Source organism: Streptomyces sp. NPDC047917 (assembly GCF_043204345.1).
GTDB classification, from domain to species: Bacteria; Actinomycetota; Actinomycetes; order Streptomycetales; family Streptomycetaceae; genus Streptomyces; species Streptomyces sanglieri.
Genome location: NZ_JBIDCA010000002.1, coordinates 115,343 through 229,655, shown reverse-complemented (window position 1 = coordinate 229,655; position 114,313 = coordinate 115,343). Strand labels below are relative to the sequence as shown.

The 114,313-nt window shown below is 70.0% G+C and carries 103 protein-coding genes and 2 pseudogenes (1 of these 105 only partly in view); 54 read left to right on the top strand and 51 right to left on the bottom strand.

Annotated elements, in window-relative coordinates:
• Positions 1-238 precede the first annotated feature (238 nt).
• The 8 genes and pseudogenes from ACGF8B_RS04730 to ACGF8B_RS04695 all read left to right on the top strand — a co-directional run bounded on the left by ACGF8B_RS04730 (position 239) and on the right by ACGF8B_RS04695 (position 8,676).
• On the top strand, positions 239-757 hold the full coding sequence (locus ACGF8B_RS04730) for a hypothetical protein (RefSeq protein WP_392734800.1): 519 nt from the start codon (positions 239-241) through the stop codon (positions 755-757).
• Positions 754-1,623 carry an NAD(P)-binding domain-containing protein gene (locus tag ACGF8B_RS04725; protein ID WP_392734798.1) on the top strand — a complete coding sequence of 290 codons (870 nt, stop codon included), beginning with the start codon at positions 754-756 and terminating at the stop codon, positions 1,621-1,623. Before ACGF8B_RS04730 ends, ACGF8B_RS04725 begins: the two co-directional genes overlap by 4 nt.
• A 119-nt stretch (positions 1,624-1,742) precedes the next feature.
• Entirely contained in the window at positions 1,743-2,249 is a 507-nt protein-coding gene (locus ACGF8B_RS04720) for a DUF2004 domain-containing protein (protein WP_392734796.1), read from the top strand.
• A 62-nt stretch (positions 2,250-2,311) separates the two neighbouring features.
• Positions 2,312-2,440, top strand: a pseudogene (locus ACGF8B_RS04715) (IS5/IS1182 family transposase); the annotation flags it as partial.
• Between the two features lie 551 nt (positions 2,441-2,991).
• A complete protein-coding gene (locus tag ACGF8B_RS04710; RefSeq protein ID WP_392735475.1) occupies positions 2,992-4,245 on the top strand; it encodes a helix-turn-helix domain-containing protein in 1,254 nt (417 codons plus the stop codon).
• A gap of 311 nt (positions 4,246-4,556) precedes the next feature.
• Entirely contained in the window at positions 4,557-5,348 is a 792-nt protein-coding gene (locus ACGF8B_RS04705) for a toll/interleukin-1 receptor domain-containing protein (protein ID WP_392734794.1), read from the top strand.
• On the top strand, positions 5,345-7,333 hold the full coding sequence (locus ACGF8B_RS04700) for a hypothetical protein (protein ID WP_392734793.1): 1,989 nt from the start codon (positions 5,345-5,347) through the stop codon (positions 7,331-7,333). Before ACGF8B_RS04705 ends, ACGF8B_RS04700 begins: the two co-directional genes overlap by 4 nt.
• On the top strand, positions 7,330-8,676 hold the full coding sequence (locus ACGF8B_RS04695) for a hypothetical protein (protein WP_392734790.1): 1,347 nt from the start codon (positions 7,330-7,332) through the stop codon (positions 8,674-8,676). Before ACGF8B_RS04700 ends, ACGF8B_RS04695 begins: the two co-directional genes overlap by 4 nt.
• A 172-nt stretch (positions 8,677-8,848) precedes the next feature.
• On the opposite strand, the gene ACGF8B_RS04690 is transcribed toward ACGF8B_RS04695, so the two are convergent.
• Positions 8,849-10,267 carry an ATP-binding protein gene (locus ACGF8B_RS04690; protein ID WP_392734788.1) on the bottom strand — a complete coding sequence of 473 codons (1,419 nt, stop codon included), beginning with the start codon at positions 10,265-10,267 and terminating at the stop codon, positions 8,849-8,851.
• Positions 10,268-10,700: 433 nt separating this feature from the next.
• On the opposite strand from ACGF8B_RS04690, the gene ACGF8B_RS04685 reads away from it, so the two are divergent.
• Positions 10,701-11,051, top strand: coding sequence for a DUF2004 domain-containing protein (locus tag ACGF8B_RS04685; RefSeq protein ID WP_392734786.1), 351 nt, complete (start codon positions 10,701-10,703; stop codon positions 11,049-11,051).
• A 158-nt stretch (positions 11,052-11,209) separates the two neighbouring features.
• On the opposite strand, the gene ychF is transcribed toward ACGF8B_RS04685, so the two are convergent.
• Positions 11,210-12,298, bottom strand: a complete 1,089-nt coding sequence (ychF, locus tag ACGF8B_RS04680; RefSeq protein ID WP_124716624.1) for a redox-regulated ATPase YchF — start codon at positions 12,296-12,298, stop codon at positions 11,210-11,212.
• A gap of 655 nt (positions 12,299-12,953) precedes the next feature.
• Between ychF and ACGF8B_RS04675 the strand changes: the two genes are divergently transcribed.
• Positions 12,954-13,451, top strand: a complete 498-nt coding sequence (locus tag ACGF8B_RS04675; protein WP_392735473.1) for a DUF6542 domain-containing protein — start codon at positions 12,954-12,956, stop codon at positions 13,449-13,451.
• Between the two features lie 27 nt (positions 13,452-13,478).
• Here ACGF8B_RS04675 and ppgK read toward each other — a convergent pair whose 3' ends face one another.
• Both ppgK and ACGF8B_RS04665 read right to left on the bottom strand, forming a co-directional pair.
• Positions 13,479-14,216, bottom strand: coding sequence for a polyphosphate--glucose phosphotransferase (ppgK, locus tag ACGF8B_RS04670; RefSeq protein ID WP_392734784.1), 738 nt, complete (start codon positions 14,214-14,216; stop codon positions 13,479-13,481).
• An 83-nt stretch (positions 14,217-14,299) separates the two neighbouring features.
• On the bottom strand, positions 14,300-15,289 hold the full coding sequence (locus tag ACGF8B_RS04665; protein ID WP_392734782.1) for a 4-hydroxy-3-methylbut-2-enyl diphosphate reductase: 990 nt from the start codon (positions 15,287-15,289) through the stop codon (positions 14,300-14,302).
• 74 nt (positions 15,290-15,363) lie between these two features.
• Here ACGF8B_RS04665 and ACGF8B_RS04660 point away from each other — a divergent pair, with 74 nt between their 5' ends.
• The 4 genes from ACGF8B_RS04660 (at position 15,364) to ACGF8B_RS04645 (ending at position 19,783) form a co-directional block, all read left to right on the top strand.
• On the top strand, positions 15,364-16,887 hold the full coding sequence (locus ACGF8B_RS04660) for an APC family permease (RefSeq protein ID WP_392734780.1): 1,524 nt from the start codon (positions 15,364-15,366) through the stop codon (positions 16,885-16,887).
• 303 nt (positions 16,888-17,190) lie between these two features.
• On the top strand, positions 17,191-18,402 hold the full coding sequence (gene xseA, locus ACGF8B_RS04655; protein WP_342287194.1) for an exodeoxyribonuclease VII large subunit: 1,212 nt from the start codon (positions 17,191-17,193) through the stop codon (positions 18,400-18,402).
• Between the two features lie 67 nt (positions 18,403-18,469).
• Positions 18,470-18,757, top strand: coding sequence for an exodeoxyribonuclease VII small subunit (locus ACGF8B_RS04650; protein ID WP_392734778.1), 288 nt, complete (start codon positions 18,470-18,472; stop codon positions 18,755-18,757).
• Positions 18,758-19,192: 435 nt separating this feature from the next.
• Positions 19,193-19,783 carry a malonic semialdehyde reductase gene (locus ACGF8B_RS04645; protein ID WP_342287198.1) on the top strand — a complete coding sequence of 197 codons (591 nt, stop codon included), beginning with the start codon at positions 19,193-19,195 and terminating at the stop codon, positions 19,781-19,783.
• A 136-nt stretch (positions 19,784-19,919) separates the two neighbouring features.
• Here ACGF8B_RS04645 and ACGF8B_RS04640 read toward each other — a convergent pair whose 3' ends face one another.
• Entirely contained in the window at positions 19,920-20,438 is a 519-nt protein-coding gene (locus tag ACGF8B_RS04640) for a DUF4245 domain-containing protein (RefSeq protein ID WP_392734775.1), read from the bottom strand.
• A 141-nt stretch (positions 20,439-20,579) separates the two neighbouring features.
• Between ACGF8B_RS04640 and glpX the strand changes: the two genes are divergently transcribed.
• Complete coding sequence (gene glpX / locus ACGF8B_RS04635; RefSeq protein WP_342287201.1) at positions 20,580-21,611, top strand: class II fructose-bisphosphatase; 1,032 nt, start codon at positions 20,580-20,582, stop codon at positions 21,609-21,611.
• A 226-nt stretch (positions 21,612-21,837) separates the two neighbouring features.
• Here glpX and ACGF8B_RS04630 read toward each other — a convergent pair whose 3' ends face one another.
• Positions 21,838-22,218 (bottom strand): WhiB family transcriptional regulator, encoded by a 381-nt coding sequence (locus ACGF8B_RS04630; RefSeq protein WP_124716632.1) that lies wholly within the window; start codon positions 22,216-22,218, stop codon positions 21,838-21,840.
• 275 nt (positions 22,219-22,493) lie between these two features.
• A complete protein-coding gene (locus ACGF8B_RS04625) occupies positions 22,494-23,192 on the bottom strand; it encodes a DUF1707 domain-containing protein (protein ID WP_392734773.1) in 699 nt (232 codons plus the stop codon).
• Between the two features lie 205 nt (positions 23,193-23,397).
• Here ACGF8B_RS04625 and ACGF8B_RS04620 point away from each other — a divergent pair, with 205 nt between their 5' ends.
• Complete coding sequence (locus ACGF8B_RS04620) at positions 23,398-25,065, top strand: fumarate hydratase (RefSeq protein WP_392734771.1); 1,668 nt, start codon at positions 23,398-23,400, stop codon at positions 25,063-25,065.
• A gap of 78 nt (positions 25,066-25,143) precedes the next feature.
• On the opposite strand, the gene ACGF8B_RS04615 is transcribed toward ACGF8B_RS04620, so the two are convergent.
• On the bottom strand, positions 25,144-26,130 hold the full coding sequence (locus tag ACGF8B_RS04615; RefSeq protein WP_392734769.1) for a LuxR C-terminal-related transcriptional regulator: 987 nt from the start codon (positions 26,128-26,130) through the stop codon (positions 25,144-25,146).
• Positions 26,131-26,200: 70 nt separating this feature from the next.
• Here ACGF8B_RS04615 and ACGF8B_RS04610 point away from each other — a divergent pair, with 70 nt between their 5' ends.
• The gene (locus ACGF8B_RS04610) at positions 26,201-27,574 is read left to right on the top strand and encodes an MFS transporter (protein ID WP_392734767.1); all 1,374 of its coding nucleotides are present in this window, start codon (positions 26,201-26,203) and stop codon (positions 27,572-27,574) included.
• 423 nt (positions 27,575-27,997) lie between these two features.
• Complete coding sequence (locus ACGF8B_RS04605) at positions 27,998-29,299, top strand: M18 family aminopeptidase (RefSeq protein WP_392734765.1); 1,302 nt, start codon at positions 27,998-28,000, stop codon at positions 29,297-29,299.
• A 66-nt stretch (positions 29,300-29,365) separates the two neighbouring features.
• On the opposite strand, the gene ACGF8B_RS04600 is transcribed toward ACGF8B_RS04605, so the two are convergent.
• Entirely contained in the window at positions 29,366-30,895 is a 1,530-nt protein-coding gene (locus ACGF8B_RS04600) for a ricin-type beta-trefoil lectin domain protein (protein WP_392734762.1), read from the bottom strand.
• 106 nt (positions 30,896-31,001) lie between these two features.
• On the opposite strand from ACGF8B_RS04600, the gene ACGF8B_RS04595 reads away from it, so the two are divergent.
• The 4 genes from ACGF8B_RS04595 (at position 31,002) to ACGF8B_RS04580 (ending at position 37,097) form a co-directional block, all read left to right on the top strand.
• On the top strand, positions 31,002-32,426 hold the full coding sequence (locus ACGF8B_RS04595; protein WP_392734760.1) for a class II fumarate hydratase: 1,425 nt from the start codon (positions 31,002-31,004) through the stop codon (positions 32,424-32,426).
• A 58-nt stretch (positions 32,427-32,484) separates the two neighbouring features.
• The gene (locus ACGF8B_RS04590; protein WP_392734758.1) at positions 32,485-33,183 is read left to right on the top strand and encodes a DUF402 domain-containing protein; all 699 of its coding nucleotides are present in this window, start codon (positions 32,485-32,487) and stop codon (positions 33,181-33,183) included.
• Positions 33,184-33,554: 371 nt separating this feature from the next.
• The gene (locus tag ACGF8B_RS04585) at positions 33,555-35,459 is read left to right on the top strand and encodes an ATP-binding SpoIIE family protein phosphatase (protein ID WP_361999652.1); all 1,905 of its coding nucleotides are present in this window, start codon (positions 33,555-33,557) and stop codon (positions 35,457-35,459) included.
• A 159-nt stretch (positions 35,460-35,618) separates the two neighbouring features.
• On the top strand, positions 35,619-37,097 hold the full coding sequence (locus ACGF8B_RS04580) for a catalase (protein ID WP_392734756.1): 1,479 nt from the start codon (positions 35,619-35,621) through the stop codon (positions 37,095-37,097).
• Positions 37,098-37,184: 87 nt separating this feature from the next.
• Here the strand turns inward: ACGF8B_RS04580 and ACGF8B_RS04575 are convergent, their stop codons facing one another.
• Positions 37,185-39,434: a transglycosylase domain-containing protein gene (locus ACGF8B_RS04575; RefSeq protein WP_392734754.1), complete on the bottom strand. Its 2,250-nt coding sequence runs from the start codon at positions 39,432-39,434 to the stop codon at positions 37,185-37,187.
• Positions 39,435-39,655: 221 nt separating this feature from the next.
• Here ACGF8B_RS04575 and ACGF8B_RS04570 point away from each other — a divergent pair, with 221 nt between their 5' ends.
• The 5 genes from ACGF8B_RS04570 to ACGF8B_RS04550 all read left to right on the top strand — a co-directional run bounded on the left by ACGF8B_RS04570 (position 39,656) and on the right by ACGF8B_RS04550 (position 44,571).
• Complete coding sequence (locus ACGF8B_RS04570; RefSeq protein ID WP_124716642.1) at positions 39,656-40,627, top strand: SPFH domain-containing protein; 972 nt, start codon at positions 39,656-39,658, stop codon at positions 40,625-40,627.
• On the top strand, positions 40,624-40,872 hold the full coding sequence (locus ACGF8B_RS04565) for a hypothetical protein (protein WP_384755176.1): 249 nt from the start codon (positions 40,624-40,626) through the stop codon (positions 40,870-40,872). Before ACGF8B_RS04570 ends, ACGF8B_RS04565 begins: the two co-directional genes overlap by 4 nt.
• Positions 40,873-40,955: 83 nt before the next feature.
• Positions 40,956-41,480, top strand: coding sequence for a PadR family transcriptional regulator (locus ACGF8B_RS04560; protein ID WP_384755179.1), 525 nt, complete (start codon positions 40,956-40,958; stop codon positions 41,478-41,480).
• The gene (locus ACGF8B_RS04555) at positions 41,477-42,163 is read left to right on the top strand and encodes an ABC transporter ATP-binding protein (protein WP_392734751.1); all 687 of its coding nucleotides are present in this window, start codon (positions 41,477-41,479) and stop codon (positions 42,161-42,163) included. The genes ACGF8B_RS04560 and ACGF8B_RS04555 overlap by 4 nt, the downstream gene beginning before the upstream one ends.
• Positions 42,160-44,571 carry an ABC transporter permease gene (locus tag ACGF8B_RS04550; protein WP_392734749.1) on the top strand — a complete coding sequence of 804 codons (2,412 nt, stop codon included), beginning with the start codon at positions 42,160-42,162 and terminating at the stop codon, positions 44,569-44,571. The genes ACGF8B_RS04555 and ACGF8B_RS04550 overlap by 4 nt, the downstream gene beginning before the upstream one ends.
• Positions 44,572-44,686: 115 nt before the next feature.
• On the opposite strand, the gene ACGF8B_RS04545 is transcribed toward ACGF8B_RS04550, so the two are convergent.
• From ACGF8B_RS04545 to ACGF8B_RS04530, 4 genes are all read right to left on the bottom strand, one after another.
• Entirely contained in the window at positions 44,687-45,178 is a 492-nt protein-coding gene (locus ACGF8B_RS04545) for a hypothetical protein (RefSeq protein ID WP_392735472.1), read from the bottom strand.
• 110 nt (positions 45,179-45,288) lie between these two features.
• Positions 45,289-46,740: an alpha/beta hydrolase gene (locus ACGF8B_RS04540; protein ID WP_392734748.1), complete on the bottom strand. Its 1,452-nt coding sequence runs from the start codon at positions 46,738-46,740 to the stop codon at positions 45,289-45,291.
• Complete coding sequence (locus ACGF8B_RS04535) at positions 46,737-46,952, bottom strand: hypothetical protein (protein ID WP_392734746.1); 216 nt, start codon at positions 46,950-46,952, stop codon at positions 46,737-46,739. The genes ACGF8B_RS04540 and ACGF8B_RS04535 overlap by 4 nt, the downstream gene beginning before the upstream one ends.
• A 327-nt stretch (positions 46,953-47,279) precedes the next feature.
• Positions 47,280-48,239, bottom strand: coding sequence for a hydrogen peroxide-inducible genes activator (locus ACGF8B_RS04530; RefSeq protein ID WP_392734744.1), 960 nt, complete (start codon positions 48,237-48,239; stop codon positions 47,280-47,282).
• 131 nt (positions 48,240-48,370) lie between these two features.
• Here ACGF8B_RS04530 and ACGF8B_RS04525 point away from each other — a divergent pair, with 131 nt between their 5' ends.
• The 4 genes and pseudogenes from ACGF8B_RS04525 (at position 48,371) to ACGF8B_RS04510 (ending at position 51,212) form a co-directional block, all read left to right on the top strand.
• On the top strand, positions 48,371-48,925 hold the full coding sequence (locus ACGF8B_RS04525; RefSeq protein ID WP_259934020.1) for a peroxiredoxin: 555 nt from the start codon (positions 48,371-48,373) through the stop codon (positions 48,923-48,925).
• A 12-nt stretch (positions 48,926-48,937) separates the two neighbouring features.
• A complete protein-coding gene (locus ACGF8B_RS04520) occupies positions 48,938-49,471 on the top strand; it encodes an alkyl hydroperoxide reductase (RefSeq protein WP_072483998.1) in 534 nt (177 codons plus the stop codon).
• Positions 49,472-49,543: 72 nt separating this feature from the next.
• Positions 49,544-50,231 (top strand): annotated as a pseudogene (locus ACGF8B_RS04515) (transposase); the annotation flags it as partial.
• Positions 50,232-50,531: 300 nt separating this feature from the next.
• Positions 50,532-51,212 carry a DUF4232 domain-containing protein gene (locus ACGF8B_RS04510; RefSeq protein ID WP_392734742.1) on the top strand — a complete coding sequence of 227 codons (681 nt, stop codon included), beginning with the start codon at positions 50,532-50,534 and terminating at the stop codon, positions 51,210-51,212.
• Positions 51,213-51,542: 330 nt separating this feature from the next.
• On the opposite strand, the gene ACGF8B_RS04505 is transcribed toward ACGF8B_RS04510, so the two are convergent.
• The 4 genes from ACGF8B_RS04505 to ACGF8B_RS04490 all read right to left on the bottom strand — a co-directional run bounded on the left by ACGF8B_RS04505 (position 51,543) and on the right by ACGF8B_RS04490 (position 56,827).
• Positions 51,543-52,991, bottom strand: a complete 1,449-nt coding sequence (locus ACGF8B_RS04505; protein ID WP_392734740.1) for an AI-2E family transporter — start codon at positions 52,989-52,991, stop codon at positions 51,543-51,545.
• A gap of 144 nt (positions 52,992-53,135) precedes the next feature.
• A complete protein-coding gene (locus tag ACGF8B_RS04500) occupies positions 53,136-53,849 on the bottom strand; it encodes a transglycosylase SLT domain-containing protein (protein WP_392734738.1) in 714 nt (237 codons plus the stop codon).
• Positions 53,850-54,239: 390 nt separating this feature from the next.
• The gene (locus ACGF8B_RS04495) at positions 54,240-55,562 is read right to left on the bottom strand and encodes a PhoH family protein (protein WP_323180020.1); all 1,323 of its coding nucleotides are present in this window, start codon (positions 55,560-55,562) and stop codon (positions 54,240-54,242) included.
• A 503-nt stretch (positions 55,563-56,065) separates the two neighbouring features.
• Positions 56,066-56,827, bottom strand: a complete 762-nt coding sequence (locus tag ACGF8B_RS04490) for an isoprenyl transferase (protein WP_392735470.1) — start codon at positions 56,825-56,827, stop codon at positions 56,066-56,068.
• Positions 56,828-57,027: 200 nt separating this feature from the next.
• Between ACGF8B_RS04490 and mgrA the strand changes: the two genes are divergently transcribed.
• The gene (gene mgrA / locus ACGF8B_RS04485; RefSeq protein WP_392734736.1) at positions 57,028-58,068 is read left to right on the top strand and encodes an L-glyceraldehyde 3-phosphate reductase; all 1,041 of its coding nucleotides are present in this window, start codon (positions 57,028-57,030) and stop codon (positions 58,066-58,068) included.
• Between the two features lie 203 nt (positions 58,069-58,271).
• On the opposite strand, the gene ACGF8B_RS04480 is transcribed toward mgrA, so the two are convergent.
• Entirely contained in the window at positions 58,272-58,799 is a 528-nt protein-coding gene (locus tag ACGF8B_RS04480) for a hypothetical protein (RefSeq protein WP_392734734.1), read from the bottom strand.
• Positions 58,800-58,850: 51 nt separating this feature from the next.
• Between ACGF8B_RS04480 and ACGF8B_RS04475 the strand changes: the two genes are divergently transcribed.
• A complete protein-coding gene (locus tag ACGF8B_RS04475; protein ID WP_392734732.1) occupies positions 58,851-60,002 on the top strand; it encodes a winged helix DNA-binding domain-containing protein in 1,152 nt (383 codons plus the stop codon).
• 52 nt (positions 60,003-60,054) lie between these two features.
• Here the strand turns inward: ACGF8B_RS04475 and ACGF8B_RS04470 are convergent, their stop codons facing one another.
• The 3 genes from ACGF8B_RS04470 to ACGF8B_RS04460 form a co-directional block, all read right to left on the bottom strand.
• Positions 60,055-60,516: a hypothetical protein gene (locus ACGF8B_RS04470; protein ID WP_392734730.1), complete on the bottom strand. Its 462-nt coding sequence runs from the start codon at positions 60,514-60,516 to the stop codon at positions 60,055-60,057.
• Positions 60,517-60,584: 68 nt separating this feature from the next.
• Positions 60,585-61,391, bottom strand: a complete 807-nt coding sequence (locus ACGF8B_RS04465; RefSeq protein WP_342282511.1) for a class I SAM-dependent methyltransferase — start codon at positions 61,389-61,391, stop codon at positions 60,585-60,587.
• Positions 61,392-61,460: 69 nt separating this feature from the next.
• Complete coding sequence (locus ACGF8B_RS04460) at positions 61,461-62,267, bottom strand: prepilin peptidase (protein WP_392734728.1); 807 nt, start codon at positions 62,265-62,267, stop codon at positions 61,461-61,463.
• Positions 62,268-62,369: 102 nt separating this feature from the next.
• Between ACGF8B_RS04460 and ACGF8B_RS04455 the strand changes: the two genes are divergently transcribed.
• Complete coding sequence (locus tag ACGF8B_RS04455; RefSeq protein ID WP_392734726.1) at positions 62,370-62,753, top strand: DUF192 domain-containing protein; 384 nt, start codon at positions 62,370-62,372, stop codon at positions 62,751-62,753.
• Between the two features lie 227 nt (positions 62,754-62,980).
• Here ACGF8B_RS04455 and ACGF8B_RS04450 read toward each other — a convergent pair whose 3' ends face one another.
• Entirely contained in the window at positions 62,981-63,565 is a 585-nt protein-coding gene (locus ACGF8B_RS04450; RefSeq protein ID WP_392734723.1) for a helix-turn-helix domain-containing protein, read from the bottom strand.
• Positions 63,566-63,782: 217 nt separating this feature from the next.
• Here ACGF8B_RS04450 and ACGF8B_RS04445 point away from each other — a divergent pair, with 217 nt between their 5' ends.
• From ACGF8B_RS04445 to ACGF8B_RS04425, 5 genes are all read left to right on the top strand, one after another.
• A complete protein-coding gene (locus ACGF8B_RS04445; RefSeq protein WP_392734721.1) occupies positions 63,783-64,931 on the top strand; it encodes a Zn-dependent alcohol dehydrogenase in 1,149 nt (382 codons plus the stop codon).
• Positions 64,928-66,358 carry an APC family permease gene (locus ACGF8B_RS04440; protein ID WP_392734720.1) on the top strand — a complete coding sequence of 477 codons (1,431 nt, stop codon included), beginning with the start codon at positions 64,928-64,930 and terminating at the stop codon, positions 66,356-66,358. Before ACGF8B_RS04445 ends, ACGF8B_RS04440 begins: the two co-directional genes overlap by 4 nt.
• 190 nt (positions 66,359-66,548) lie before the next feature.
• A complete protein-coding gene (locus ACGF8B_RS04435; RefSeq protein WP_392734718.1) occupies positions 66,549-68,546 on the top strand; it encodes a hypothetical protein in 1,998 nt (665 codons plus the stop codon).
• A gap of 45 nt (positions 68,547-68,591) precedes the next feature.
• Positions 68,592-69,173, top strand: coding sequence for a hypothetical protein (locus tag ACGF8B_RS04430; protein ID WP_392734716.1), 582 nt, complete (start codon positions 68,592-68,594; stop codon positions 69,171-69,173).
• Positions 69,174-69,193: 20 nt separating this feature from the next.
• Positions 69,194-69,643, top strand: coding sequence for a DUF3592 domain-containing protein (locus ACGF8B_RS04425; protein ID WP_392734714.1), 450 nt, complete (start codon positions 69,194-69,196; stop codon positions 69,641-69,643).
• A gap of 179 nt (positions 69,644-69,822) precedes the next feature.
• On the opposite strand, the gene ACGF8B_RS04420 is transcribed toward ACGF8B_RS04425, so the two are convergent.
• The 3 genes from ACGF8B_RS04420 to ACGF8B_RS04410 all read right to left on the bottom strand — a co-directional run bounded on the left by ACGF8B_RS04420 (position 69,823) and on the right by ACGF8B_RS04410 (position 73,742).
• Positions 69,823-70,551 carry an Imm52 family immunity protein gene (locus ACGF8B_RS04420; protein ID WP_392734712.1) on the bottom strand — a complete coding sequence of 243 codons (729 nt, stop codon included), beginning with the start codon at positions 70,549-70,551 and terminating at the stop codon, positions 69,823-69,825.
• A gap of 50 nt (positions 70,552-70,601) precedes the next feature.
• Positions 70,602-72,992, bottom strand: a complete 2,391-nt coding sequence (locus tag ACGF8B_RS04415) for a Tox-REase-5 domain-containing protein (RefSeq protein WP_392734710.1) — start codon at positions 72,990-72,992, stop codon at positions 70,602-70,604.
• Between the two features lie 156 nt (positions 72,993-73,148).
• A complete protein-coding gene (locus ACGF8B_RS04410) occupies positions 73,149-73,742 on the bottom strand; it encodes a hypothetical protein (RefSeq protein WP_392734708.1) in 594 nt (197 codons plus the stop codon).
• Between the two features lie 222 nt (positions 73,743-73,964).
• Here ACGF8B_RS04410 and ACGF8B_RS04405 point away from each other — a divergent pair, with 222 nt between their 5' ends.
• Positions 73,965-74,468: a DinB family protein gene (locus ACGF8B_RS04405; RefSeq protein WP_392734706.1), complete on the top strand. Its 504-nt coding sequence runs from the start codon at positions 73,965-73,967 to the stop codon at positions 74,466-74,468.
• Between the two features lie 48 nt (positions 74,469-74,516).
• Here ACGF8B_RS04405 and ACGF8B_RS04400 read toward each other — a convergent pair whose 3' ends face one another.
• Positions 74,517-75,386, bottom strand: coding sequence for an LLM class F420-dependent oxidoreductase (locus ACGF8B_RS04400; protein WP_392734704.1), 870 nt, complete (start codon positions 75,384-75,386; stop codon positions 74,517-74,519).
• A gap of 196 nt (positions 75,387-75,582) precedes the next feature.
• Between ACGF8B_RS04400 and ACGF8B_RS04395 the strand changes: the two genes are divergently transcribed.
• From ACGF8B_RS04395 to ACGF8B_RS04385, 3 genes are all read left to right on the top strand, one after another.
• Positions 75,583-76,128, top strand: a complete 546-nt coding sequence (locus tag ACGF8B_RS04395; RefSeq protein WP_392734702.1) for a MarR family winged helix-turn-helix transcriptional regulator — start codon at positions 75,583-75,585, stop codon at positions 76,126-76,128.
• 112 nt (positions 76,129-76,240) lie between these two features.
• A complete protein-coding gene (locus ACGF8B_RS04390) occupies positions 76,241-78,847 on the top strand; it encodes an MFS transporter (RefSeq protein ID WP_392734700.1) in 2,607 nt (868 codons plus the stop codon).
• A gap of 104 nt (positions 78,848-78,951) precedes the next feature.
• Positions 78,952-80,187, top strand: coding sequence for a serine hydrolase domain-containing protein (locus ACGF8B_RS04385; protein ID WP_392734698.1), 1,236 nt, complete (start codon positions 78,952-78,954; stop codon positions 80,185-80,187).
• 95 nt (positions 80,188-80,282) lie between these two features.
• Here ACGF8B_RS04385 and ACGF8B_RS04380 read toward each other — a convergent pair whose 3' ends face one another.
• Positions 80,283-82,736, bottom strand: a complete 2,454-nt coding sequence (locus ACGF8B_RS04380) for an LAETG motif-containing sortase-dependent surface protein (protein ID WP_392734696.1) — start codon at positions 82,734-82,736, stop codon at positions 80,283-80,285.
• 418 nt (positions 82,737-83,154) lie between these two features.
• On the opposite strand from ACGF8B_RS04380, the gene ACGF8B_RS04375 reads away from it, so the two are divergent.
• Complete coding sequence (locus ACGF8B_RS04375) at positions 83,155-83,874, top strand: MBL fold metallo-hydrolase (protein ID WP_392734693.1); 720 nt, start codon at positions 83,155-83,157, stop codon at positions 83,872-83,874.
• Between the two features lie 10 nt (positions 83,875-83,884).
• Here ACGF8B_RS04375 and ACGF8B_RS04370 read toward each other — a convergent pair whose 3' ends face one another.
• Together ACGF8B_RS04370 and ACGF8B_RS04365 are read right to left on the bottom strand one after the other, a co-directional pair.
• The gene (locus ACGF8B_RS04370) at positions 83,885-84,601 is read right to left on the bottom strand and encodes a DUF6333 family protein (protein WP_392734691.1); all 717 of its coding nucleotides are present in this window, start codon (positions 84,599-84,601) and stop codon (positions 83,885-83,887) included.
• A 212-nt stretch (positions 84,602-84,813) separates the two neighbouring features.
• Positions 84,814-86,049, bottom strand: a complete 1,236-nt coding sequence (locus ACGF8B_RS04365) for an erythromycin esterase family protein (RefSeq protein WP_392734689.1) — start codon at positions 86,047-86,049, stop codon at positions 84,814-84,816.
• Positions 86,050-86,107: 58 nt separating this feature from the next.
• Between ACGF8B_RS04365 and ACGF8B_RS04360 the strand changes: the two genes are divergently transcribed.
• The 4 genes from ACGF8B_RS04360 (at position 86,108) to ACGF8B_RS04345 (ending at position 88,464) form a co-directional block, all read left to right on the top strand.
• Positions 86,108-86,884: a TioE family transcriptional regulator gene (locus ACGF8B_RS04360; RefSeq protein ID WP_392734687.1), complete on the top strand. Its 777-nt coding sequence runs from the start codon at positions 86,108-86,110 to the stop codon at positions 86,882-86,884.
• Between the two features lie 57 nt (positions 86,885-86,941).
• A complete protein-coding gene (locus ACGF8B_RS04355; protein WP_392734685.1) occupies positions 86,942-87,514 on the top strand; it encodes a dihydrofolate reductase family protein in 573 nt (190 codons plus the stop codon).
• A 131-nt stretch (positions 87,515-87,645) separates the two neighbouring features.
• On the top strand, positions 87,646-88,005 hold the full coding sequence (locus tag ACGF8B_RS04350; protein WP_342285240.1) for an AraC family transcriptional regulator: 360 nt from the start codon (positions 87,646-87,648) through the stop codon (positions 88,003-88,005).
• 48 nt (positions 88,006-88,053) lie between these two features.
• On the top strand, positions 88,054-88,464 hold the full coding sequence (locus ACGF8B_RS04345; RefSeq protein ID WP_360541905.1) for a VOC family protein: 411 nt from the start codon (positions 88,054-88,056) through the stop codon (positions 88,462-88,464).
• A gap of 92 nt (positions 88,465-88,556) precedes the next feature.
• Here the strand turns inward: ACGF8B_RS04345 and ACGF8B_RS04340 are convergent, their stop codons facing one another.
• Complete coding sequence (locus tag ACGF8B_RS04340) at positions 88,557-88,820, bottom strand: hypothetical protein (RefSeq protein WP_392734683.1); 264 nt, start codon at positions 88,818-88,820, stop codon at positions 88,557-88,559.
• A 126-nt stretch (positions 88,821-88,946) separates the two neighbouring features.
• Complete coding sequence (locus ACGF8B_RS04335; protein ID WP_392734681.1) at positions 88,947-89,309, bottom strand: ATP-binding protein; 363 nt, start codon at positions 89,307-89,309, stop codon at positions 88,947-88,949.
• Positions 89,310-89,789: 480 nt separating this feature from the next.
• Between ACGF8B_RS04335 and ACGF8B_RS04330 the strand changes: the two genes are divergently transcribed.
• Positions 89,790-90,641 carry a helix-turn-helix domain-containing protein gene (locus ACGF8B_RS04330; protein WP_392734678.1) on the top strand — a complete coding sequence of 284 codons (852 nt, stop codon included), beginning with the start codon at positions 89,790-89,792 and terminating at the stop codon, positions 90,639-90,641.
• A gap of 11 nt (positions 90,642-90,652) precedes the next feature.
• Positions 90,653-90,844, top strand: a complete 192-nt coding sequence (locus tag ACGF8B_RS04325) for a hypothetical protein (RefSeq protein WP_342285225.1) — start codon at positions 90,653-90,655, stop codon at positions 90,842-90,844.
• A 71-nt stretch (positions 90,845-90,915) separates the two neighbouring features.
• On the opposite strand, the gene ACGF8B_RS04320 is transcribed toward ACGF8B_RS04325, so the two are convergent.
• From ACGF8B_RS04320 to ACGF8B_RS04255, 14 genes are all read right to left on the bottom strand, one after another.
• Positions 90,916-91,566: an OmpA family protein gene (locus ACGF8B_RS04320; RefSeq protein ID WP_392735468.1), complete on the bottom strand. Its 651-nt coding sequence runs from the start codon at positions 91,564-91,566 to the stop codon at positions 90,916-90,918.
• Positions 91,567-91,574: 8 nt separating this feature from the next.
• Complete coding sequence (locus tag ACGF8B_RS04315) at positions 91,575-92,192, bottom strand: hypothetical protein (protein ID WP_392734676.1); 618 nt, start codon at positions 92,190-92,192, stop codon at positions 91,575-91,577.
• A gap of 31 nt (positions 92,193-92,223) precedes the next feature.
• On the bottom strand, positions 92,224-92,826 hold the full coding sequence (locus ACGF8B_RS04310; RefSeq protein ID WP_389744133.1) for a pilus assembly protein TadG-related protein: 603 nt from the start codon (positions 92,824-92,826) through the stop codon (positions 92,224-92,226).
• Positions 92,823-93,059: a hypothetical protein gene (locus ACGF8B_RS04305; protein ID WP_360538581.1), complete on the bottom strand. Its 237-nt coding sequence runs from the start codon at positions 93,057-93,059 to the stop codon at positions 92,823-92,825. Before ACGF8B_RS04305 ends, ACGF8B_RS04310 begins: the two co-directional genes overlap by 4 nt.
• 242 nt (positions 93,060-93,301) lie before the next feature.
• Positions 93,302-94,399, bottom strand: coding sequence for a response regulator (locus ACGF8B_RS04300; RefSeq protein WP_392734675.1), 1,098 nt, complete (start codon positions 94,397-94,399; stop codon positions 93,302-93,304).
• A gap of 51 nt (positions 94,400-94,450) precedes the next feature.
• Positions 94,451-95,767: a sensor histidine kinase gene (locus tag ACGF8B_RS04295; protein ID WP_392734674.1), complete on the bottom strand. Its 1,317-nt coding sequence runs from the start codon at positions 95,765-95,767 to the stop codon at positions 94,451-94,453.
• 51 nt (positions 95,768-95,818) lie between these two features.
• On the bottom strand, positions 95,819-96,706 hold the full coding sequence (locus ACGF8B_RS04290; protein WP_360540194.1) for a DUF5936 domain-containing protein: 888 nt from the start codon (positions 96,704-96,706) through the stop codon (positions 95,819-95,821).
• Between the two features lie 14 nt (positions 96,707-96,720).
• Complete coding sequence (locus tag ACGF8B_RS04285; protein ID WP_360538590.1) at positions 96,721-97,659, bottom strand: type II secretion system F family protein; 939 nt, start codon at positions 97,657-97,659, stop codon at positions 96,721-96,723.
• A 10-nt stretch (positions 97,660-97,669) separates the two neighbouring features.
• Positions 97,670-99,007, bottom strand: coding sequence for a CpaF family protein (locus ACGF8B_RS04280; RefSeq protein ID WP_389744126.1), 1,338 nt, complete (start codon positions 99,005-99,007; stop codon positions 97,670-97,672).
• A gap of 67 nt (positions 99,008-99,074) precedes the next feature.
• The gene (locus ACGF8B_RS04275) at positions 99,075-99,473 is read right to left on the bottom strand and encodes a TadE/TadG family type IV pilus assembly protein (RefSeq protein WP_392734671.1); all 399 of its coding nucleotides are present in this window, start codon (positions 99,471-99,473) and stop codon (positions 99,075-99,077) included.
• Complete coding sequence (locus ACGF8B_RS04270; RefSeq protein ID WP_392734670.1) at positions 99,470-99,961, bottom strand: TadE family protein; 492 nt, start codon at positions 99,959-99,961, stop codon at positions 99,470-99,472. Before ACGF8B_RS04270 ends, ACGF8B_RS04275 begins: the two co-directional genes overlap by 4 nt.
• A gap of 15 nt (positions 99,962-99,976) precedes the next feature.
• On the bottom strand, positions 99,977-101,254 hold the full coding sequence (locus ACGF8B_RS04265; protein WP_392734668.1) for a CpaE family protein: 1,278 nt from the start codon (positions 101,252-101,254) through the stop codon (positions 99,977-99,979).
• A gap of 7 nt (positions 101,255-101,261) precedes the next feature.
• Positions 101,262-101,972, bottom strand: coding sequence for a Flp pilus assembly protein CpaB (gene cpaB, locus ACGF8B_RS04260; protein ID WP_360538604.1), 711 nt, complete (start codon positions 101,970-101,972; stop codon positions 101,262-101,264).
• A 93-nt stretch (positions 101,973-102,065) separates the two neighbouring features.
• A complete protein-coding gene (locus tag ACGF8B_RS04255; protein ID WP_266688932.1) occupies positions 102,066-102,932 on the bottom strand; it encodes a hypothetical protein in 867 nt (288 codons plus the stop codon).
• A 715-nt stretch (positions 102,933-103,647) separates the two neighbouring features.
• Between ACGF8B_RS04255 and ACGF8B_RS04250 the strand changes: the two genes are divergently transcribed.
• Positions 103,648-105,384: a chitinase gene (locus ACGF8B_RS04250; protein ID WP_392734666.1), complete on the top strand. Its 1,737-nt coding sequence runs from the start codon at positions 103,648-103,650 to the stop codon at positions 105,382-105,384.
• Between the two features lie 355 nt (positions 105,385-105,739).
• On the opposite strand, the gene ACGF8B_RS04245 is transcribed toward ACGF8B_RS04250, so the two are convergent.
• The 4 genes from ACGF8B_RS04245 to ACGF8B_RS04230 form a co-directional block, all read right to left on the bottom strand.
• Entirely contained in the window at positions 105,740-107,215 is a 1,476-nt protein-coding gene (locus ACGF8B_RS04245; RefSeq protein WP_392734664.1) for a GntP family permease, read from the bottom strand.
• Positions 107,216-107,342: 127 nt separating this feature from the next.
• The gene (locus ACGF8B_RS04240) at positions 107,343-107,753 is read right to left on the bottom strand and encodes a RidA family protein (RefSeq protein WP_392734662.1); all 411 of its coding nucleotides are present in this window, start codon (positions 107,751-107,753) and stop codon (positions 107,343-107,345) included.
• Between the two features lie 5 nt (positions 107,754-107,758).
• Complete coding sequence (locus ACGF8B_RS04235) at positions 107,759-108,517, bottom strand: IclR family transcriptional regulator (RefSeq protein WP_392734661.1); 759 nt, start codon at positions 108,515-108,517, stop codon at positions 107,759-107,761.
• Positions 108,514-109,614, bottom strand: coding sequence for a sugar kinase (locus ACGF8B_RS04230; protein ID WP_392734659.1), 1,101 nt, complete (start codon positions 109,612-109,614; stop codon positions 108,514-108,516). Before ACGF8B_RS04230 ends, ACGF8B_RS04235 begins: the two co-directional genes overlap by 4 nt.
• Before the next feature lie 155 nt (positions 109,615-109,769).
• Here ACGF8B_RS04230 and ACGF8B_RS04225 point away from each other — a divergent pair, with 155 nt between their 5' ends.
• Positions 109,770-111,050, top strand: a complete 1,281-nt coding sequence (locus ACGF8B_RS04225; protein ID WP_392734657.1) for an alanine racemase — start codon at positions 109,770-109,772, stop codon at positions 111,048-111,050.
• 253 nt (positions 111,051-111,303) lie between these two features.
• Complete coding sequence (locus tag ACGF8B_RS04220; RefSeq protein ID WP_392734655.1) at positions 111,304-112,935, top strand: amidohydrolase family protein; 1,632 nt, start codon at positions 111,304-111,306, stop codon at positions 112,933-112,935.
• On the opposite strand, the gene ACGF8B_RS04215 is transcribed toward ACGF8B_RS04220, so the two are convergent.
• Complete coding sequence (locus ACGF8B_RS04215; protein WP_392734653.1) at positions 112,930-113,781, bottom strand: siderophore-interacting protein; 852 nt, start codon at positions 113,779-113,781, stop codon at positions 112,930-112,932. The two genes, ACGF8B_RS04220 and ACGF8B_RS04215, sit on opposite strands and share 6 nt — an antisense overlap.
• 100 nt (positions 113,782-113,881) lie before the next feature.
• Here ACGF8B_RS04215 and ACGF8B_RS04210 point away from each other — a divergent pair, with 100 nt between their 5' ends.
• Positions 113,882-114,313: the 5' portion of a TetR/AcrR family transcriptional regulator gene (locus ACGF8B_RS04210; RefSeq protein WP_392734652.1), read on the top strand. 390 nt of this gene lie beyond the right edge of the window; the window shows 432 of its 822 coding nt (coding positions 1-432); its start codon is at positions 113,882-113,884; the stop codon falls past the right edge of the window.

Here is a 114,313-nt window from a genome sequence, read left to right as displayed (position 1 = left end):
ACGAAACCTACGTCGTAGATTTTGAGCGGCGTACCGAAGGCACGGAGAAAAGAGACGCACGGCATCGCCGCCGTCGCGTACGCCGCAGCCGGGGCCCGGATTCCCCCGCGCAGCCCTGAAGGAGCAGGGCACACCCAATGGGCCTGACGCAACATCACACGACACAACGCAGCACACCACGAAATGGCATGCTGCAACGCGCCATACCGCGATGTGCCATCACACAACATGCCATCACATGACACAGACCGAGAGGACGCCGATGCCGGAGACCACCCACACGCGAGGGGCAATCGGCGCGATGTACACGGGACTTGGGCTCACCGTCATCGCGACCGCCGCCCCGTACGCCGACCGCGCCACCACCCATCTGCTGGCCGACCACGTCCGAGCCGGATACCCGGCCTACTCCCAGGCCCGGGTGGACTCGGCCGTCAGCACCTACCTCGTCCTGCTGTCCGTCATCGGAGTGCTGGGCATTCTGGCCTGGTCCACGGCAACCTGGGCCGTCACGGCGGGCAGGCGATGGGCCCGCCCCGCCTCGACCGCGCTGTTCGTGCTCGGCACAGGCACCGGGCTGATCGGGCTGCTCACCAAGGACACCTCCGGCGCGACCGGCCTGCCGCCGGGCCTGGGCTGGGCCGGGGTCGCCCCTTGCCTGGCCGGCGCCCTGGCCATCACCCTGCTGTGGAGGAATCCGCGAGACCTCACGGGCGCGGGTCACGGCCACCACACACCGGAGCGGACGACAGCGTGAAACGTATCGGCATCATCGGAGTGGGAGAGATCGGCCGGGCCCTCGTGGAGGGCCTGTGCGACACGGGCAGCCCGAGGCCCGAAGTGTTCCTGTCGCCGCGCGGCGCCCGCACCGCCGCCGGACTCTCCGAGCGATTCGACGGTGTACACGTCTGCGCCGACAACCAACAGGTCGTGGACCGCGCCGAGTTGATCGTCGCCGCCGTACGCCGCCAGGACCGCCACGAGGCGCTGGACGGTCTGCGCGTGGACGGCGGCAAGGTGGTGGTCAACGTGATGGCCGGGGTCTCGAACGACCACCTGCGCGACCTGCTCGCCACCGACGCCCCGCTGGTCCGCGCCATCCCGCTGCCTTCCGTACGCAAACGCCGCTCCGTCACCGTGACGTACCCGGCGCACCCGGCCGTCGACGCCTTCTTCGAGCAGCTCGGCGGGGCGCTTCCGGTAGCGGACGAGGCGGCCTTCGACGTCTTCTCCGCACTGACCGGGACACTCACCACCCATTACGCGTACCTCGCCGCGCTCACCTCGTGGGCCGCCGGACACGGCATCCCCACCGACGACGCGGAACACTATGTGCGGTGCCTCTTCCAGGCCGTCGGCCGCGCCCTGGGCGACGAGACCCGTTCCCTGCGACAACTCGCCGCCGACCACGAAACCCCCGAGGGCAACAACGAACGCATCCGGACCACTTGGTTCGACCACACCAATGCCGCCACCCTCGACAGCGCACTGGACGGCCTCCTCACCGACCTGCGGTCCCGGCAGGACCCGGGCACGGAACCTGCGGCAGAACAGAAGACAGAACAAGAGAAGACCCAGGAAGCCGACGCCGCACGGCGGCGGCGACCACCGGCCAGGACCTGAGAATCAGGAGGGACATTCGGCTCCGCCACGCGAAACGATCGGGCCGTATCGTGTGCCCGGGATGCTCACCGCTCCTCAAGCCGTACCGGCACCGTCCATCCATCGGAATGACAGGCCCCATGAAAAGCATCGATCACCCCTACTTCGGGCACCTTGAGGTTCCGTCGGCGGACGGGACGGACGTCATCTGGGAAGGCGCGGCCTCGCTGGGGAGCGGCAAGGTCGAAGTCCGGCTGTGGGCCGACCCCAAGTCCGGTCTGGACGCGGACGAACTGGATGCGTTCGCGACGCGCCTGGCCCATCTGCCGGCTCTGGACACCGCGGCCCGGGCGGCGATCCGCGAGTACCTGCGGCAGGACCGCTACTTCATCGACCACCACGCCGACGAACTCGACGACGCCGAAGTGATCAAGCGCCTCACCCGGGATGCGAACGGCGAAGCGATCAGCGTCGACGCGTTCACCGCGGCCATGCACCCCGTCCAGATCGGACTGTGGCACCTGACCGGGGAGGCCGAGGCCCGGATCGTCATGGACTACACGATCGACGCCGAGACCAGCGACGAACTCCTTGCCGTCAAGATGGCCGACGACGGGACCGTGGTCTCCGTCGACTGGGAGAGCTGACCGCATCGGTCATCCCTCGACAGCAGCAACCCTGCCAACAGGGCGTAGCCGCCACCGATGGCCCGGACAGGCTCCACGCGGACAAGAGCTACGGCTACGAACACCTGCGCCGATGGCTCGGCACCCGCAGCGTCCGACACCGCATCGCCCGCAAGGGCATCGATTCCTCACAACGACTCGGACGCCACCGCTGAGTGGCCGAGCGGACCGTGTCCTGGCGGCTGGCCGGCTGCCGACGCCAGCATCGCCGCCACTGACGCAGGGCCGGACACCTCCTCACCTTCGTCGGCACAGCCGCCGCACTCATCTGCCATCGCCGTGTCACACGCAGTCGACGAGCTTCCTGCGGAATGACCACGGCCTGGCCGGGGCACCGCGGCAGAGAAATCCATGGCGCACCAGCAGGGCCTGCAACGAGACTGAGCAGGTGAGCGACCGCTACCCCTGGCCCAGCTGAGGGCGTCTCCTCTCGTTCTCGATCGCTGTGCACCGATCGTTGCCGACCTCGGTCAGCCCAAGAAACGGACGGGAACAACGGAGAACGAAAGTGGCAACGGGCAACACCGCCGAACCCTGATTCTCCAGGCGTGCGTCGTGCCAGACTCACTTTCGGATGCGGACCGAAACGACGCCGTCACAGCGGGTGTTCGTCATCGGGTTTCGTGTCGCCCGTTGGCCGTCGGACGACGGCTCCCGCGAGGGCGGGCGGCTCTCGCGGTCACTGTTCAAGGGGAGGTTGATGATGAGCACGACTTTACGTTTTGGCCCGGAGCTTCGCCGTTTACGAGGAGAAGCGGGGCTGACTCTGACCGAGTTCTCCGTGGCACTCAACTATGACAAGGGGCACATAAGCAAGGTGGAGCGCGGGGAGCGTTCCGCGTCCCCCGAACTAGCCCGGCGGTGCGACGCCTTCCTCGGCGCGGACGGCGAGCTGCAGCGTCTGGTCACCCGACCCGAGGCGGATTCGGACTCGGGCACCGCCGAACCCCCCGCCGGTCCGAGCCGCTGGCTCGTCGGGCGCCGGGCTGTCCTCTCGGCGGGTACGGGGGCGCTGATCGACCTCGGCCTGAAACGCGGCAGTCAGGCGCTGTCCTCCGCCGACGACCCCCTCCTGCCCTCCTTCCGCATGCAGTTCGACCAGTTGCGGAAGCTCGGCCAGTCCACCACGCCCAAGGTCCTGCTGCCCCTGCTGGAGACGCAGACTCGCATGATCGCCGGGCTGGCCGCCGACGCCCGGTCCGTTTCTCGGGCCCCTGCACTCCTCCTCGCCTCGCGGTTCGCGGAGTTCACCGGCTGGATGGCCCAGGAAGCCGGAGACAGCGACGCGGCACTCGGCTGGACGGGCGAGGCCGCCGAACTGGCGCGCGCCGGGGGTGACCCGTACCTCGGCTCCTACGCACTGGTGCGGCGCGCCCTGGTCACCATGTACGGCGGGGACGCCGCCGGCACCGTTGCCCTGGCCCGCCGCGCCCAGAGCAGCGAACTCCCGCCGCGCATCCGGGGACTCGCGGCCCAGCGGGAGGCCCAGGGACATGCGCTCGTCGGCAACGAAGTCGACTGCCTCCGCAGCCTCGACAGGGCGCGGGAACTGCTCGCCAGCGACGACGCCCGCGATGGCGCCGAGCCCGTGATCGGCACCTCCCATGTGAGCGACCCGGCGGCTATGTCGACCGGCTGGTGCCTGCACGATCTCGGCCGTCCCAAGGCCGCCGCCGAGGTACTCGACCGGGAGTACCGCCGCCTCCCGCCGCACGCGCTGCGTACCCGCGCCCGGTACGGCTTCCGTCGGTCCTTGGCCCATGCCGCCTCCGGAGAGGTAGAGCACGCGTGCGCGATCGCCGGGGATCTCCTGGATGTGATGCCGGCCGTACCCTCGGCGACGGTGAACAGCGATGTCCGGCGTCTCGCACGGGAACTCTCCCGGTTCCGGAGCAGCCGCGCCGTACGTGATCTGCAGCCCGCGCTGGCACGCGTGCTCGCCCCCGCGCACGACTGACAGCCCCTCCACGACCGACACGGAGTCGAGCCGCCCGGCTCGCCGGACTACCCGGTCTCTCCGGCCCTCCGGATCGCATGGTCCCCGGCGGAACCCTCTGATCGCCGCTCGACGCGTCGCATCGCGCCCCCGGCTCCTTCGGGCTGCCCGCGAACAGTGACGCACCGGGCGGGCGCGCCTCCCTCCGCACGCCCTCCCGTGGATGCGCCATGCCGTCCACACAGTCGGGACCTCACGGCCCGGGCGGACCGGAACCCGGTCCACGGCCCCGTGCCCTTCCACTCCGTCTTCCTTTCACGAAGGGAACCTTCATGCCCGACGTCTTCGTCAACTACCGCACAGGAGACGAGGAGTCCGCAGCGACCATGATCGCTCGGGAACTCGCCCGCCGGTTCGGCGACGAGCGGATCTTCTTCGCCAGCAACTCGATCGAGCCCGGACGCCGTTTCCCAGTGGAACTGGTCAGGGCGGTGGAGGAATGCGAGGCTCTCCTCGCCGTGATCGGCCCGCGCTGGACGGAGGTGCGGGGTGCCGACGGTCGCCCCGCCCTCGAAGCCGAGCAGGACTGGACCCGTCGCGAGATCCAGACCGCGCTCGACCGCGGGATCCTGGTGATCCCCGTGCTTGTCGGAAAGACCACGCGGATCGACCGCTCCGTCCTTCCGGACGATCTGCTGGAGCTGGCGGACTGCCAGTACAGGAGGTTCGACCACCGCAACGCCGAATCGGACCTGGCGGCGCTCGGCGACACCCTCGCCCGGCTCCTGCCCGAACTGGGTGCGGTGGACCGCGACGCCTGCGCGGTGCGGGAGCGGGCGGAGCCGAAGTCCCGCAAGAAGTCGGCCAAGGATGCCAGGCACACCAGGATGCGGACGCGCGACGTCGAACAGCGCGTGCGCGGCATCGGAAACCTCAACGGAGATCTGTCCGGCACCTTCGTCAACGAACCACAGGGGCCCGTGAACACCGGCGGGGGGCACCAGTACAACGCTCCCCACTTCGAGGGCGACAACACTGGGGTTCAGTTCACGGCGGGCGACAACAGCGGTACGGTCCACCAACGCTTCGAGCGCGAGCGTCGGCGCTCGGACGACGGACGATGACCGAGCGGGACCGCGTCACCGTCAACGATCCGCGTGGCCCGGTGAACAATGGCGTAGGGCCCCAGTACGTCTTCTACGGCGGCGCGGATTGGATGATCCGCAAAGGGGTCGAGTCCCTCCGGATCGTCCGGGAGGACCGAGTGCGTCTGGCCGACCGGTTCGTTCGGCCGATGGGCTATCGCATCGCCGCCGACTGCCTGGAGAAGCCCGGGTCGGTAGTGCTGCTGGAGGCTGCGCCCGGCAGCGGCCGACGCGCCGCAGCGATCATGCTGTTGCACGAGCTCGGTGAGGACGCAGGCGCTGAAGAGGAGCAGGAGGAGGACCGGTTCGAGGAGCTTCCCGCCACGGACAAGGACGAGGCCACTCTCGCCCCCGGGGACAGGGACCGTTTCCTCCTCGACCTCTCCGGCATCGTCGACGAGGAGACGTATGCCAAGGCCCAGCGCCTCCTGATCGTGCGCCGGTCACAGGTCCAGGAGGCGGGGGCCCACATGGTGGTCGTCCTGCCGTCGGGCATGGAGCACGCCCACGCACCGGAGCTCGAACCGCACACGGTGGCGCTGGGGCGCCCTCGGGGGATCGCCGTTGTCACCCGGTACCTCCGTATGGACCGGATGGCCTTCCACTCCACGGACCTGGGGAGCTACGACCTCCAGCGCCTGTGCGAACGCTCCCCCATGCGGGAACTGGCGCGGCTCGCGGGGCTGGTGAGGTCTGCTCGCAACAGCGGCCGGTTCGGCGTCGACTTCGCGGGATGGCTCGACCAGGCGATGCACGCGGTGACTGACCGTGCCGGTGAGGTGGGCCGGCAGGTGGCGACGGTCCGCACCGCACCCGAGCGGGCCCTGCTGCTTGCGGCAGCAGTGTTCGAGGAGGCCCGCGCCGACACCGTCTACGAGGCGTGGCACGGCTTGATGAGGACGGTGAGGCACGAAGAAGAAACGACAACCGAGCTCGCACGGACGGATTTCGGGGAGCGATTGGCGAAGCTCGGGATCGAGCGGGACCTGGAAGGGCGGCTCCACTTCGGGCGGCTGGCCTACGCCGACGCAGTACGGACTTACTTCTGGGCGAACTTCCCCGGGACCCGCGACGACCTCAGGAACTGGATCGGCCATGCCGCCGGACTCCACGGTCTGACCACCGACGACCGGGTGAACGTCGTCGTCCGCTTCGGCGAGCGGTCCCTGGCCGTCGGGCGGCCCGACCACCTCTTCGAGCTTGTGGTCCGCTGGGCGGACCACGCGACCGGGGCATCCTGCGACCCACGAGCCGTGGCGGCCCTCGAACTCGGTCTCCGCCACGAGAGATTCGGGGGATGGTTCCGCAGACGGATGTACGAGTGCGCGAGGTCCGGCCCCTTGTCGGACGGTCTCGTTCGTGTCCTGACCACTGCCTGCCTCCAGAGCCTCGGCGCGACGCACCCGGATCAGGCGATGGTGCGGCTCCATCACCTCGCCGTACGGAAGGGGGAGGCGGCGCGCGGGGCCCGGGAGGTACTTCTCGACCTAGCCGGACGCGACCGTCGGCCCTACCGGCTGCTGATCGACCGTCTGCGGGACCGGACGCGTCGGGAGCCGCGCGGGGCAGAACTCCACCTCCAGCTGCTCGCTGAACTGTTGAGGAGCGACCGGGCACCTGAGCCGTCGCCGTGGCCGGATCTGTTCCTGGGCTGGGAGACGGTCTTCTCCCGTGCGCCGACGGAGTTCTGGACCCCGATGGTGAGCAGTTGGCTGAACGCCGCGGCGGGCGACAGTACGCAGGAGATGGCGCTGGGCGTGATGGTCGGGGCGACAGACGGCCGCGCAGCCGCCCTGCACCGCCTCTACGCCATCACCTGCGACTGGGCGGGGCCCAGGCACCACCCGTCCCGGGCGGCTGTCGCCGCCCTCTTCTGGCAGCACATCGACAACGCGCAGCACGTCCGCACGGAAGGTACGAAGCGTGCGGGCGCCGGACCACGGACCACGGAAGAGGCACGATGAAACACCGCTTTCCCAGCCTGCTGTTCGTCGCTCTCTGCGGCCTCGCACCGGCTGTGCTCGGAAACCTCCTGCACTGGTCGCCGTGGCTGTGGGGCTTCATGTCCATGGTCACATCCTCGGGCTCCCTGCTGCTCGTGATGGCAGTCCTCAGCGGTGGCCGCGCGCCGGCCGATCCGTACGAGCCCGTGGAAGCTGAGCCGCCCGCGGCGCCGACGGAGCAGCCGTACCAGGAGACTCGGGTGGTCGACGCGGCGCTGCCGAGTGCAACGGACGGCTACGACTTCCTCTTCTCCGCCACCGTGTGGTGGAGGCCGGTACCCGACCACGCCGACTGGTCCGACTGGTCCGACGGCGCCTCCCCAGCCCTCGCCGTTTCCTCGGTCGTCAGCCGGGCTCTGCAGGTGGTCCGCCACGAGGAGCCCGGCCGGGCGAGCTTCGCACGGTATCTCCTGGAAGGGGAGCTGGGTGCCCCGCTCCCGGACCGGAGCGGACGGGTGAAGGCCCTGGCGGCCGATGTGACACTGACCCTCGCGCCCGCTGACCGCGAGCGCCTGCGGAAAATGAACGACCTTCGCAAGGACGAGAAGCTCTGGGAGTACGAGCGTCAGCACGAGCGCAACAAGCGGGGATACCTCGGTGACGACGTGCTCAAGAGCACGGGCAGCGCCGTGGTGTGGTGGCTGGCCCGTCACGAGGACGACATCGAGAAGGCAGTCGACATGATCGGTCCGCTCGCCCAGATCTCGGCGGCGGCCAAGAACGAGGAGGTGCCCGAGATCTTCCGGCACCTGCTCGTCCCGCCAGTGGACGCGCGGACCGAAGCAACCGTCGGGGGCCCGCTGTGGGACGGGCACACCCAAGGAGGAGGGACGTCCGACCGCGAGGAGGAAGTGGGGGTTTCGGATCGGCTGCTCCTGCTGCTGACGGCAGTGGGACTGAAGCCGGACATGGACGAGTACACGGTGTTCGTGCACCGGGTGGTGCGGAGCCTGGAGGCGGCCGGGCTGGACGAGGCCGCCGAGGAGATCAGGCGGACCCTTCTCCAGGCGCCCGACGAGGGGCCGGAGGGTGAGCCTCCGAGCGAGGGGGACGCCACCGGGCCCTGGTCGCCGCGCTTCCAAGCTCCTGAGGGCGCGCCGTTCAGCGACGTGGCCGCGGACTCGGACGACGCAGACACGTTCATGCCGGGGTCCGCGGAGAGCGGCGCAGGCGAACGGAATCAAGACAGGCAGGAGACGAGTGAGGACGACATGGCGCCTCCCTACTTCTGGGGCACCTCGCACAGCCCGCACCGACCCGCCGCACCTCGCGCACAGGACGAGGACGACGAGGGCAGGAACTGATCCGGTGGACGGTCGGTCCTCCAAGGCTCCCCTTCACCGCACACCGCGGCGGGGAGCCTTTCCTGTCCCGGAACCTGGGCACGAGGAGGCTCAGGGCCGCCAACGCTGCACAACAGCGCCGGCAGGCGACCGAGGCCCCACCGATTCTTCTACCTCACCTGGCATCCGCTGCTCACAGCGGCCAGGCGGTCAGCAAATCGCCGGGGCCGTAGACGGCGTCGAGTCCCGGACAGTCGACTCCACTACGCGAGACAGCCACGACTGGAACGGGTTCGTCGGTGAGGGCTGCCCGGTGCTGATACAGAGCGGCCGAATCATGCCGGTCGAAGGGCGACTGCTCCAGCCACTTGATGGAGCCGACGAAGAACAGTTCCTTGGCGATGGGGGCGCGGTCGGCCCCGACGATATCGATCTCGATGTCGTTGGTACGGGTCCAGTAGCCGCCCACTGCGGGGGCCGCGGGCAGTCGGTCGTCGGGCAATATCCGTGCCAAGGCCTCACGGACAAGGGGCTCGACGGCCCGACCACGCCAACTGGTCCAGTTCTCCTGGATGCGCGCCAAGGTCAGATCGCCCCGCCCTCGCTCGATCTCCTCCATCGACGGGCCGAGCATGTGCAGCCAGAACCGCAGGTACGGATCTGTCACCCGGTAGCGGCGGTCCTTCGACGGGCGCAGCGATACAGGCAACTCGCCGGCGACGATCCTTTTGTCCGTAAGCAGCTCCAGAGCTCGCTGCAGCGGCGTGGCCCCGATCCCGCCTGCTGCACGGGCGATATTGGTGAAGGTCCGCTCGCCACTCCCGATGGCCGCCAACACCTTGCGCGCCTGTACCTGCGGGGGGAATTCGGCGGCCAGCGAACGCTCGGCCGACACCAGCAGGGCCGAGACCGGATCGCGCAGCGCCTCGCCGAGGAAGTCCCACAGCCCTGCGCCTCGCGGCCACTCTGCGCAGATCAGCGGCAGCCCACCGGTGACCAGTGCGGCGTCGAAGGCTTCCGCCGGATCCAGCTCAAGCATCTGCCCCACCTCGGCGGGGTTGAGCGGTCCCAGCACCATCTCCCGGCCACGCTGATGGAAGGGGCGTCCGTAGCTGTTCAATGCCTCCATCATCGACAGATCGGAGCCGATGAGGACCAGCAGCACCGGCTTGGTCTCCAGCGCCCGGTCCCAGGCCCGTTGCAGCATCCCTTCAAAGGCGCCGTCGATATCCATCAGGTACGGCACTTCGTCGATGATCAGAACGCTGGCCCGGTCGGCAGGCAGGGCCGCGGCCAGCACATCGAACGCGGCATCCCAGTTCTCCGGCCGCGCGGCGGCCACCAGCCCCGCCAGCGGCAACGTCGACACTTGGGCGTCCCTGGCCAGCCGTGCCAGATCGTCCCTGGGGGATGCACCAGTCGCAGCGAAGAACAAGAAAGGGGCTCCGGAGCGCTCCGCAAACCGCTCGACCAGCCGCGACTTGCCCACCCGGCGCCGCCCACGCAACATCACGCACCGACCGGGCCGCTCCCTGCCGATCCCTGACGCTACTTTCTGCAGTTCTCGCTCCAACGTCGCCAACTCCTGGCGACGCCCTACAAAATCCACCACGTCTCGTCGACCTCCACCCATGACACTAACAACAATGTTAGCAACATGGAGGTTAGTGACTACCTTCGTAACCCTCGGCAGCCGTGTCGGCCGAGCCAGAAGACGTGGCGGCAGTCTGCGTAGCGGCATGCGCTCACGGTTGTCATGTCGAGCAGACCGCACGCGTACGCCTCATGCCACGAGCAGGTGACACCCGAGGCGCTGTACCGACAGAGCCGGCGACCAGGAACGTTCACTGCTTCTCAAGCCGTCCCCGCCCATCGGAATGACGGGCCCCATGAAGATATCGATCACCCCTACTTCGGGCACCTTGGGGTGCCGTCGGCGGACGGGACGGACGTCATCTGGGAAGGCGCGGCCTCGCTGGGGAGCGGCAAGGTCGAAGTCCGGCTGTGGGCCGACCGCGAGTCCGGGCTGGACGCGGGAGAACTGGATGCGTTTCGCGACGCGCCTGGCTCATCTGCCGGCTCTGGACACCGCGGCCCGGGCGGCGATCCGCGAGTACCTGCGGCAGGACCGCTACTTCATCGACCACCACGCCGACGAACTCGACGACGCCGAAGTGATCAAGCGCCTCACCCGGGATGCGAACGGCGAAGCGATCAGCGTCGACGCGTTCACCGCGGCCATGCACCCCGTCCAGATCGGACTGTGGCACCTGACCGGGGAGGCCGAGGCCCGGATCGTCATGGACTACACGATCGACGCCGAGACCAGCGACGAACTCCTTGCCGTCAAGATGGCCGACGACGGGACCGTGGCGTCCGTCGACTGGGAGAGCTGACCGCATCGGTCATCAGGCCATCCCCGTGAACCGACCTGCCCTGAGGGGCCATCCGGCGGTCCCGACACGGAAAGTGGGACAGGGGCCCGACCCCGAAGAGCCAGACCCCTCCTGACCTGCATGTCTGCGAGATCAGCAACGTGACGAAGTGGTGCCCGTCACACGTTGAAGCGGAACTCCACGACGTCCCCGTCCTGCATCACATAGTCCTTGCCCTCCATGCGGGCCTTGCCCTTGGCGCGGGCCTCGGCGACCGAGCCGGTCTCGACCAGGTCCTCGAAGGAGACGATCTCCGCCTTGATGAAGCCCTTCTGGAAGTCGGTGTGGATCACACCGGCCGCCTCGGGGGCCGTGGCGCCCTTCTTGATCGTCCAGGCACGGGCTTCCTTCGGGCCTGCCGTGAGGTAGGTCTGGAGGCCCAGGGTGTCGAAGCCGACGCGGCCGAGGGTGGCCAGGCCGGGCTCTTCCTGGCCCATGGACTGGAGGAGTTCCAGGGCCTCGTCGTCGTCGAGCTCGATCAGCTCGGACTCGATCTTGGCGTTGAGGAAGATCGCCTCGGCGGGGGCCACCAGGGCGCGCTGCTCGTTCTTGAAGTCCTCGTCGACCAGCTCGTCCTCGTCGACGTTGAAGACGTAGAGGAACGGCTTGGTGGTGAGGAGGTGCAGCTCGTGGAGGAGGCGACCCTTCTCGGTGGAGGCCGTGATGCCGGCGTGGAAGAGGGTGTCGCCCGCTTCGAGGATCTTCTGGGCCTCCTCGACCGCGGCGAGGACCGCGACCTTCTCCTTCTGGAGGCGGGACTCCTTCGTGAGGCGCGGGATGGCCTTCTCGACGGACTGGAGGTCGGCGAGGATCAGCTCGGTGTTGATCGTCTCGATGTCGTCCTTGGGCGAGACCTTGCCGTCGACGTGGACGACGTTCTCGTCCTTGAAGGCGCGGATGACCTGGCAGATCGCGTCGGACTCGCGGATGTTCGCGAGGAACTTGTTGCCCAGGCCCTCACCCTCCGAGGCGCCGCGCACGATGCCGGCGATGTCGACGAAGTCGACCGTCGCGGGGAGCAGCCGCTGGGAGCCGAAGATCTCGGCCAGCTTGTTCAGCCGGGCGTCCGGGACGCCGACGACGCCGACATTGGGCTCGATCGTGGCGAACGGGTAGTTGGCCGCCAGCACGTCGTTCTTGGTCAGGGCGTTGAACAGGGTCGACTTGCCGACATTCGGCAGGCCGACGATTCCGATCGTGAGCGACACGTTGGCGACTTCCTGAGGAGTGGAGAGAAGTGGGGTGGTTCTGCACGGCCCGGGTGGGTCGATTCTCCAGTTTACGGGCGGGGGCGACCGGGGCCCCACGGGTCCGGTCGGGTGCCGATTCGGTCGCTGTGTCGGGTGCGGCTCGGTCACTGTGTCGGGTGCCGATTCGGTCGCTGTGTCGGGTGCGGCTCAGTCACTGTGTCGGTGCCGACTCGGTCGCTGTGTCGGTGCGGTTCGGTCGCTGTGTCGGGTGCCGGCTCGATCACTGTGTCGGGTGCCGTCTCGGTTCCGTGCGGGGTGCTGGATCGGTTTCTGTACCGGGTGCCGGTTCGGCTCCGTACCGGGTGCCGGTTCGGTTCCTTGTCGGGTGCCGGTTCGGTTCCGTGTCGGGTGCCGGTTCGGCTCCGTGCCGGGTGCCGGTTCGGTTCCCGTTCGGCCGTGTGGCATCGAACTCATCCCCTAGGTCGCGCAAAGGGCGTGTCCCGTACCTGCTTCCTGCTGCCCGGCGACCTACGTTGTCCCGGTGGAGCAGCACAGGACACGTCCCCCGCAGCGCAGGCAGTCTCGCCAGGCCCCGCTGCCCCCCTCCCCGTCCCCGTCCCCGTCGCCGTCCTCCCAGGGCACCATCGAGGAGACCGCGACCGTCTACCGGGTGGTGAGCGCGCCGGAGGGCCGTTCCCGACGTCCGGTGCCGCCCGTCGTCCTCGCGCTGCGCAGGCTGCCGAATCCCCGGTTGACCGGGATCGGGGCCGGGCTCTTCGCCGCTGCCGCCATGTTCGTACTGGCCTGCCTCGACCTGCTGGTCCTCGACGGTTCGTCGGTGGTGTTCGGTGTGCTGTTCCTGCCGGTCTGCGCGCTGACCGCGCTGTGGGTGCGGCCCGCGGACCTGGTGACCGCGCCGATCATCGTGCCGATCGCGTTCGCCATCGGTGTCATCCCGATCGCCGGGGGAACGGGCGGGTTCGGCGGCCAGACCATGGCGGTCGTGACGGCGCTCGCCGTGCACGCCGGGTGGCTGTACGGCGGAACGCTCATCGCCGGGCTCATCGCGACCGTACGGAAGGTGCGGCTGATGCGTCAGCGGCAGCGCCGCATGCTGCTCGCCGCGCAGACGGCGCGCCCCTCGCAGTCACCGCGCCGCCCGCGCCGTTGAGCGGCGCGGAGGGCCGGCGGACAGGGCCTAGCTGCTGCCGGCCGCCATCGCGGCGCCAACGATGCCCGCGTTGTTCTGAAGCTCCGCGGGGACCATCTCGGCCCGTACGTGTTCGATCAGGGGCAGGAACTTGTCGGCCTTGCGGCTGACCCCGCCGCCGATGATGAAGAGCTCGGGCGAGAACAGCATCTCCACATGGGCCAGGTACTTCTGCACCCGGTGCGCCCAGTGGTGCCAGCTCAGGTCCTCGTCCTCCTTGGCCTTGGTGGAGGCGTGCTTCTCCGCGTCGTGGCCGTTCAGCTCCAGATGGCCCAGTTCGGTGTTGGGTACGAGCCGGCCGTCCACGAAGAGGGCGCTGCCGATCCCCGTACCGAGCGTCAGCACGATCACGGTTCCCTTGCGGCCCCGGCCCGCGCCGAAGGTCATCTCCGCGACGCCGGCCGCGTCCGCGTCGTTCAGCACCGTGACGGGGAGGCCCAGGCGGTCACCGATCAGTCCGCGGGCGTCCGTGTCGATCCAGCTCTTGTCGACGTTGGCGGCGGTACGGGTGACCCCGCCGGTGACGACACCCGGGAAGGTCACGCCCACCGGGCCCTTCCAGTCGAAATGACCGACAACCTCGGCCACGCACTCGACCACGCCCTTGGGCGTGGCCGGGTGCGGTGTCAGTACTTTGTGGCGCTCCTGCGCCAGGTCTCCGCGGTCCAGGTCCACGGGAGCGCCCTTGATCCCGGATCCGCCGATGTCCACACCGAAGATCTGCATGCAGTCCACGGTACGGGCAGGTCGCCCGGCCCACTTCCCGAAAGCGGAACGTCCCGGAAGCAGAGCAGGGCGCCTTCGGGGCTCTACTTCTCCGAGAGGGCGGCCGCCTCGGCGCGCAGATCGCGGCGGAGCTCCTTGGGCAGCGAGAAGGTGATGGACTCCTCGGCCGACTTCACGATCTCCACGTCCTCGAAACCGCGCTCGGACAGCCAGGCCAGGACGCCGTCGACCAGCACCTCGGGGACCGACGCCCCGGAGGTGACGCCGACCGTGGAGACACCCTCCAGCCAGGCCTCGTCGATCTCCTCGGCGAAGTCGACCAGATGGGCGTCGTTCGCACCGGCGCCGAGGGCGACCTCGACCAGGCGGACCGAGTTGGAGGAGTTCTTCGAACCGACGACGATCACCAGGTCGGCGTCCGCGCCCATCTGCTTCACCGCGATCTGGCGGTTCTGCGTGGCGTAGCAGATGTCGTCGCTGGGCGGCGAGATCAGCAGCGGGAACTTCTCCTTGAGGGCGCCGACCGTCTCCATCGTCTCGTCGACGGAGAGTGTGGTCTGGGAGAGCCAGACGACCTTCGACGGGTCGCGCACCTCGACACCGGCGACGTCCTCGGGGCCGTCGACCAGCGTGATGTGGTCGGGGGCCTCGCCGGAGGTGCCGATGACCTCCTCGTGGCCCTCGTGACCGATCAGGAGGATGTCGAAGTCGTCCTGCGCGAAGCGGACGGCTTCCTTGTGGACCTTGGTGACCAGGGGGCAGGTCGCGTCGATCGTGGCGAGCTTCCGCTCGGCCGCCTCCGCGTGCACGGTCGGCGCGACGCCGTGCGCGGAGAACATCACGATCGAACCCTCGGGGACCTCCGCCGTGTCCTCGACGAAGATCGCGCCCTTCTTCTCCAGGGTCTGTACGACGTACTTGTTGTGAACGATCTCGTGGCGCACATACACCGGGGAGCCGTACTGCTCCAGGGCTTTCTCCACGGCGATCACGGCACGGTCCACGCCCGCGCAGTAGCCACGGGGAGCGGCGAGCAGGACGCGGCGAGGTGTCGTAGCAGTCATGCGACCCATCGTAAGGCCGAGTCGAACGCGCGGAAGATCGGCCGGGTGGCGAGACTGATCCGTACGCGATCGAGGGAGGGCTCATGTCGGACACCGGCAGCGGCGGCACTGAGTCGAAGGGGACAGCGGCGGGGGCAGCCGGGGCGACGGGGTCAGCAGGTACCGAGGGAACGGCCGGGGCGGCGGGAACGGCCGGGGCGGCGGGAACGGCCGCGGCAGCAGGGACAGCCGGGGCAGCAGGGGCAGCAGGGGCGCATCAGGAGAGCGGCAGGCTGCGGCGGACGCTCGGGTTCCGGGATCTGGTGGTCTACGGGCTCCTGTTCATCGCGCCGATGGCGCCCGTCGGGGTGTTCGGCACGCTGGACGCGAAGTCCGACGGCGCGGTCGCGCTGGTCTATGTCGCGGCGACCGTGGTGATGGCGTTCACGGCGTTCAGCTACGCCCAGATGGTGCGCGTCGCCCCGCTGGCGGGTTCCGTCTTCGCGTACGCGCGCAAGGGGCTCGGGGAGGGGCCGGGGTTCATCGCCGGGTGGATGGCGATGCTCGACTATCTGCTGATCCCGGCGGTCGCCTATCTCTTCTCCGGCATCGCGCTGAATTCTCTGGTGCCCTCGGTGTCGCGGTGGGTGTGGACAGCCCTCGCCGTCGTCGTCACCACACTGCTGAACCTGTGGGGTGTGCGGGCCGCCGCCCGGGTCGGCTTCGCGGTGCTCGCGATGGAAATCGTGGTGCTGCTGGTGTTCCTGGTGGCGGCGGTGGTGGTGCTCGTTCGGGACGGGGCGCAGCGCGGCTGGCTGACCCCTCTCACCGGTGATTCCGGCTTCTCCGCGGCTGCGGTGCTGGGGGCGGTGTCGGTGGCCGTGCTGTCCTATCTCGGGTTCGACGCGATCGCCTCGTTCGCGGAGGAGGTGACCGGGGGCTCGGCGAAGGTGGCACGGGCGCTGCTGTTCTGTCTGGTGCTGGCGGGTGTGCTGTTCGTGGCGCAGGCGTATCTGGCCGCGCTGCTGGAACCGATGACGTCGGCGGAGCTGGCCGCCGACCCGGCCGCGCAGGGGTCGGCCTTCTACGACACGGTGGACTCGGCGGTCGGGAGCTGGCTGCATGATCTGGTGGCCGTCAGCAAGGCGATCGGGGCGGCCTTCGCGGCGCTGGCCGGGCAGGCGGCCGCGGGCCGGCTGCTCTTCGCGATGGCCAGGGAGCGGCGGCTTCCCTCGGTGCTCTCCAGGGTCGATCCGCGGTCCGGGGTGCCGCGGATCGCGATCCTGCTGGCCGCGACGGTGACGCTGATCGCCGCGGTGTGGGCGGCCCGGCGGGACGACGGGCTCGACCATCTGGTGTCGGTTGTCGACATCGGCGCACTGACGGCCTTCGTGCTGCTGCACGCGTCGGTGGTCGGCTGGTTCGCCGTACGCCGGATGGCCGGGCCGCCCAGCTGGTGGCGGCATGTGCTGGTGCCGGTGGTGGGTGCGGGGGTGCTGATCGCGGTGATCGTGGAGGCGACCGGGAGCGCCCAGGTGGTGGGGACGTGCTGGCTCGCGGTGGGGCTGGTGGTGCTCGCGGTGCAGTGGCGGCGCGGCGTACGGGCCGGAACGACCGGCGACGGGTGAGCCGGGGGGCGGGGCGGGGTGAGTCGGGGCCGGCAGGCTGAGGCGGGGGCGGGGGCGGGGCGGGGGGCGTGAACCGGGTGGTGCACGTGGTGCGCGCCGGGGGCGGGGGGCGGACGCGGGCGGCTGTGAACCGGGCGGGCGCGGTCTCCGCTCTGTCCTTGTCGTGGCCGCTGCCCTGGCCGCTGCCCTGGCCGCTGCCCTGGCCGCTGCCCTGGCCGCTGTCGTGGCCGCTGTCGTGGCCGCTCGATTGTCGGCGGGGCTGATGCGCCCGGTCTGTCGGTGGGGACGGATACGCTCGCTCGCATGGCTCTCCAAACGTCCGCGGAAGCTCCGCTGCCCGTAGGTGATGTGTCGCGGCTCATCGGCGGCTGGATCGACCGGCTCGGGGCGGTCTGGGTCGAGGGGCAGATCACCCAGCTGTCGCGGCGTCCGGGTGCCGGAGTGGTGTTCCTGACGCTGCGCGACCCGTCGCAGGACATCTCGGTGAGCGTGACGTGCTTCCGGCAGGTCTTCGACCGGATCGCGGATGTGGTGACGGAGGGTGCGCGGGTCGTCGTCCTGGCCAAGCCGGAGTGGTACGCGCCGCGCGGCCAGCTGTCCCTGCGGGCCACGGAGATACGGCCGGTCGGCATCGGTGAGCTGCTCGTCCGCCTGGAACAGCTGAAGAAGTCGCTGGCCTCGGAGGGGCTCTTCGCGCTCGACCGGAAGAAGCCGCTGCCGTTCCTGCCGCAGCTGATCGGCCTGGTCTGCGGGCGGGCGTCGGCGGCCGAGCGCGATGTGCTGGAGAACGCCCGTCGGCGGTGGCCCGCGGTGCGCTTCGAGGTGCGCAACGCGGCGGTGCAGGGTGTGCACGCGGTCAATCAGGTGGTCCAGGCGGTGAAGGAGCTGGACGACCTGCCGGACGTCGACGTGATCGTCGTGGCGCGGGGCGGCGGCAGCGTCGAGGACCTGCTGCCGTTCTCGGACGAGCAGCTGATCCGGACGGTGGCCGCGTGCCGTACGCCGGTGGTGTCGGCGATCGGCCACGAACCGGACTCCCCGCTCCTCGACCTGGTCGCGGACCTGCGCGCCTCCACGCCGACGGACGCGGCGAAGAAGATCGTGCCGGACGTGGGCGAGGAGCTGGACCGGGTGCGGCAGCTGCGCGACCGGGCACTGCGCTCGGTACGGGGGCTGCTGGACCGGGAGGAGCGGGGCCTGGCACACGCCCTGGGCCGGCCGTCGATGGAGCAGCCCCAGCGGATGGTGGACGAGCGCGCGGCGGAGATCGACGCGCTGGTCGGGCGGAGCCGACGGGTGCTGGGGCACCTGCTGGACCGGGCCGATTCGGAGCTCGCCCACACCCGGGCGCGGGTGGTCGCGCTGTCGCCCGCGGCGACGCTGGAGCGCGGATACGCGGTGCTGCAACGGCCGGACGGCCACGTCGTGCGGGCTCCCGAGGACGCGGGGGCGCCGGGTGAGGTGCTGCGGGCGCGGGTCTCGGGGGGCGAGTTCGCCGTGCGGGTGAGCGAATGAACGGGGTCGGATTCATGGACGGACGAGGTCACAGGCTCCCGGTGGGCCGGAACGTAGGGTGGGACGCATGACGGACGACGCGACTACGGCGGCTGGTGCCACGGGCACGCTCGGCTACGAGCAGGCACGTGACGAGCTGATCGAGGTGGTGCGCCGCCTGGAGGCCGGCGGTACGACGCTGGAGGAGTCGCTCGCGCTCTGGGAGCGGGGCGAGGAGCTGGCGAAGGTGTGCCGGCATTGGCTGGAGGGCGCACGCGCCCGGCTGGACGCGGCACTGGCCGGCCCGGCCGACTCCCAGGAGAGCGGCGGCGTCACGACAGCAGCGACGACGACGGCAACGGCCGACAACGGCTGAGCCCCACGAGGGCGCCCGGTGACCGCCGTGACGGCTGTGACCGGTTGTAGCCGCTGTGACCGGTTGTAGCCGCTGTAGCCACCGGGACATCCGGTGACCGCCGGAATATCCGGTGACCGGCCGGGATGCCAGGTGACCGCTGGAGCCACCGGGCCCGCCGAGGCCGACCAGGAAGTCCGGGACCGCTCCGGCCGCCGGGGACGTCCGGCGGCCGCCAGGGCCGATCCGCCCGCCGGGGCCGCCAAGACTCCCGGGGCCGCCCGGACCGCCGGGGCCGCCCGGACCGCCGGCGGGCTGCCCGGACCGCCGGCGGGCTGCCGGAATCGCTGTGGAACAGATCACCCCGGGACACTTTTAGTTGAAAGTTAACCTATCTCCGGTTACCGTGATCCACGTCAGTCGATCCATGTGTACGTCCGGAAGGCAACACGCACGATGTCCCTCGCTCTTGACCCCGCCGCCCAGGACCTCCTCTTCCGTGAGGCCCGCACCGCCAACACCTTCACCGACGAGCCGGTGACCGAGGAGCAGGTCCAGGCGATCTACGACCTGGTCAAGTACGGGCCGACCGCGTTCAACCAGTCGCCGCTGCGCGTCGTCCTGGTCCGCTCCGACGACGCCCGTGCCCGCCTCGTGAAGCACATGGCCGAGGGCAACCAGCCGAAGACCTCGACCGCCCCGCTGGTCGCGATCCTGGCCACCGACAACGAGTTCCACGAGGAGCTCCCGGCCCTGCTGCCGCACTTCCCGCAGGCCAAGGACGCGTTCTTCTCCGAGCGCCCGGTCCGTGAGTCGGCCGCCTCGCTGAACGGTGCGCTGCAGGCCGCGTACTTCCTCATCGGCATCCGCGCCGCCGGCCTGGCCGCCGGCCCGATGACCGGCTTCGACGCCTCGGGCATCGAGAAGGAGTTCCTGGACGGCGACCACAGCCTGCTGATGGTCGTCAACATCGGCAAGCCGGGCGAGGACGCCTGGTTCCCGCGCCTGCCGCGCCTCGCCTACGACGAGGTCGTCACGACCGTCTGAGCCGGACCACCCGAGGCGGCCGTCCCGGCGGCGGCCGCCCCAGTCCGGCCAACCGCCGCGCCCACCGCGCCCGCGGCGTACGGAGAAGGCCCTGAAGCACCGAATCGAGTGCTCCAGGGCCTTCTCCCGTACGGCGTCAGGAAGTCTTGAGCGCGGCGGCCATCTCCGCCAGCCGGTCCGGCGATGCGGAGCCCGTGACCACGGTGGTCGAGCCCTTGTCGTGGCGCACCAGGGCGTCGTACTTCGAGCCCTCCCAGTGCTGCCAGGTCTCGCCCGCGACCTGCTTCGTACGCCCGGTGTTCCTGGCGTCCTGGCTGACCTCGGTGACGTACTTCTTCGCCGGGGAGGTGGACTGCTCCACCGCGACGTACTTGCCCTCCGGGTCGAGGAAGCCCAGGTGCCAGCTGTTGCCCGCCTTGCGGTCGTAGCTGACCGAGGTCGGCTTCCACTTCCCGGTCAGACCGTCCGGGGCGACCACGGGGTACGGCGCCGCGCGGCGGGCCGTCAGGAGCTCGACCCGGTAGTCGACCGCCTTGACCGGGTTGGCGTTCTCGTCGTGCGGAACGAAGATGTAAACAACGCCTGCCGCAGCGGAGATGACCGCCATGGACAGGAACATGTCCCGCACCGTCTGCTTGCCTCGCTTGCTAGCCACGGGTCCATGGTCGCATTAGGCCCGACGGGCCCGACCCGGGGGCAGCCGCTCATAAGTGACCCGGTCTGCTCATTTTGTCGACCTGACGATAGAGTCACAGCACCCTCTTCCGGTCGTCGCCGTACAGAAAGGTGCGCTCCGATGTCCGAGCATCATCTGCCGTCCCAGCTAGAGGTCTCCCCCGAGGCCCCCGACCGCAACCTCGCCCTGGAGCTGGTCCGGGTCACCGAGGCCGCCGCCATGGCGGCGGGGCGCTGGGTGGGCCGCGGCGACAAGATCGGCGCCGACGGCGCCGCCGTGAAGGCCATGCGGACCCTCGTCTCCACCGTCTCGATGAACGGCGTCGTCGTCATCGGCGAGGGCGAGAAGGACGAAGCCCCCATGCTGTTCAACGGCGAGCGCGTCGGCGACGGCACCGGCCCCGAGGTCGACATCGCCGTCGACCCGATCGACGGCACCACCCTGAACGCCAAGGGCATGCCGAACGCGATCGCCGTACTGGCCGCCGCGGACCGCGGCGCCATGTTCGACCCGTCGGCCGTCTTCTACATGGACAAGCTGGTCACCGGGCCCGAGGCCGCCGACTTCGTCGACATCAACGCCCCCGTCTCGGTGAACATCCGCCGGGTGGCGAAGGCCAAGAACTCCGCTCCCGAGGACGTCACGGTCGTCGTCCTCGACCGCCCGCGCCACGAGGGCATCGTCAAGGAGATCCGCGAGACCGGCGCCCGGATCAAGTTCATCTCCGACGGCGATGTCGCCGGCTCGATCATGGCCGCCCGCGAAGGGACCGGCGTCGACCTGCTGATGGGCATCGGCGGCACCCCCGAGGGCATCATCTCGGCCTGCGCCATAAAGTGCCTCGGCGGCGTCATCCAGGGCAAGCTCTGGCCGAAGGACGAGGCCGAGCGCCGGCGCGCGCTGGACGCCGGACACGACCTGGACCGGGTGCTGTCCACCGACGACCTGGTCAGCGGCGACAACGTGTTCTTCGTCGCGACCGGCATCACGGACGGCGAGCTGATGCGCGGCGTGCGGTACCGCGCGGAGACCGCGACCACCGAGTCGATCGTCATGCGCTCCAAGTCCGGCACCATCCGGAAGATCGACTCCACGCACCGGCTCTCGAAGCTGCGCGCCTACAGCGCGATCGACTTCGACCGCGCGAAGTAGAGAACGCGCGAAGCAGGGAACGCACGAAGTAGAGAACACGCGAAGCAGGGCAAGGGAAGCAGGACGGTCCGGGAGGCCCGGGGAGCCGGTACCGCTCCCGTCCCGGAGACCGCCGGCAGCGGTACGCGAAGAGGCGCCCCCCATGTGCGGTGGGGGCGCCTCTTCGCGTACCGGCCGTGCGGGCCCGCCCCGACCGGTCGGCTGCGCCCCGACCGGTCGGCTCCGTTCAGCCCGCCGCGGCGATCCGGCCCGTCGCACCGGCGGCGGACGAGGCCTTGCGCTCCATCTCGCGACGTCTGCGCCGGGCCAGCACCACACGGCGCTCGGCGGCGGTGAGCCCGCCCCACACCCCGTACGGCTCCGGCTGTATGAGCGCGTGTTCCTGGCATTCGATCATCACCGGGCAGCGCGCGCAGACCCGCTTCGCGGACTCCTCGCGGGCGAGCCTGGCAGCAGTCGGCTCCTTCGACGGGGCGAAGAACAGCCCGGCTTCATCCCGGCGGCACACCGCCTCCGAATGCCAGGGGCCGGCCTGGTCCTCCCGCGCGGGGGTGCGCTGGGGAGGGACGGCGGCGACCTGCAGGGGCTGATGCGGCAGTTGCAGCACGGTCTACTCCTGACGACGGCTTCGCGAGCGAGAGACGATGCAGCAGTCCCTACCCGCTGTGCGCGCGCCTATGCACTGAGTGGCACTCGGCCAGGGGTGCGCAATAGCCGCCGACAAGGAATCTGGCTTGTTTTCGAAGCGGTTCCGGTGGAGTCCCGAAGCAGTTCCGGAGGGATCCCGCGAGAGTTCCGCAGCAGTTCAGAAGGAGCGCCGGTGGAGTTCCTGCGGATTTCCCGCGGAGTTCCGAAGGATGGTTCGGAGCGGTTTCGCGGGAGCTATCCGAGGTATTTGCGCAGCCGGTCCTGAAGGTCCGCGATGAACTTCCCCCGCTTGGGCTTCGCCTCCACACTGCCGAACACGGAATAGCCGTTGACCACGACCACCGGCGCCTCGGGGTCCGCGGATTCCAGTGTGGCGACTTCGAAATTACCGAAGACGCCCGTGCCGCTGCCACGCAGCGAGATGTTCTCGGGGACCTTGATCTCGACGCTTCCGAAGATGGAGGTCGCATTGACGACCGTGAGTCTCTGACCGAAAAGCGCCTCGGTCAGATCGACCTCCACACTGCCGAAGAGCGCGAAGGCGTTCGTGCGGCCGCCGACCCGCCAGCGGCCCTTGCGGGTCGAGCTGCTGAAGATCGCCACCAGGTTCTCGGCGGGTCCGGTGGGACCCTCGTGACCGTAGGCGCCGGGGGCGGCGGCCGCACGGGCGGCACCACCCGGGGCGGGCAGGTCCCGCACCAGCGGTTCCAGCTCGCCGACGGTCTTGGCGCGATAGACCGCGTCGACCCGCTCGGCGTGCTCGTCGGCGGTGAGCCGGCCCTCGGCCATGGCTTCCCGCAGAATGTCCGCGATCCGGTCCCGGTCCGCGTCGGAGGCGCGGATGCCGGCCGGTTCCACCGGGGCCGCCGGAGCCACGGGTTCCGCCGGAGCCACCGGTCGCTGGGGCTGCTGGGGCTGCTTTTCGAGGTCCACCGACCCAGCGTACCCAAACGCGATAGATCGCGACTACCCCCCGCTCCGCCTCCGCCGTGTCGCACCCGGCCCCCCGAGACCGCCGCCCGGAAGTGGCCGAACTGAGCCTTACCTCACAGCTTCGGCGCTCGGGCGGCGTTCTACCCTGGTGGGTGCGCTGCCCAAGGGAGGTCAGCCGCCGTCTGCCGAGTGAGGAATGGCCGTAATGCCAGAGTTTGCGTACTCCGATCTGCTCCCCCTGGGAGAGGACACCACGCCGTACCGTCTGGTGACCTCCGAGGGTGTCTCCACCTTCGAGGCCGACGGTCGTACGTTCCTCAAGGTCGCTCCGGAGGCGCTGCGCACCCTGGCCGCCGAGGCCATGCACGACATCTCGCACTACCTGCGCCCCGCCCACCTGGCGCAGCTGCGGCGGATCGTGGACGACCCCGAGGCCTCGTCCAACGACAAGTTCGTCGCGCTCGACCTGCTGAAGAACGCGAACATCGCGGCTGCGGGCGTGCTGCCGATGTGCCAGGACACCGGCACCGCGATCGTCATGGGCAAGCGCGGGCAGAACGTCCTCACCGAGGGCGGTGACGAGGAGGCGCTGTCGCACGGCATCTTCGACGCGTACACCAAGCTCAACCTGCGCTATTCGCAGATGGCTCCGCTCACCATGTGGGAGGAGAAGAACACCGGCTCGAACCTCCCCGCCCAGGTCGAGCTGTACGCCACCGACGGCGGCGCGTACAAGTTCCTCTTCATGGCGAAGGGCGGCGGCTCGGCCAACAAGTCGTTCCTCTTCCAGGAGACGAAGGCCGTGCTGAACGAGGCCTCCATGATGAAGTTCCTGGAGGAGAAGATCCGTTCGCTGGGCACGGCGGCGTGCCCGCCGTACCACCTGGCGATCGTCGTCGGCGGTACGTCGGCGGAGTTCGCGCTGAAGACCGCGAAGTACGCCTCCGCGCACTACCTGGACGAGCTGCCGGCCGAGGGTTCCCCCACCGGCCACGGCTTCCGGGACAAGGAGCTGGAGGAGAAGGTCTTCGAGCTGACGCAGAAGATCGGCATCGGCGCGCAGTTCGGCGGCAAGTACTTCTGCCACGACGTGCGCGTCGTCCGTCTTCCCCGGCACGGCGCCTCGCTGCCCGTGGCGATCGCCGTGTCCTGCTCGGCCGACCGCCAGGCCACCGCGAAGATCACCGCGGAGGGGGTCTTCCTGGAGCAGCTGGAGAAGGACCCGGCCCGCTTCCTGCCGGACACCACCGACGAGCACCTCGACACCGAGGGCGACGTCGTCCGCATCGACCTCAACCGGCCGATGGACGACATCCTCGCCGAGCTGACCAAGTACCCGGTCAAGACCCGGCTCTCGCTGACCGGTCCGCTGGTCGTGGCCCGCGACATCGCGCACGCCAAGATCAAGGAGCGGCTGGACGCGGGCGAGGAGATGCCGCAGTACCTGAAGGACCACCCGGTCTACTACGCGGGCCCGGCGAAGACGCCCGAGGGGTACGCCTCCGGCTCCTTCGGCCCGACGACGGCCGGCCGGATGGACAGCTATGTCGCGCAGTTCCAGGCGGCGGGCGGCTCCAAGGTGATGCTCGCCAAGGGCAACCGGTCCAAGCAGGTCACCGACGCGTGCGACGCGCACGGCGGTTTCTACCTGGGCTCGATCGGCGGACCGGCGGCCCGGCTCGCGCAGGACTGCATCAAGAAGGTCGAGGTCGTCGAGTACGAGGAGCTCGGCATGGAGGCGGTCTGGAAGATCGAGGTCGAGGACTTCCCCGCGTTCGTCGTCGTCGACGACAAGGGCAACGACTTCTTCACCGAGCCCGCCCCCGCGCCGACCTTCACCAGCATTCCGGTGCGGGGCCCGGGTCTCGCCTGACCCTTCGGGCACGAGACCAGGGCCCTGCGGGGGCGCTCCGGCCGGAGCGCCCCCGCGGGTCTTCCCGTCCCGCCGTTCTCACGCCTCCAGCAGGCCCGATGTCGCGACCAGATAGCCGAGCTGGGCCCGGCTCTTGCTGCCCAGCTGCTCGGAGACCCTGCGCACGTGTTCCGCGACGCTGCGGCGGCTCATGCCGAGCCGGCGGGCGATCGACTGGTCCGTCTCGCCGCCCACCACCGCCTGAAGGATGGTCCGTTGCAGGTCGGAGGTGACGACCGGGGTGCGCAGTGGCACCCGCTCCGGGCGGACCGGGACCGAGCGGGCCCAGGCCTCGTCGAAGTGCCGGGCCAGGAAGCGGACCAGGGACGGGTGCTGGATGCGCAGCGCGCTGTGCGGCTCGTCGGAGAACGGGACGAACGCCAGGCTCCGGTCGAAGACGATGATCCGGTCGGCGACCTCGGCGAGCGTCCTGACCTCGGCGCCCTCGGTCGTCACCCGCTCTATGTAGGCGAGCGTCGTACGGTCCGAGCGGACCGTGTGCTGGTAGATGGTCCGCTGCCGGATGCCCCGGCGCAGGTTGCGTACGTCCCTGGGCAGCGACTCCTCCAGCACGTGCACGGGGCGGCCGCCGCCCGGGTGGGCGGTGCGGACCTCCTCGCGGCAGCCGGCGACGCCCGCTTCGAGCGCCTTGCCGATGACGGCCTCGCCGGAGAGCCGGGTGAGCGCGGACGGTTCGAGGCGGTGCGCGTCGGCGTACAGGCCCTCGAACACGGTCAGCGCGGCGCGTGCCGAACGCAGTGTGCGGCGCTGCCGGGCGATCGCCGCCTCGATGGGCCCGAGCACATCGAACGAGGCGGTCTCGGGCGGTACGGGGATGAGCCGCCCCGGTGCGTGGCGGTCCTCCACCAGCAGATGCAGGGCGCTCAGGCAGCCGGGCACCTCGTCCGCCGGAAGGCTTCCGTCCGCGAGTGCGCGCCGATAGGCCGCGAGGGCCGGGTCGCAGACGCGGTTCGGCGACGATTCGCGGCAATCACACGCCCGTGGGCCGGAATGATCGTCGTTCACAAGGATGCAGATTACATTCGTGCAATCGCGCGGTCATGGGTGAGCGCAACCGCTCGGTGAATATGGGCCGGTGACGCAGGACATCGAGCAGGCGGACGACCGGCCGGACCGGGCACCGGAGAGCGACGGGGCCGGCCCCGCTCATGGGGAGCGCCGCTATCGATTCCTGATCGCCGGATACGCGTTGTCCTCGTACGGCACTTTCCTGAACATGGTGGCGCTCAATCTGTTCGTCTACGAGACGACGGGCAGGGCGCTCGCGATGGGCCTGTTCATGGCCGTGCGGCTGGCGTCCGGATTTGTCGCGGGACTGTTCGCCGGTGGCCTGCTCGCCCGGTTCGCGGCGAAGCGCGTCATGTTGTGGACGAATGTGGCGCAGGCGGCGGTGATGCTGCTGCTCGTTCTCGCGCCCGAGGGGATGCGGACCGCCGCGCTGATGGCCGTTTCCGTGGTGGTCGGCGGCTGCGGAACGCTTTTCATGGTGTCGTTGCGCAGCTCCATTCCCGAGATGGTCGGCGAAGACCGGCGGTCATGGGCGAACTCCCTTTCCATCAGCGGGCGTTCGCTGGCAATGGTGGCCGGTTTCGCGTCCGCGGGGGTGGTGGTCTCGCTCGTCGGTTACACCGCCGCCTTCGTGGTGGACATGGCCACCTTCGTGGTCTGCGCCGCGACGGTGGCGCTGCTGCCGATCCCGGGCGGGGGCCGGGGAAAGGACGCCCGGCCGGAATCGGAGGGGGATTCCGGCGGGGACAGGGGGAAGGGGCGGACCGGCGGCCGGGGGAAGCCGGGCCGGTGGCGGCGGCCGGGCGCGTTCCTCGCGTCGGCGGCCGCGCCGGGTCTCGGTCTGATGGTGCTGCTGCGGAGTGTGGACGCCTTCGGCTCCTCCTCCCACAACGCCGCGCTGCCGGTCCACTCCGCCGCGCTCGACGCGGATCACCCCGCCGTGTTCGTCAGCGCGTTCTGGTGCCTGTGGGCGCTGGGGAACGTCGCCGCGCAGCAGGTGATCCAGCGGTACGTCGGACGCACCGGGCGGACGGTGGGGGCGCCGGGCTTCGGGTACGGCACCTGTCTGATGTCCGGGGCGTTCATCCTGGCGTTCGCCGGGTTCCCCTGGGCGGCGACCGCCGTGATCGCGCTGGCGGCGGGGGCGGCCGACGGGCTCACGGAGGTCTCGTACACCTCTCATCTGCAGACGCTGCCGGCCGAGCTGCGCGCCCATGCCTTCGGGCTCTCCGCGACCCTGGAGAACCTCGGGTTCGGCGTCGGCATGATCCTGGTCGCCGCGGCCCTCGACAGGTACAGCCCGCTGGCCGTCGTGGGCTGGTCGCACGGGGCGGCCGTCGTGGTCGCCGTGGTGTTCCTGATCAGGGTGTCCGGGGCGCGCGGGCGGGCCGCCGTCCCCGCTGCCCGTTCCGGCGCCGATCACGCCGGGCCGGAACGGTGAGGATTCCCGTACGGCGTTATTCAGCCAATCTCGGAGGGCCCGGCGAGGGGCCGGGCGCCCGACGTGCCGTCCCGCACGCTCCCGGTGCCGGCCCCGGCACGCCCCCGCCCGCCCGGGGGGCCGCCGTCGCGGCGGCGGGTCCGGCACCGCCGCTTTCACGCAGCGGGCCGCGCCGCGGACTTGCGCCGTACCGGCCCGCTTTGGTGGGTTGTCGGACGTTCCTGAACCACTCGGCCGCGCCGGCCCCGGGATACCCGCCCCGAGGACCGGCGGACCGTCGCGGGCCCCGGGCGGTCCCACCGGATCGCCCGGGCGGCCCGGGACCGGCCGCCACACCGTGCCGCACACCGCCCGCCCCGCGTGCGGCGACCCGGCGCGGGCTCCTCCACCCTCAACGTCGAACACCGGAAAGGCGGACGCCCGATGACGCCGCTTCCCCACCGCAGCCACACCGACGACCTGCTGTCCTTCATCAGCACCAGCCCCTCCCCGTACCACGCGGTGGCCAGTGCCGCCCAGCGCCTGGAGAAGGCCGGTTTCCGTGAACTGCGGGACACGGACGACTGGACGGGCACGACCGGCGGCAGTTTCGTCGCCCGAAGTGGTGCGCTGATCGCCTGGTACGTCCCCGAGGGGGCACCGGCACACACCCCCTTCCGGATCATCGGCGCCCACACCGATTCCCCGAACCTCCGGGTCAAACCCACTCCCGACACCTCGTCGGCGGGCTGGCGGCAGATCGGTGTGGAGATCTACGGCGGCGTTCCGCTGAACACCTGGCTCGACCGCGACCTGGGCGTCTCCGGGCGGCTCGCGGTGCGCGGGCCGGGCGGCGCGGTCGCGTCCCGGCTGGTCCAGATCGACGAACCGCTGTTCCGGGTACCCCAGTTGGCCATCCATCTGGACCGTACGGTCAACGAGGCGCTGACGCTCGACCGGCAGCTCCACCTCGCCCCGGTCTGGGCGCTCGGCCCCCGTGCGGAGGGGGCGCTGCTGCGCCGGGTCACGGCGGCCGCCGAGGTGGAACCGGACGAGGTGCTGGGCTGGGACCTGATGCTCCACGACGTCCAACCGCCCGGGTATCTGGGCGCGGAACGGGAGTTCGTGGTGTCGGCGCGGCTGGACAACCTGGTCTCGGTGCACGCGGGGGTCACGGCCCTGACGGGTGCGGCGACCGAGGCCGACGAGCCGGCGTACATCCCGGTGCTGGCCGCCTTCGATCACGAGGAGGTCGGCAGCGGTTCGGCGACGGGTGCGCAGGGGCCGCTGCTGGAGCGGGTCCTGAGCCGCTCGGTCACGGCACGCGGCGGCGCCCCGGAGGACTGGTCGCGCGCCCTGGCCGGGGCCTTCTGCGTCTCCGCCGACATGGCCCACGCGGTGCACCCCAACTACGCGGAGCGGCACGACCCGGACCACCGGCCGCTGCCCAATGGCGGCCCCACGCTCAAGGTCAACGTCAACCAGCGGTACGCCACCGACAGCACCGGCATGGCGGTGTTCGCGTCGGCGTGCGAGCGGGCAGGCGTGCCGTGGCAGCCGTTCGTCTCCAACAACGCGATGCCGTGCGGTACGTCGATCGGCCCGCTCACCGCGGCCCGGCTGGGTGTGGAGACGGTCGACGTGGGGGTGCCGGGGCTGTCCATGCACTCGGCGCGCGAGCTGTGCGGGGTGGACGACCCCGGCCATCTGGCCGCCGCGCTCGGCGCGTTCGTGACCTCCGGCTGACCGGCCGGCGCCGAACGGCCCGGGAGGTGCGGGGCGGCCCCGGCCGCCCCGCACCTCCGCGCTCTGCTACACGAACCGCTGCTGCGCGCTGCCGTCGCAGCTCTGGAGCTTCAGCGGGTCCTTCGCCGCCACCAGCGTCAGGCACAGTCCGGTCGAGGCGGCCGGGCGCAAGGTGCCCGACTGCTTCACGAACTGCTGGTTGGCCGCGCCCGAGCAGTTGTACAGGATGGCCGTGGCACCGGCCTTGTAGTCGGCGCCCGGCACGTCCAGGCACCGGTCGTGGCTCAGCTCGGTACGGAGGGTCTTCGTACCGGCGTCGTACCACCAGCCCTGGTTACGGCCGCCGTGGCAGTCCCAGCCGCCGATCTTCGTGTCGTTGCGGGTCACCGAGCCGGGGACGTCCACGCAGGTGCCGGTCGCCTCGTTCTTCAGGGGCTTGAACGAGTCGTCCCACGCCCCGGACTGCAGAACCGGCTTCCCGGTGCTCGCCGGGTCGGCGCAGCTCGCCTCGCGCAGGTTGGATTCGTAGATCTGGGTCAGGCAGGACGCGAAGGCGCCGTGGCCCCTCTCGTTCGGGTGGAAGGACTGCCGCAGGGAGTTGGAGTCCGGCGGGAAGTGCCCGAGGTCGATGTAGAGACCGCGGGCCCAGGTGGATTCGCTGCACACCTCGTGGCCGTGGAAGAGCCGGGAGTTGTCGAGGTAGACGGCTCCGGTGTCCGCGGCCGCCCTGCGCATGCCGCGCTCGAAGGCGGGGACGGCCACGTTGCGGCCCCAGGCGGCGTCCGAGTCGTACCCGGCGCAGCCGCCGGGAAGCTTCCCGGGGAAGTTCGGGTTGTCGTAGAAGTCCGGGCCGATGGGGCTCGGGTAGCCCATGACCACGAGTTTGTAGTCGCCCGCGCCGTACCCGGCGCCGGACATGACGGACTTCAGGTCGCGCACCGTCTTCTCGACCTTGGGGACGAGTCCGTCGACGCGCGCCTGCCAGCCGCCGTCGTACTTGGGCTCACAGGTGCCCTGGGAGAGGACCCAGCGCGTGACGCAGTCCGTCATGACCGGACCGAACTGGAGGTCGTCGTTGGCACCCGCCACCAGCACGATCATCTTGATGCGGGTGTTGCGGGCCTTGATGGCGAGGTTGTCGCTCTGCACCAGTTCGTCGGAGTACTGCTTGGATCCGCCGATCACGATGTTGCCGGTGTACGCGCCGGAGCAGGAGACGTTGTACGTGACGTCCGCCGGGATGCCGGTGCGGTGGATGGCGGAGTCGGGCGAGCGGTGGCACCAGTTGTCGGGGCCGTTGGTGCCGGCCTCGTACGTGCCGACGCCCTCGCCGGAGATCTCGCTGTCGCCGAGCGAGATCAGCCCGGTCTTGCGGTCGGCGAGCGGCCGCTCGGCCGGGTCGCCGTACAGCTTGGTGGCCTCCGCCGCGCGGATGGCCTCCAGTTCCGGCGACAGGGGGGTGGATGCGGTAGTGCTGGTACCGGACCGGTCCGTCGCGCCGGCCGGTCCGGCGGCCACGGTCATGCCGCCGATCGCCGCCGCCATGGCCGCGGCGGCCGCGACCGTACAGCGAAGTCTGTGCCTGGTGCGCCTCATTGCGCCTCCCCGGGTTGTGGTTACCCCCGGTATTTACTGGTCGGTAGGCGACTTGGGAATAGACAGAACAAGACAAGTGCTCAACTTTTTCAGGAGGTTGAACGAGATGGACGAGTCCCGGACCGGCAGTCGGTCCCCCGTGAACGGTGGAGATTTCCGTATCGAGCACGACTCGATGGGCGAGGTGAGGGTGCCCGCGAAGGCCAGGTGGCGGGCCCAGACGCAGCGCGCGGTGGAGAACTTCCCGGTCTCCGGCCAGCGCCTGGAGCGGTCCCACATCGAGGCCCTGGCCCGGATCAAGGCGGCCGCGGCCAAGGTGAACGCCGAGCTGAAGGTGCTCGACCCGGACATCGCCGCGGCCATCCAGGAGGCCGCCGCCGAGGTGGCCGACGGCCGATGGGACGACCAGTTCCCGGTGGACGTCTTCCAGACCGGGTCGGGCACCTCGTCCAACATGAACACCAATGAGGTGCTGGCCACCCTCGCCACCGAACGGCTGGGCCGCGAGGTCCATCCGAACGACCATGTCAACGCCTCGCAGTCCTCCAACGACGTGTTCCCGTCCTCCATCCACATCGCCGCGACGGCCGCCGTCACCGGCGATCTGATCCCGGCGCTGGACCGGCTGGCGACCGCCCTGGAGCGCAAGTCCGCCGAGTTCGCGACGGTGGTGAAGTCGGGGCGCACGCATCTGATGGACGCCACGCCCGTCACCCTCGGCCAGGAGTTCGGCGGCTACGCGGCACAGGTCAGGTACGGCATCGAACGGCTGCGCGCCTCACTCCCCCGCCTCGCCGAGCTCCCCCTGGGCGGCACGGCCGTCGGCACCGGCATCAACACGCCGCCCGGCTTCTCCGCCGCCGTCATCGCCGAGGTCGCCCGCGCCACCGGGCTGCCGCTGGCGGAGGCCCGCGACCACTTCGAGGCGCAGGGCGCGCGGGACGGACTGGTGGAGACCTCGGGCCAGCTCCGTACCATCGCCGTCTCGCTCACCAAGATCTCCAACGACCTGCGCTGGATGGCGTCCGGCCCCCGCACCGGCCTCGCCGAGATCAACCTCCCCGACCTCCAGCCGGGCTCGTCGATCATGCCCGGAAAGGTGAATCCGGTCGTCCCCGAGGCCGTGCTGATGGTCGCCGCCCAGGTGACGGGCAACGACACGACGGTCGCCACGGCCGGCGCGGCGGGCAACTTCGAGCTGAACGTGATGCTTCCGGTCATCGCGAAGAACTTGCTGGAGTCGGTCCGGCTGCTGGCCAACGTCTCCCGCCTGCTCGCGGACCGCACGGTCGACGGGATCACGGCCAACGCCGAACGGGCCAGGGAGTACGCCGAGTCCTCGCCGTCCGTCGTCACCCCGCTGAACAAGTACATCGGCTACGAGGAGGCCGCGAAGGTCGTCAAGAAGTCCCTCGCGGAGCGCCGGACCATCCGCGAGGTGGTGCTGGACTCGGGATACGTCGAACGGGGCGACCTCACCGTGGAACAGCTCGACGAAGCACTCGACGTACTGCGCATGACCCGCCCCTGAGCTGCCTCGCGGTCCCGGGGCCTCCGGTACGCAGGACCGGAGGCCCTAAGATCCGTCCATGGCAGGTACCGGAGACATCGAGCACTGGGCGCCGGGCGACCAGATCCTGTGGCGCTACCGCCGCAACGGCACGCCCGCCGGGGCCGGGGCGCCCGGGGGCGGGCCGGATCCGTTCCACATCTGCCGTCCCGTCACCGTCGTCCAGGACACCGCCGAACTGCTCGCGGTGTGGGTGGCGCCCGGCACCGAGTGCGTGAAGCCGGTACTGACGAGCGGCCGGGACGTGCATGCCGAGCCGCTCGCCACCCGCTACACCGCCCCGCGCACCACCGCCCGCTCCACCTGGCTGGGAAACGGTGTGCTGAAGCTCGCCCGGCCCGGTGAGCCGTGGTCGGTCTGGCTGTTCTGGGAGCCGGACTGGCAGTTCCACAACTGGTACGTGAATCTGGAGGAACCGCACACCCGCTGGCAGGGCGGCGTCGACTCCGAGGATCACTTTCTCGACATCTCCGTGTACCCGGACCGCAGCTGGATCTGGCGCGACGAGGACGAGTTCGCCATGGCGCAGCGGACCGGTCTGATGGCCCCGGAGACCGCGCGACGGGTGCGGGAGGCGGGCCGGGCGGCCGTCGGGCTGATCGAGGAGTGGGGCGCCCCGTTCCGGGACGGCTGGGAGAACTGGCGGCCCGATCCACAATGGCGAGTTCCCGCGCTTCCGGATGACTGGGACCGTACCCCCTCGCATACGCCGTCGTGAGACCCTTGATGCACCCCAGGGGGACAAACGTAGGATCGTCCTCCGGAGTGCCACGCCGCCCCAACCGGGAGGCTCGGCACCCGACCTGACCACAAGTCATCGCACGAGCACCGCGCACTGCATGAGCTGTACGAGCCACATCAGTCGTATGAATCGTATGAACCACTACGAGGGGGTGGAGACGTGCTCGCTGTTGCCCGCCCCGTCGCCGGAAACGTTGTCACCGGCCAACCCCACAGGCATCCGGTTTCAGCCCCTCGTTCCGGGGCATCCGGTGACAGCCGTTGTTATCGCCGCTCTTGCCGGGGCACAGTAACGCCCCACGAGGTGATTGCCTCATACAACCGGCCCGGACGGACGGAACCCCACGCGTGACGGAGCACCCCACCTCCCACGAAGGCCGGCAGCCTCTAGCCGCCCGGTCGCAGGAACGCACCCGGCCGCGGCAGCAGGACGCCGCGCCGGCCGTTTCCCCTGCCACCGCCGCGATCCCCGGCCCCGCCGCGGCTCCGGGGCCGGCAGCCGGTCCCGCAGGACTCGATCCACAGGCCGCGGCCCGTCGCGAGGGCGACCGGCTGCGTTTCGTCGGGGCCGCCACCCGGCGGATCGCCCGCGGCATAGACCTGGACGAGATCGTGCTGGGTCTGTGCCGGGCCAGTGTGCCGACGTTCTCCGACGCCATACTGGTCTACCTCCGCGACCCGCTCCCGGTCGGTGACGAGCGGCCGGTCTCCCCCTTCGTGCTGCGGCTGCGCCGGTCCGACCGGCTGCGGCTCAGCGAGGAGGAGACGGACAGCTCGTCGGAGACCGAGCGGCTGCGGCTGCCCGTCATCGATCCGCACGGCGATCTGACGCCCGCGGCCGAGCTGTGCGAGGTCCGCTCCGGCGGCGCGCTGGCCGAGGTGCTGCGCGGGGTGCGGCCGGTCTTCGGGGACTCCGCGGCGGCCCGCGCCGCGCTGCCCGAGCTGCTCGGCGCCGGCCGGACCGTCCCCACCGGACACCGCGCGATCCTCGCCCCGCTGCGCGGACGGCGACGGGTGATCGGTGCCGCCGTCTTCCTGCGCGGGACGGAGCGGCCGCCGTTCGAGTCCAACGACCTGCTGGTCGCCGCCCAGCTGGCGACGCACACCGCGCTCGGCATCGACAAGGCCGTGCTGTACGGGCGCGAGGCGTACATCGCCGACGAGCTCCAGCGCACCATGCTGCCCGACTCGCTGCCGCAGCCGACCGGTGTCCGGCTCGCCTCCCGCTATCTGCCGGCCGCCGAGACGGCCCGGGTCGGCGGCGACTGGTACGACGCGATCCCGCTGCCCGGCAGCCGGGTCGCCCTGGTCGTCGGTGACGTCATGGGCCACTCCATGACCTCCGCGGCGATCATGGGCCAGCTGCGCACCACCGCGCAGACCCTCGCCGGGCTCGACCTGCCGCCGCAGGAGGTGCTGCACCACCTCGACGAGCAGGCCCAGCGGCTCGGCAGCGACCGCATGGCGACCTGCCTGTACGCGGTGTACGACCCGGTCGCGCACCGGATCACCATCGCCAACGCCGGGCATCCGCCGCCCGTCCTTCTCCATCTGGGCGGCCGCGCCGAGGTGCTGCGGGTGCCGCCCGGGGCCCCCATCGGGGTCGGCGGGGTGGACTTCGAGGCCGTCGAGCTGGACGCGCCCGCGGGCGCCACGCTGCTGCTGTACACCGACGGCCTGGTCGAATCCCGGCTCCGGGACGTGTGGACCGGGATCGAGCAGCTGCGCGAACGGCTCGCCGCCACCGCCCGGCTGACCGGCCCGGACCACTCGCCGCCGCTGGAGGCGCTCTGCGACGACGTGCTGGACATGCTCGGTCCTGGCGACCGGGACGACGACATCGCGCTGCTCGCCGCCCGGTTCGACGGGATCGCGCCGAGCGATGTCGCGTACTGGCACCTGGAACCGGAGGAGACCGCGCCGGGCCGGGCCCGCAGGCTGGCCCGCAGGGCGCTCAGCCGCTGGGGGCTCGACGATCTCTCCGACTCGGTCGAGCTGCTGGTCAGCGAGGTGGTGACCAATGCGGTGCGTTACGCGGAGCGGCCGGTGACGCTGCGGCTGCTGCGCACCGACATCCTGCGCTGCGAGGTCGGCGACGACTCCCCGCAGCTGCCCCGGCAGCGCCGGGCCCGTGACATGGACGAGGGCGGGCGTGGCCTGTTCCTGGTGAACCGGCTGGCCAGGCGGTGGGGGGCGACGCGCCTCTCGACCGGCAAGGTGGTCTGGTTCGAGATGCCGTCCCGGGGCCAGTAGCCGGACCGGCGAAGGGGACGGCGAACGGGTACGGAGCGGGCGCGGGGCAGAGCCCTGTACGCAGGGTAGCGAAATGTTGCCGACCTCCTGTCGGCGGGTTTGACTTCAGTCGTGAACGAGACGGCCTGACCGAAAACCCCCACCGACGGGAGGACGCTCGTGTCCGAGGAATCGCATACCCCCAAGACTCAGAACACCCCGTACACCACGAACAACGCCGGAATCCCGGTGGAGAGCGATGAACACTCGCTCACTGTCGGAGCCGACGGACCGATCCTGCTCCAGGACCACTACCTCATCGAGAAGATGGCCCAGTTCAACCGTGAACGGGTCCCCGAACGGGTGGTTCACGCCAAGGGGTCCGGCGCGTACGGCACCTTCAAGGTGACCAATGACGTCAGCCAGTTCACCAAGGCCGACATGTTCCAGCCGGGCAAGCAGACCGCCATGCTGGCCCGCTTCTCCACCGTCGCCGGTGAGCAGGGCTCCCCCGACACCTGGCGGGACCCCCGCGGATTCGCTCTGAAGTTCTACACCGAGCACGGCAACTACGACATGGTCGGCAACAACACGCCGGTCTTCTTCGTGCGTGACCCGATGAAGTTCCAGGACTTCATCCGTTCGCAGAAGCGGCGCCCGGACTGCGCGGTGCGCGACCACGACATGCAGTGGGACTTCTGGACCCTGTCCCCCGAGTCCGCGCACATGGTGACGTGGCTGATGGGCGACCGGGGCATCCCGAAGACCTACCGCCACATGAACGGCTACAGCTCGCACACCTATATGTGGGTGAACGCGGGCGGCGAGCGGTTCTGGGTGAAGTACCGCTTCAAGACCGACCAGGGCATCGACTACTACACGCAGGACGAGGCCGACCGGATGGCCGGTGTGGACGGCGACGTCCACCGCCGCGACCTGTTCGAGGCGATCGAGCGCGGTGACCACCCGAGCTGGACGCTGTACATCCAGGTCATGCCGTTCGAGGACGCACCGGACTACCGGTTCAACCCGTTCGATCTGACGAAGGTGTGGCCGCACGGCGACTACCCGGAGATCGAGGTCGGCCGGATGACGCTGAACGAGAACCCGGAGGACTTCTTCGTCCACATCGAGCAGGCGTCCTTCGAGCCGTCGAACCTGGTGCCCGGCATCGGTCCGTCGCCCGACAAGATGCTGCTCGGCCGGCTCTTCTCGTACCCCGACACCCACCGGTACCGGATCGGCCCGAACTACGCGCAACTGCCCCCGAACCGCCCCCGGTTCGGCCGTAACTCGTACGCGAAGGACGGGCCCATGCGGTACGAGCCGTCCCGTACCGGAGCGGTCTACGCGCCGAACTCGTACGGCGGTCCGGCCGCCGACACCGCGCGCTACGGCGACCCGGCGGGCTGGGCGACGGCCGGCGAGATGGTCCACGAGGCGTACAAGCTGCACAGCGAGGACGACGACTGGGGCCAGGCCGGCACGATGGTACGCAAGGTCCTGGACGACGCCGCCCGCGACCGGATGGTGTCGAACATTTCCGGCCATCTCCTCGACGGGGTGAGCGCCCCGGTCCTGGAGCGCGCGCTGCAGTACTGGCGCAACGTGGACAAGGACCTCGGCGACCGGATCGCCAAGAAGGTCAACGGCGGCTGACACCGCCGGTGCGTACGGGAATGGGCTCAGGGGCGGTGCCGGCCGGCACCGCCCCTGAGCCCTTGCGCACACCGCCCGCTCAGACGCTCAGCGCGCCGGAGGGGCGTTGTCCGCGATGTTGTTCTCGTTGCCGTCCCCCGGCTTGCCGGGAACCCCGCCGCCCGGTGGCTCCGGGGACTGGCTCGTCGGCACGTCCGGCGACTGGGACGTCGACGGAACGTCCGGCGACTGGGAGGTCGACGGCACGTCGGGCGACCGGGTGGCGCTCTGCGAGGGCTTGTCCGGCGACTTGGACGGGGTGGTGTCGGTACTCGCCGTCTCCGAGGGGGTCGTCGTCGGCGAGGTCGGCACGGTGACCTCGCCGCGCTCGACGTCCTCCAGGTCGAACTGCGCGGTGGACCCGCCGCCCAGCGCGCCGAGGGTGTAGTCCGCCCAGATCTCCGCCGGGAAGCCGCCACCGTTGGCCCGGCCGGAGTTGGCGGTGCCGGTCAGGCTGACCTGGCCGCCGCCCTCCTTGGGCGATTCGCCGAAGAGCGCGACGACGGTGGTGAGCTCCGGGGTGTAGGCCGCGAACCAGGCCGACTTGTTGTTCTCCGACGTACCCGTCTTGCCGGCCGCCTCGTACGCCGAGGTGTTGGCCGCCCGGCCGGAGCCCGCGTCCACCACACCGGTCAGGACGGAGGTCACGGTGTCGGCGGACTTGCGGCTGATCACCTGGCTGCCGATGCCCTCGACCGGTTCGACCGTCCGCTCACGGTGCTTGGCCGACTTCACGATGAAGGGGGTGACCTTCTTGCCGTGGTTGTCGAGCGTGGCGTACGCGCCCGCCATGTCCCAGGTGGAGGCGTTCATGGTGCCGAGCGTGATGGCGGGGCGCTCGGGGAAGTTCTTGTCCGGTACGCCGAGAGCCAGGGCGGTCTTCTTCACCGCGGGCGGACCGACGTCGACGACCATCTGCGCGAAGGCCGAGTTGATCGACGCGTTCATCGCCTTCTGCACGGTGACGCTGCCGTAGCTCCGGTTGTCCTCGTTCTCCGGGGCGAACGGGGTGTCGCTGCCCACCACGGGCCGCTTGCTGGTGCCGTCGTAGCGGGTGTTGACGCCGATCAGGTCGCCGTCCTGGGTCTTCGACCCGTTCTCCAGCGCGGAGGCGAGCACCAGGGGCTTGAAGGTGGAGGCGGGCTGGTAGTCCTGACGCGTGGCGTTCGAGTAGTAGTGCTTGGTGTAGCCCACCCCGCCGTACATCGCGACGACGGCGCCGGTCTTCGGGTCGACGGAGGTGGCACCGGCCTGGACGGTCGCGTCGACCTTGTTGTTCTTGCGGTCCAGCTTGGACTCCAGCTGGCGGTCGACGGACTGCTCCAGCTGCTTCTGCCGCTTCTTGTCGATGTTGAGCGTGAAGGTCCAGCCGCCGGCCTGCCGCATCTCCGCGGTGATGCCCTGCTTGTCCAGCTCCTTGTTGGCCGCCTCGACGAGGTAACCGGTCTGGCCCTCCATGCCCTTGGCGGGCTTGGGCTTGTCCGGGTACGGGAAGGTGAGCTTGTCGCGCTCGGCCTGGTCGAGCCAGTGCATCTCGACCATGTTGTCGAGCGTGTAGGCCCAGCGGTCCTTGACCAGCTTCTTGCCGGTTTCACTCGCGGTCGCCCAGTCGTACTGGCTGGGGGCCTGGAGCACGGAGGCCAGGTAGGCGCCCTGGTTGACGCTGAGGTCCTTGGCATCGACCCCGTAGTAGGCCTGTGCGGCGGCCTGGATGCCGCTCGCGCCCCGCCCGTAGTAGCTGGTGTTGATGTACCCGGCGAGGATGTAGTCCTTGCCCTTCTTGTTCTCGATCTTGAGCGAGATCACCAGTTCCTTGAGCTTCCGGCTGATCGTCGGGTCCTGCGTCAGGTAGTAGTTCTTGACGTACTGCTGGGTGATGGTCGAGCCGCCCTGCTTGCCCTTGCCGCTGAGGGTGTTGATCAGGCCGCGCGCGGTGCCCTTCAGGTCGACGCCCTTGTCGTCGTAGAACGACTTGTTCTCGGCGGCGACGAAGGTGTGCTGCACCTCTTTGGGCACCTCTGCCAGGTCCACGATCTGGCGGTTGACCCCCTGGCCGGTCCGGGTCAGCAGTGTCCCGTCGCTGTACTGGTAGACGTTGCTCTGCCGCTCGGCCAGGGCGTTGGCCTTCGGGATGTCCACGTACATGTAGAGCGCGACGAAGGCGCCCATGATCAGCAGGCAGAGTCCGAAGAAGGCGCCCAGCATCTTCTTCCAGGTGAAGAGTCTGCGTATGCCGCCGCTCTTCGCGGCCCGCCGCGCTCCGCGCCGCTGCGCTCGTCGCGCATCCGCTCGACCCATCGCTGTGTTGCTCCCGTTTCTCTGCTCGACCAGACAGCTCAGCCCAGCCAGCTAACACCTTCGGCAAGGACAAAAAGCGAGCGTTGCGGTCTTTTACGGACGTGACAATCAGCACCCGCTCTTAAGGGAACCGACTCATGAAGGGTGCCCAAGGTTGCGAACGCAGGTAATGTGTAATCACATTGCTAGCACCGAGCCAGTCTTTCGAAACGGGGGATCCCATGTCCGACCATGACAATCCGCGCGCCGCGACCACCCTTGCCGCAGACCTCACACCCGACGCACCGCAGATGCCCGAACCGCAGGTGAGAGAGGTGACGGCGCACAGCATTCCCGGCGGTCTCGGCCTGCTGCTGACCGTGGTCGGTGTGATAGCCGGCATCGGCCTCGCGATCATCGGGGGCGTCGTCGGCTCGAACGGCAACAACGGACTGGGCATCCCGGTCTGCATCTTCGGGGTGCTGCTCGTCATCGTCTCGTTCTTCTGCATGACGGGTGTGAAGATGGTCGCACCGGGCGAGGCCCGGGTGATCCAGCTCTTCGGCCGTTACGTAGGCACGATCCGCACCGACGGGCTCCGCTGGATCAACCCGCTCACCAGCAGCCGGAAGATCTCCACCCGGGTCCGCAACCACGAGACCGCGGTCCTCAAGGTCAACGACGCCTACGGCAACCCGATCGAGCTCGCCGCGATCGTCGTCTGGAAGGTCGAGGACACCGCGCAGGCGCTCTTCGAGGTCGACGACTTCCTGGAGTTCGTCGCCACCCAGACCGAGGCGGCCGTCCGGCACATCGCGATCGAGTACCCGTACGACGCCCACGACGAGGGCGGCCTCTCGCTGCGCGGCAACGCCGAGGAGATCACCGAGAAGCTGGCCGTGGAGCTCACCGCCCGGGTGCAGGCCGCCGGTGTGCGGATCATCGAGTCCCGCTTCAGCCACCTCGCGTACGCCCCCGAGATCGCCTCCGCGATGCTCCAGCGCCAGCAGGCCGGCGCGGTGGTCGCGGCCCGGCAGCAGATCGTCGAGGGCGCGGTCGGCATGGTCGAGATGGCACTCACCCGGATCGCCGAGCAGGACATCGTCGAGCTCGACGCGGAGCGCAAGGCGTCCATGGTCAGCAATCTGATGGTGGTGCTGTGCGGTGACCGAGCGGCGCAGCCGGTCCTGAACACGGGCACTCTTTACCAGTGACCGAACAGACTCCGCCGGCCCGCAGGACCCCGCCGCAGCGCAAGCAGATGCTGCTGCGGCTGGATCCCGCGGTGCACGACGCGCTGGCCCGCTGGGCCTCCGACGAGTTGCGCAGCGCGAACGCCCAGATCGAGTTCCTGCTGCGCAGGGCGCTGGCGGAGGCCGGCCGGCTGCCCGGCTCGGCGGGTCCGATCCCCCGCCGGGGAAGGCCCCCCAAGAACGCGCCGGGCCCGCCCGGCGCCTGAGGTCCAGGGTTGCGGAGGCCGGGGCCGCGGGAGCGGAGCCCCGGTATACACCGCAGGTATACACGCCGTGTACAGTGCTCGGCATGTCAATCGGTCACACCCTGCTCGGACTCCTGGAGTCCGGCCCCCGCCACGGCTACGACCTCAAGCGCGCGTTCGACGAGAAGTTCGGCCACGACCGCCCCCTGCACTACGGACAGGTCTACTCGACCATGTCCCGACTGCTCAAGAACGGCCTCGTCGAGGTCGACGGCGTCGAGAGCGGCGGCGGACCGGAGCGCAAGCGGTACGCCATCACCGAGGCCGGGATCACCGATGTCGGCGCCTGGCTCGCGCAGCCGGAGAAGCCCGAGCCATACCTCCAGTCGACGCTCTACACCAAGGTCGTACTGGCCCTGCTCACCGGCCGCAGCGCCGAAACCCTGCTGGACACCCAGCGCACCGAGCACCTGCGCCTGATGCGCATCCTCACCGACCGCAAGCGCAAGGGCGACCTCGCCGATCAGCTGATCTGCGACCACGCCCTCTTCCACCTCGAAGCCGATCTCCGCTGGCTGGAACTGACCGCCGCCCGGCTCGACCGGCTCGCCGCGGAGGTGGGCGCATGATTCCCGCCGGCTCCCTGCTCAGCGCCGACGGCCTGCACAAGGCGTACGGCCGGACGCCCGCGCTCGACGGCGCGTCCTTCTCCATCCACCCCGGCGAGGTCGTCGCCGTGATGGGCCCCTCCGGCTCGGGCAAGTCGACCCTGCTGCACTGCCTCGCCGGCATCGTCACCCCCGACCGGGGCACGATCACCTACGCGGGCCGCGAGCTCTCCGCGATGTCGGACGCCGAGCGCAGCGCCCTGCGCCGTACCGAGTTCGGCTTCGTCTTCCAGTTCGGCCAGCTCGTCCCGGAGCTGACCTGCGTGGAGAACGTCGCCCTGCCGATCCGCCTGGCCGGCGCCAAGCGCAAGGAGGCCGAGCGCACCGCCCGCCACTGGCTGGAGCGCCTGGAGGTCGAGGACGTCGGCGCGAAGCGTCCCGGCGAGGTCTCCGGCGGGCAGGGGCAGCGCGTCGCCGTGGCCCGCGCGCTGGCCGCCTCGCCCAAGGTGATCTTCGCCGACGAGCCGACCGGCGCCCTGGACTCCCTCAACGGCGAACGGGTCATGGAGCTGCTCACCGAGGCGGCCCGGTCCGCCAACGTCGCCGTGGTCCTGGTGACCCACGAGGCCCGGGTCGCCGCGTACTCCGACCGTGACGTCACCGTGCGCGACGGCCGGACCCGCGACCTGGAGCACACCGCATGACCCTGCTCGACCGCAAGAAGGCACCGGCCACGGCACCGGCCACGGCCCCGTTCCGGCCCACCGGACCCACCGGCGTCGCCGCCTGGTTCCGTGACCTCGGCCTCGGCATCCGGCTCGCCGCGGGCGGCGGACGCGAGGGCTGGATCCGCACCACGCTGACCGCCGTCGGCGTCGGCCTCGGTGTGGCACTGCTGCTGACCGCCTCCTCCGTACCGCATCTGCTCACGGAGCGTTCCGTGCGCGACCAGGCCCGCGTCGAGAGCCGCATCCCCGGCGGACCCGACGCACAGGCCGAGAAGTCCGACACCTCGGTGCTCCGGATCAACATGGAGACCGAGTACCACGGCCGCGTCGTCGACGGCTATCTGATGCGTGCGGACGGCACGCACCCGGTCGTCCCGCCGGGCGTCGCACGCTTCCCCGGCGCGGACGAGATGACGGTCTCCCCCGCGCTGAAGAAGCTGCTGGACTCCCCGGAGGGCCGCCTCCTCAAGGAGCGGGTGCCGTACCGGATCACCGGCACGATCGCCGACTCCGGCCTGGTCTCGCCCGGGGACCTGCTCTACTACGCGGGCAGCGACACTCTGACGTCCGCCGACGGAGGTCACCGGATCGTCGCCTACGGCAACCCGGAGGGCGGCAAGGAGATGCCGCCCGTCCTGATCGTGCTGATCATCATGATCTGCGTGGTACTGCTGGTGCCGGTCGCGATCTTCATCGCGACGGCGGTGCGGTTCGGCGGCGACCGTCGCGACCGCAGGCTCGCCGCGCTGCGCCTGGTCGGCACGGACATCCGGATGACCCGCCGGATCGCGGCCGGCGAGGCGCTGTTCGGGGCGGTTCTCGGCCTGCTGATCGGTGGGGCGCTCTTCCTGGTGGGGCGCGGCTTCGTCGGTCACATCGAGGTCTGGGACGTGAGCGTCTTCCCGTCCGACCTGGTGCCCTCCGCCGCGCTGACGGCACTGGTCGTCCTCTCCGTCCCGGCGGCGGCGGTGCTGGTCACGCTGGCCGCCCTGCGCTCGGTGGTGATCGAACCGCTCGGCGTCGTACGGGGCGGCCGCAGCCGCAGGCGCCGGTTCTGGTGGCGGCTGCTGATGCCGGTCGCGGGCCTGGTGGTGCTCCTGCTGAGCGACAAGGTGGAGCCGTACTCCACGGTCAACCCGTACCCGATCGCGGGCGGTGCCGTGCTGGTCCTGGTAGGGCTCGCGCTGCTGCTGCCGTGGCTGGTCGAGGCATGCGTGAACCGGCTGCACGGCGGTCCGGTGCCCTGGCAGCTGGCCACCCGCAGGCTCCAGCTGAGCAGCAGCGCGGCCTCCCGCGCGGTCAGCGGGATCACCGTCGCGGTCGCGGGCGCGGTGGCGCTGCAGATGCTGTTCGCCGCGGTGGGCGACGAGTTCAACACGTTGACCGGACAGGACCCCTCGCGGGCCCAGTTCTACACGTTCTCCGAGAAGGTCGACCCGGAGGCGGCCGCCCGGACCGTCAAGGAGTTCAAGGCCACCAAGGGAGTGACGGCCGTCATCGGCAAGGTCGAGGTGTACGTCTCCCGGCCCGGCAAGTACCCCGAGGACGAGGTCCAGCCGACCACCAGTCTCATCGTCGGCGACTGCGCGACCCTGCGCGAGATGGCCCGGATCGACTCCTGCACGGACGGCGACACCTTTGTGGTCCACCCCAGGAACGACAAGGAGTTGTCCCGCTGGGTGGACCAGACGGCCCGCAAGGGCAAGGAGGTCGAGATCGACCCGGGCGGCGGACGGAAGTCGATGCGGTGGACGCTGCCCGCCGACTCCCGGACGGTCGTCGCCCGCCATGATCCGCTGGGCGAGGACTCCTGGGGAATCATGGCCACCACCGGCGCGGTCGACCCGAGCAAGCTGCCGGGCGCGACGACCCAGACACAGATCCGGGTCGACGAGAGCGTCACGGATGTCGCGGAGTACGTACGGAACACTGCGGCCCGGATCGATCCCGGGATGCGGGTGGCGTCCCTCAAGTCGGTGGCCCGTGACGAGAAGTACGCCAGTGTGCAGCGCGGCCTCCAGGTCGGCGCGACCATGACGCTGCTGCTGATCGCGGCCGCGATGCTGGTCTCGCAACTGGAGCAGCTGCGCGAACGCAAGCGCCTGCTCTCGGTGCTGGTCGCCTTCGGCACCCGGCGCTCCACCCTCGCCTGGTCGGTGCTCTGGCAGACCGCCGTGCCGGTGGTCATCGGGCTGTTGGTGGCCGTGGCGGGCGGACTCGGTCTGGGCGCGGCACTGATCGCCATGCTCGGCAAGAAGGTCACCGACTGGTGGCTGTTCCTGCCGATGACCGGCGCGGGCGCGGCACTGATCCTGCTGGTCACCCTGGTGTCGCTGCCACCACTGTGGCGCATGATGCGCCCGGACGGCCTGCGCACGGAGTGACGTGGACGGAGCAGTGGTGAAGGGGGCGCGGTTCGTCAGGGGCCGCGCCCCCCGCGCCTTGAGTCGGCGCTGGTCGTGCGCTCGTACCAGGCTTGCGACGACCTTGCCGTCGGCTTCAGCTCGGAGAACTCGAAGGGGCCGGCTTGTCGGACGACCAGAAGTCGGAGTGCACGTTGGGAGTGGGCACTTCCTTCCCCCGGTAGTCAGTGCCCTTCCCCGGAGTGGACGGCTGTGCCACCTTCGACTTGTCCACGCAAGCCGTTTGAACCTTCAGGAAGAACTGCCCCTTGTACCCGACGGTCAAATCCATCCTCAATACACCGTCACCGGCATCGGCAATGATGGTAGGGAACTCCTCATCGGGGTAAACCTTGGTGATTGTGTAACCCGACTTCCTCCATGTCCGCTCGATGATTCCGAGAAGCGAACCCTTGCGTTCCTCGGAGACCTGGGTCATGACCACAGCCCGGCGTGTGACATCCCCGAGTTCTGGGGCGCCGGTGCACATTCCACTATCGGATTGATCGTGCGTCCACTCCAGGGGAGGGCGCACAGAAGACAGCGTGTCGCCGATGAGGCTGTCAGCCTTGTCCGCAGCCTGCTGCATGTTCACGCTGGAACTCCTTTGGGAAGCAGGGGAATTATTGCTGCCACTCCCGCAGCCAGTTACGAAAGCCATGGCAAGCACAAGGACGGCGATGCGATTGGATACGTACTTCACCGCGGGGCCTCTTCAGTAATCAAGTCTGAATGTCCGGCGACGATCAAAGCGAGATTGTCTGCCGCTGACGGGTTCCTGTCCACGTCGAAATAGCCAGAATGCGCGGGAGTTGGCCCTTGGCCCGAAAGCCAGAACGGGAGTGGGCCGTCACCACTCTCCATTCTCGTGGCCCCGAACTCCTTACTCGTCGGGTCCGTACCGAACCACAGATCATCACTTCCCGTTACGACTGCCCCCAAGATCCCTCGGCTGACAAGATCCTTCATACTGGGTAGCCTCGACACGGGATCGTTGTCAGCGGAAGCGGCGAACACGTGCCCCTTGCCGACGTTCAGTTCCGAAGCGTTGTCGGCCCCGGTACCCGGACTGCCCAGCAGAATGATGTCGTCAACGCCTGGGATACCGCCGCCCTGCCGGGCCGCGGTACCTACCGTGAGCGATCCGTAGGAGTGGCCAATCGCTGTGACGTGCGGGTTCTCGTGTTCGTTGGTCGCCTGGATGCCGTCCATGAATGAGTTGTAGGCAGGAGCGCCATTGTTCGCGTCGGTCGTCGACGTGACGTCCATGAAGCCCGGCGCGTCGTATCCCAGCCAGACGATGGAGGCGCTGGACGAGTCGTACTTCTGGGCACGCGTCGCGGTCTGCATGGCCCTGCGCACGGTGTCGTCCGCGAAGTCCGCGTCGAGAGCCGTACCGAGGCCCGGCACGTACGAGGACACGTTCCTGGCTGTGTCGGGGTTTCCGTAGCTGACAATGGCACGACCTTTCCCCTCTGTACCGATTCCAAGCAGGTACATGGGTGGGACTGAATTCTCAGACAGCTTGGTCTGAATACCCTTCAGTCCCGCGAGTTTGTCCTGTGCGCCGTCGGCCGTCTGACCTTCGAGGCTGGCGATCACCAAGGGGAGGTTCGCGCGGTTCGCTTCGTCGCGCGCCGCAGCCGGGATGCCGTCGAGGTACCCGATCACGTCGGGGAAGGATGTGATGTACTCCTGGCGCTCTTCTTTACTCAGGTGGTCCCACCATTCCTTGCGCTCGGCCGGTGACTTGTCCAGCACTTGATCTGCCAGATACTCACGGGCCGCGCTTCCAACGGCAGTAACATCCCCCGCCACGTTCGCCCAGGTCTTCCTGTCAACCGTGAGACCAGGCGCGGCCTTGAGGTCCCGAAGAGCCGAACTGTATCGCTCATCGATTTCGCGGGCCTTACTCAGGGCATGAGCGATACGGTCGGCCACGTCCTGGGCCTTGGCTCGGTGAGGATTGAGAATCCCCGGCTGCGGGGCATTCGGCCCCAGAGCAGGGTCGTACATGCCGTTACTGTCGCGGTACAGGCCGGGGTTTCCAGCGCCGATCAAACCGTTGTTGCCCATCACGGAGCCACCCGGTATCGCGTCACCAGTCAACGTGTCCTTGCCGCCGGCCGGGTAGTCGATGCTGCCGTTCACGTTGAGCTTGTAGCCCAGGGAGGCCACATCGTCGAGAGCATCACGCAGTCGGCGCTGCGGGCGGTGAGTTCGGTGGCCAGGCCATCGAGTGCGCCTCGGATCAGGCCCGCCTCGGTCTGAATGTAGTGGTAGTTCTCGCTAAGACGCTTCAGCCGCTTGACGGCCGATTCCGCCGACTCGCTTTCCTGCGTCTTGGTGAGCTTGCCGCTCATGTCACCATCGACACGCTCGCGCGACATCAGCACGACGCATCAACGCAGCCGAGCGCATGGGGTGACTCACAGTCATGCGAATTCAAACCTGAAACGTCCACACTTGGGAGGTTTAGCAGGTAACTTGGCTTGAAGTATCGCCCACTATTGACTGCTCGGGACGACCACCATGCCTCCCGGGGCTTCCCGGCCCTGTGCCGCTGTTCACGAAGGCGCACCCTGCTCGGGCTCGATCGGCCATTCGGGCGGAAGACCTTCACCTACACCTCAAACAGGTCCCGCGGGAACGACAGGCCCCCTTGGGCCACGCCCGACCCGCCCCAAGGGCTAAGCCCCGTCCGCCACCCGTACCGGCAGCGCCCGCATCGCCTCCCGCAGCGCCGCCGCGAACTCCTCGAACTCCTCGTGTCGCGCCGCCCCGGTCCGCATCCCCAGCGCCACCCGCCTCGACGGGGCCGGCTCCGCGAAGTACCCGGTGGCCAGGGCCTCGTTGCGGCCGGTCTCCACCGTCACCGCGGTGCGCGGCAGCAGCGTCACGCCGAGCCCGCCGGCGACCAGCTGGACCAGTGTGGAGAGCCCGGCCGCGGTCGTGGTGACCGGCGCGCCCTCCGTGCGTCCCGCCTCCCGGCAGATGTCCAGGGCCTGGTCGCGCAGGCAGTGTCCCTCGTCGAGCAGTAGCAGCGGCAGCTCGCGCAGCGCCTCGCGCGGGATGTCGGCGCGCCCGCCCAGCCAGTGGTCCTGCTCCATCACGAGCACGAAGTCCTCGTCGAAGAGCGGGAGTTCGGTCACCCCCGGCACCCCGAGCGGCACGGCGAGCAGCAGCAGGTCCAGCCGCCCCGCGGCCAGCCCCTCCAGCAGTGAGGAGGTCTGCTCCTCGTGCACCTGGAGGTCGAGTTCCGGGTAGCGCTCGTGGACCAGCCGCAGCACCGTCGGCAGCAGATACGGGGCGACGGTCGGGATCACGCCGAGCCTGAGCACCCCGGTGAACGGCGCCCGGACCGCCTCGGCCTCCTCCATCAGCTCGCCGACGGCCTCCAGCACCGCCCGCGCCCGCACCGCGAGCCGCTCCCCGGCCGGCGAGAGCAGCACCTTGCGGGTCGTACGCTCGATGAGCTGGACACCCAGTGCCTCCTCCAGCGCCGAGACGGCCCCGGACAGCGCCGGCTGACTCATCCCAATTGCTGCCGCGGCGTCCCTGAAGTGCAGATGTTCGGCGACGGCCACGAAGGCGCGAAGCTGCGACAAGCTGGGTTGTTTGGGCCGACCGCCCTGATTGCCCTGGGCCACTGATAGGCACCTCCGATCATCACGGCCAAGTGTAGCTATTTCCGTGATCAATGCACTCTGTGCCAAGGTGGACTCCGTCCAACCCTCAGGAAATCCCCCAAAAGGGAATTCCAACGCTACAAGGAGAGCGCGTGCTCACTGTCGGTGACAAGTTCCCCGAGTTCGACCTGACTGCTTGTGTCTCGCTGGAGAGCGGCAAGGAGTTCGAGCAGATCAACCACAAGACCTACGAGGGCAAGTGGAAGATCGTCTTCGCGTGGCCGAAGGACTTCACCTTCGTGTGCCCCACCGAGATCGCCGCCTTCGGCAAGCTGAACGAAGAGTTCGCCGACCGTGACGCCCAGATCCTCGGCTTCTCCGGCGACTCCGAGTTCGTGCACCACGCCTGGCGCAAGGACCACCCGGACCTGACCGACCTGCCGTTCCCGATGATGGCCGACTCGAAGCACGAGCTCATGCGTGACCTCGGCATCGAGGGCGAGGACGGCTTCGCCCAGCGCGCCGTCTTCATCGTCGACCAGAACAACGAGATCCAGTTCACGATGGTGACCGCCGGTTCCGTGGGCCGTAACCCCAAGGAGGTCCTCCGGGTCCTGGACGCCCTGCAGACCGACGAGCTGTGCCCGTGCAACTGGACCAAGGGCGAGAACACCCTCGACCCGGTCGCGCTCCTCTCGGGCGAGTGAGCTGACAGCGACATGGCACTCGACGAACTGAAGGCCGCCGTTCCGGACTTCGCCAAGGACCTGAAGCTGAACCTCGGCTCGGTCATCGGCAACAGCGAGCTCCCGCAGCAGCAGCTGTGGGGCACCGTCCTGGCCTGCGCGATCGCCTCGCGCTCGCCGAAGGTGCTGCGCGAGCTGGAGCCGGAGGCGAAGGCCAACCTCTCCGCGGAGGCGTACACCGCCGCGAAGTCGGCCGCCGCCATCATGGCGATGAACAACGTCTTCTACCGGACCCGGCACCTGCTGTCGGACCCCGAGTACGGGACGCTCCGCGCGGGTCTGCGGATGAACGTCATCGGCAAGCCCGGCGTGGAGAAGATCGACTTCGAGCTGTGGTCGCTCGCCGTCTCCGCGATCAACGGCTGCGGCCAGTGCCTGGACTCCCACGAGCAGGTGCTGCGCAAGGCCGGCGTGGACCGTGAGACCATTCAGGAAGCCGTCAAGATCGCCTCGGTGATCCAGGCGGTCGGCGTGACCCTCGATGCCGAGGCCGTGCTCGCCGAGTAGGACCAGCAGCACCCCCTGTACGAGAAGGGCCCCGTGGACGACCGACCGTCCCCGGGGCCCTTCTCCCTTTGTCTGCGGGGTCTGATGCTCGACGGCCGACGGAAGTCGGTCCAGCCGGTGGCGGAGCGTCTGCCGGACGGGAACATGCAGGTCCTGCAGCAGTTCGTGAACCAGTCGCCGTGGGATCCGCTGCCGGTCGGGCCGCGGATCGCCGAGCGGCTGCCCGGCTACCGCACCCCGCCGCGGTCCGTCTGCGACCTCGCGACCGAGGTCGGCACGGACGACTTCACCCCGGTGACCTGGCGGCAGGACAACAAAGGCGCAATGACCTCACGATTCGCGGTCCTGGCCGTGAGACCCGCGGGCAAACAGTCCGCGGCCGCCGCCCAGGCAGCGGGCTGCGGGCTGCGGCCGCAACCGATGGGACGACATCCTGCCCACCCGGACCCTCCTGGTCGAGTGGCCGGACGGACAAGCAGCTCCGACGGACTACTGGATATCGAACCTGCCCACCACCACCCCGGTCGCCGACCTGGTGCGGTGGGCGAAGATGCGCCGGCGCATCGAACACGACTACCACGAACTCAAACACGGCCTCGGCCTGGACCACTTCGAAGGCCGCACCTGGCGCGGCCGGCACCACCACGTCACCCTCGTCACCGCCGCCCAGGCATTCCTCACCCTCAGGCGGATCGACCCAACAGCCCTCACACCGGCCTGCCCCTCTGCCAGATCCTCGATGCCCTTCAGGACCTGCTGAGGTGCTGGACCGGTGCACGCACCACCTGCGGACGCCCCCTGCCCAGCTACCGAAGCACCCGCAGACAGCACAGAACCTGACGAAGCATTACCAGTGCGGGGCGTCGTGACCGGAGTCGGACGAGGGCGGGTGCCGCCGTGTCGAGGGGCGGCAGCAGGACGTAAGCGAGGCGTTAGCCAAACATGAGCGGCGGGCGGGATGCTTCAAGTGTCAGCAGGTCAAGCGGGGTAGCAACTCGCCGCACGTTCCGGGCCGCGACTGCACCTCCGTACTCGACCGCCATACACTCGGGGAATTCACATGCGTACGACGTTCCACTCCCGCAAGCGCACCGCCACCATCGGCGCAGCACTCACCGCCGTCCTCGCCCTCGCCCTCACCGCCTGCAACGGCGACGACAGCGCGTTGGGCGGCGCGCAGGCCAGCCCCACCGCGTCGGCGGACGCGGCGGGCGGCACCGGCGGGGCGGGCCAGGCGGACCAGAGCGCCGGTACCGGCACCAGCACCGGCGGGAGCGACCAGGGCGCCGGCAACAGTGGCACCGGCGCCGGCATGGCCGACGTGTGCCGCACCCACGTGCTCGACGCCACTGCCGCCAACAACACCACGGACGAGGCGAACGGCGTCGTCACCGTCACCTTCAAGAACATCGGCAGCGCCGACTGCCGCATCAACGGCTTCCCGGGTGTCGACATCAAGACGTCCCTGGGCGACACCATCTCCGTGGACCGCAACGGCGAGCAAGCCGTGCCGCAGATCCTCAAGGAGGGCGACGCCGCCGCCTTCAACATCACGTTCCCGGTCAACAACAGCGGCGGCTCCGGCGTGCGGCTGACCGACATGGTGGTGACGCCCCCGAACGAGGTCGAGCCCTTCCCCCTGAAGTGGCCGGCGGGCACGCTCGCCGTCACCGACGGCCAGGACGGCGGGAAGATGGAGGTCAGCCCGGTGGGCAAGGTCAGCGACTCACCGGCCGGCTGACCCCGCCCCCGCACCGCTGGCCCCCGCTCAGGAACTACTGCGGGAGCCAGCGTGATGTTGAACGCGTGCGCCTCACCCTCTCCGCCATCCGGAGAACAGCAGCGCGAAGTGCTCCTGCCCGCGTTGCCCCCTTGCCGGTTCCCGTACTTCTCCGGCAGATGGACCCACTGCGATCCGGTCTGGAACTACCAGGCGTCGCATCAATCACCTCACGGTGGTCCCGCCCCCCGCCTGGGCGTCCGGCCCGGCAGCAACGGCTCGATCCGCGTCCACTGCGCGTCGCTTAACGGCACACCCAGAACAACGATCAGATGATCTGAACGAAGCGGCCTAGACCGTGTCCTCGCCGTCGCCCCGGCCACCGTCCTCGGGCGGCGAGCCCGGCGCGGGGGTCGGAGCGACATCGACCGCGGTCGCCCCGCGCGGGGACGGCGCGTATCTCAGGGCCTGTTCCTGCCCGTACGTCCGCAGATAGCCGACCACCGTGTTGGTGACCGCGACCAGCGGCACCGCGACGACCGCTCCGCCAATGCCCGCGATCATGCCGCCCGCGGCGACCGAGAGGACGACGGCGAGCGGATGCACCCGCACCGCGCGCCCCAGGATGAACGGCTGGAGCACATGGCCCTCGATCTGCTGCACGGCGAGGACCACCGCCAGCACCATCAGGGCGGTGAACACCCCCTCGGTGACCAGCGCCACGACCACCGCCAGAGCCCCGGAGATCACGGCACCGACCAGCGGGATGAAGGCGAAGAGGAAGATGAAGACGGCCAGCGGCACCGCCATCGGCACATCGAGGAAGAAGATCCCCAGCCCGATGAAGATCGCGTCGATCAGCGCCACTATGACGGTGCCCCGCACATAGGCGGTCAACGTCCGCCAGGCGCGCGGACCGGCGCCCGCGACCCCCGGCCGGGCCTGGGCCGGCACCAGCTTCAGCACCCAGTGCCAGATGCGCCTTCCGTCGTACAGCAGGAAGAGCGTCGAGAACATCGCCAGCAGTATCCCGGTGAGGACCTCCACCATCACGGTGACGCCCTCCAGTCCCGCGGAGGTGATCTGCTCGGTGTTGGTGCCGATGGTGTCGCTGAGGTTCTTCGCGATGTCGTTGATCTGCTGCTCGGTGACATGGAAGGGGCTGTCGAGCAGCCAGTGCTTCAACTCCTCGATACCGTCCCGCACCTTGTCGGAGAGGGTGTCGATGTTGTCCATGACCTGCCAGACCACGAACCAGCCGACCAGGCCCATGATGACGAAGCCCAGGACCGCCGTGACGGCGGTGGCCAGGCCGCGCGGCAACCCGTAGCCGCGCAGCCGGGCGACGGTCGGCTGGAGCATCGCGGTGACGAGCAGCGCGGCGACGAACGCCAGCACCACCAGCTGTACCGCGCTGATGACCCGCATCAGCACCCAGAGGGTGCCCGCCAGGACCAGCAGCCGCCAGCCCGCCTCGGCCGCGACGCGCATCCCCCAGGGGATCGCCGCGACCGGATCGGGCCGGGCGGCGACGGAGGGGGCGTACGAGGGCGGCGGCGGCACATGGTCGGCCGCGGCACCGCGCCGCTCGCCCGCGTCCCGCACCGCCGGGGCCGGAACGTCCGCGGCGACCACGGCGGGTGCGGGCGCGTCCCCGGCCGGCGAGGCGTCACCGGCGCCGGGCAGCCCGGCCCGCCCGGCGCCGTGCCCGGCGGCCTCGTCCCTGCGCTGCTCCAGCCGGTCGCCCAGCTCGGTCAGTTCGGCACCCAGCCGGCCGAGCCACCCCGGAAGTTTCGACATGATCGTTCCTCTTCCCCCAGTCTTCTCTCCCCACCGCTCCCCCACCGGACGGTTCGGACCGACCGTACACGCGCGGAGCCCCCCACCGTAGGACGGTGGGGGGCTCCGCGCGAGAGGAACGCGAACCTCGGGAGATCCCGGGTTCTAGTACCAGTGGTTGGCCTGCCAGAAGGACCAGGCGGCGCACGGGCTGCCGTAGCGGCCGCTGTTCATGTAGTTGAGGCCCCACTTGATCTGCGTGGCGGGGTTGGTCATCCAGTCGGCCCCGGCCGTGGACATCTTCGAGCCGGGGAGCGCCTGGACGAGACCGTAGGCGCCGGAGGACGGGTTGCTCGCCCGGTAGTTCCAGCTCGACTCGACGTTCACGATGTTGCTGAAGCACTGGAACTGGTCGGCGGGCACGATCTGACGCGCCATCGCCTGAATCTCGGCGATGGTGTACGAGCCCTTCGCCGCGAAGGAGGAGGCGCTGCGGACCGAAGAACGGCTGGCGCGCTCGGCCTCGTCCTTCTTCTTCTTCTCCAGGCGCTCCTTCTCCAGCTTGTCCTCGGCCGCCGCCTTCTTCGACTTGGCGTCCTTGGCAGCCTGGATGCGGGCCGCTTCCTCCACGGACTTCTTCGCGGCGGAATCGGCCGCGGAGGCCTGGGCGTCGGCCTGCTGCGTCAGCGAGGCGGTCTGCACCTGGGCCTGCTGGCCCGCGGGGATGTCTGCGAGCAGCGTGGTGTCGGCTGCGGTCGCCTCGAAGTTGTTGTCGTCGACAGCAGGGGTGCTGCCCGATGCAACGCCTACGACGGCGCCAACGGTGGTCACGGCAGTGGCAGATGCCACGGCGAACCCCCGGACCGAGATCCGGCTCACACGGTGTCCTTCCAGCATCGCCCGCTTAGGTGACCTCGCGGACGCAATCGTGCCCCTGACGCTGGCCTCCCTACTGCCTGGGTCACGGGAGACACGGGCCCGGTGGGCGACTCCCCGGAAGGAGTGCCGCGTGGTGCTCGCGGGCGGCATACGGACGGCGTTTGTTGAGTTGTGTGGTGCGTGGCACCTGTGGAGGTGCGGGTGTGCCGTATGCGGGGCCTGACGGAAGCAAGACTCTGCCGGAACGGCACACCGGGAAGCAATTCTCTGTTGCGTGTGAAAGCTCACACCTCGTTTGGAGCAAGTGATTTACGGAAATGGTGCCGCAGCGCGGTGCCGCCCGGCTAAGCTGCTTCGCTCGCCGGGCGGCACCAACTGTCGTATCCCGTATCAGATCTGGCCTTCCTCCAGCATTTCGGTCACCAGCGCGGCGATCTGCGAGCGTTCGGAGCGGGTGAGGGTGACATGCGCGAAGAGCGGATGGCCCTTCAGCTTCTCGACCACGGCGACGACTCCGTCGTACCGGCCGACCCTGAGGTTGTCCCGCTGGGCCACGTCATGCGTGAGCACCACCCGGGAATTCGCCCCGATCCGGGACAGCACGGTCAGCAGTACGTTCCGTTCGAGCGACTGCGCCTCGTCGACGATCACGAAGGCGTCGTGCAGCGAGCGGCCCCGGATGTGGGTGAGCGGCAGGATCTCCAGCATCCCGCGCCCCAGCACCTCTTCGATGATCTCGCGCCCGGCCACCGCCGAGAGCGTGTCGAAGACGGCCTGCGCCCAGGGGCTCATCTTCTCGGCCTCGGTGCCGGGGAGATAGCCCAGCTCCTGCCCGCCGACCGCGTACAGCGGGCGGAAGACCATCACCTTCTGGTGCTGCCTGCGCTCCAGGACGGCTTCGAGGCCGGCGCAGAGCGCCAGCGCCGACTTGCCGGTGCCGGCCCGGCCGCCCAGCGACACGATGCCGACGTCCTGGTCGAGGAGCAGATCGAGGGCGATGCGCTGTTCGGCGCTGCGGCCGTGGATGCCGAAGGCCTCCCGGTCGCCGCGGACCAGGCGCACATTGCCCTCGGCGGTGACCCGGCCGAGCGCCTTGCCGCGCTCGGACTGGAGGACCAGTCCGGTGTGCACGGGCAGTTCGGCGGCCTCGGGTACGTACAGCGTCTCCTCTCCGTAGAGCAGATCGACCTGCTCGCCGGAGAGCGGGACCTCCGACATGCCGGTCCAGCCGGAGTCGGTGATGGCGAGTTCGGCGCGGTACTCCTCGGCGAGGAGGCCGACCGAGGACGCCTTGATGCGCAGGGGCAGGTCCTTGGAGACGACGGTGACGTCGTACCCCTCGGCCTGGAGATTGCGCGCGACCGCGAGAATCCGTGAGTCGTTGTCCCCCAACCGGTAGCCGGCCGGCAGTACGCCGGGGTCGGAGTGGTTGAGTTCGACGCGCAGCGTCCCGCCCAGATCCCCCAGCGGGATCGGGGCGTCCAGCCGGCCGTGGCGGACCCGGAAGTCGTCCAGCAGGCGCAGGGCCTGCCGGGCGAAGTAGCCGAGCTCCGGATGGTGCCGTTTGGCCTCCAGTTCCGTGACCACGACGATCGGGAGCACCACTTCGTGCTCGTCGAACCGGGCCATGGCGTTGGGATCGGCCAGCAGGACGCTGGTGTCGAGAACGTAGGTGCGCCTGTCGGACATGCGGCGCTTTGTGCTGGTCACCACGGAAGGACGTACCCCCTCGGACGAGGTTGGGGTGCGACGGTGTCGCGGAGCATCCCAATGGGAGAGGACGGGCCGGGTTCGGGCCCCGAAGCACGGGCCGGGTACCGGCCCTCCGCGTCGGCCGCGTTGTTCGTACGGTCCTTCGTGTGCAAAGGGCCTCCCGGGCGAGCGGACTCCATGCCGCTCACTTGGACACGACGTCCGCCTGGTTTTTGACCGGACGTCGACCTGTCAGGGGTATTCCCTCGAACACGCGAAGCCATGCCGACCTGGGCGTGCGGGGTGAGCTGGGAGTTGTGCCCCGGACACGTGGGGTCGGGCGCACCGCCCGCGCGGTTCCGTCCTCAAGCGCCGGACGGGTCGTGAATGCCGGTGCGGTGCGGGCCGGAGGGCCGGGGGTACCGGAGATGCCGGAGATGCCGGGGGTACCGGAGATGCCGGGGGTACCGGAGATGCCGGGGGTACCGTGCCGGTCGGGCCGGGAACGGCCGCCCGGCGGAGGGTCAGCCGCCGTAGCGGCGGCCGCGGGCCGCGTAGTCGCGCAGTGCGCGGAGGAAGTCGACCTTGCGGAAGGCCGGCCAGAAGACGTCGCAGAAGTAGTACTCGGAGTGCGCGGTCTGCCAGAGCATGAAGCCGGACAGCCGCTGCTCGCCGCTGGTGCGGATGACGAGGTCCGGGTCGGGCTGGCCGCGGGTGTAGAGGTGCTCGGAGATCAGGTCGGTGGAGACGATCTCCGCCAGGTCCTCGAACGAGGTCCCCTTGGCGGAGTGGTCCAGCAGCAGCGAGCGGACCGCGTCGGCGATCTCCTGGCGGCCGCCGTAGCCGACGGCGACATTGACCAGTATTCCGTCCACGTCGACCGTGGCCTGCTCGGCCTCCTTGAGCACCGTCTGGGTGTGGGCGGGCAGCAGGTCGAGGGTGCCGACGTGGTGGACCCGCCAGCGGCCGTCCGCCGCGAGGTCGCGCACGGTGTTCTCGATGATCCCGAGCAGGGGTGTCAGCTCGGACGCGGGCCGGTCGAAGTTGTCCGTGGAGAGCAGCCAGAGCGTGACGACTTCCACATCCGTCTCGCTGCACCAGCCGAGAAGTTCCTGGATCTTGTCCGCGCCGGCCTGGTGCCCCTGCGCGGCCGTGCCGCCGGACGCCTTCGCCCAGCGCCGGTTGCCGTCGAGGATGACGCCGATGTGCTTGGGCACCTGGGTGTGGTCGAGGCGGGCGTCCACCCGGCGCGCGTAGAGCCCGTACACCAGGTCGCGCAAGTTCACTGAGTTCACCTCTCGGTTCCGTGCGGGCCCGCCCGCCCCTTTTCCCGGGGTCCGGGGTCGTCCCCCTGGGGAGCGCCGCACGGGTCCGCAGAGTCCGTTGCCCCGCCGTGCCGTGGCAGTCCCCGAAGCCGCCACATTACTGCTCGGGCGGCGTACCGGCCCAACCCGGCCTGTCACAAGTCCGTGATAAGGAGAGAAACGTGACTGATTCTCCTCTCTCCTACCAGGCCGCCCCATCGCGCTACGACTCGATGGAGTACCGCCGCACCGGCCGCAGCGGCCTCAAGCTTCCCGCCGTCTCCCTCGGCCTCTGGCACAACTTCGGTGACGACCGCACGCTGGACTCCCAGCGGGCGATCCTGCGCCGCGCCTTCGATCTCGGGGTGACCCACTTCGACCTGGCCAACAACTACGGGCCGCCGCCCGGCTCCGCCGAGCTCAATTTCGGCAAGCTCTTCCGCCAGGACTTCGCCCCGTACCGGGACGAGCTGATCATCTCCACCAAGGCCGGGTACGAGATGCACCCCGGCCCGTACGGCGAGTGGGGTTCCCGCAAGTACCTGCTGTCCTCGCTGGACGCCTCGCTGAAGCGGATGGGGCTGGAGTACGTCGACATCTTCTACTCGCACCGCTTCGACCCGGAGACCCCGCTGGAGGAGACGATGGGGGCGCTGGCCTCCGCCGTCCGGCAGGGCAAGGCGCTGTACGCGGGGGTGTCCTCCTACAACGCGGAGCAGACCGCCGAGGCGGCCGGGCTGCTCAAGGAGATGGGTGTGCCGGCGCTGATCCACCAGCCGTCCTACTCGATGATCAACCGCTGGATCGAGGACGACGACCTGCTCGACACCCTGGAGACGGCCGGCATGGGCTGCATCTCCTTCGTGCCGCTCGCGCAGGGTCTGCTCACCGGCAAGTACCTGACGGGCATCCCGGAGGGTTCCCGCGCCACCCAGGGCAAGTCGCTGGATCCCGGTCTGCTCTCGGACGAGGTGCTGCGCCGGCTGAACGGGCTGAACGACATCGCCGGGCGGCGCGGTCAGTCGCTCGCCCAGCTGGCGCTCTCCTGGGTGCTGCGCGACAGCCGGATGACGTCCGCGCTGATCGGTGCGTCGAGCGTGAAGCAGCTGGAGGAGAACGTCGCGGCGCTGGCCGGACAGCCGCTGTCCGCCGAGGAGTTGACGGAGATCGACGCGTTCGCCGTGGACACGGCGGGCACCAACATCTGGGCCGGACGGAGCTGACGGGACGGGCGGCCCCGCGGGGCGCAGCGGGCCCGGCGCCGCGGTCCGGACAAAAAACGGGCCGGTCCGTGGGGGGGGATACGGACCGGCCCGAGGGGGGGTTTCCACCATAACCCTTCGTAAGTGATGCTGGGCGCCACGCCACTCCACAATCACTCTCCGGATTCACCGGACTCCGTTGCGCGCATCACCGGGTTGACGTCTCAGTGCCCGCCGACCGGCTTCACACAGCCGGTTCCTTCGAGGTATTTGCCGTGTGCCTCGGCCGTGACCAGGCCGTTGACCACGCCGTCCAGCGAGCCCTCGACGCAGATGGCGCCGAGGTCGAGCACGAAGGTGTTGCGGTGCGGACCGAAGGTGCCGGTGGTGATGGCGCCGGAGCTGTAGCCCAGTGCGGTGAGGGCCGCCCGGATCCGGGGCTCGGTGGCCCTGCGGCCCTCCGCGATCCCGGCCAGACCTGCCTTGACCTTCGCCACCTCGGCGTCCGCCTCGGCCCGGTCGGCCGGGGACAGTTCGGCGGTGGACTGGAAGGCGTGGTTCTCCCGGTACTTCGAGGCGTCGCTGCCGTCGACCGAGGAGTCGCCCCGGACCGGCGGGCCGCCGTTCGTGCCGGGAGCCGCGCCCCCGGCGCCGGTACCGGCCCGCTCGGTGCCGCAGCCGGCCAGTACGGGGGTGAGGGCGAGTGCCGCCGCTGCGGCGAGTGTCCGGGCCGTGCGTCTGGCAGAGGTCATGCGCCGAGTATGGGACAGGACCTGACCTGATGGGCCGGTAGTTTCCCCGTCATGACGAGCCGAACCACAACCGTGACCTGGACCGCCGCGAACGCCCGCCGGACGGCACGCCAGGGGCTCGTGTGCCCCGGCAGCCGCACCCCCGCCGAAGTGGTCGCCACGCTGCCGGCCGCACACGCCCAGGTCCTGTCGGCCGCCGAGCTGTCCGTCGGGCTGCGGGCCACGGACCTGACCCGTGCCGATGTGCGCGACGCGCTGTGGAAGGACCGCACCCTGGTCAAGACCTTCGGGCCGCGGGGCACCGTCCATCTGCTGCCGATGGACGAGCTCCCGCTGTGGACGGGGGCGTTGTCCGCGCTGCCGTCCGGCCGCCCCCCGGCCGCCAAGGACGCCCGGATGACGCCGGAGCAGGTCGAGACGGTGCTCGCCGCGATCGGGGACGCGCTGACCGGGCCCGCGCTCACCGTCGACGAGCTGTCCGCGGCGGTGGTGGAGCGGGCCGGGGCATGGGCGGGCGATCCGGTGATGCCCGCGTTCCAGGGCATGTGGCCGCGCTGGCGGCAGGTGCTGCATCTGGCGGGTCACCGGGGGGTGCTGTGCTTCGGGCCGGATCGCGGCCGCAAGGTCACCTACACCCGCCCCGGTGTCGTGCCGCTCGACGGTCCCGGGGCGCTCGCCGGTCTCGTACGCCGCTATCTGTACGCGTACGGACCCGCGACGCCCGCGCACTTCGCGAAGTGGCTCGCGGCGCCCTCCGGTTGGGCCGGGGAGCTGTTCGCGGGGACGGCGGCGCGCGGGGAGATCGAGCAGGTGACGTACGAGGGCGGCCCGGCCTGGGTGGTGGCGGGCGACACCGGCTTCCCGGCGGAGCCGGTACGCGGGGTGCGTCTGCTCCCCTACTTCGACGCCTTCCTCATCGCGTCCCGGCCGCGCGAGCGGCTCTTCCCGGGTGCGGCGTACACGCGGGCACTGGCGGGCGGCCAGGCGGGGAACTTCCCGGTGCTGCTGGTCGACGGCACGGCCGCCGGGGTGTGGCACCAGCGGCGGTCGGGCCGCCGGATCGCGGTGACCGTGGAACCGCTGGCCCCGCTGACGGCCGGACAGCTGCGGGAGCTGGAGGCGGAGGTGGCGCGGGTCGGGGCGGTGCTGGAGGGCAACGCGGAGCTGACGGTGGGCAAGGTGACGGTGGGGGCGCACGCGTAGGGCGGATGCGCGGGAGACGTCCGGGGTGTGTCCGGCGAGTCTCCGGCTCAGGTCACTGGGTGGCCGCCGGGGCGCCGCGGTGGCCGCGGGTGAAGCGGATCGCGACGGTGTCGCCGCCGACGACCACGAAGCTGCCGCCCTCGCAGCGGATGACGGCCTCGCGGACCTGGCCGTTCCGGTCCCCGCGTTCCTCGGTGCGGGTGACCGTCCAGCCGCCGTCGGGCGGCTCCGGCAGGCTCGACACGGTGGTGAACTCCCACTGACCCGACGGTACGCACCAGTCGGGCAGCCGCGGCCAGGCACCGGGGCCGACCCGCAGGGTCCCGTCGGACGCGCAGGTCAGGAGCACCGACTGGCCGTCGGCCAGCAGGAATTCGACGGCCTCCGGCTCCCCCAGCCGTCCCTCCGGGCGGTAGAAGACCCCGACCACCCCGGTGATCCGCGCCCCCCTGAGCCAGTCGGCCCTCCCCTGCCGCGGGACCCGCGGCGCGTCCTCTTCGTTCCCCACCCTCATGGCCAAGTCCTTCCCCAGGCGCTCACCGTCCAGGGTCGCATCCCCGGGCCGGGAGCGGCGGGTGCGTCTCAGGCCTTGGCATCCGGCTTGCGGGCCTCGATCAGGAATCGGGTGGTGTGGGCGACGAACGGCCCCTCGGTCTCGATCCGGTGGTGCAGTTCGGCCAGTCGCGGCCGGTACTCCTCGACGGTGAAGCCCGGCACCATCCAGATCACCTTGCGCAGGAAGTAGACGACGGCGCCGATGTCGCGGAATTCGGTGCGCAGCCGCTCCGCCCGCAGATCGACGACCTCCAGCCCGGCCGCCTCGGCCGCCGACCGGGCCGCCCCGGGGTCGCGGGCGGTGCGGACGGCCGGTGGCTGCGGGCCGAGGAAGTACTCGACGAGTTCGAAGACGCTGGCCGGGCCGACCTGTTGGGAGAAGTAGCTGCCGCCGGGGGTGAGCACCCGCGCGATCTCCTCCCACCAGGTGGTCACCGGATGCCGGCTGACCACCAGGTCGAAGGCGTTGTCGCCGAACGGCAGCGGCGGCTCGTCGGGGTCGGCGACCACGGCCGCGCCGAGCGGGTGCAGGAGCGCGGTGGCGCGGGCGACGTTCGGCGGCCAGGACTCGGTGGCGACGGCGAGCGGCGGCAGCTTCGGTACGGAGGCGAGGACCTCGCCGCCGCCCGTCTGGATGTCGAGCGCGGCCCGGGCCCGCCCCATCCGGTCCGCCATGGCGCGGGCGTACCCCCAGGAGGGGCGTTCCTCGGTGGCCCGGCCGTCGAGCCAGGAGAAGTCCCAGCCGTCGACGGAGACGGCGGCCGCCTCCGCGACGAGGGCCTCGAATCGTGCGCGCTCTGCTTCGGCTGCCGCTTCTTCGGTGGTTCCGGACATACGGGGATGGTGTCAGCCGGGTGCCTGCCGGCGCGACTTCAATACGGCGGGGCCGGGGGCACGGCGGGGTCAGGCGGCCAGTGCGCCGAGCAGCATGCCGAGCAGCGCGCCCGTGATCATGAACGGGCCGAACGGGATGCCGGTCTTGCGTCCGGCCCGCTTGAGGACCATCAGCCCGAACCCGTACACCGCGCCGAGCAGGAATCCGGCGAAGCCCCCGGCGAACACCACGGCCCAGCCGTACCAGCCCAGGGCCGCGCCCAGTGACAGGGCGAGCTTGACGTCCCCGAAGCCCATTCCGTTCGGGTTGATGAGGAAGAGCAGGAAGTAGAAGCCCCCGAGCGCGGCTCCGCCGAGCAGGGCGGACGTCCAGGATCCGCCGTGCTCGGGGAGGAGCGCGGCGGCGCCGAGGAGTACGGCGACGGCCCCGGCGGCGGGCAGGGTCAGCCGGTCGGGCAGCCGGTGGACGCGGCGGTCGATGGTCGCCAGGAGTACGGCGACGGGGGCCATCAGCAGCCAGACGGCCAGTTCGGGGCGGAGCCCGGTGGCCGCCGCGAGTGCGGCGCAGGCGAGCGCGGTGACGACGGGGACGAGGACGCCGGGGGCGTAACGCGCGTCGGCTCGCGGACGGTCCGGGTCTTCGCCCCGGTCCTCCGGCTCGGCGCCCGCGGTCGCGGGCACCGGGACGGCCGCGCACCGCGCGCACCGGGTGGAGCCCAGCCAGCCGCGGGCGGCGCCGGTCAGGGCGTGTCCCTCGGGGCAGGTGTCCCGCCAGGGGTCCTCCGGTTCGACGGAGAACCGGTAGGCGGCGCGCGGGACCAGCAGTCCGGCCGCTGCGCCCCAGAGTGCGGCGAGCACTGTCAGCATGGCGTCCACGGCCCGACCCTAGGCGGGCGCCGGGCCCGGGTCATGGGTCCTGGGGCCCACTGCCCGCTGTTGGGGGCCCATGAGAGGTCACCTGCCGCTACCTTCGTGGCCATGGCTCAATGGCGCAATGGCACAGGCACGTTGACGGTCACCGACGCACAGGGCGGACCGGAGGAGGTGATACCGCTGCGGATCGCGGCCTCCTACCGGGCCCGGAGTCGCGGGCTGCTGGGGCAGGACGGGATCGACGGCGCCCTGATGATCACCCCGTGCGGGAGTGTGCACAGCTTCCGGATGCGGTTCACCATCGATGTGGCGTACCTGGACCGGAAGTTCAGGGTGGTGGCGGTCCACACGATGAAGCCCGGCCGGCTGGGGATGCCCCGGCTGCGGGCCCGGCATGTGATCGAGGCGGAGGCCGGGGCGATGGAGAAGTGGGGGCTCCGTCCTGGGGTCCGGGTGGCGATCGACCAGAGCGAGGTCGACGGGAAATGAGCGGCGGGGCCCGCGCGCACCGCTGAGGGCTGTCCCGTAATCCCTGGTGGATCAGCGCGCGGTGTCGGATGCGGTGCATCGCGAGGCGGAGGGACGTCCGCATACCGGGTGTATTCGGACGTCCCGACAACGCGGCGAGGTGCCGTGGCTGTCGTCGCCCGCCCGCCCGCCAGGGATTACGGGACAGCCCATGGGCCCCGCTCCCCTCGGTCTCCTCGCTACGGGCGCTACGGGCGGAGCTTCGTACGGGACAGCGGCAGTGCCGGGGCGATCGACCAGAGGACCTCGGCCTCGTCCTCGCCGGGGTTGTCCCAGGCGTGCGCGGCCCGCGCCGAGAACGTCGTGGAGTCGCCGGCCTCCAGGAGGCGCGGCTCGCCGTCCACGCTCAGCCGCAGCGTGCCGCGGACCAGGTACGCGAAGACCGTCTCGGCCTCCAGGCTGTACGCGCCGCCGGAGCCGCCGCCGGGCCGCAGGATCGTCCGCATGACCTGGACGTGCCGCTCCTCGGCGGGCGTCAGCAGGAACTCCTCGATGCCGTGGCCGCCCATCTCCAGCTTGGCGCCCACGCCGCCCCGGACGACGTCCTGGTCCGGGTAGTCGAAGAGCGTGGCGATGCCGGTGCCCAGGGCCTCGCAGATGCGGATCAGGGTCGGGACGGAGACCGAGGTCTTGCCGCGCTCGGCGAGGCTGACGAACCCCTTGGTCACGCCCGCCGTCTCGGCCACCTGGGCGAGCGTCAGACCCTGCGCCAGCCGGAGCTCACGCAGCCTCGGGCCGATCGTGGACATGTGGCTGTCAGGAGCTTCGGGCATGGCGGACACGCTACCTGTCGGCGAGGTCACGGGCGGTGGCCGGGGGAAGACGCAGGTCGGAAGGGTTGCCAGAAGGGTCTTTACCCACCGAGTTTAGTGCTGTAAAACTTGACGAAAGTTTAATGGCGCTAAACAAAGCGTCCCAGGCGGACCGCTGTGCCGCCCCGCGGCAGTGCCGCGCTCCCCACCCCTTCCGCACCATCCGAGGAGGAAGCCGATGAGCTCCCCGTCCTTCCAAGAGAGCACCGCGCGCACCGTGCGCGGCGTCGTCTTCCGCGCCCCGGGCCAGGAGGTGACCGTCGCCGACGTCACCCTGGCCCCGCCCGGCCCCGGTGAGGTCGAGGTCGCCGTGACGGCGGCCGGGGTCTGCCACTCCGACCTCCATGTCATCCGCGGCGAGTGGGACCACCCCACCCCGGTCGTGATGGGGCACGAGGGCTCCGGCGTGGTCACCGCGCTCGGCGCGGGCGTCACCGGGCTGGAGATCGGCGACCACGTCGTACTGTCCTGGGTTCCCTCCTGCGGCACCTGCCGCTTCTGCCTGTCCGGCCGGCCCGCCGCGTGCAGCCTGGTCGCCGAGGTCGTGGCGCCCGGCGGGGTGCTGTACGACGGCACCAGCCGGCTCTCGGTCGGCGGCGAGCCGGCCCACCACTACCTGGGCGTCTCCTCGTTCGCCGAGCGCGTCGTGGTCCCCGCCTCCGGCGCGATCAAGGTCCGCGAGGACGCGCCCCTCGACGTCATCGCCCTGGTCGGCTGCGCCATCGCCACCGGGGTCGGCGCGGTCCGCAACACGGCCGGTGTCGAGGCCGGGGCCACCGTCGCCGTGATCGGCTGCGGCGGGGTGGGCCTGTCCTGCGTACAGGGCGCCCGGCTGGCGAAGGCCGGCCGCATCGTCGCCGTGGACGTCGTCCCGGAAAAGCTGGAGCTGGCCCGCCGGCTCGGCGCGACGGACGCGGTCGACGCCCGGGACGGCGATGTCGTCGAGGCGCTGCGGGCCCTGGTCCCGGAGGGCCTGGACTACGTGTTCGACGCCATCGGCAAGATCGAGACCACCGAGCAGTCCATCGCGGCGCTCGGCCAGGGCGGCGCCGCCGTCATCGTCGGCCTCCCGCCGGCCGGCCGCACCGCGCGCTTCGACCCCCTCGCCCTCGCCGAGGCCGACCAGCGCATCCTCGGCTCCAACTACGGATCGGTCGACGCCGCCCGGGACATCCCGGCACTCGTGGACCTCGTGGTGTCGGGCGAGCTCGACGTGGAATCGATGATCTCGGCACGGCGTCCGCTGGACGAGGCGGGCGACGCACTGGCCGACCTCGCCGCCGGCCACGCCCTGCGCCAGCTGCTGATGATGGAGGACCGGACATGAGCACCGCCGGACGGCAGTCCACCGCCGAGAAGCCGGCCGACGGCCTGGCCCATCGCTCCGTCTCCACGTTCGAGGTCGGCGCGCAGAGCGTCGCCAACGTCGCACCCAGCGCCGTCATCGCGTTCGCCCCCGCCAGCATGGCGGCGTCCGCGGGCAACGGCGCCTGGTTCTCGTTCTTCCTGGCCATGGCCGCCGTCCTCGCCATCGCGTACTGCATCTGCGTCTTCGCCCGCAGGCGCGCCGGGGTCGGTTCGCTGTACGCCTTCTCCCGGCTCTCGCTCGGGGCCCCGGGCTCGTTCGTGACCGGCTGGGCACTGCTCATCGGTGCGGTCTGCATCGGCTCGGGTTCGCTCGCCGGGGCCGGCTACTACACGGCGCGCGCCCTGGACCAGATCGGCGTCGGGCTCTTCACCGGCGTCCCCGGCCAGATCCTGCTCGATGTGCTGCTGGCCGCCGTCGCGATCCGGCTGACCATCGCCAGTGTGCGGACGGCGGCCCGGGTCGCCTCCGTCCTGGAGGTCGTGTCGATCGTCCTCATCGTCGTCGTGCTGGTCCCCGCCTTCTTCAAGAGCGGGAACATCATCGACACCGAGCAGCTGAGCCTCAGCGGCTCCACCCTCGACGGTGTCGTCTTCGCCGTGGTGCTGGGCGTGCTCGGCTTCGTCGGCTTCGAGGGCGCCGCGTCGCTGGGTGCCGAGGCCACCGACCCGTACAGGGCGATCCCCCGCTCGGTGATGGGCAGCGCGGTGCTGGCCGGTGTGCTGTACATGTTCGCCACCTACGCGCAGGTCGCCGGGTTCGGCGGGGCGGACGCCCTGGCGAAGAGCGCCGACCCGATGGACGAACTGGCGGAGCTGTCCGGACTGGGCTTCCTCAAGTTCTTCCTGCACGCGGGCTTCGCGGCCTCGTTCGTCGCCGTGGTGATGGCCTGCGTCACGGTCGCCGCCCGGCTGCTGTTCGGCATGGCGAAGGAGGGCGTGATGCCGGCCCGGCTCGGCGTCGCCCACCCCCGCCACCGGACCCCGTCCGCGGCCATCTGGGCCGTCGCCCCGTTCGTCGCCCTGCCCGCGGTGCTCGTGGTCGGCGCCGGGACCGAACCGCTGAACGCGACGACGTACATCGACACCATCGGTGTCTTCGGCTACATGCTCAGCTACACCCTGGTGTGTCTGGCCGCGCCGCTGTTCGTACGCCGGATCGGGGCCCGCGGCCTGCTGCTCACCTGGGGCCTGGGGCTGATCGGCGCCGCCGCGATGGTCTACGTCTTCTACCGCAACCTGTGGCCCGCCCCGGCCTGGCCGCTGAACGTGCTGCCGTACGTCTTCGTCGGCGCGCTGGTCGTCGGCATCGTCGGCTTCGCGGTGCTGCGGGTCCGCAGACCGGAGGTCGCCGAGCGCGCCGGAACGTTCGCGGACGACCTGGACTGACCCGGCCTCGTCCCCCTGCCGATGCCCCGCCCCCCGCACACCTCGCGGCGGGCGGGGCATCGCCCGTTGGGCCCGGGTTTGGGGCCAAGGGCCCAGGTCACCCGGCTCGCACGTCCGTACGCTCAACTCCACACCCGAATGCGGAACTGCGGGCACAGGCATGGCAAGTGGGCGTCGGAGAGGAAGAACCGTGACTGGTGGCGGGGGCTGGGGAAGCGGAGGCGCGGGCCACATACCGCCGGGGAACGGAGGCAGATCCGACGCGAGCGGCGGCGCGTTCTTCGCCCTGACCCGCAGCTGGGCCGCCGGCGCCCTGGTCTACATCGCCTCCGGGTACCTGGTCTCGCGCGGACTCGTCGAGCTGCTGGCCACCGACGAGCGGCTCGTGAGCTTCGGCTGGCGACTGGCCCTGCTGCACGTCCCCAACGTCATCACGACCGTCCTCACGGTCCTGGCCGCCGCCCGCGTACTGCCCGACGAGTACCGCGAGTCCCGTCTGCTGACGCTGCTCGCCTCCCTCGGTGTCCCGGTCGCCGCGCTGGTGTACGGACTGGCCGTGTCCTGGCATCTCGTGGGCTTCGAGGGCACGTTGATGCCGATCGTCTCGCTGGTGACCGGAGCGACCGCGGGACTGGCCGTCGACCGGCTGCTGGACGACCGCGCGGACGAACCGGAGCCCGCCCCGTACCGGCCGTACTCCTGGCGCGACGGCGGTGCCACCGCCATGGAGTACCTCGGGGTGGTCGTCCTCGTCGTGACGCTGATCGGCGCGATGTCGATGGCGGGTGTCGGCGGCCGGATCGGCGAGCGCATCCGCTGCGCGATCAGCGCCATGGGCGGCGGCGGTGGCGGCTGCTCCACCGGCGGCGGGGAAACCACCGCGCAGCCGAAGACGGACGCCGACTACGAACCCAAGATGTGCCAGGTCTCCAGCATCTCCGACACCGTCGGCGACAAGGTCAAGATCGGCTGGTTCGAGTGGGGCAACGAGTACGGCTTCCAGCAGAAGGTCAGCCAGGCCAAGACCGATGTGAACGCGGACGGCAAGGTCGACGAGAACGACAAGCTGGTCTACATGACGTTCACCGACGCCGCCTCGGCCGGCGCCACCGCCAGCACCCCCGGGGTGAAGCTCGGCAAGCTGGGCAAGGCCGACGTGGACGTCGGCGGCGGCATCAAGATCACCAACGGTGACACCTGGGTCTTCAAGAGCGAGGAAGAGGCCCAGAAGATGCGGGACGACATCGAAGAAATGAAGATGTGGGAGACCTCCACGAAGTACAGCGGCGGCTACGGCGGCGGCTGGTACTCCGGGATGAAGTGGGCCGACAAGAAGAAGGACGTCGAGAGCAAGATCGGCGACAAGAAGATCTCCTACTCGACCATCGGCCTCAACGCGTACGCGGACGGCGGCCTCTCCATCAGCGCGGGCGACGAGACCAAGCTCGGCGCGAAGCTCGGCGGCAAGGCGAAGTTCTCCCCCGAGGTGACCATCACCAAGGACGACGTCAACGGCAACGAGTCGTACACGTACACCGCCAAGCTGGAGCTGGAGGGCAAGGTCAGCGGTTCGGCCGGTCCGCTGGGCGGCGCGGCCTCCGCGAAGGACAACCGGACCGGGGCGGTCACCGTCACCCGCGACCAGAAGACCGGCAAGATCGTCCGGATCGACATGACCCAGACCGTCGAGAACGGTTCGACGTCGAACAAGGGCGACATCAGCGGTGACAACGGCGAGAAGGGCAAGGACAAGCGGGGCGGCAAGGTCAGCGGCTCCGACTCCTCCGGCGAGACCGGCATCGAGGTCCTGACCAACTCGATCGTCTTCGGCAAGGACACCGACAAGGCCACCGAGGACAAGCGCGCCGTCGCCGAGCAGTGGCTGGACGGCTCCGGCAACAACACCGCCCCGTTCGAGTACATGTTCGGCGACCACTCGCTGCAGGAGAAGCCCACCGGGACCGACCCCTTCGACCGGCTGATGTACGAGGACGGCCTGTCGAGCAGAATGAACTACAACGGTCAGACGGACGCCCAGGAGTTCGGCTTCGAGGTCTCGCTCGGGATGAGTCTGGGATTCTCCATCTCCGACGAGCACAAGAAGGAGACACTGACGGACGCGCAGTTCCTCGGGGCTCCGCAGGGCGACAAGCGCTCGTACCTGCCGTACAGCTACTGCGCGAAGTAGCCGTACGGAAAGCACCGACCGGGCACGACGAAGAGGCGACAGGCGATGACGACGAAGAAGACGTACCGGACGATCGGCGCGACCGCTGCCGCCGCCCTCGGCCTCGCGCTGCTCACCGGATGCGGTGGGGAGAGTGCCGCGCTCCCGCAGGGCTGGGAGAAGCTCGACACCAAGAGCCTCTCCGTCGGCTACCCCGGGGAGAGGGGCTACAAGGAGCAGCCCGCGGCCGACCGGGCGAAGGCCAACGCGGCCGTCGCGCTCAAGGAGGAGAGCGGGCTGCGCACCGGCATGGTCTCGGTGCAGCTGGACTTCGCCACGGGTGTGGACGATGCCGACGAGGCTGCGTCCGCGGCGGGTGCCGGCATCGGTCTCGGGGCGACCCGCAAGGGGACCGAGGAGGTGCGGCTCGCGGGTGCGGAGAGCGCCCGTGAGGCGCGCCGGATCGACTACGAGTTCACGTCGAGCGGCGAGGACCGGACGCCGGCGCAGGGCACCCGGATGACGGGGGTCGTGGTGGCGGGCGTCGATTCGAAGGACGTGCCGTTCGCGGTCCGGCTCAATGCGGTGAAGGGCTCGCTGAGCTCGAAGGACCTGGACGCCTTCGTCGATTCGATCACCGTCAAGTAGCGGACCGGGAGCGCTCGTTCATGCAGATCCTGCCCGGTGGCACGGCCACGTTCCTGCTGCTGCTCGGCCTGCTCCTCGGCGCGTTCGCGGTCCGTGCCGCGCTCCGGCTGTACCGGGTGCTGCGGCTGGTGCGGCACGGCGAACACGCCGAGGGGTGGTGCTCGGACCGCCGGACGGCCGACCGGGGGCCGGGCTCGGAGCGCGGTCACGCCACCGAGTACGTCTTCGCGTTCCGCACCCGCGACGGCCGCGACGTCGAGTTCACCGACCATGCCCCGGGCCCGTTCGGCTTCGAGGTCGGGGCGCCGGTCCGGGTCAGCTACGACCCGGCCGCCCCGGAGAGGAACGCGACGGTGGCCGGGCCGGGGGCGTGGGGTCCGGTGCTGATGCCCGCGGTGTTCGCGCTCGTGCTCGGAGCCTTCGCGGCGGGGCTGCTGCTGGGCTTCGTGGCGATGCGGGGATGGCTCTGAGGGACATGCCCCGCTGACGGGGCGGCGGGGTCGGAACGCGGCGCGGGTCCGTCGCGATGCGGGGCCCTGCCCGCAGGGACATGCCTCGCTCACGGGTGCGCGGGGTCGGAACGCGGCGCGGGTCCGTCGCGATGCGGGGCCTGCCCGCAGGGACATGCCTCGCTCACGGGTGCGCGGGGTCAGAACGCGGCGCGGTCGAACGGCACCGGGAGCTTTTCCAGCGCACCGGCGGCCCGCAGCAGGGTGTTCGCCTCGATGACCGTCTCGACGGCAGGGGATTGCGTACCACCACGGGTGAGGTCGATGACCAGTCCGCCGTGAGCGGTGCGGACGTACGTCGCGGGCAGTTCATCGGGGGCGAGGGCGGCACGGCCCGCGGAGAGGAAGACCGCCCGGCCGCACCGGGGGTCGGAGTTCTCCAGGTCGAACCGTTCGGCCACCGCCCGGTACAGGGGCCTGTCGTACACCTGCCCGGTGTCGAACTCCCAGTGCTCCGAGAGGAGGCGCAGGATCTCCGGCGCGCGCCGGATCACCTCCGCCGTCTCGTCCACCTCGCGCGACCGGAAGGCGAGCGAGACGGAGTTCACCGCGTACTGCGAGGTGCTGCCCGCGTGGATCGCCAGGGACACGTGCGCCGCCGCGGGGTTCCGTGCCCACAGCGACGCCGTGTACCCCGCCACATCGAGATCGGGGCCGGTGTTCGTCCGCTCGATGTACTCCGCCAGCGCCGGGGCCGAGGGCTCCTGCACGGGGTCGGACGGCTCGCCGTCACCGGCCTCGTGCCACACGTCGAACGTCCGGCCGTCGATGCCCCCCAGCCCGGTGAGCGTGCCGGCCCAGCGTTCGGCGACGGCGGCCACGGATTCCCCGCGAAGGCCCCAGAAGCCATTGACCACGACGTTCAGCACGGCACGTTCTCCTCGGGCTCCGGTCTGCGGTTCCACACCCCGTCCGGCGGTCAGCCGGTCACGTCCCCCGGGGTGTGGATCACCTTAACCGGGATGCCCCGGTCCTCGAACATCTCTCGCGCCGCCTCGGCGACGTCCGGGTCGGACAGGTGCCACTCGACCGGCTTGCCGCGTGCCGCGTCGACCTGCCGGCTCGCCTGGTCCGCCCACCGGTCGGCGACCTTCGGGGTGAGCGTCCCGGTGTCGGCGTTGTAGAAGTCCTTGCCCTTGTACCCGTACTTCGCCTCCAGATAGGTGCCCCGCGAGGCGTCCCAGCCGTCGAAGTCGACCGGCTTTCCGGTGAGCTTGTCGAGCGGAACCCGGTACTCCTTGCCCCGGCCCACCTTGGAGATCTGCTCCTGGTAGCGGGCGCCCATCTCGGTCGGGTAGTTCCAGACGCCGGGCTTGATCTCCTGCCAGTTGCCCTCGCCGCCGTCCTTGGCCCCGGCCGGCGGGTCCTTGAGGTCCTTGTACCAGGCCGGCTTCGGCTGGTTCTTGGCGTCCTCAAGGGCCTTGCGGCGCTTGGCCGCGTCCGCGGCCTTCTTCGCCTCGTCGGCCAGCTTCTGGGCCTCGTCGGCGGCGGCCTTCTTGTCCGGGTCGACCTCGTCGCACTTCCCGGCGAGGAATCCGACGGGCACGGACGTGCGCGCCCCGGCGACGACGCCGGTACCGGAGCCGGGCAGTCCTACGCCCGCCCCGCTGCCGTACGGGACGCGTACCCGACCGCCCATGCCGACGGTGCAGCCCTTGAGGCCGGCCTGCTCGGCGGCGTCGTCGGCGTGCTGCTGCGCTTCCTTGGCGGCCTTCTCCGCGGCCGTGATGTCACCGGCCTTGGCGGCCTTCTTGGCCTTGTTCGCGGCCTCGCCCGCCTTCTCGGCGACCTCGCCGAGCTTGCCGAGCTTGCCGAACTTGCCCAGCTTTCCGAACTTGCCGACGAGCTTGGCCTCGCCGTAGCCCGGGATGAACAGCGAGCCGATGTTCCAGAGACCGGTGCCGATCGCCTGGCCCTCGTTGCCCTCCTTCCACATGTCCCGGACCTCGTCGCCGATGAACATGTCGTCGAGGACCTTGATGCCGGTGCCGCCGGACGCCTTGGTCCAGTCCCAGACCGCGCCGAGGTAGTCGCCGTCGGCCCACTTGTCCCCGGCGCCCTTGGAGTCCTGGCTCCACTTGTCGCCGAGGCTCTTGCCGTAGTCCATCAGGCCGTCCCAGGCCTTGATGGGGTGCAAGATCGTGTCGATCGTGCCGGTGACGTCGCCCCAGAGCCCGTCGCCGATCAGGCCCTTGAAGAAGCCGCCGGTCTGGTGCGCGGCGCAGGAGAAGAACGCGCCGACGCCCGAGGTGCAGCTCTCGTCGGACTTCCCGTCGTCGCCGTCGCCGGAGTCGTCCTGGTCGTCGCCGCCGTTCGGCTCCCCGGAGGTGTCCACGTCGTCGCCACCGTCGTCGACCTGGACGGCGGGGTCGCCCCCGTTGGAGCCCGCGGAGCTTCCGGCGGCGCCGGAGCCGTTGCCCGCGCTGCCCGCCGAACCGGTACCGCCGGAGGCGTCGGAGCCTCCGGCCACGTCGGACCCGCCCGAGCCGGACCCGGAACCGGCCGGGCCCGCGCCCCCGGAGTCCGTGCCGCCCGTGGCCACCGATCCGCCCGCGTCCGTACCACCGGCGTCCTTGCCGCCGGCCGTGGTCGAACCGCCGGTCGTGGTCGATCCGCCGGAGCCCTTGCCGGGACCGGCCTCCACATTGCTGCCGGGCGCGGGGCAGGCGCTCCCGGTGAGCCGGCAGATCGCGTCCTGGAGCCCGCCGGTCAGCTGGGCTCCGATCCCCGTGACGACGAGTCCGCCGATGAGGGCCACGACGACCAGGACCATGCCCAGGTATTCCATCGCGGTCTGACCCGCGTCGTCCCGGCGCCACCGGATCATGCGCGCGATGCTGAACCGCCGGTGCGGAAGGCGCTGTTCGAGCGGCAGGTCGAACCATTCGCGGGAGCTCGCCCGGAACAGCAGTACGACGACGGCGACCGGCATCACCAGCTGGGTGACACCACGCCCGCCGCCGTCCTGGCCGAGGGTCGCCAGCGCGCCCAGGGTGAGCCAGACGTGCACAGCCAGCAGTCCGCGCCAGACCCAGACACCGCCGGTGCGCAGATACAGCGAGAGCACGAACCCGATCACGCTCGGCAGCGCCGCGTACAGCAGCAGCCCGAACAACTGGCCGTCGACCTCGTCGACCGCCGATGCCACGGTCATCACACCGACGCCGCCCACGACCGCGGCGGCGAAGAGGAGCCGTACGAGGATCAGCACCGCCTGCAACGGGCGCGGCAGGGACCGTCTGCCCTGTCCACCCACGGCGACGCCCCCGCCCGCGCCACCCGAAACCGCAAATCCGCCTATGCCAGACACGACGAGTCCCCCACCTTGCCGGTGTACGGCCACAGTTCAGCCACTCCACGCATCGGACCACACCGGCACCCATCGGGGCATGGGCCTCAGGACCCAATGCAAGGCTCAAAGTCGGCGCTACCGGACGGGGATCCGGCTGCCGGACAGGAGATCCGGCTACCGGACGGGGACCTCGCTCCCGAAGAGCATCCAGGGCGACTGGTCGTACGAGGCCACCCCGGCCAACTGCGGCTGCATCGCGGCTATCTCGTGCCGCACGGCCAGGGTGTCCGGCCAGCTGTCGAAGAACGTGGTGCCGCTGACGACGACGCCGCTCCAGTCCGTCGCCACCGAGGCTCCCTCGCGGTCGACGACGAAACCGATGCAGAGCACCGACGCCCGCCCTATCGCCTCCCTGATCGCCCGCGCGGCAGCCTCCTGCTCGTCCCGGGTCAGCCGGCCGAAGCCGAATTCGAGCGCGACGACTCCGTCCCGCATCCGGCGGACGCGGGCGGGAACTTCGGTTCCGCTGTTCATCCACAGCACGAAGTCGACGCTGTCGAGCCGCTGGAGTCCGGCGAGGAGCACGAGCTGCTCCCTGGTCACCCACGACGGGGTGCCGTGCGGTCCCGGCCCCGGGCCGAGCAGCGTGACCCGTCTGGTCACCGGGTGGCTGAGCCGCAGCCCCGCGGCGTCGAGATCATTGAAGAGCGACTCGGAGTCCGGTCGGCTCCAGCCGAGGTGGTACGAGTAGAAGAAACCGTCACTCATCGACACATCACCCCATGCGAGACAGGTGGAGCGTGCAGTTCCAGATATCTGCGGGCACGCCGGACAGGCGCTCGTGGCAAGCGCCGGTCGGGTGGCTCACAGTCGGTCGTGCACGAGCGTAATGAGGCCGGATCGCCGGGGCGTGGGCCCACGGACCCAGGGGCGGGCCCCATTGGACAATGCGGTGGACAGCGGACGGCCCGTCGCCCATCGTGTACGGCGATGACACGCACCGATTCGCCTCCCGCCTGGGACGAGCGCACTCAGCTGGCCACCTTTCTCGACTACGTACGCGACACCGCACGCGCCAAGTGCGAGGGCGTCTCGCCGGAGGACGCCCGCAGGGCTCCGCTTCCCGGCTCGCCCCTGATGACGATCGCCGGGCTGATCAACCACCTGAGCTGGGTGGAGTACCACTGGTTCGAGGTGTCCTTCCTCGGCGGCCCGGACGAGGGCCCGTGGACCGACGAGGACCCCGACCGCGAGATGCGCATCGCGGTGGACATGCCGCTCGCCGATGTGCTTTCGCTCTACGAGGAACGGACCGCCCGCTACAGCGAGTTGGTCGCCGCCACCGACCTGGACACCCGGGCCGCACAGCCGCGCCGCGACGGCACGCATCCCGATCTGCGCTGGATCGTCCTGCATCTGATCGAGGAGACCGCCCGGCACAACGGGCACCTCGACATGATCCGGGAGATCGTGGACGGCACCACCGGCGTGTAGACCCGCCCGTTCGGCGGTGGGGTACGTGGCGCACCCCACCGCCGTCGGCTATCCGATCCCGGCGACGGCGGGGGCGATGTGCTCGGCGATCCGGTGGGTGAAGCTGACCGGGTGACGGTCGGGCAGCACCTGGATCTCGCCGATGCCCAGGCCCGCGTACGCCTCCGCGTCGGCGAGGAACGCGGCCGGCCTGTCCAGGACCGGGCCGCCGTACATCACGGTCTTCGTGATGGCGTCGTAGTCACGGTCCTCCGCATCGCAGTGCGCCCGCAGCACGTCGAGCTTGTGGGCCACTTCCTCCTGACCGGTGGCGAAGAGGTTGCACGCGTCCGCGTAGCGGGCGACCAGGAGCAGGGTCTTCCGCTCGCCCCCGCCGCCGATCATGATCGGCGGGTGCCCGCCGATCGGCTCGGGGACACACAGCGTCTCCGCGAGCCGGTAGTGCCGGCCCCGGAACGGGCCGTTGTCGTCGCTCCACATCTGGAGACAGATGCGGATGGTCTCCTCCAGCCGCTCGAACCGCTCGGCGACCGGGACCACCGGTACGCCGAGCCCGTACTGCTCGCGCTCGTACCAGGAGGCGCCGATGCCCAGCCTGGCCCTGCCGCCGGACAGCACATCGAGGCTGGTGACGATCTTCGCCAGCAGTCCGGGGTGCCGGTACATCACGCCCGTGACCATCAGCCCGAGCGTCATCCGCTCGCTCACCGCCGCCACGTAGCCGAGGGTGGTGTACCCCTCCAGCATCGGTTCGTCGGCGACGCTCTGCCCGGTCTCCATCTGGAAGTAGTGGTCCATCACGCTGAAGGACGCGATCCCGGCCTGTTCGGCGACCCGTACCGATTCCGCGAGGGTGGGCGCGATGAGCGCCGGGTCGGCGGGTGTGGAGTAGTTCCAGTAGTGCAGGCCGAGCTTCATGTCCGCCCTCCGAAGGCCGAGGGGGCTCGGGCGCGGGACTTCGGCGCCGTCGCGGCCGGTGATCTCACGCTACGCGCGGCGGCATCCATCGGCACGTCGGGCGGGTGCCGTCGGACGGCGTGCCGGGCGGGCACCGCCGAACTCACTACGGTTTCAAAATATCCGAATCGGAAGTACTTCTCCTATGCTGGGAGCCATGGAGACCACGCGCGAGCCGGCCCCCGGCAGCGACTCGATCGACCGGCACATCTCCCGATGGCGACGGGAGGTCCCCGACCTGGACCCGGTGGTCGAGGGCGCCGTCACCCGGATGCAGATGCTGGTCCAGTACCTCCAGGGCCGCAAGGAGGCCGGGCTCGCGCAGCACAGGCTGAAGATGTGGGAGTACGAGATCCTCTGGCGGCTGCGCTCCGCCGGCGAGCAGTACCGGATGACACCGAGCCAGCTGGCCGAGGGCCTGGGCACCCATCCGGCAACGCTGACGAACCGGCTGGACCGCCTGGCGAAGTCCGGTTACGTGACCAGGGAGCCCGCACCGGAGGACCGCCGGAGCCTGCTCGTCGCACTGACCGAGAAGGGACGCGACACCTGGGCATCCACGATCGGCGATCAGATGGCGACCGAACGCGCGCTCCTGGCCCCGCTGGACGAGGCGGAGCGGGAGCAACTCGTCGTCCTGCTCCGCAAGATCGCCTCGGCGGCGGAGTCCGACGGCCCGCCGCTCATGCCGTCCCCCGGCTGAGCGGGCACGCCGCGACCACGAAACGGCCGATGCCGAGAGGAATCGCCCGTGTGCGCCCACGGTTCACCACGACTCGGCACCACGGGTTGGATACCTCAACTATCTTGCTCCCGTGGACCAGTTGACCGCCGAAGATCCGACGCACATCGGCCCCTACCGCCTGATAGCCCGACTGGGCGCGGGCGGCATGGGTCTGGTGTACCTCGGCCGTTCCGAAGCCGGACGGACCGTGGCCGTGAAGGTGGTGCAGGCCGAGCACGCCCAGCACCCCGAATTCCGCAAGCGGTTCACCCGCGAGGTGGCGGCCGCCCGCCGGGTGGGCGGGACCTGGACGGCGGCCGTGCTCGACGCCGACACCGAGGCACAGGTGCCGTGGGTCGCGACCCAGTACATCCCCGGGCCCGACCTGACCACCGTGGTCGCCAAGGACTTCGGGCCGCTGCCCGAGCACTCGGTCCGCACCCTCGCCAACCGCCTGGCCACGGCCCTGGAGTCGGTGCACGGCGCGGGTCTGATCCACCGCGACCTGAAGCCGTCCAACGTGCTGGTGACGGTGGACGGGCCACGGGTGATCGACTTCGGGATCGCGCGGGCCATGGACAGCCTCGCCGGGGACAGCCTGCACACCCGCACCGGAATGCTGATCGGCTCCCCCGGTTTCATGTCCCCCGAGCAGGTGCGCGGCCTGGAACTCACCCCGGCCAGTGACGTGTTCTGCCTGGGGGCCGTGCTGGTCCACGCCGCCACCGGCCGCCTTCTCTTCGGCGCCACGGAGACCGGACTGAACGCGCACCTCTTCCGGGTCGCGGAGGAGGAGGCGGACCTGACCGGCGTACCGGAGTCGCTCGTCGACCTCGTACGCGCCTGTCTGCACAAGGACCCGGCGCAACGGCCCACGCCCGCCGACGTGGCCACCCGTACGGCCGGTGACCAGGACGGCGAGTGGCTGCCCGGTGCGGTGCTGGCCCAACTGGGGCGGCACGCTGCGCAGTTGCTGGACTTCGCTCCGGAGACGCGGGCCACGCGGCCGGATCCACGGGTGCCGGCGCAGGCCCGGCCCGTTCCGGCGCAGCCCGTTCCGGCGCAGCCCGTTCCGGCGCAGCCCGTTCCGGCGCAGCCCGTTCCGGCGCAGCCCGCGTACGCCCCGACGGCACCGGCGGACGGTGTGCCGGCACCCGGGTCCGGGCCGTCCCTGAGCAAGGCACCCGGGGGCGGCCTGCCGGCGGCCCCTGCCCCGGCGGCCGCCCCGGCTCCGCACCCGATGCGGTGGTGGGGCCTCGGGATGGCCGCACTGGCCCAGCTGCTGGTGCTGATCGGCACGTCGATCACGAGCATCGCGCTGCCGGCCATCCAGGCCGATCTGGGTGCCTCCGTCGACGACATGCGCCTGATCTCCACCGCCTACATGCTGTCCTTCGGCCTGTTGCTGCTGCTCGGCGGGCACCTGGGCGATCTCCTGGGCCGCAAACGGGTGTTCGTCATCGGCGCGGCCGGTCTCGCCGCGGCCTTCGTGATCGGCGGGCTGGCCCCCTCCGCCGATCTGCTCATCCTCGCCGGTGCGCTCCAGGGTATGTCCGCCGCGCTGCTCTCGTCGTCCGCGCTGGCCCTGGTCTCCGCCGGATTCAGCGACCCGAGGGAACGCGGCAGGGCCTTCGGTGTCTACGCCGCGGTCGCCGGGGGTGGCCTGGTGTTCGGCGTGTTCGCGAGCGCCACGCTGGTCGACACCCTGGCCTGGCACATGTGCATGTACGTCAGTGCCTTGCTCGCCCTGGTCATCGCGGTCTGCGCGGCCCCTCTGGTGCACGACCCCCACCCGGCCCGCACTCCTGCCCGTCCGGACGTGACGGGCCTGGCGATCGGCTCCGTCGCGCTCATCGCCCTCGCCCTCGGCTTCGACCGGGCCCAGGCGACGGGCTGGACCACCCTTCCGACCCTGATTCTCCTCGCGGGCGGCACCCTGTTGCTGCTGGCCTTCGCGTGGCAGCAGACCGTTTCGCACCGTTCGATCGTCCCGGCGGGCGTACTCAGGGACCGTGACCGTGCGGGCTCCCTCCTCGCCCTGTTCGTCCTCGGCCTGAGCCTGTTCGTCACGTTCCTGGTCGTGAACAGGTACCTCCAGGCCATCCTCGAATACTCCCCGGCCCACAGCGGCAAGGCCCTGCTGCCCATGGCCGGCGCCACCGTCCTCGCCGCCACCCAGGTCTCCGCCCGTCTGTGCCACCGGCTGGCACCCCGCAACCTGATCGTGCCGGGCCTGCTCCTGACGGCGGTCGGTCTGGCGCTCCTGACCTCCATCGAAGTCGATGCGGGCGGCTCGTACACCGCCCAGGTGCTGCCGGGCACACTGCTCATCGGCTTCGGTGCCGGACTCGCCCTCACGCCGCTGTTCACCACCGTGACCGGCGGAGTTGCCGCGCAGGATTCCGGCGGGACCTCGGCGATGGTCCTCGCGGCCCAGAACGTGGGTGTGTGGGCCGCCTGGCCCCTGTTCACCGGTGTCCTCGCCTCGACGACCTCCGATCGGCTGAGCGGCATGCCGAACGCCTCCGCCTCGGTGATCGAAGCGGCCGAGGCCGGCTTCCCGCTCAGCCCGAACGACGTGATCGGCAGCGCGGTGGAGAGCGGATACACCGCGGTCCTCTGGTGGACGGTCGGTCTCACCCTGCTCGCCAGCGCGCTCGCCGGACTGCTGGTCACGGCCAGGGCACCGCAACGGTGATGGCGGCGAGCGACTCCAACGATCAACCCTGATAGCCGAGTTGCGCGTCACAGGCACCGAGCGGGGCGACACCGCGCCCCCTCGGTGACCCGGAGGCAAGACGTATGAGGCAACGGACCGCACGTATCTCCTCGCTCGCCCTGGCGGTGGCCGCGACCGTGGGGGCGGCCGCGTCCGGCCCTTCCGCACAAGCGGCCCCCGCGTCCGGCCCTTCCGCACAAGCGGCCCCCGCGTTCGGCGCACCCGGGCACGAGGCGACCCGGGCAGCGTTGCGGGCCGTGGTGGAGAAGGGCGGGCTGCCCGGCGTGGCCGCCATGACACGGGACGGCAGGGGCGGCTGGTACGGGGCGGCCGGTCACGCCGACACCGCTACCGGTCGCGAGCGCTCCCCGGGCGACCACTTCCGCGGGGCCAGCATCACCAAGACGTTCGTCGCGACCGTCCTGCTCCAGCTGGAGGCGGAGGGGAGGCTGAGCCTCGACGACACGGTCGAGCACTGGCTGCCCGGCCTGGTGCGGGGCAACGGGTACGACGGGAACCGGATCACCCTGCGCGCGCTCCTCAACCACACCAGCGGCATCGCCGACCACACCTCGGACCCCGCGTTCATACACGATGCCGCCGGCCCCGGCTTCCCCGAGCACCGGTACGACACCCATACGCCCGAGGAGCTGGTGGCGGTGGCGCTGAAGCACCCGCCGGTCCCCGACCCGGAGAAGACACCGCTGTACTCGAACACCAACTACGTCCTGGCCGGGATGGTCATCGAGAGGGCGACGGGCCGCTCGTACGCCCAGGAGACCACCCGCCGCATCATCCGGCCGCTGAAGCTGCGCGGCACGTCGTTCCCCGGCACGGCGCCGCGGCTGCCCGACCCGCACCCCGTCGGCTACTCCCGCCTCCACCAGGAGGCCCCCGACGCCGAGATCCACGACGCCACCGAGCAGAACATGACCTGGCTGGGCGCGTCCGGCGACATCATCTCCACCGGAGGCGACCTCAACCGCTTCCAACGCGCCCTGATGAGTGGGAGGTTGCTGCCGCCCACACAGATGGCGGAGATGCTCGACGAGGTACCGCTGGGCGACGGGACCGGGTACGGGCTCGGCGTCGAGTTCGCGCAGTTGTCCTGCGGCGTGAAGGTGGTGGGCAAGAGCGGCCGTACGAACGGTTCCCTCTCGGCGATGGTCGGCACGCAGGACGGGAAGCATCAGCTGACGTTCAACATCAACGGTGACTGGCTGCAGAACGGGGCGGTGTACGTCGATGTGATCGAGGCCGAGTTCTGCGGCAAGTCCCCGACGCACGGGTCCCGCGCCGGGCAGGCGCTGGTGCCCTGAGACCCGGGACCGGAGAGACGGAAGGGCTCCACCCGGGTCACGGGTGGAGCCCTTCCTGCCGGATGTGCAGCCGGCCGGGTGTGCGGCCGGCCGGGCTAGTGCTGAGCGGTGCGCCGTCGGCGCATCCACCACATGAGGCCGCCGCCGGCCGCCGCGAGCACGGCGGCGATGCCTGCGATCAGGCCGACGGGAGTGTCGCTGCCGGTGTGGGCGAGATCGCCGTCAGGGCTGCCCGGCCCGGATGTGGCCGGGGGCTGTCCGCCGTTGCTGTGGGTCGGGTCCGGCGTGCCCGGTGTGGAGGGCTTGCCGGTCGGGGTCGGCTTGCCGGTGTGCGACGGGGTGGGAGTGGGGTCGCCGCCCGGGTCCTCGCCGCTCCCGTCACCGCCGGGCCCGGCACCGAGGTAGAGGGTGTCGGTGTCCCGGTAGGAGGTGTCGTCGGATTCGCGGGAGTTGCGGGTGGTGTTGTCCAGGTCCCGGTTCTCCAGGTCGAAGCGCGCCTTACTGATGTTGCGCTTGGGCTGCTTGGAGAAGTCGACACCGCCGACGCCCTGCTTGTAGATCTTGCCGCCGTACTTCAGCTCGAACCACTCGATGCCCTCCTTGATCGTCTTCATGTACTTGTCCCAGACCATTTCGCGGGTCCAGTCCTGGTACGGGGCCCGGATCGGCCACGCGGAGACGTCGTTGGAGTTGATGATCCGGTGGAAGTCTGTCGGGGACTTGGCGTCGGTCTGGCGGATGTACTCGGCGGCGACGCGGGCGTTGTAGACGGCGCGCAGATCGGCGTACTTGGGGTCCTTGTTCACCCGCTCCTGGATGACCGGGACGATGTTGGCGTTGACCGACACCTCGATCTGCTTCTTCTCGGCGTCCGAGAGGTCGGTGCACTCGGTGGAGCCGGGGACGGTGTAGTCGACGTCCAGCCACTGGGCGGACACGTCCATCGGCGAGTCGAGGATGTAGATCCCGCCGTCCTGCTCGCGGACCTTCGCCTCGTCGGGCTCGATCCAGAACCGGGTACCGGGGAAGCAGGGTATGCCGTTGCGGCGCGGCGCGGTGTCCCAGTAGCGCTTGCCCTCGGCGTGCTTGTCCGGGTTCAGCGCCTCGGAGAAGTCGTACTTCATGAGCAGGTCCGCGTCGAGAAGGACTCGGCCGGCGTCGGTCTTGCCGAACTTCGTGTCCATGACCTTGCCCGGCTGGTCCGGGTTCAGGTTGACCCAGAACTTGTCGGGGGTCAGCGCGAGCCAGGTGAACAGGGCGTCGGAGGAGAGCTGCATCCTCCTCTCACCGCCGAAGCCGGGGTTGTTGTCCGGGTCGGGCATCTGGTCGGCACGCATGGAGTACTGCATGCCCTTGCCCTTGCCGAGGCCACCGACGTAGCGGAGCTCCATGGTGGTGAAGTCGACGCCGCCGGGGCCGCCCCTGGGGAGGGTGCCCCTCGGGTCGAGGCGGTTGGCGTCCCGCTGGAAGCGCTTGGCCTCCTCCAGGGTCTTCCCGGAGGAGATGGCGCGCTGGTTGGCGGGGCCGCGGGTGCCGCAGTTGTTGGCGCCGGCCGCCATGAGCTGCGTCTGGGTGCCGCCGGTCTGGCAGGCGGGGGCGAACCACCGCTGGTGGTCGGAGAACCCGCGGATCGGGGTGGTCTTGGGCACCGGGTTGTAGAACCGCTGGTTGCCGCGGACCTGGCCGCTCTTGCCGCCCCGCATGGCGCGGACATCGCGTTCCAGGTCGTTGATGTGCTTGACCTGGCCCTGGGTGAACTTCTTGGCGCCGGTGAAGCGGAAGGTGTGCTTGGGCATCGACTTGGCGACGACCCGGTCCTTCGCGAGCTGCTTGGCGGTCAGCTTGCTGTTGGACTTGAACTCGTTGAACTCTTTGGTCTTCTTGTTGTAGGCGTCGTAGCGGCGCTCACCGACCTTGTCGCCGTTCTTGTCGAACAGTTCGACGGTGACCTCGCACAGCCAGTCCGGACCGATCAGGCGGTAGTCCTTGACGAGCTGACGCTCGAAGCCGGAGCCCTTGTGGTTGTTGATCTGGTTGCGGATGTACCGCTTGTCGAACCAGTGCTTGAACCCCAGGCCCTCCTTGTTGGCGAAGTACCGGGCGTAGATCTCCATGGCCCGGTCCTCGGGCTTCTTGGAGAGGTCGGCGGCCTTCTTCCAGGCCGCCACGTTCTTCTCCAGGTCGCCGGGGACCTTCGACAGTGCCTGCGTCTTCTCGGCGGCCGTCGGCGTCTTCAGGCCGTCGTAGGCCTGGCCCGGCAGGTCGTACTCGAACTTCCGCGGTAGGGCGCTGTCCTTGTGGAGGTTGCCGGTCAGGTCGTTGGGGAACCCGGAGTTCGCCGGGGTTTTCGCGGCGGGCGGGAGATTGTTGCGGGTGTCGCAGCGCTGGCCGGAGCCGGGCTTCATCTTCGCCGAGACCGGCGGCAGCTTCGGCGGAGCGGCCTGGACGGCCGGCAGCCCGGTCATGGTGACGGCCGCGGTCAGGCCGAAGGCGGCCGTGAAACGGGCCGCGAACCGCCACCGGGACGGTATGCGGAGCAGTTTGTTCAAGAGCTCGTCTTTCCCTCGGATGGGGCCTGAGGGGTTGTGGGCGGCACGTTGGGCCCCCGTGACGTGTACGCGCCGCCCGGACACCATAGCCACAACTACGCCTGGGTAAAGAGGAGTTAATGGCGTGTCGGCACCACAGCTTCTCGCCCCCTTCACACCGTGGTCGCCGGCTCCCCGCGCCTTGGAGGTTGCGCGGACAGACGTGCGTTCGCGCGTTGATGGGCGGCGGGGTACGCGCGGGGTCGGGGGCGGGGCCGGGCCCGGTCGTGGGCGGGCCCGGGCCGGGGCCGGGGCCCGGGATGGGTCGGGCTCGGCTGGTCAGGGGCGGGCCCGGGCCGACTGCCTCGTTCACGCTGCGCTTAATTCACCGTCGGCGGAAGCACCTGGACATCCACCGGCCTGTTGTTAGCGTCGAAACATGGAATTCTTCCAGGTCACCCCCACTGTCTGGCAGCTGGCCCTCCCGGTCGGGCACGTCCACTTCGTGCGTGTGCCGGACGGCTACGCGCTGATCGACACCGCCGTCCCCGGCTCCGCTCCCGTGATCCTCGATGCCCTGACCCGGCTCGGCGGCCGTCCGGAAGACCTGCGGCACATCGTGCTCACCCACTCCCACATCGACCACATGGGATCGGCCGCCGATCTGGTCGAGGCCACCGGCGCCCGCGTCCTCGCCGGAGCCATGGACGCCCCGGTCATCCGTGGCACCGTCCCCGAACCCCAACCGGTGTACACATCCCCGGAACACGCGCTGCACGAGCAGATCATGGCGGGCTTCGCCGAAACGGACGTCCGGCCCCCGCGACATGTGCCGGTGGATGTGGAACTGCACGACGGGGACACCATCGACGGCTGGGGCGAGCCCGTCCACGTCCTGCACGTGCCCGGACACACCCCGGGAAGCATCGCGCTGCACCTCCCCTCCAGCGGGGTGCTCTTCCCGGGCGACAACATCGCCACCGTGGAGGGCCGGGCGATCCTCGGCCCGTTCAACGTGGACAGGGAGCAGGCCATCGCCTCCTTCCGACGGCTGGCGTCGCTGGATGTGGAAACGCTGTGCGTCCCGCACGGCGAGCCGGTGTCGAAGGGTGCGAGCGCGGTGCTGCGGGCGGCGACTCCGGAGAACGACTGGGTGTGAGTCGGACCCCTCAGCCGAAGTACAGGCCCTCCATCGAGCTGACGGACAGATCGCTGTGCTGTACGCGGAAGGCGGTCGTCTGTATCTCCTCCCACCCCCAGGGGTCGGACTGCCCCAGTGCCAGGCCGGCCAGCGAGGCCCATTCGACCTCGTGGACGGGCTGGTCCATGTCGATGTCGGCGGCGGTGAGCATCCAACTGCTCAGGCCGAGCGAGGCGATGACGGCGTAGGGGTCGCCCAGGACGACGAACGGTTCGTCGTCGGGCCAGCCGGAGGCGTGGAACATGGCGCCGTCGGGGAGCATCACGACGGTTTCGGTGTGTTCCATTCCGCCGTAGTAGGTGACGTGGCCCACGATCCGCGCCGCGGGGAAGCGCTTCCGCATCCGTTCGGCTTCGCCCAGCAGTGGGTTTCCGTTGCCGTCGTCGGCGAAGACCGGAGTGCAGACGGCCCGCATGCCGCCCCACGCGGCGGCATGGACGATGTCCAGGTCGGAACGGACCGACGAGGGCAGCGGTGTCTGCACGGAACGCGGCCCGAGATCGTCCAGGACCGCCTCGATGCCGTCGACCGACTCGACGAACTGGCGTGCCTGCTCAGGGTCGTTGGCCGGGAGGCTGCGGGCGTCGATGTCGAGCGGTGGCTGAGCCACGGTGAGATGACACAGGCCCAACGAGCCGCGAACGGTCCGGTCCGGGGCGGAAGTCCAGTACTTGGTATCGGTCATGCGGGCCACCGTAGTCGGGCGGTGAAGCGTGGCTCTCCCGGCGCGAACCCGGGAAGCCGGGAAGCCGGGAAGCCGGGTTCGCCGGGAAACCCGCGAAGCCAGGGCCGGACTACGGGCCCCACCCGTAGTCCGGCCCGTCCGGCCCGTCCGACCCTGACCCGTCGGACACGTCCTGAGCCCATAGGACACGTCCTATGCCCATGGGACACGTCCTATGCCCGTGGGACGTCCCTGACGAACACGATCCCGTCCGCGTCGCCGTCCGCCAGCCGGACCGGGTCGAGCGGGGCGTAGCCGAACCAGGGTGATACGCGGGCGGCAGGCGGCATATCGCCGAGGGCGGCGGCCAGTCGGCGGGCGTCGAGGACGCACCGGTCCTCCGGGAGCGCGTACAGGAGCCCTTCGACGGTGTCCGGCGGCGGGGCGTCCACACCCTGGTGCCGGATCGTCCCGAGGGCCGTCGCCACGAAGGCGTACTCCTCACCCAGCCGAGCGCTCACCAGCGCACCTGCGCCCCACCACTCCAGCTGCGCCCCGCCCATCCGCATCGTGCTGCTCCCCCGCTGAAGGTGCGAGTTGTGGGCGTGGGCGAGTACCGGGCCCCGTTCGGCGAGGGCGAGGAGGTTGTGGGCCATCATCTGGTCCCGCAGGCCGACAAGCCGGGTCAGGCGGGCCGGTGAGGGGTCGGCCATCCAGTGGTGGTAGCGCAGCAGGCCGATCGCGGTACGTCCGTACAGTTGCGCCCGGTCCCGTTCGTCCCGCGAGGCCGTCGCGGTCAGGTGCGGTGCCTGCGCGTCGAGCAGGGCCACCAGGTCGTCTGCGAGCAGCCGCAGCCGGCCGGCCTCGGCCGACTGTCCGGCGGAGCGGGAGGGGTCCATCATCGCGGCGGGCTCGGTCCACCGGTCGTCGGCGCCGAGCAGGCGGTCGAGCACCTCCGCGGTGCAGGGGAGCAGGTCCGCGTCCACCCTGGCCGCGAGGTAGCCGTGGAGCGCGGTGAGGGCCTGCCGGGGACTCGCGGCGTGGGTGATCTCCAGCGGGCCGTCGAACCCGGCGAAGCGGAGCCGTTCGGACGCGGGCCGGCCGTCGTTGTCGGCGCGGACGTTGTGGGCGCGCATCCAGCGCACCAACTCGCGGTTGCCCTCGAAGGCGCCCCAGCCGTGGCTGAATCCGTGCTCCATGGCCTCGTCGAGAGTGCCCGCGCCCGAGGTGACGTAGTCGTCCACCACCTGGCCCATCAGGCAGTCGCTCTCGATGGTGATGGTCCGGTAGCCCTCCTGCTCGACGAGTTGCCGGAAGAGCTCGTTGCGCACGTCGAGCAGGGTGTCCTCGCCGTGGGTGGGCTCGCCCAGGGCGAGCAGCCGGGGCCGGCCGGGGAGCAGCCGCGTGACAGCGGCAGCATCGACGGCATGGGCGATGTCCGTGATGTGGGTGGCGATGTCGGTAGCCATGCCTTCAACGCTATCGTTGAACCTTCGGTTGAAACTTTCCCGCGATATCGGCAGGACCATGGGGCAGAACCTTAAAAGTGGTGATCGGCTCAGGCCGGTCGATCTGGCGCGCGAGCACGGCCTGTCCACGCAGGCGGTCAGGAACTACGAGGAGGCCGGCATCCTCCCGGCCGCCGATCGCACGCCCCACGGCTACCGCGCCTACACCCCGCTGCACGCGGGCGCCCTGCGCGCGTTCCTCGCCCTGGTCCCCGGCCACGGCCACGGAACGGCGACGTCGATCATGCGGGCGGTGAACCGGGACGCGGTGGACGAGGCATTGCACCTCATCGACGAGAGCCACGCCCAGCTCCTCGACGACCGCCAGACCCTCCGCGCCGTGGAACGCGCCCTCCGGGACCTGGACGGCGCCGCGGGGTCGGGGCCGGGGTCCGTCCCCGCTACCGGGTCCGGGCGCGGGAGCACGTTCATCGGGCCACTGGCGAGGCAGCTCGGAATCCGGCCCGCGACACTGCGCAAGTGGGAGCGCGCCGGACTGGTGCTCCCGCCCCGCGACCCGGGGACCGGATACCGCGTCTACGACGAGGCTGCCGTACGGGACGCCCGGCTGATCCACCAACTCCGCCGGGGCGGCTACCTGTTGGAACAGATCGCCCCACTGATCGCCCAGGTGCGCGCGGCGGGCGGCCCGGAGCCGCTGGAGGCCACCCTGCGCGGCTGGCACGCCCGGCTTTCCGCCCGGGGGCGAGCGATGCTGTCCGGGGCGGCCGAACTGGAGGCGTACCTCCGCAAGACGGAGTCCTTGATCCGCACCGGACCGATGAGTTCCTCGTAACCCCGCAGTCAGCACACAAGTAAGCAAGCAATGGTTCGTGAAGCAAGGAGTCCCAGGATGCGCACCCTGATCAGTACCGCCTTCGTCTCGCTCGACGGTGTGGTGGAGGCCCCGGGCGGCGAGCCCGGCTACCGGAACTCCGGGTGGACGTTCAAGGACATGGAGTTCGTCCCGGAGGCGTTCGAGATCAAGGGCCGGGAGCAGCAGGAGGCCGCCGCGATGATGATGGGCCGGGTCAGCTACGAGGCGTTCAGCCCGGTGTGGCCGGACATGGCGGACTTCGCCGACTACAAGCAGATGCCGAAGTACGTGGTCTCCACCACCCTCACCGAGGACGACCTGGTCTCCAACTGGGGCGAGACCACGATCCTGCGCTCACTCGACGAGATCGCCGCCCTGAAGGAGACCGACGGCGGCCCGATCATCATCCACGGCAGCGCCACCCTCACCCGGAACCTCTCGGACGCCGGCCTGATCGACCGCTACCACCTCCTCGTCTTCCCGCTGCTGCTCGGCGCGGGCAAGCGCCTGTTCAGCGACACGGACAAGGACACCCAGAAGCTGAAGCTCGTCGAGCACGCGGCGTACTCGAACGGCCTGCAGATGAACGTCTTCGACGTCGTCCGCTGACGCCCCGCCGCAGTGGGCGCCGCATCTGGACTCCGGCCGGTGGACGCGCGTACCCCCTGTGGTGTGATGACCCCGTGAACCGCCCCGTGAACCGCGCCGCGAGCAGCGCCGTGGAGGAGACCAACCGCCGCATGCTCCGGGCGCGGGACGCGATGGACCGCGCCTATGCGCAGCCACTGGACGTCCCGGCCCTGGCCCGGATCGCGCACGTGTCGCAGGCCCACTTCACCCGTACGTTCCGGGCCACGTTCGGCGAGACACCCCACCGCTATCTGCAACGCCGCCGCGTCGAGCGTGCGATGTTCCTGCTGCGGGAGACCGACCGCAGCGTGACGGACATCAGCTACGAGGTCGGCTTCGGGAGCCCGGGGACGTTCAGCCGTACGTTCCACGACATCGTCGGCCGCTCGCCCAGGACGTACCGCAAGGAATCGACGGCCACGGGCGTCCCGACGTGCTTCACCATGGCCTGGATGCGCCCGAGCAGCTGAGCAGTTTTGGATAAGTTCTTTCCGAGCCTGCCCCGTAGCGTGATGCACATGTTCAACGCCATCACGCAATCACAGATCTACGTCCTCGACCAGGACGAGGCCCTCGACTTCTACGTCGGCAAGCTCGGCCTGGAGGTCAGCGCCGATGTCCAGCTGGGCTTCATGCGCTGGCTGACCGTCAGTGTCCCCGGACACCCCGAACGCCAGATCCTGCTGGAGAAGCCGGGTGCCCCGGCCATGTCCGAGGAAACGGCGCAGCAGGTACGCGAGTTGGTGACCAAGGGTGCGATGGGCGGCTGGCTCATCTTCACCACTGACGACTGCCGCAAGACGTACGAGACGCTGCTGGCCCAGGGCGTCGAGTTCACCGAGGAGCCCACCGACCGCCCGTACGGGACCGACTGCGGCCTGCGCGACCCCTTCGGCAACCGCATCCGCTTCACCCAGCCGAAGGGCTGAGCGCCTGTTGCAGCCGGACAACGACAGGGGCCCGGCACCGCGAGACTCACGCGGTGCCGGGCCCCTGCGCGGTCGCGGGCGGCCCCAGGGCGTCATCCATGGTTGGCCAGGAACACGGCCCCCATGATCAGGAGGATTCCGCAGCCGAAGACCGCACCGATCCCAGGGTTCCGTCGCTGCACGGCAGTCCGGCCGAGCATCCCCAGAACCGGAATCCAACCGGCCGCATAAACGACCCAGGCGATTTTCGGCATCACCGGACTGGAATCCGCTTTGAACAGCACCCACGCCACAAACACAAAGAGAGCCGGTGCAGCCCACAGGTTGCGCTCGATCGTTTCCTGACGTTCCGACAACGAGATCCCCCGGTCAAGTAAGTGCGCGGCTGTACAGGAAGCTGCCGATCAAGTACGCCCCACACCCCTATCCTCGCGGCCTTGATCGCAGATATCCACACCTGCTCTCCACAACCCTCCGACCCGTCAACGAGGCAGCATCACCCATGACTTGATACCCAACTGCGGCGGCTGCGCCTCGCAGACGCCCCATTCCCCGCCCCAGTCGTCGACCACGGCCGCCAGCAACCACAACGCCCGCCGTCGCCGTGTCTCGCAGAGCGTCGCCAGGTCACGATCGCCGTGGTGCGGATGCCGGTCCCAGACGAGAAGACGGATCGCGTCACTCCGGTGCCGCAGGGAGACGTAGAGCTCCCGCCCCGGGCTCATCCTGGCGGTGACCGCGACGAGTTCGGCGACGGCATACGTGGCGGGCCAGACGTACGGGGCGAGCCCGTTGGCCTCCAACGCGGCGGCGACGGCGGTACGCCCGACGAACGCACTGCGCACGTCCCCGGGGAGCGTGAAGCTGAGAGCGAGCCCTCGACCGGACCCGCCCGGCCGAGGGGCGGACTGCGGGGCCGGTCGCAGAGCGCGGTGGGAATACGGGGCCGGCGTGCGCGCCTCGGCAACGGCCGGGCAGAGCGGGGCACGTGGCGACGAATGCATGACTGACTCCCCTGGTGCGGGTGGCGGGTTGGCGGCATCTCTCTTTCGCGTGGGCGCGCACGGGTGGCTCACGTTGTTGTGTTGTGGACGAGCGGTGGCCTGTCTCCCTGACGCGGGACCGCCCCTCCCAGGGCAGGAGGTTGCGGGCAGGACCGCGTGATGCACTTCCGGCTCGTCAGCGCTGTGTGAGCGGTGCGTGACCTAACGTAGCGCAGCAATGGCACGCGTGCCGTTGAGTTGGAGGCAATTGCCTCCAATGTGTTGGACTGGGCACCCTCTGCGGCGGCAGACTGTCCCCACAGTCCGCGGAAGAGAGGGCCTATGCCAAGCAGTTCCACTCCGACAGAGCGCCAGAAGCGGCTCGGTGCCGAGCTGCGCAAGATGCGCGTCGCAGCCGAGGCAACCACCTCGTACGCGGCCGGACTACTGGGCATCGACCGGACGAAGATCTCGAACATGGAGGGCGGCGTCCGCCCGATTACGCCCGCTCGCGTGCGGACCTTGGCCTGCAACTACGCCTGTGCCGAGGCTCTCTACGTAGACGCACTCGCCAAAATGGCCGAGCAGCCCGAACGTGGGTGGTGGGAGCAGTACAGGGGCACTCTCCCGTCCGGCCTCCTGGACATCGCCGAACTGGAATGGCACGCAACGCGTATCCGCACTGCGCAGACCGTCCACCTTCCTGGCCTGCTCCACACCGACGGGTACGCCCGCGCGGTGTTCGGCGCCGTTCTGCCCGAACTGACCCGGCTGGAGATCGAACTGCGGGTCGCACACCGCATGGAACGGCAACAGGTACTCGACCGCGAAGTCCCCATCGCCTATGTGGGGTACGTACATGAGGCCGCCCTGCGCATGCAGTTCGGAGGCCGGGACGTCACGCGCGAGCAGTTGTTGCACCTGTGCGAGATGTCGGAGCGGGAACACATCGATGTGCGGGTGATCCCGGTGGACCGAGGCGCGTTCCCCGGAGCGGGACACGCACTCCTCTATGCCCACGGTGTTGTGCCCCAACTCGACACCGTGCAGCTCGACTCAGCTCACGGTCCCGAGTTCATGCACGCGGATGCGCAGCTGACCAAGTACCGCGCACATCTGGACTGGATGGAGGACGCCTCGCTGCCTTCCGGCGACTCCCGGGACTTCATTCGCGCCATCTCCCGTCAACTCTAAGGATGTTCAGCATGCCCGAGATCGACTGGGAAGAGCCGTACTGCGGCGAGGGGAACAACTGCTTCAGGCTCGGCACAGACAGGGAAGGCAATGGATTCATCGCCGTTCGCGGCGAGGAGGATCGTTACCTCGTCGACAGCCGCGAAGCGCTCCAGCAACTGATCCGCGACATCAAGGCCGGCAAGGCCGACCACCTGCTGTAGCCGGACGACGACAAGGGCCCGGCGCCACGCGATGTGCTCGCGGTGCCGGGCCCCTGCTGTGGCGCTGGTCCTCAGGAAGACGTGCCGCGCGGGAAGGAGACCTCCACGCGGCGGTTCTTCTTGCGACCCTCTTCCGAGCTGTTGTCGGCGATCGGGTACTGCTCGCCGTAGCCACGGATCTCGAAGGTGACGGTCGATCCGAGATCCTTCACCAGCACCGACTGCACCGCGTTGGCGCGCTGCTTGGACAGCACGTCGCCATGCTCCGACGAGCCGAGGTTGTCGGTGAAGCCGAAGACGCGCACCTTGGTGGCGTTCTGCTTCTTGATCTCGGCGGCGATGGCAGCGATGCGGGAGTTGGCCGCGGAGCTCAGCTTGGCACTGTCCTTGCCGAAGAGGACCTCGGCCTGGAGCGCGAACTTGATGTTCGCGTTGCTGTCCTCGCGACGCTCGTCGCCTCCCATGTCCTCGACCACCTGGACAATGTCGAGAACCTTGGCGGGGGCTAGCGTGCCACCCTCGGGCATCTTCAGGTCGGGGTCGTTGGGGTCAACCTTGACCGGGGGCACTGACGTCGCCTCAGTGCCGGGGGGCACACTGGGGCCGTCGTCGGCGATCGCGCTCGGCACCCCCAGGAAGGCGGCACTTGCCGTGAGCAGAGCGGCTGCGATGACATGGCCCGCAATCTGCGTTGGCCTGCGGCGTTTCAGGGAGTGGGTCATGTCGGTCATCACCCAGAGATCTTCAGCGACGCAGTGGCAAACGTCGGCAGCGTGAAGTCAACCTCAGTGCTGGTGGCGGGAGGAGCTGGGAACTGCATGAAGATGGGGACCGACCCTCCGGCCGAAATCGCTGTCAGCCCGGTTGTGCAGAGGCATCGCCCATCCGTGTCCCGAAGAATGTAGTAACGCTTCTTGCCAACCTTGTCCACAAGTGTCGCGCCCGCTACAGAATTCGGGTTACTGGCCACGATGGCGCTCTCACTACCCGACAGCTGAGAGCTGCTGCTAGCCGTGTCGCTCTCATTCTTGATCACTCCACTGACAGTAACGAACCCGCCACTATCGCGCTTTACCTCGTTGACGACAAGAATCAGCCCATCGCGACCATTGACCTGAGCGAGTTTCACACTCGGGTCCACGTTGTCCCCTGCCGCAGTGTCCTCCTGCTTCGCCCCCTTGTCCCCCTCGGAGGGCTTGGAAGGGATGGAGGACGACGGCGACGAGCCCGAATCGCTCGTCTTTCCGCCACCATCAGTGCCGCAACCGGTGGCAGCCAAGGGCAGCACCGCCGCCAGCGAGACGGCTGCCACCGCCCTTCGGAACCTGGTGGAGCGCCGAATGCTCATGGGTTCTGATTCCTTTACTCGTCGTTCGCCATCAATTGTCGACCAGGTGCACGTCGTAGAGGATCTTGCTCACCTGCGACCAGGGGGGCGGACTGCCTGGACTGATTTCCAGGAAGTCCGTGCCGCACGTGAAGAAGAAGATGTCCCGGATGCTGTCGTCGTTGAGATCGACGGACGTCCAGCTACAACGAAACTTGATGACAGCGGTGGCTGTAGCCTCCGCCCTCGTATTCTCCGAGCCAGGCAGAACCGACGAGTCGACCGCCTTGCGTCCCTCGACCCGGACCTTGATCCGGTCTTCGTAACCACCGGGGATCGCGTAGCAGGACTTGACGTCCGCCTGATTGTCAGAGGCAAGCCCCTGTGCCGCGGAGCAGCCCATCACCGGGTGGGCCCGAAGGTACGTATCGAGCAGGTCCTCGGGGAGCGAGGCGAGGAATCCGGCCTCGAAGTTGTCGCGGGCCTCACGCGCTGCGGCCAGCGCCGCCGCGTCCGCCGCTCCCTGGGCACCGTTGCGCAAGGCGGCTGCCTTGCCGACGGCAAAGAATGCGAACACGAGGAAGAGCAGGCCCGCCACCATCACTACGTAGATGGGGAAGGCCTGCCCTGCATCGCGGCGGCTACGTCCGATCACTTGCCCCCCGAGGTGATGGAGGTCACGAGACCCTTGATCCGCGTAGAAATCGCGTCGCCGATACCCGTGGCCATGATCGCGCCGATGATCGCCACGACCACCAGGATGATGCCCAGGTACTCGAACGCCGTCTGGCCGCGGTCCAGGTTCTCGTAGCGCTTCTGGATGCGGGTCACGGCGGTGTTGGCCCAGCCGTTGATACGGACGGCGGTCTTCAGGGTGATGTCCGACATGGTGTTCCCCTCCGGGTTCGGCCGACCGGTAGCCGGCCGACTCGCAAGTTTCTTTGGTGTCGCCTGCGGTACCGGCTTCCTCCTGGCCGGTACCGCTGGCGACATGAGAAACATATGGCGGTGCACCCCGCTCGCCGGAGGGTCCCAGGGCCCATTCCCGGGCCCAAAACGTCAGTTGGGCCTTCGCCTCCGAGGCGTGCTGCCAGGCCCCACGCCCCGCTCGCCCCGTCCCGGCCTGTCGCTCAGCCACGGTGACCACCGGCCTCGCGCGCTCCGCGCCCCGCCGAGGGCGCCGTGCCGAGCCAGCGGGCAATGGCCTCGCTGCGGCTCGCGCTGTGCAGCTTGGTGAAGATGCGGTTGATGTGGTTCTTGACCGTCTTCTCGCTGATGAAGCAGGTGGCGGCGATCTGCTGATTGCTCATGCCGGAAGCGATCAGCTCCATGACCTCCACCTCCCGTGAACTCAACCCGTACTGCTGCCTGTTGAGCATCGCGCCCGGTTCCCCGGCCATGGAAGACTGTGCCACAACTGGTTGCAGATGCGAAAGACCCTGCGGTGTCCGGACAGGTCGCGGCGCAGGTGGAGACAGTTCGGGTTGGGGTGCATGTGCAGGCGCACCGTGTTGCTGAACGGAACTCGGGGCGTGGCCGTCGTATCCGGGTCCCTGGTAGGGAACCCCCGTGGTCAGAGCCGTCCCGAGCCCTTCCGGAAGCGGTCGTGACTGCGCCCCTGGCCCCTGACGCATGTGGGCGAGGAGGGCGTTGGCCGCGGTGGCGGTGAAGTGGGCGCGGCCGTCCCTCGTGTCGCGCACGGCCTGCACCAGTTGATCTGCCGTGAATTCGCCGTGAACCAGATAGCCGCTCGCGCCCAGGCGCAGCGCCTCGTGGACGATCTCGTTCTCTCGGCTGTAGGTCAGCATCATGACGGGCGCGACCTGCACGAGGTGCGGCAGCGCGGAGATGCCGTCGACGCCGGGCATCCGGACGTCCAGCAGGACGACGTCCGGACGGCGCTGGACGGCCATGTCGTAGGCCTGGCGGCCGTCCGCGGCCTCCGCGACGACCTCGATGTCGTCGCGGCCGGAGAGCAGGACGCCGAGGCCGGCCCTGACCACGGGGTTGTCGTCGGCGACGACGACCCGCAGGGCACTGGGAAAGGCCACGGGTGCCGCTGCGGGGAACGGAGGCATGGGCTCGGATGCCGCGGGCTGCTGGGGGACGGGGAACGCGTTGGAACTGGGCTCCGAGTTGAGCGGGGTGACGTGCGAGGACGTGTGCTGGGACGCGTGGTTCTGAGCGGCCCAGTTCTGGCCCGACGCTCGGGAGACGTCTTCCGGCATCTGCGACCTCCTCTCAAGGGTCTCTGGGGGCGAGGGTGAAAACGTAGCGGTTCAGTCGGTCTGCTCCGCGCCGGCAGAGGCGAGGAGAGCTGCGATCGGAAGTTCCAGGCGGACCTCGGTGCCCTTGGTCTCCTTCCCCTTTCCGATGCGGATGCGGGCGCCGATGGACGCGGCACGCTCAACCATTCCGACCAGGCCGAAGTGCCCGGCGTGCCGGAGGTCGTCGAGCGTCGTGCCCGGGGGCAGGCCGCGCCCGTCGTCGTACACGCTGACGCGCAGGACATCGCCCTTCACACCTGCGAGTACGACGAGGTAGGTGGGGTGTGCGTGACGGTGGGCGTTTTCCATCGCCTCGGAGGCGATGGTGAACAGCTGGCGGGCGACGACCTGGGGGACGTGCGGGATCGGCTCGTCGCTGAGAAGTCGGAAGGTTGCGGTGAGTCCGTGCCGTCGGGTGAAGTCCTCTGTGCGGGCGCGGAGTTCGCGTACGACGTCCACTCCGCCGTCCAGCCCCGACTCGCGGCGGAGGTCCGAGAGGAGTTCGCGGGATTCCGCCGCGGCGCGGCGGGCGGCGCGTGCGACCAGCTCCGCCTGATGTTTGACGGTCAGCGGATCCATCCGGTCGGACGAACCGGCCAGGCCGTCGGCTGCCAGGGCCAGACCGTGCAGGGTCTTGGCGACCGAGTCGTGCATCTCCCGGGCGAGGCGAGTGCGTTCGGCCTCCACGGCCTCGTTGACGGCGAGACGGGCGCGGGTCTCGGTGAGCGCCTGGCTGGCCGTCCCGAAGCGGAGGAGCAGATTGCGAAGCGTGACGCCGACGGCGCCCGCGATGACGCAGAAGCCGGGGAGCAGGAACGCCGTGGCGTCCGCGGGCTGGAGTTTCGGGTCGGTGGCGTACACACCGAGCACGATGACGATCTGGAGTGCGGCGAAGACCGCCGCCCCGCGCCAGCCCGAGACGAGACCGGCCAGCAGAGGGGTGCACGCGGTGACATACGCGAGCGTGGATTCGGGCGTGGCCGTGACCAGCAACAGGGCGCCGAAGAAGGCATCGATGCCCAGCAGCCAGGGGTGGCGCAGCAGAACGGGGCCGAAGCGTTCCCAGTCGCGGAACAGGACGTAGGAACCCATGAAGGTGACAAGGATGGCCGAGCCGATCAACCAGGAGGCCAGACCCGATGCGGTGTGGTCTAGCGCAAACGGCGTGGCCATGGCGATCATCGCGAGCCGGAAGCCGAAGACCTGCCTGCACATCGCCTGGAGCGCGTTCAGCTGGATGGCGAACGCCGGGCGGGAGCCCGGATCGGCTATCGCGCTGCGTACCTCCGCGTCCAGTCCGGTCTGGGTCCCACCGAGTTGGAACGACATGAGCCTGTCACCTCCTCCGCCCCGATTTCTCTGCCGCCCGCGTCGTTCACATCAGCCGCCCGAGAGGAAGCCCAGGTCGATGTCGGCTCCGTAGACGAAGCCGACCGTCAGCAGCACCAACGTTCCGGGGAGCAGAAAGGTGGTGACCGCGAAGGTCGCCTTGGGAACGGCCCTGGCCGCCTTCCGGCGGGCGTTCTGGGCGTCGGTGCGCCGCATGTCGTTGGCGATCTGGATCAGCGTCTCGACGATCGGGGCACCGAGCTCCTCACCTTGCTGGAGCGTCGTCACGAACATCGCGACCTGCTCCGAGTCATTGCGTTTACGCAGCTGCTCGAAGGCCTCCCGGCGGCTGACGCCCATGTCCATCTGGCGCAAGGTGATGCGGAGCTCGTCGGCCCAGGGCCCCTCGTACTTGTCGGCGACGCGCCCCAGCGCCTGACGGAAACCGAGTCCCGCCGACACGACGACTGCGAGCACGTCGAGGAAGTCCGGGAGCGTCCGGTCGATGTGTTCACGGCGGACGCGCACCGCCGACCAGAGCCCGACCTCGACCCAGAACATCCCGAAGGCGACCAGAATCAGGGCGAAGAAGATCTGGCCTCGCAAGAGCATCGTGAAGGCCCCGAGCGTGCCGAGGCCTCCGTAGACGGCGCGGCGCGCCGCGTAGCGGTCGATCGTCAGACCGCCGGGGTTGCCCGCCAGGTCGATCTGGCGGCGCTTCTTGTTGACGGCCTTGGGCCCCATCATCCGCAGGACCGCGGGGGCCCAGCGCATGCCGAGACGGTCGATGCCGGAGCCGACCGCGCTGGTGCGGGTGGAACCGACCTCCAGCGCGATCGCGAGGTCACCGGGGAGCTTCGCGTCGCGCCGGTACATGCGGATCCCGGCGATGGCCCCGTACACCGCGAGTCCCATGACGCCTGCGAGCAGCAGGTCCATGTTCGCCCCGCCCATCAGACGTCGATCCGGGACATGCGGCGGATCACGATGAATCCGATCGCGTACAGAACGATGGAGACGACCACCGCGACCTGGCCGAAGAAGGCGCCGGTCATCCGGTCGAGTGCGCCGGGCATGACCGTGTCCATCAGGAGCATGGTGCCCAGGCCGAACATCGGGACGGCGTAGGCGGTGACGGTGACCTGGGAGAGCTGGGTCTTGACCTCTCGGCGGGTCTCCTTGCGCTCCTCCAGCGTCTCGGTGAGGTTGCGCAACGAACTCACGACCGTTCCGCCGGCCCGGTTGGACAGGACGAGGGTGGTGACGAGGACGACGAGTTCGCGGGAGGGCAGACGGTCGGTCAGCTCGCTCAACGCGTCGTCGAGCGGTTCACCGACGGCGAGGCGCCGCGAGACCCGGGACAGTTCCTCGCCCGCCGGGTTGTCCATCTCATCCGCTGCCATGCTGATGGAAGTACGCAGCGCGAGGCCGGCCTGGGTGGCGTTGGCGAGGATGCGGGCGAGCTCGGGAAGCTGGTTGATGAAGCGCTCGGTGCGCTTGGTCCGCTGCCAGTTCAGGAAGGCGTTGGTGCCCCAGAGGCCGATGAGGGCGGCGACCGGGCCGAAGAAGCTGGCGAGGAGCGACGAGGCGATCAACCAGAGCCCGGCCAGGGCGGCGAGCGCGTAGACGAAGAACTCGCCCGGAGTGATGTCCAGGCCGGTGGCGGCCAGTTTGAGTTCGATCTTCCGGCCCAGGCCGGTCTTACGCAGTCTGCTGTCGAAGCCCCGGAAGCGGCGGTGGCGTCCCGTCTCCGGGATGTGACCGGTGTGCGAGAGCCGGTCCACCATGGCGTCACGGTCGGCCTTGCCACCGGAGTAGGCGTGCAGGCCCACGACGCCAGTGACGCCGGCGAGCAGCGTCACGCCGATGGTGAGAAGAGGAAGATTCGTCATGGCACGTTACCTAGTTGGCCTCTCGGGTGGCGAGCTGTTCGGCGGATTCGGCGACCCCGAAGGCCTGCGGGATGGGCTGGCTGGCCATGTAGAGGCGCTCGGCGATCTTGCGCGGGATCGGGAGGTAGTTGAACTCGCCGTTGATCCGCCCCTCGGCGTCCATCGGCTGGGCGTCGAACTTGGCGACGGTCACGATGCGGTAGGGGTCGCGCCCGTGCGAGTCGAGGACTGCGATCTCGGTGATCTTTCGGGAACCGTCGGCGTGCCTGGTGAGCTGGACGATCACGTCGACGGCGCTGTTGATCTGATCGTGCAGTGCCTCGAACGGGATCTTGATCTCGGACATCGAGGCCAGGGTCTGCAGACGCATGAGCGCGTCCTCGGCGTTGTTGGCGTGGACGGTGGCGAGCGAGCCGTCGTGACCGGTCGACATCGCCTGGAGCATGTCGAGCGACTCACCGCCACGGACCTCACCGACGACGATGCGGTCGGGTCGCATACGCAGGGAGTTGCGGACCAGGTCACGGATGGTGATCTGGCCCTTGCCCTCGACGTTCGCCGGCCGGGACTCCAGCCGGATGACGTGGCTCTGCTGGAGCTGGAGCTCGGCCGAGTCCTCGATGGTGACGATGCGCTCCCTGTCGGGGATCAGACCGGAGAGCGCGTTGAGGAGCGTCGTCTTCCCGGTACCGGTGGCACCGGAGACGATGACGTTGAGCTTGGCCTGGACGAGGCCGGCCAGCAGGATCAGCATCTGATCGTCGAGCGAGCCGACATTGATCATTTCCTGGAGCGTGAAGGCCCTCGGGAACCGTCGGATGGTGAGCGTGGCGCCGGTCAGCGACAGCGGCGGGATGATCACGTTGACACGCTCACCACTGGGTAGACGCGCGTCAACCATGGGGTTCTGCTCATCCACACGACGGTTGACCGTCGACACGATGCGCTCGATGGTCTGCATCAGCTGTTCGTGCGAGCTGAAGCGCATCGGCAGCTTCTCGACCTTGCCGCTGCGCTCGACGAAGATCTGGTCCGGCCCGTTCACCATGATTTCGGTGATCGACGCGTCTTCGAGGAGCGGTTCCAGAATGCCGAGCCCGAGGGCCTCGTCGACGACCCGGCGGATCAGCTGAGTGCGTTCGACCGTCGAGAGGACCGGGCCCTCACGGCTGATGATGTGGCTGAGTACACGCTCCAGCCGAGCCCGCCGGTCTGCGGCGGCGAGCGAGGACATCTCCGCCAGGTCGATCTCTTCGAGCAGCTTGGCGCGGTAGGTGGCCACCATGTGGCTGTCTTCCCGCGCCCCGCCGTTCTTCTCGGGGGCGGTCATGCGTGCCCGCAGACTCATTCCGTGACTCCTCGTTCCCACTTGCTTGGTGATCCGCCGCTGGGGCAGCGGTGCGGTGCGCCGCCGGTCAGGTGCGGGGCATCGTGGAACTGCGTTCGGCCGGGCCCCAGATATGGACGCCCGGGATGATGTCCGGCACGTCGACGCTGACGGTGCAGGTGACCTCGTCGAAGGAGGAGGGCCCGTAGACATCGGCCCGGTCAGCGGTCCAGTCGCTCATCGCGTCCTTGGCTGCCCCCTCGTCGCAGCCACCCATCGACATGCTGGCCATACGGGCTCCCGCGCGGGCCCCGGTACCCGCCTGGTTGGCGGCGTACGCGGCGAGGCCCGCCTGGATCGCCAGGAGACCGACCAGGAGCAGCAGAGGGATGAAGCCCAGGTACTCGATGGCGACCTGGCCCCGATCGCGGCGGGAGGTGGCGGTGGTGGCGACCGTCCGGCCGGATGTCTGCGTGCGTGTACTCATCGGTCGGCCTCCACCGGGAACGCGGCATTGCCTTCGACACGAAACGGCCAGTTGAGTACGCCGGGCAACAGGACCGGAACCTGCAGCTTGACCTCGGCCTCGTACATGTCTCCCGAGCTGCGGCACGTCGTCCGCTTCATCGACTCCCGCCAGGCCTTCGGCAGATTCTTCTCGGCCGCGTTCCGACATGCCTGCCCGCGCACGCCCGGCGCGATGGCTCCCTGGTGCGCGGCCTTGTCCGCCGCGTTCCCCGCCAGGCTGAACGTGTAGCCGATCAGCGCGCACTGCCAGAGCGCGACCGCCAGCAGGATGATCAGCGGTGTGACGCCGAGGAACTCGATCGCGGTCTGGCCGCGATCACGCTCGCGGCCGAACAGCCGTCCGCGCGTCCGTCCCCGTGTCAGGCCCCGATCGGGCGGCCCCGCCGGGGCAACGTCACCGCAACGCCTTCCCCGTATCTCCGTGTCTCTCGTCTCGGTAAGTGCCATTGGTCAACTTGCCCCCTAGGTCGTCTGCCGGTTCCGGGCGTCGCGGTCGCGTCGGCGCCCGATCGAGCCTCGGTCGTTCTTGAACTTCGCGATGCTCTTCGCGCCGTTCTTCTCCTTCTCAGGAACCTTGACGATGCCGAGCTCGCCCGCAAGGGCCCAGAGGGCCTGTTTGACCGTGCTCTTGGAGTCGAGTTCATGCAGCCGGCCCGCGTCGACGACGGCCTGGAGCTCCTTGAAGTTCGCAGGAACGGCGGTGCTGGCCGTCGTGGTTCCGGTGATCTTCTCGATCAGCTGCGGCTGGATCTCCGTGCTGCGGATGAAGCGGTTGACAAGCGTGATCGTGTCCTCGGCCTTGCGGATCTGGAGCCGTTCCCACATCCGTACGACCCGCTTGGCACCGCGCACCGCGATCACATCGGGTGTGGTGACCAGCAGTGCCGTGTCGGCCATCTCGATGGCCGCGGCGCTGGCGCCCTGGAGCTGGCTGCCGCAGTCGATCACCACGATCTCGTAGCGCGAGCGCAGGGCGCTGACGATCTGCCGGGCCGAGCGGTCGCTGACCTCCTCGGCGCTCTCGCCCTCGTTGGGGGCCAGCAGCAGCGCCAGGCCGGTGCCGTGACTGAACACCGCATCGGACAGGACGCGTGGCGATATGTCGGTGATCGTCGAAAGGTCGACGATCGAGCGCCGGAACTGCACATCGAGATACGAGCCGATGTCACCGGTCTGAAGGTCCATGTCGACCAGGGCCACAGTGCGCCCGGACTTCTGGGATGCCAGGGCGATCTGTACGGCGGTGACGGTGGCGCCCACACCGCCCTTGGCACCGCTGACGGTGACGACCGTACCGCCGGGACCGGTGAAGACATCGTTCCCGGTGGTCAGGTGGCGGCGGACTCCGACGGCCCATTGGGCCGCGGATTGAACCCTGCTGGCCAGTTCTTCGTAGCTCAGGGGGAGGGTGATGACACCACGCGCACCCGACTCCATCGCGGACGAGAACAGACCGGGGGTGACATCGGCGGTGATCAGCACGACCCCGATGGCGGGGAAGCGCAGGGAGACCTCCCGGATCAGTTCCAGCGCCGGCACCGGTCCGATCCGCTCGTGGACCAGCACGACCTCGGGCAGATCGTCGAGCGCTTCGCCCGCGAGGCGGGCGAGGGTGTCGATGAGCTGCGTCGAGTCGGTGACCGGAGCGGCCGGCTCTGCGTCGGGGAGCTGGCTGAGCAGGGTGGTGACGGATCTGGCCGCGTCGATGTCACCGACGGCCGGGAGGATCCTCGTGGTCATTCGATCCTCACTTGTCCTTGTCGAGCGTGTAGGTGCGGTCGCCCGGGCGGATGGTGCTGTCGCTGCCGGAGGCGATGAGCGCGAGGCGTACGTGCGCCGCGAAGGACTCGGCGTAGGCGATGCGCTGGGTGTCGAGCGTGTTGAGCGCAAAGGTGATCGGGACCGCCTCGGTGCCCATGCTGCTGGACTTGCCGTCGCGGCTGGGCTCCAGGGCGGTCAGCTTGCCGACGTCCAGGACCTTGGCGTTGGAGACGATGACCTTCGACTGGGACGGGGCACCGTCCCGCTCGCCATCGAAGGTGGCGTAGATGTTGACCGTGGCACCGGGGGTGATCTTGCCCGCGACACCGGTCGCGGCGTCGATCATGATGGCGATCTCCTGCTCTCCGGGCTGGAGTTCGGGACGCCGCTGCATCATGTCGGACTGGAGGAGCGAGCCCTTGCGCAGCTGGGTGACCGCGATCTTGCCGTTGACCTCGGAGAGGTCCGTCACCGCGTTGGTGGACAGCCAGCGCTTGGGCATCGAGATCTTTTCGAACTGCCCCGAGGACAGGGCGGTATAGGGGGCTACATCGGACTTCAGCTGGTAGGCCGAGACCTCCGGCCCGACCTTGGAATTGACGTCGCTGATCACCGAGAGCACGCCGGCGAAGGCGCCGAAGGCGCACAGAACCGACAAAAGCAGGAGTATCACGCCGCGGCGCTGACGGGAGTTCATGGGCCGGACAACCTCGTTCAATTCGGATGCGTGGGGCAGCGGACGGAAGGGCGTCTACGGAGGAAAAGCGGAAGCGCGGGGACTGCGGTGGTGCTAGGACTGCGGTGGTGCGAGCGCTCCTTGGCTGAGGACACCGGCTGGGTGCTTTCGGTTCTCCGCCGCGGGCAGCGGGGAGGAGCAGAACCCGCAGCGGTCACCGATGAGTTCCATTCCGCACCAGTGGCAGTTCTCCCGGCGCACCGAGGACACCAACTGGTACAGGACGGAGATGTCTGGCAGATAGGCGGCGAATTCCACCAGTTTCCCGGTTCCCCACCATGCGGAGGAATCGGACGGGAGTGCGGACTCGTGAATGGACTGGACCTTCCACGCGGGCGCGAGGGTCTCCTTCACCCACTCGGACTGGGACTGCCCCTTGGCGGTCATCAGGTGAGTGGCGAATTCGGGGCCGGTCGGGAGTTCCGCCTTCGGACCGACCTTGACGAGCTGTGGTTCGGGCCCGGTGACCACGGCGAACTGGGAGCCGGGCACCCAGGACTTGGCATGGGTCCTGAGGTCGACCGGGATCCGGTCGAACTTGGTGACCGAGTGGAGCAGGGCACCCGCGTGGATGTAGTGCGCCAGCAGCCGGGCGGCGGAGGCCACCACCCCGGGGCTGAAGTCACAGATGGACAACTGGCGCAACTGCCGCACGAGTACGGCCACGCCGAGCGGTGGCAGGTCGGTCTTCACCAGGGCGATGCGGTCGCTCTCCAGGACCGAGCGGACGGAGTAGAGCCGACGCTCGTGGGCGGGCGAGATGGCGCTCGGATAGACGGCGACGACATAGCCGTGCTGTTCGAGCAGCACGTGCATGTCACCGATGGCCATGTCCAGCGCCTGGGCATCCGGAGCCTGCAACAGGGCGGCTGTCGGTGTCTGCTGATCGGTCGGAGGTAGTACCAAGTCAGCACTGGTCACTGCTATTGCGGTCGGCACGCTGTTCCCCGTTTCGGCTTCCGGCCGGACGCCGGTCATGACGTCGGCCGCAATCGCTCCTGCTCCGCGGTTCTGCCTCAGCACTTTATCCACGTCTTACCTGGCAGAGAACACTTTTCGGAGGCCAGTCCGACAACGTGTGCGAGGCGCCCGCGTAACGCCCCGGTGCTAAATCGGATCAAATCGAAAATCGTCAACTTCTGTACAACTGCGGAGGGTTACCGATACACCTTCCGGTCACCCGGGCCCCGAATTCATCGCCGCACGTCAGCGCGGATGCGGAACCTGCCGCGTCGAACCCCTCGGAGGCCGGGCGGTCACTGTCCGAGCACTCCGGACACTTCACCCGCACGGGGTCCGACGCCGCCGCACGAGGTCAACAAAACGTCAATTCACAGGAAGCGGAGGCCGGTCCGAGGCCGTTCCGGAGCCCGCGCGGAGGCACCCGGAGGCGGCCGGCGGACCGACCCCGGACCCCTCGGGCCGGTGCGGTCGTCGCAGGTCCCGTTGCCAGAGGTCTTGACAACTCGATTGGTCTGGACCAGTTTTGTCGGCCAGCGGTGGCCACCGTTCCTCAACTCCACATCCCCTTCTTCTGCCCGTCACCTTCCGGACGGCCCGAGTACCGCCGGTCCACCCCGCCGGCTGTCGCACGGATACCCCGGCAGGCATCCCCGACTCCCCACGGAGGCAGCAAGTGGAACCTTCCCCCGCCAACGGCCACAGAATCCGCAGGCGCTACAACCGTCCCCTCGTCGGCGCCGTCGCGGCCGTTCTCGCGGCTGGCGCGCTGACCGCCACGGGTCTCGCCGGAAATGCCCAGGCGGCCGACATCAATGTCGCCAAGAACGCGGGCTTCGAGTCCGGGCTCGCCAACTGGACCTGTTCCGGCGGCAGCGGTGCCACCGTCTCCTCCCCCGTGCACGGTGGCACCGCCGCACTCAGGGCCACCCCGTCCGGCCAGGACACCGCGAAGTGCACCCAGACCGTGGCCGTGAAGCCCGACTCGACGTACACGCTCAGCTCCTGGGTGCAGGGCGGGTACGCGTACCTCGGCGCGAGCGGCACCGGGACCACCGACGTGTCGACCTGGTCCCCCGGCTCCTCCGGCTGGACGCAGCTCACCACCAGCTTCAAGACCGGGCCCGGCACCACCTCGGTCCAGGTCTACACGCACGGCTGGTACGGGCAGGCCGCCTATCTGGTGGACGACGTCTCGGTCAACGGCCCCGACGGCGGGGGCGGCACCGACCCGGAGCCGACGATCCCGTCCGCCCCGGCCGGTCTCGCGGTCGGCACGACCACCACCGGCTCCGTGGCCCTGTCCTGGAACGCGGTCTCCGGCGCGACCGGCTACACCGTGTACCGGGACGGCGCGAAGGCGACCACCACCACCGGGAACTCGGCGACGGTCACGGGGCTGGCCGCCGACACGGCGTACCAGTTCTCGGTGACCGCCACCAACGCGGCCGGCGAGTCCGTCAGGTCCGGCACGGTCAGCGGCCGTACGGCGAAGGAGGGCGGCGGCAACCCCAACCCGGGCACGTCCGTCCCCAAGCACGCGGTGACCGGTTACTGGCAGAACTTCAACAACGGCGCGACCGTGCAGAAGCTCAGTGACGTGCCCGCGAACTACGACATCATCGCGGTCTCCTTCGCCGACGCCACCGGCTCACCGGGCGCCGTCACCTTCAACCTGGACACGGCCGGCCTGAACGGCTACACCGTCGACCAGTTCAAGGCCGACATCAAGGCGAAGCAGGCGGCCGGGAAGAACGTCATCATCTCGGTCGGCGGCGAGAAGGGCTCCGTCTCGGTCAACAGCGACGCCTCCGCGGCCAACTTCGCGAACTCGGTCTACTCGCTGATCCAGGAGTACGGCTTCAACGGCGTCGACATCGACCTGGAGAACGGCCTCAACTCCACGTACATGACGAAGGCGCTGCGCTCGCTGTCGCAGAAGGCGGGCTCCGGCCTCGTCATCACGATGGCCCCGCAGACCATCGACATGCAGTCCACCGCCGGTGAGTACTTCAAGACGGCGCTCGGCATCAAGGACATCCTGACCGTCGTCAACATGCAGTACTACAACAGCGGTTCGATGCTGGGCTGCGACGGCAAGGTCTACTCGCAGGGCTCGGTGGACTTCCTCACCGCGCTCGCCTGCATCCAGCTGGAGGGCGGCCTCGACCCGTCGCAGGTCGGCCTCGGTGTGCCCGCCTCCACGAGCGGCGCGGGCAGCGGCTACGTGCCGCCGTCGGTCGTGAACGCGGCCCTGGACTGCCTGGCCAAGGGCACCGGCTGCGGTTCGTTCAAGCCCTCGAAGACCTACCCGGGTCTGCGCGGGGCCATGACCTGGTCGACCAACTGGGACGCCAAGTCGGGCAACGCCTGGTCGAACGCGGTGGGCCCGCACGTGCACGGCCTGCCGTAGCCGGTACTCCCCGGCCGCCGGCCCACGGCCGGCCGGCATCAGTGACCAGCAGCGCCGCCGCTCCCCCGGCGGCGCTGCTGCACGTTCCGGGCGGCTTTCGCCGGGCGGCACGGGGCGGGCATCGGCACGGGGCGGCACCGGTACGGGGCGGCACCGGTACGGGGCGGCATCGGCACGGCCCGGCACCGGCACGGGGCGGGCATCGCGCACCGCGAGGTGAAGCCGCGGAACGTGCTGCTGCCGCCGCCTCTGGACGGCCCCCGGCCGATCGGCTTCGGCGCGGCCCGAACCGCTCCGCTCCGCCTCGGCCCCGGCGCCGGGGGACGTGAGCCCGGCGTGATCCGGACGGGAGGCGCTAGATCACCAGACTCAGCAGCGCCGCCACCACGAACCCCGCGACCGACAGGACCGTCTCCAGGACCGTCCAGGACTTCAGGGTGTCGCGTTCGGAGATGCCGAAGTACTTCGACACCATCCAGAAGCCGCCGTCGTTCACGTGCGAGGCGAAGATCGAGCCGGCCGAGATCGCCATGATGATCAGGGCGAGATGTGCCTGGGACAGGTCCTGGCCCTCGACCAGCGGGACGACGATGCCCGCGGTGGTGACGATGGCGACGGTCGCCGAGCCCTGGGCGACGCGAAGGACCACGGAGATCAGCCAGGCGAGCAGGATGACCGGCAGGCCGACGTCGTCGAAGGTCTTGGCGAGGGCGTCCGCGATGCCGCTCGCCTTGAGGACGGCGCCGAACACACCGCCCGCGCCGACCACCAGCAGGATGTTGCCGACCGGCTTCAGGGACGAGGTGGACACCGATTCCAGGGACTTGCGGGACCAGCCGCGGCGGATGCCCAGCAGGTAGTACGCCAGCACCAGCGCGATCGTCAGGGCGACGAAGGGGTTGCCGAAGAACTCGATGACCGAGCGCGGCGTGGAGGGGTCCAGCGCGATGGAGGAGAACGTCGCGGCGAGGATCAGCACCAGCGGGGTGCCGATGATCGTGAGTACGGTGGAGAGCGCGACCGGTTCCTCGCGCGGGGTGACCCCGGCGGCCCGCTGCTCGGCGACGACCGCGGCCCTGGCCTCCTCGGCGGCCTCGACCATGTCCTGCGGGACCTCGACGAAGATCCGCTTGCCGATCCACGCGGCGTAGCCCCAGGCGGCGAGTACGGCGGGGATGCCGACGACGGCGCCCATCAGGATGACCCAGCCGAGGGAGACGTGGAAGAGTCCGGCGGCGGCGACCGGGCCGGGGTGCGGCGGCAGGAACGCGTGGGTCATGGACAGACCCGCCAGCAGCGGCATCGCGTAGAGCAGGATCGACTTGCCGGACCGCTTGGCGGCGGCGTACACGATCGGCGCGAGGACGAAGATGCCGACGTCGAAGAAGACCGGGATGCCGAAGATGAGGCCGGTGAGGCCCATGGCGAGCGGGGCCCGCTTCTCGCCGAAGAGGTTCAGCAGCCGGGTGCTCAGCACCTCTGCTCCGCCGGAGACTTCGAGGATCGAGCCGAGCATCGTGCCGAGGCCGATGATGATCGCCACGTGGCCGAGGATGCCGCCCATGCCGGACTCGATGACGGAGACGGCGGCGGACTTCTGGACCGTGCCGAAGAGTTCGGTGACGGAGAGTCCGGCGCCCAGGCCGACGGCTATGGAGACGGCGAGCAGTGCGACGAACGGCTGCAGCCTGACCTTGATGATCAGGAAGAGGAGGAGGGCGATGCCGAGGGCGGCGACGGTCAGCAGACCGGCGGTGCCGTCGATGAGCGGAAGGATTCCGCCGGTGTGGGAGGGTGCCTCGGCCGGTGGTGGGGTTGCGGCGAGCAGCATGCGTGACTCCGTTGTCGGAGAAGGGTTTTCGGGTGTGGGGGAGCGCGGCACGGCGCCCCCATGGGGTGGGGCGCCGTGCCGTGCGCGGTCGTGCGGCGGTGCGGGTGCGGCAAGTGGATCAGCTGGTTCAGCCGAGGACCGCGAGCGCGTCGATCTCGATGAGCAGGCCCTTGGGGAGGCCGACGTAGACCGTCGTGCGGGCGGCGGGGGCGGCCTTGAGGTCCTGCTCGCCGAAGTAGGAGTTGTAGATCTCGTTCATCTCGGCGAAGTGGTCCACGTCCGTGAGGTAGACGCGCATCATCATCACGTCGTCCCAGCTCGCGCCGCCCTCCTCCAGGATCGCCTTGACGTTGGCGAAGGTCTGGAGGGTCTGCTCGCGCAGGGTCGGGCCGGCGGGGGTCGGGGCCTGGCCCTCCGCGGCGGGCAGGAAGCCGACCTGGCCGGCGACCTGGAGGATGTTCCCCTTCTTCACGCCGTGCGAGAACTTCGCGGGGGGCGTGGTGTGGGTGCTCGGGGTGAGGGCGATCTTCTCGGTCATGGCTTTCAGGCTTTCTTGGGTCGGGTGGTGCCGGAGTACTCCCGGCTGATGGAGTCGGCGGTGCGGCGCACCAGCGGGAGCAGGGTGAGGAGTTCCTCGGCCGTGACGACGACATTGGGTGCGGAGACCGACATCGCGGCGACGACCCGCCCGTCCGCCCCCCGGATGGGGGCGCCGACGCAGTTGATGGACTCCTCGTGGCCACCGAGGTCGGTGGCCCAGCCCTGTTCGCGGACGACGGTGAGCTCCTTGAGGAAGGCACCGGCGTTCGGGGTCGAACGGGACGTGTACATGGGGTAGTCGAGCTTCTCGGCGATGGCGCGCCGCTCGGGCTCGGAGAGGTCGGCGAGGAGCAGCTTCGCGACGGCGGCGACGGTGATCGCGACGGGCTTGCCGATCCGCGAGTACATCCTGACCGGGTAGCGGCTCTCGACCTTGTCGATGTAGAGGACCTCCTGCTCCTCGTACACCGCGAGATGCACGGTGTGTCCGCAGCTCTCGTTGAGTTCGACGAGGTGGGGGTGGGCGATCTCCCGTACGTCGAGGTTCTCCACGGCCTCCTGTGCGAGGGCGAAGAGCCGGGCGCCGAGGCGGTAGCGCTGGTCCTGCTGGCGGTAGACGAGCCCGTGCTCGTGGAGCGTACGGAGCAGGCGCAGCGCCGTGGACTTGTGGACGCCGAGCCGCTCGGCGACCTGGCCGAGGTCTGCGGGCCCCTGGGCGAGCAGCGGCAGGATGCTCAGTGCCCGGTCGACGGTCTGACTCATGTCGTACGTACCTCCTGGTCGTCCCCCGTCCAGCCGGGGCCGAGACGAAGTCTCCCCCAGGCCTCGTCGTCCAGTGCGGCAAGGGAGTCGGCGTGCGCGCGGGCCGGCGGGGCGGTGAGGTCGCCGGGGACGGTGAGGACGGCGGCGGCCATGAGGTGGCCGTGCCGGACGCGGTCGCGTACGGGGAGGCCGCGCAGGGTGGCGGAGAGGAACCCGGCCGCGAAGGCGTCGCCCGCGCCGACGGGGGCGACGACGTCCACCCGGAGGGCGGGGACGGTGGTGGTGACGTCGTCGGCATCCGGGGTGTCGCAGGTGCCCGGGACATCGTCGGACCCCGGGACGTCACGGGTGCCCGAGAAGACCGTCGCGCCGTCCGCGCCCCGCTTCACGACCAGGGTGGCCGGCTCCGGCAGCGCGGCGCGGATCGCCGCGGCGCCGGTCGTCCCCCAGGCCTCCTCCGCCTCGTCCTCGCCGACGAAGACCAGGTCGCTGCGGCGGGCCAGGTCGAGGAGCACCCCGGGGGACGCGTCGGCGTCGCGCCACAGGCCCGGCCGGTGGTTGACGTCGAAGGAGATCAGCGGGCGGCCGGGGCGGGGCGCGGTCAGGTCGTGGAGCAGGGCCAGGCAGTCGGCGGAGAGCGCCGCGGTGATGCCGGACAGGTGCAGGACGCGGGTCGCGGGGAGCGTCGCGTACGGGATGTTGTCCGGGGACATCGCGGACGCGGCGGAACCGGCCCGGTAGTAGGCGACCTCGTGCACATCGGTGGCCCGGTCGGTCGCGGTGCGGAAGTAGATGCCGGTGGGCCGGGACGGATCGCGCCGCACGCCGCAGGTGTCGACCCCGTAGCCGGCGATCGCCTCGACGAGGTGGTCGCCGAAGCCGTCCGCGCCGACCCGGCTGACCCAGGCCGCCCGGTGGCCGGCGGCGGCCAGCGCGCAGGCGACGTTGGACTCGGCGCCGCCGATGCCGCGGCCGAAGGAGGGCACGTCGGCGAGGCGTCCGGGCTGCGACGGCAGGAACGTCACCATGGACTCGCCGAGGCACACGACTTCGGCGGCCGTGGCGGCGTCGGCGGTCCTGGCCGGGGTTCCGGACACTCGGGGCTCCTCGCGGGTTCGGTGGTGCGCTTCGGGGCGCGGCGGGGGGTGCACGCCATTGACCCGGCGTCGGCTCGGATGTTAGACAGCGTTAAGCGATATACGCAATGGGTGTTGCATATGATGCAACGACGACTTCGATCGAGGAGGCCCCCTTGGCCGCCGACCGTCCTGTGTCCGCACTCGCCGACGAGCTGGTCGACCACCGCTTCAAGGCACTCCCGCCCGACGCGGAGGGCCTGACCGTCGGCGCCCTCGCCGCCGAGCGCCGCAATCTCTTCACGGGCGGCTTCACCACCCCGGTGCTCGCCCTGTCCGCGGAGTCGGTCGAGCACAACCTCGCCCTCCTGGAGACGTACGCGGAGCGCCACGGGCTCGCCTTCGCCCCGCACGGCAAGACCTCCATGTCCCCGCAGCTCTTCGCCCGCCAGCTGGAGTACGGCGCCTGGGGCATCACCGCGGCCGTGCCGCACCAGGCGCGGGTCTACCGGGCGTACGGGATCCGGCGGATCTTCCTCGCCAACGAACTCGTCGACGCCCCGGCCCTGCGCTGGCTCGCCGCCGAGCTGGACTCCGACCCGGAGTTCCGCTTCGTCTGTTACGTCGACTCGGTGCGTGGCGTGGAGCTGATGGACGAGGCGCTGCGCGCGGCGGGCGCCTCCCGTCCCGTGGACGTGGTGGTGGAGCTGGGCGCGGGCGAGGGCGCGCGCACCGGCGCCCGCACCGAGGCCGACTGCGTGGCGGTGGCCGACGCGGTGGCGGCCACGGGGACGCTGCGGCTGGTGGGCGTGGCCGGTTACGAGGGCGAGGTGCCGGAGGCGTCCGCCGAGCGGGTACGGGCCTGGCTGGACCGGCTCGTCGCGCTGGCCGCCGACCTCGACCGGGCGGGGCGCTTCGCGGCCGGCGAGCAGATCGTGATCAGCGCGGGCGGCAGTGCGTGGTTCGACGCGGTGGCGGAGGTGTTCGCGCGGATCCCGGAGCTCTCCGCGCCGGTGCTGAAGCTGCTGCGCTCGGGCGCCTATGTCTCGCACGACGACGGCCACTACCGCCATCTGACCCCGTTCAACCGGGTGCCGGAGGAGGGGGAGCTGCAGCCCGCCTTCCGGCTGTGGGCGCAGGTCGTGTCGCGCCCGACGGACGAGCAGGCGTTCCTCAACGCGGGCAAGCGGGACGCGGCGTACGACCTCGACCTGCCCGAGGCGCAGGTCGTGCGGTCCGGCCGGGACGGCACGGTGCGGCCCGCGACGGGTGTCTCGGTGACCGGGCTCTCCGACCAGCACGCGTGGGTGCGTACCGAGCCGGGTGCGGAGCTGGAGGTGGGTGACTGGGTGGGGATGGGTCTGTCGCACCCGTGCACCAGCTTCGACAAGTGGCAGCTGATTCCGCTGGTCGCGGCGGACGGGACGGTCACGGACTACATCCGTACGTTCTTCTGATCCCTGCCGGCCCTGCCGGTCCCTGTTGTTTTCTGCCGGTCCCTGCTGGTCGCTGCCGGTGCTTGCGGTCGGCCGGCTGCGGGTGGGGGGAGCTGCCCTGCGGGGCTGCTCCCCCGGCCCGCCCCTTCCCGTAACCGGGGGCTCCGCCCCCGGACCCCCGCTCCTCAATCGCCGGAGGGGCTTGAGGAGCCTCTCGCTCACCGAGAGGCTTGAGATGCTCCTTGCTCACCGAGGGGCCTGAACTGGAGCCCCCATGGACCTGGTCATCCGTAACGCCCATGTCGTCGACGGCACCGGCACCCCCCGCCGCCGTGCCGATGTGGCCGTCGCCGACGGCCGGATCGCCGAGATCCACCCCGAAGGCGCCCCCGGTCCGCGCCCCTCCGCCCGCCGCACGCTCGACGCCGACGGGCTCGTCCTCTCCCCCGGCTTCATCGACATGCACGCGCACAGCGATCTCGCGCTGCTCCGCGACCCCGACCACAGCGCCAAGGCCGCGCAGGGCGTCACGCTCGAAGTCCTCGGCCAGGACGGCCTGTCGTACGCCCCGGTCGACGACCGGACGCTCGCCGAGGTCCGCCGTTCCATCACCGGCTGGAACGGAAACGGCGACGACATCGACTTCGACTGGCGCACAGTCGGCGGGTACCTGGACCGGCTGGACCGCAACTTCGGCGGCCGGGGCATCGCCGTCAACGCCGCCTATCTGATCCCGCAGGGCACGGTCCGGATGTACGCGGTGGGCTGGGAGGACCGCCCGGCCACCGGGGCCGAGCTGGACCGGATGAAGGAGCTCGTCGCCCAGGGCATGGCGGAGGGCGCGGTCGGCATGTCGTCCGGGCTCACGTACACGCCCGGCATGTACGCCGACGACGCCGAACTCACCGAACTGTGCCGGGTGGTGGCCGGGTACGACGGCTACTACTGCCCGCACCACCGCTCCTACGGGGCGGGCGCGCTCGGCGCGTACGAGGAGATGGTGCAGCTCACCAGGAACGCGGGCTGCGCCCTCCATCTCGCCCACGCCACCATGAACTTCGGTGTGAACGAGGGCAGGGCCCCCGAGCTGCTCGCCCTGCTCGACCACGCCCTCGACGCGGGCGCCGACATCTCCCTCGACACCTACCCGTACACGCCCGGCTGCACGACCCTCGTCGCGATGCTGCCGAGCTGGGCGAGCGAGGGCGGGCCCGGGTCGGTGCTCACCCGCCTCGCCGACGACACCACGGCGGAACGGATCCGGCACCACATGGAGGTGGTGGGCTCGGACGGCTGCCACGGCGTGCCGATCGAGTGGGACACCATCGAGATCTCGGGGGTCGGCACCCCCGCCCTCGCCGGCCATGTCGGGCGTACGGTGGCCGACTCCGCCCGGCTGCGCGGCGAGACGCCCTGGACGACCGCGCGCAGGCTGCTCGTCGAGGACCGGCTCGGCACGACGATCCTCCAGCACGTGGGCCACGAGGAGAACGTGCGGCAGATCATGCGCCACCGGGTGCACACCGCGGGCAGCGACGGCATCCTCCAGGGCGACAAGCCGCACCCGCGCGCCTACGGCACGTTCCCGCAGTATCTCGGGCGGTACGCAAGGGAGTTGGGCACCCTGTCGCTGGAGGAGTGCGTCGCCCACCTCACCTCGCGCCCCGCGCACCGGCTGCGTCTGACCGACCGGGGACACGTCCGCGAGGGCTACCGCGCCGATCTGGTCCTCTTCGACCCGGAGACGGTGGCGGCGGGCTCGACGTTCGAGGAGCCGCGCACACTGCCGGTCGGCATCCCGCACGTACTGATCGACGGCCGGTTCGTCATCGAGGACGGGCACCGCACCCAGGTACTGGCGGGCCGGTCCGTCCGGGGAACGGGGAGCGCCCGGGGCGGTCTATGAGGGTTCCTGCCCCTCCCCCGCCTGCTCCTTCGCCCAGGCCAGGTCCTCCTCGGTCGGGGCGTCGTCCTGGGTGAGGCTGCGCCGCCAGTAGCCGCTGAACTCCACGGCCTTCCTGGCCAGCCCGCGCTCCTCGACCAGGTGGCGGCGCAGGGCCCGTACCGCCGCCGCCTCACCGGCCAGCCACGCCGCCCCGGAACCGGCGGGCAGCCGGGCCGCCCGTACCGCGTCCGGCAGCGATCCGCCGCGCTCCCGGTGCACCCAGTGGACGGTCACATCGGCGTCCGAGTCCAGCGGGCGCTCCTCCGCCGCGTCGGCGACCTCGGCCCAGACGAGCGCCCGCGCGCCGGCCGGCAGCGACTCCAGCAGGGTCCCGATCGCGGGCAGCGCCGTCTCGTCGCCGGCCAGCAGCAGCCAGTCGGCGGCGGGCAGCGGCCGGGCGTACAGCGACGACGGTCCGACCATGCCGAGCACATCGCCGGGGCGCGCGTCCCGCCCCCAGCGGGCGGCGGGCCCGTCGTCGCCGTGGAGCACGAAGTCGACCGCCATCACGTCCGGTCGGCGGTCGTACCCGCGGACCGTGAAGCTCCGCAGCAGTGGCCGCTCGGGCTCGGGGATCGCGAGGTACGCCTCGTACCACCGCATGCCGTACGTGTCGTCGGCCTCCGGCTCGGGCAGCCGGGGCACGCCCTGCCCGGCCCTCGGGAAGCAGAGCTTCATCTGCTGGTCGGGCCGGTCCTCCATGAGCTCCGCCAGCGCGTCCCCGGCAAAGGTGACGCGTGCCGTGCGCGGAGTGATCCGCTCCACGCCGACGACCCGTACGTACGACACGGTCAACGCCTGCCCCATCGCGACTCCCACCTTCTCCGGTTCTCCGGCTTTCCCGGCTGATACTTTACGTCGTAAGGAATTGCTCGGCGAAGTTACTTTATGACGTAAGGAGTCGCAAGTGGTGGTCTTTGCCGGACAGGGCGACGCCCGCCGTTCGATGGCCCTGCTCTGGCGCGCCGACCGGCCGGAGCAGCAGGACCGGCGCCCCGGTCCCGGCCCCAGGCCGGGGCTGAGCGTCGACGCGATCGTGACCGCCGCGATCTCCGTCGCGGACGAGGAGGGCATGGCCGCGCTCTCGATGCGCGCGGTGGGCGAGCGGCTCGGCCGCACGGCGATGGCGCTCTACACCTACGTGCCCAGCAAGGGCGAGCTGCTGGACCTGATGTACGACGCGGTCCACGCCGAGCTGCCCACCGGGTACGACGCCACCGGCGGCTGGCGTGCGGGCCTGACCGACTGGGCGCGGGACGGACTCGAATTCCACCTCCGCCATCCCTGGGTGCTCCAGGTCTCCCAGGCCCGCCCGGTGCTCGGCCCGCACGAGTACGCG

Bases quoted from the DNA above. Each gene is read 5' to 3' on its own strand.
- ACGF8B_RS04520 (WP_072483998.1), top strand. From the start codon at position 48,938: ATGGCACTCGACGAACTGAAGGCCGCCGTTCCGGACTTCGCCAAGGAC.
- ACGF8B_RS04705 (WP_392734794.1), top strand. From the start codon at position 4,557: ATGCCCGACGTCTTCGTCAACTACCGCACAGGAGACGAGGAGTCCGCA.
- ACGF8B_RS04700 (WP_392734793.1), top strand. From the start codon at position 5,345: ATGACCGAGCGGGACCGCGTCACCGTCAACGATCCGCGTGGCCCGGTG.
- xseA (WP_342287194.1), top strand. From the start codon at position 17,191: ATGGCTCTCCAAACGTCCGCGGAAGCTCCGCTGCCCGTAGGTGATGTG.
- cpaB (WP_360538604.1), bottom strand. From the start codon at position 101,972: ATGAACTCCCGTCAGCGCCGCGGCGTGATACTCCTGCTTTTGTCGGTT.
- ACGF8B_RS04560 (WP_384755179.1), top strand. From the start codon at position 40,956: ATGTCAATCGGTCACACCCTGCTCGGACTCCTGGAGTCCGGCCCCCGC.
- ACGF8B_RS04295 (WP_392734674.1), bottom strand. From the start codon at position 95,767: ATGTCGTTCCAACTCGGTGGGACCCAGACCGGACTGGACGCGGAGGTA.
- ACGF8B_RS04575 (WP_392734754.1), bottom strand. From the start codon at position 39,434: ATGGGTCGAGCGGATGCGCGACGAGCGCAGCGGCGCGGAGCGCGGCGG.
- ACGF8B_RS04550 (WP_392734749.1), top strand. From the start codon at position 42,160: ATGACCCTGCTCGACCGCAAGAAGGCACCGGCCACGGCACCGGCCACG.
- ACGF8B_RS04480 (WP_392734734.1), bottom strand. From the start codon at position 58,799: ATGACCTCTGCCAGACGCACGGCCCGGACACTCGCCGCAGCGGCGGCA.
- ACGF8B_RS04395 (WP_392734702.1), top strand. From the start codon at position 75,583: ATGGAGACCACGCGCGAGCCGGCCCCCGGCAGCGACTCGATCGACCGG.
- ACGF8B_RS04320 (WP_392735468.1), bottom strand. From the start codon at position 91,566: ATGACCCACTCCCTGAAACGCCGCAGGCCAACGCAGATTGCGGGCCAT.
- ACGF8B_RS04475 (WP_392734732.1), top strand. From the start codon at position 58,851: ATGACGAGCCGAACCACAACCGTGACCTGGACCGCCGCGAACGCCCGC.
- ACGF8B_RS04300 (WP_392734675.1), bottom strand. From the start codon at position 94,399: ATGCCGGAAGACGTCTCCCGAGCGTCGGGCCAGAACTGGGCCGCTCAG.
- ACGF8B_RS04410 (WP_392734708.1), bottom strand. From the start codon at position 73,742: ATGAGTGACGGTTTCTTCTACTCGTACCACCTCGGCTGGAGCCGACCG.
- ACGF8B_RS04660 (WP_392734780.1), top strand. From the start codon at position 15,364: ATGTCGGACACCGGCAGCGGCGGCACTGAGTCGAAGGGGACAGCGGCG.
- ACGF8B_RS04555 (WP_392734751.1), top strand. From the start codon at position 41,477: ATGATTCCCGCCGGCTCCCTGCTCAGCGCCGACGGCCTGCACAAGGCG.
- ACGF8B_RS04710 (WP_392735475.1), top strand. From the start codon at position 2,992: ATGAGCACGACTTTACGTTTTGGCCCGGAGCTTCGCCGTTTACGAGGA.
- ACGF8B_RS04385 (WP_392734698.1), top strand. From the start codon at position 78,952: ATGAGGCAACGGACCGCACGTATCTCCTCGCTCGCCCTGGCGGTGGCC.
- ACGF8B_RS04350 (WP_342285240.1), top strand. From the start codon at position 87,646: ATGCTCCGGGCGCGGGACGCGATGGACCGCGCCTATGCGCAGCCACTG.
- ppgK (WP_392734784.1), bottom strand. From the start codon at position 14,216: ATGCAGATCTTCGGTGTGGACATCGGCGGATCCGGGATCAAGGGCGCT.
- ACGF8B_RS04695 (WP_392734790.1), top strand. From the start codon at position 7,330: ATGAAACACCGCTTTCCCAGCCTGCTGTTCGTCGCTCTCTGCGGCCTC.
- ACGF8B_RS04275 (WP_392734671.1), bottom strand. From the start codon at position 99,473: ATGAGTACACGCACGCAGACATCCGGCCGGACGGTCGCCACCACCGCC.
- ACGF8B_RS04235 (WP_392734661.1), bottom strand. From the start codon at position 108,517: ATGAGTCAGACCGTCGACCGGGCACTGAGCATCCTGCCGCTGCTCGCC.
- ACGF8B_RS04430 (WP_392734716.1), top strand. From the start codon at position 68,592: ATGACGACGAAGAAGACGTACCGGACGATCGGCGCGACCGCTGCCGCC.
- ACGF8B_RS04400 (WP_392734704.1), bottom strand. From the start codon at position 75,386: ATGAAGCTCGGCCTGCACTACTGGAACTACTCCACACCCGCCGACCCG.
- ACGF8B_RS04405 (WP_392734706.1), top strand. From the start codon at position 73,965: ATGACACGCACCGATTCGCCTCCCGCCTGGGACGAGCGCACTCAGCTG.
- ACGF8B_RS04570 (WP_124716642.1), top strand. From the start codon at position 39,656: ATGTCCGACCATGACAATCCGCGCGCCGCGACCACCCTTGCCGCAGAC.
- ACGF8B_RS04600 (WP_392734762.1), bottom strand. From the start codon at position 30,895: ATGAGGCGCACCAGGCACAGACTTCGCTGTACGGTCGCGGCCGCCGCG.
- ACGF8B_RS04505 (WP_392734740.1), bottom strand. From the start codon at position 52,991: ATGTCGAAACTTCCGGGGTGGCTCGGCCGGCTGGGTGCCGAACTGACC.
- ACGF8B_RS04450 (WP_392734723.1), bottom strand. From the start codon at position 63,565: ATGCCCGAAGCTCCTGACAGCCACATGTCCACGATCGGCCCGAGGCTG.
- ACGF8B_RS04650 (WP_392734778.1), top strand. From the start codon at position 18,470: ATGACGGACGACGCGACTACGGCGGCTGGTGCCACGGGCACGCTCGGC.
- ACGF8B_RS04730 (WP_392734800.1), top strand. From the start codon at position 239: ATGACACAGACCGAGAGGACGCCGATGCCGGAGACCACCCACACGCGA.
- ACGF8B_RS04535 (WP_392734746.1), bottom strand. From the start codon at position 46,952: ATGAGCGGCAAGCTCACCAAGACGCAGGAAAGCGAGTCGGCGGAATCG.
- ACGF8B_RS04590 (WP_392734758.1), top strand. From the start codon at position 32,485: ATGGCAGGTACCGGAGACATCGAGCACTGGGCGCCGGGCGACCAGATC.
- ACGF8B_RS04545 (WP_392735472.1), bottom strand. From the start codon at position 45,178: ATGCAGCAGGCTGCGGACAAGGCTGACAGCCTCATCGGCGACACGCTG.
- ACGF8B_RS04270 (WP_392734670.1), bottom strand. From the start codon at position 99,961: ATGGCACTTACCGAGACGAGAGACACGGAGATACGGGGAAGGCGTTGC.
- ACGF8B_RS04290 (WP_360540194.1), bottom strand. From the start codon at position 96,706: ATGGACCTGCTGCTCGCAGGCGTCATGGGACTCGCGGTGTACGGGGCC.
- ACGF8B_RS04330 (WP_392734678.1), top strand. From the start codon at position 89,790: ATGCCAAGCAGTTCCACTCCGACAGAGCGCCAGAAGCGGCTCGGTGCC.
- ACGF8B_RS04280 (WP_389744126.1), bottom strand. From the start codon at position 99,007: ATGAGTCTGCGGGCACGCATGACCGCCCCCGAGAAGAACGGCGGGGCG.
- ACGF8B_RS04440 (WP_392734720.1), top strand. From the start codon at position 64,928: ATGAGCACCGCCGGACGGCAGTCCACCGCCGAGAAGCCGGCCGACGGC.
- ACGF8B_RS04285 (WP_360538590.1), bottom strand. From the start codon at position 97,659: ATGACGAATCTTCCTCTTCTCACCATCGGCGTGACGCTGCTCGCCGGC.
- ACGF8B_RS04620 (WP_392734771.1), top strand. From the start codon at position 23,398: ATGCCAGAGTTTGCGTACTCCGATCTGCTCCCCCTGGGAGAGGACACC.
- ACGF8B_RS04510 (WP_392734742.1), top strand. From the start codon at position 50,532: ATGCGTACGACGTTCCACTCCCGCAAGCGCACCGCCACCATCGGCGCA.
- ACGF8B_RS04245 (WP_392734664.1), bottom strand. From the start codon at position 107,215: ATGCTGCTCGCCGCAACCCCACCACCGGCCGAGGCACCCTCCCACACC.
- ACGF8B_RS04345 (WP_360541905.1), top strand. From the start codon at position 88,054: ATGTTCAACGCCATCACGCAATCACAGATCTACGTCCTCGACCAGGAC.
- ACGF8B_RS04465 (WP_342282511.1), bottom strand. From the start codon at position 61,391: ATGTCCGGAACCACCGAAGAAGCGGCAGCCGAAGCAGAGCGCGCACGA.
- ACGF8B_RS04305 (WP_360538581.1), bottom strand. From the start codon at position 93,059: ATGTCGGACATCACCCTGAAGACCGCCGTCCGTATCAACGGCTGGGCC.
- ACGF8B_RS04455 (WP_392734726.1), top strand. From the start codon at position 62,370: ATGGCTCAATGGCGCAATGGCACAGGCACGTTGACGGTCACCGACGCA.
- ACGF8B_RS04685 (WP_392734786.1), top strand. From the start codon at position 10,701: ATGCGTTTCGCGACGCGCCTGGCTCATCTGCCGGCTCTGGACACCGCG.
- ACGF8B_RS04605 (WP_392734765.1), top strand. From the start codon at position 27,998: ATGACGCCGCTTCCCCACCGCAGCCACACCGACGACCTGCTGTCCTTC.
- ACGF8B_RS04265 (WP_392734668.1), bottom strand. From the start codon at position 101,254: ATGACCACGAGGATCCTCCCGGCCGTCGGTGACATCGACGCGGCCAGA.
- ACGF8B_RS04370 (WP_392734691.1), bottom strand. From the start codon at position 84,601: ATGACCGATACCAAGTACTGGACTTCCGCCCCGGACCGGACCGTTCGC.
- ACGF8B_RS04665 (WP_392734782.1), bottom strand. From the start codon at position 15,289: ATGGGTCGCATGACTGCTACGACACCTCGCCGCGTCCTGCTCGCCGCT.
- ACGF8B_RS04445 (WP_392734721.1), top strand. From the start codon at position 63,783: ATGAGCTCCCCGTCCTTCCAAGAGAGCACCGCGCGCACCGTGCGCGGC.
- ACGF8B_RS04645 (WP_342287198.1), top strand. From the start codon at position 19,193: ATGTCCCTCGCTCTTGACCCCGCCGCCCAGGACCTCCTCTTCCGTGAG.
- ACGF8B_RS04355 (WP_392734685.1), top strand. From the start codon at position 86,942: ATGCGCACCCTGATCAGTACCGCCTTCGTCTCGCTCGACGGTGTGGTG.
- ACGF8B_RS04470 (WP_392734730.1), bottom strand. From the start codon at position 60,516: ATGAGGGTGGGGAACGAAGAGGACGCGCCGCGGGTCCCGCGGCAGGGG.
- glpX (WP_342287201.1), top strand. From the start codon at position 20,580: ATGTCCGAGCATCATCTGCCGTCCCAGCTAGAGGTCTCCCCCGAGGCC.
- ACGF8B_RS04360 (WP_392734687.1), top strand. From the start codon at position 86,108: ATGGGGCAGAACCTTAAAAGTGGTGATCGGCTCAGGCCGGTCGATCTG.
- ACGF8B_RS04215 (WP_392734653.1), bottom strand. From the start codon at position 113,781: ATGGGGCAGGCGTTGACCGTGTCGTACGTACGGGTCGTCGGCGTGGAG.
- ACGF8B_RS04375 (WP_392734693.1), top strand. From the start codon at position 83,155: ATGGAATTCTTCCAGGTCACCCCCACTGTCTGGCAGCTGGCCCTCCCG.
- ACGF8B_RS04220 (WP_392734655.1), top strand. From the start codon at position 111,304: ATGGACCTGGTCATCCGTAACGCCCATGTCGTCGACGGCACCGGCACC.
- ACGF8B_RS04595 (WP_392734760.1), top strand. From the start codon at position 31,002: ATGGACGAGTCCCGGACCGGCAGTCGGTCCCCCGTGAACGGTGGAGAT.
- ACGF8B_RS04425 (WP_392734714.1), top strand. From the start codon at position 69,194: ATGCAGATCCTGCCCGGTGGCACGGCCACGTTCCTGCTGCTGCTCGGC.
- ACGF8B_RS04240 (WP_392734662.1), bottom strand. From the start codon at position 107,753: ATGACCGAGAAGATCGCCCTCACCCCGAGCACCCACACCACGCCCCCC.
- ACGF8B_RS04315 (WP_392734676.1), bottom strand. From the start codon at position 92,192: ATGAGCATTCGGCGCTCCACCAGGTTCCGAAGGGCGGTGGCAGCCGTC.
- ACGF8B_RS04325 (WP_342285225.1), top strand. From the start codon at position 90,653: ATGCCCGAGATCGACTGGGAAGAGCCGTACTGCGGCGAGGGGAACAAC.
- ACGF8B_RS04720 (WP_392734796.1), top strand. From the start codon at position 1,743: ATGAAAAGCATCGATCACCCCTACTTCGGGCACCTTGAGGTTCCGTCG.
- ACGF8B_RS04365 (WP_392734689.1), bottom strand. From the start codon at position 86,049: ATGGCTACCGACATCGCCACCCACATCACGGACATCGCCCATGCCGTC.